Annotated in this window: 122 protein-coding genes and 26 pseudogenes; 102 read left to right on the top strand and 46 right to left on the bottom strand. The window is 33.3% G+C overall.

Translation table 11 applies throughout. The annotated features are described in order from the left end of the window. Positions 1–192 precede the first annotated feature (192 nt). Together JFU18_RS29125 and JFU18_RS29120 are read left to right on the top strand one after the other, a co-directional pair. Positions 193–381 carry a hypothetical protein gene (locus JFU18_RS29125; protein ID WP_033728951.1) on the top strand — a complete coding sequence of 63 codons (189 nt, stop codon included), beginning with the start codon at positions 193–195 and terminating at the stop codon, positions 379–381. A 297-nt stretch (positions 382–678) separates the two neighbouring features. Further along, positions 679–921 carry a helix-turn-helix domain-containing protein gene (locus JFU18_RS29120; protein WP_002130397.1) on the top strand — a complete coding sequence of 81 codons (243 nt, stop codon included), beginning with the start codon at positions 679–681 and terminating at the stop codon, positions 919–921. 392 nt (positions 922–1,313) lie between these two features. Here JFU18_RS29120 and JFU18_RS29115 read toward each other — a convergent pair whose 3' ends face one another. Then, the gene (locus JFU18_RS29115) at positions 1,314–1,670 is read right to left on the bottom strand and encodes a hypothetical protein (protein ID WP_050592189.1); all 357 of its coding nucleotides are present in this window, start codon (positions 1,668–1,670) and stop codon (positions 1,314–1,316) included. Positions 1,671–1,903: 233 nt separating this feature from the next. Here JFU18_RS29115 and JFU18_RS29110 point away from each other — a divergent pair, with 233 nt between their 5' ends. The 4 genes from JFU18_RS29110 to JFU18_RS29095 all read left to right on the top strand — a co-directional run bounded on the left by JFU18_RS29110 (position 1,904) and on the right by JFU18_RS29095 (position 7,716). Further along, complete coding sequence (locus tag JFU18_RS29110; protein ID WP_201035069.1) at positions 1,904–2,053, top strand: RNA chaperone Hfq; 150 nt, start codon at positions 1,904–1,906, stop codon at positions 2,051–2,053. A gap of 1,139 nt (positions 2,054–3,192) precedes the next feature. Further along, positions 3,193–4,254, top strand: coding sequence for an alpha-xenorhabdolysin family binary toxin subunit A (locus tag JFU18_RS29105; RefSeq protein WP_201035050.1), 1,062 nt, complete (start codon positions 3,193–3,195; stop codon positions 4,252–4,254). 227 nt (positions 4,255–4,481) lie between these two features. Next, on the top strand, positions 4,482–6,782 hold the full coding sequence (locus tag JFU18_RS29100) for a hypothetical protein (RefSeq protein WP_201050434.1): 2,301 nt from the start codon (positions 4,482–4,484) through the stop codon (positions 6,780–6,782). 70 nt (positions 6,783–6,852) lie between these two features. Next, positions 6,853–7,716: a hypothetical protein gene (locus tag JFU18_RS29095; protein ID WP_201035052.1), complete on the top strand. Its 864-nt coding sequence runs from the start codon at positions 6,853–6,855 to the stop codon at positions 7,714–7,716. A gap of 356 nt (positions 7,717–8,072) precedes the next feature. Here JFU18_RS29095 and JFU18_RS29090 read toward each other — a convergent pair whose 3' ends face one another. Next, positions 8,073–8,387 carry a thioredoxin family protein gene (locus tag JFU18_RS29090; protein ID WP_201035053.1) on the bottom strand — a complete coding sequence of 105 codons (315 nt, stop codon included), beginning with the start codon at positions 8,385–8,387 and terminating at the stop codon, positions 8,073–8,075. A gap of 522 nt (positions 8,388–8,909) precedes the next feature. Between JFU18_RS29090 and hfq the strand changes: the two genes are divergently transcribed. Both hfq and JFU18_RS29080 read left to right on the top strand, forming a co-directional pair. Continuing rightward, the gene (hfq, locus tag JFU18_RS29085) at positions 8,910–9,098 is read left to right on the top strand and encodes an RNA chaperone Hfq (RefSeq protein WP_016119488.1); all 189 of its coding nucleotides are present in this window, start codon (positions 8,910–8,912) and stop codon (positions 9,096–9,098) included. 390 nt (positions 9,099–9,488) lie between these two features. Continuing rightward, on the top strand, positions 9,489–10,568 hold the full coding sequence (locus tag JFU18_RS29080; protein ID WP_201035054.1) for an RICIN domain-containing protein: 1,080 nt from the start codon (positions 9,489–9,491) through the stop codon (positions 10,566–10,568). Between the two features lie 579 nt (positions 10,569–11,147). On the opposite strand, the gene JFU18_RS29075 is transcribed toward JFU18_RS29080, so the two are convergent. Beyond that, positions 11,148–12,413, bottom strand: a complete 1,266-nt coding sequence (locus tag JFU18_RS29075; protein ID WP_201035055.1) for a phosphatidylinositol-specific phospholipase C — start codon at positions 12,411–12,413, stop codon at positions 11,148–11,150. 184 nt (positions 12,414–12,597) lie between these two features. Further along, complete coding sequence (locus tag JFU18_RS29070) at positions 12,598–13,725, bottom strand: RICIN domain-containing protein (protein ID WP_201035056.1); 1,128 nt, start codon at positions 13,723–13,725, stop codon at positions 12,598–12,600. 605 nt (positions 13,726–14,330) lie between these two features. Here JFU18_RS29070 and JFU18_RS29065 point away from each other — a divergent pair. The 8 genes from JFU18_RS29065 (at position 14,331) to JFU18_RS29030 (ending at position 17,874) form a co-directional block, all read left to right on the top strand. After that, positions 14,331–14,468, top strand: coding sequence for a hypothetical protein (locus JFU18_RS29065; protein WP_242486502.1), 138 nt, complete (start codon positions 14,331–14,333; stop codon positions 14,466–14,468). Positions 14,469–14,484: 16 nt separating this feature from the next. Then, entirely contained in the window at positions 14,485–14,838 is a 354-nt protein-coding gene (locus JFU18_RS29060) for a hypothetical protein (RefSeq protein ID WP_201035057.1), read from the top strand. 63 nt (positions 14,839–14,901) lie between these two features. Then, positions 14,902–15,315, top strand: a complete 414-nt coding sequence (locus JFU18_RS29055) for a CDI toxin immunity protein (RefSeq protein ID WP_201035058.1) — start codon at positions 14,902–14,904, stop codon at positions 15,313–15,315. Between the two features lie 111 nt (positions 15,316–15,426). Beyond that, positions 15,427–16,002 carry a ribonuclease domain-containing protein gene (locus JFU18_RS29050; protein WP_201035059.1) on the top strand — a complete coding sequence of 192 codons (576 nt, stop codon included), beginning with the start codon at positions 15,427–15,429 and terminating at the stop codon, positions 16,000–16,002. A gap of 20 nt (positions 16,003–16,022) precedes the next feature. Then, positions 16,023–16,298, top strand: a complete 276-nt coding sequence (locus tag JFU18_RS29045) for a barstar family protein (protein WP_201035060.1) — start codon at positions 16,023–16,025, stop codon at positions 16,296–16,298. 830 nt (positions 16,299–17,128) lie between these two features. Then, positions 17,129–17,278, top strand: a complete 150-nt coding sequence (locus JFU18_RS29040; protein ID WP_201035061.1) for a hypothetical protein — start codon at positions 17,129–17,131, stop codon at positions 17,276–17,278. Positions 17,279–17,415: 137 nt separating this feature from the next. Then, positions 17,416–17,655 (top strand): hypothetical protein, encoded by a 240-nt coding sequence (locus JFU18_RS29035; protein WP_201050433.1) that lies wholly within the window; start codon positions 17,416–17,418, stop codon positions 17,653–17,655. Positions 17,656–17,673: 18 nt separating this feature from the next. After that, complete coding sequence (locus JFU18_RS29030) at positions 17,674–17,874, top strand: hypothetical protein (RefSeq protein WP_078178894.1); 201 nt, start codon at positions 17,674–17,676, stop codon at positions 17,872–17,874. 196 nt (positions 17,875–18,070) lie between these two features. Here JFU18_RS29030 and JFU18_RS29025 read toward each other — a convergent pair whose 3' ends face one another. The 6 genes from JFU18_RS29025 to JFU18_RS29005 all read right to left on the bottom strand — a co-directional run bounded on the left by JFU18_RS29025 (position 18,071) and on the right by JFU18_RS29005 (position 21,454). After that, entirely contained in the window at positions 18,071–18,187 is a 117-nt protein-coding gene (locus JFU18_RS29025; protein ID WP_002069235.1) for a YjcZ family sporulation protein, read from the bottom strand. A 137-nt stretch (positions 18,188–18,324) separates the two neighbouring features. Next, positions 18,325–18,534, bottom strand: coding sequence for a hypothetical protein (locus JFU18_RS30445; RefSeq protein ID WP_240381191.1), 210 nt, complete (start codon positions 18,532–18,534; stop codon positions 18,325–18,327). A gap of 227 nt (positions 18,535–18,761) precedes the next feature. Further along, positions 18,762–19,337 (bottom strand): hypothetical protein, encoded by a 576-nt coding sequence (locus JFU18_RS29020; protein WP_201033481.1) that lies wholly within the window; start codon positions 19,335–19,337, stop codon positions 18,762–18,764. A gap of 134 nt (positions 19,338–19,471) precedes the next feature. Continuing rightward, positions 19,472–19,942 (bottom strand): SHOCT domain-containing protein, encoded by a 471-nt coding sequence (locus JFU18_RS29015; RefSeq protein ID WP_201033482.1) that lies wholly within the window; start codon positions 19,940–19,942, stop codon positions 19,472–19,474. A 229-nt stretch (positions 19,943–20,171) separates the two neighbouring features. Beyond that, on the bottom strand, positions 20,172–20,825 hold the full coding sequence (locus JFU18_RS29010; protein ID WP_201033483.1) for a class D sortase: 654 nt from the start codon (positions 20,823–20,825) through the stop codon (positions 20,172–20,174). Between the two features lie 56 nt (positions 20,826–20,881). Then, positions 20,882–21,454 (bottom strand): excalibur calcium-binding domain-containing protein, encoded by a 573-nt coding sequence (locus tag JFU18_RS29005; RefSeq protein ID WP_201033484.1) that lies wholly within the window; start codon positions 21,452–21,454, stop codon positions 20,882–20,884. 482 nt (positions 21,455–21,936) lie between these two features. On the opposite strand from JFU18_RS29005, the gene JFU18_RS29000 reads away from it, so the two are divergent. Together JFU18_RS29000 and JFU18_RS28995 are read left to right on the top strand one after the other, a co-directional pair. Next, complete coding sequence (locus JFU18_RS29000; RefSeq protein WP_201033485.1) at positions 21,937–22,095, top strand: hypothetical protein; 159 nt, start codon at positions 21,937–21,939, stop codon at positions 22,093–22,095. Beyond that, positions 22,085–22,324, top strand: a complete 240-nt coding sequence (locus JFU18_RS28995) for a hypothetical protein (RefSeq protein WP_201033486.1) — start codon at positions 22,085–22,087, stop codon at positions 22,322–22,324. The genes JFU18_RS29000 and JFU18_RS28995 overlap by 11 nt, the downstream gene beginning before the upstream one ends. A gap of 107 nt (positions 22,325–22,431) precedes the next feature. Here the strand turns inward: JFU18_RS28995 and JFU18_RS28990 are convergent, their stop codons facing one another. Next, positions 22,432–22,587, bottom strand: a complete 156-nt coding sequence (locus JFU18_RS28990) for a DUF4021 domain-containing protein (protein WP_201033487.1) — start codon at positions 22,585–22,587, stop codon at positions 22,432–22,434. A gap of 99 nt (positions 22,588–22,686) precedes the next feature. On the opposite strand from JFU18_RS28990, the gene JFU18_RS30145 reads away from it, so the two are divergent. From JFU18_RS30145 to JFU18_RS30685, 4 genes and pseudogenes are all read left to right on the top strand, one after another. Further along, entirely contained in the window at positions 22,687–22,881 is a 195-nt protein-coding gene (locus JFU18_RS30145; protein ID WP_242488466.1) for a hypothetical protein, read from the top strand. Positions 22,882–23,351: 470 nt separating this feature from the next. Then, positions 23,352–23,585, top strand: a pseudogene (locus tag JFU18_RS28985) (hypothetical protein); the annotation flags it as partial. 410 nt (positions 23,586–23,995) lie between these two features. Then, a pseudogene (locus JFU18_RS30690) lies at positions 23,996–24,073 on the top strand (Gp49 family protein); the annotation flags it as partial. A gap of 280 nt (positions 24,074–24,353) precedes the next feature. Further along, a pseudogene (locus JFU18_RS30685) lies at positions 24,354–24,470 on the top strand (N-acetylmuramoyl-L-alanine amidase family protein); the annotation flags it as partial. 192 nt (positions 24,471–24,662) lie between these two features. Here the strand turns inward: JFU18_RS30685 and JFU18_RS30140 are convergent. After that, positions 24,663–24,965, bottom strand: coding sequence for a hypothetical protein (locus JFU18_RS30140; protein WP_002191567.1), 303 nt, complete (start codon positions 24,963–24,965; stop codon positions 24,663–24,665). 1,801 nt (positions 24,966–26,766) lie between these two features. On the opposite strand from JFU18_RS30140, the gene nheA reads away from it, so the two are divergent. From nheA to JFU18_RS28955, 7 genes and pseudogenes are all read left to right on the top strand, one after another. After that, complete coding sequence (gene nheA, locus JFU18_RS28980; protein ID WP_201033488.1) at positions 26,767–27,927, top strand: non-hemolytic enterotoxin subunit A; 1,161 nt, start codon at positions 26,767–26,769, stop codon at positions 27,925–27,927. A 54-nt stretch (positions 27,928–27,981) separates the two neighbouring features. Next, complete coding sequence (gene nheB, locus JFU18_RS28975) at positions 27,982–29,184, top strand: non-hemolytic enterotoxin subunit B (RefSeq protein WP_201033489.1); 1,203 nt, start codon at positions 27,982–27,984, stop codon at positions 29,182–29,184. 105 nt (positions 29,185–29,289) lie between these two features. Then, a pseudogene (nheC, locus tag JFU18_RS30135) lies at positions 29,290–30,366 on the top strand (non-hemolytic enterotoxin subunit C); the annotation flags it as partial. Between the two features lie 30 nt (positions 30,367–30,396). After that, entirely contained in the window at positions 30,397–31,101 is a 705-nt protein-coding gene (locus tag JFU18_RS30130) for an RICIN domain-containing protein (RefSeq protein ID WP_307838453.1), read from the top strand. Between the two features lie 449 nt (positions 31,102–31,550). Beyond that, positions 31,551–33,689, top strand: coding sequence for a phosphatidylinositol-specific phospholipase C domain-containing protein (locus JFU18_RS28965; protein ID WP_201035062.1), 2,139 nt, complete (start codon positions 31,551–31,553; stop codon positions 33,687–33,689). Between the two features lie 370 nt (positions 33,690–34,059). Beyond that, positions 34,060–34,668 carry a recombinase family protein gene (locus JFU18_RS28960; RefSeq protein ID WP_201033492.1) on the top strand — a complete coding sequence of 203 codons (609 nt, stop codon included), beginning with the start codon at positions 34,060–34,062 and terminating at the stop codon, positions 34,666–34,668. Between the two features lie 8 nt (positions 34,669–34,676). Then, positions 34,677–35,642 carry a tyrosine-type recombinase/integrase gene (locus tag JFU18_RS28955; protein ID WP_201033547.1) on the top strand — a complete coding sequence of 322 codons (966 nt, stop codon included), beginning with the start codon at positions 34,677–34,679 and terminating at the stop codon, positions 35,640–35,642. 550 nt (positions 35,643–36,192) lie between these two features. Here JFU18_RS28955 and JFU18_RS28950 read toward each other — a convergent pair. After that, positions 36,193–36,525 carry a hypothetical protein gene (locus JFU18_RS28950; RefSeq protein ID WP_016097133.1) on the bottom strand — a complete coding sequence of 111 codons (333 nt, stop codon included), beginning with the start codon at positions 36,523–36,525 and terminating at the stop codon, positions 36,193–36,195. A 129-nt stretch (positions 36,526–36,654) separates the two neighbouring features. Then, positions 36,655–36,954, bottom strand: coding sequence for a hypothetical protein (locus JFU18_RS28945; protein WP_201033493.1), 300 nt, complete (start codon positions 36,952–36,954; stop codon positions 36,655–36,657). 285 nt (positions 36,955–37,239) lie between these two features. Between JFU18_RS28945 and JFU18_RS28940 the strand changes: the two are divergent. Further along, a pseudogene (locus JFU18_RS28940) lies at positions 37,240–38,079 on the top strand (IS4 family transposase); the annotation flags it as partial. 46 nt (positions 38,080–38,125) lie between these two features. Here JFU18_RS28940 and JFU18_RS28935 read toward each other — a convergent pair. Next, complete coding sequence (locus JFU18_RS28935; protein WP_201033494.1) at positions 38,126–38,686, bottom strand: recombinase family protein; 561 nt, start codon at positions 38,684–38,686, stop codon at positions 38,126–38,128. 256 nt (positions 38,687–38,942) lie between these two features. On the opposite strand from JFU18_RS28935, the gene JFU18_RS30440 reads away from it, so the two are divergent. From JFU18_RS30440 to JFU18_RS28910, 5 genes and pseudogenes are all read left to right on the top strand, one after another. Continuing rightward, positions 38,943–39,203 carry an S-layer homology domain-containing protein gene (locus tag JFU18_RS30440; RefSeq protein ID WP_307838377.1) on the top strand — a complete coding sequence of 87 codons (261 nt, stop codon included), beginning with the start codon at positions 38,943–38,945 and terminating at the stop codon, positions 39,201–39,203. A 130-nt stretch (positions 39,204–39,333) separates the two neighbouring features. After that, positions 39,334–42,384: an S-layer homology domain-containing protein gene (locus JFU18_RS30125; RefSeq protein WP_307838378.1), complete on the top strand. Its 3,051-nt coding sequence runs from the start codon at positions 39,334–39,336 to the stop codon at positions 42,382–42,384. 14 nt (positions 42,385–42,398) lie between these two features. Then, the gene (locus tag JFU18_RS28920) at positions 42,399–42,674 is read left to right on the top strand and encodes a barstar family protein (RefSeq protein ID WP_201033495.1); all 276 of its coding nucleotides are present in this window, start codon (positions 42,399–42,401) and stop codon (positions 42,672–42,674) included. A 110-nt stretch (positions 42,675–42,784) separates the two neighbouring features. Beyond that, positions 42,785–43,408: pseudogene (locus JFU18_RS28915) on the top strand (IS4 family transposase); the annotation flags it as partial. 1,736 nt (positions 43,409–45,144) lie between these two features. Next, positions 45,145–45,570 carry a DUF4879 domain-containing protein gene (locus tag JFU18_RS28910; protein ID WP_201035063.1) on the top strand — a complete coding sequence of 142 codons (426 nt, stop codon included), beginning with the start codon at positions 45,145–45,147 and terminating at the stop codon, positions 45,568–45,570. Between the two features lie 148 nt (positions 45,571–45,718). On the opposite strand, the pseudogene JFU18_RS30120 reads toward JFU18_RS28910, so the two are convergent. Next, positions 45,719–45,934: pseudogene (locus JFU18_RS30120) on the bottom strand (hypothetical protein); the annotation flags it as partial. A gap of 90 nt (positions 45,935–46,024) precedes the next feature. Between JFU18_RS30120 and JFU18_RS30115 the strand changes: the two are divergent. From JFU18_RS30115 to JFU18_RS28900, 3 genes and pseudogenes are all read left to right on the top strand, one after another. After that, positions 46,025–46,147, top strand: a pseudogene (locus tag JFU18_RS30115) (recombinase family protein); the annotation flags it as partial. Between the two features lie 83 nt (positions 46,148–46,230). Then, a complete protein-coding gene (locus tag JFU18_RS28905) occupies positions 46,231–46,527 on the top strand; it encodes a transposase (RefSeq protein ID WP_002170592.1) in 297 nt (98 codons plus the stop codon). 8 nt (positions 46,528–46,535) lie between these two features. Next, positions 46,536–47,417, top strand: coding sequence for an IS3 family transposase (locus JFU18_RS28900; protein WP_201031428.1), 882 nt, complete (start codon positions 46,536–46,538; stop codon positions 47,415–47,417). A gap of 352 nt (positions 47,418–47,769) precedes the next feature. On the opposite strand, the gene JFU18_RS28895 is transcribed toward JFU18_RS28900, so the two are convergent. Further along, positions 47,770–48,069 (bottom strand): hypothetical protein, encoded by a 300-nt coding sequence (locus JFU18_RS28895; protein ID WP_201033496.1) that lies wholly within the window; start codon positions 48,067–48,069, stop codon positions 47,770–47,772. A 477-nt stretch (positions 48,070–48,546) separates the two neighbouring features. On the opposite strand from JFU18_RS28895, the pseudogene JFU18_RS28890 reads away from it, so the two are divergent. The 4 genes and pseudogenes from JFU18_RS28890 to JFU18_RS28875 all read left to right on the top strand — a co-directional run bounded on the left by JFU18_RS28890 (position 48,547) and on the right by JFU18_RS28875 (position 51,360). Beyond that, positions 48,547–49,455 (top strand): annotated as a pseudogene (locus JFU18_RS28890) (acyl-ACP desaturase). 215 nt (positions 49,456–49,670) lie between these two features. Beyond that, a complete protein-coding gene (locus JFU18_RS28885) occupies positions 49,671–50,132 on the top strand; it encodes a CarD family transcriptional regulator (RefSeq protein WP_002130368.1) in 462 nt (153 codons plus the stop codon). A gap of 557 nt (positions 50,133–50,689) precedes the next feature. Then, a complete protein-coding gene (locus JFU18_RS28880) occupies positions 50,690–50,854 on the top strand; it encodes a BC1881 family protein (RefSeq protein WP_016119583.1) in 165 nt (54 codons plus the stop codon). 272 nt (positions 50,855–51,126) lie between these two features. Next, positions 51,127–51,360, top strand: coding sequence for a hypothetical protein (locus tag JFU18_RS28875; protein WP_002187308.1), 234 nt, complete (start codon positions 51,127–51,129; stop codon positions 51,358–51,360). Between the two features lie 112 nt (positions 51,361–51,472). Here the strand turns inward: JFU18_RS28875 and JFU18_RS28870 are convergent, their stop codons facing one another. Next, positions 51,473–51,748 (bottom strand): hypothetical protein, encoded by a 276-nt coding sequence (locus tag JFU18_RS28870; protein ID WP_002191560.1) that lies wholly within the window; start codon positions 51,746–51,748, stop codon positions 51,473–51,475. Between the two features lie 288 nt (positions 51,749–52,036). Between JFU18_RS28870 and JFU18_RS30605 the strand changes: the two are divergent. From JFU18_RS30605 to map, 7 genes and pseudogenes are all read left to right on the top strand, one after another. Further along, positions 52,037–52,213, top strand: a pseudogene (locus JFU18_RS30605) (helix-turn-helix domain-containing protein); the annotation flags it as partial. Positions 52,214–52,592: 379 nt separating this feature from the next. Then, positions 52,593–52,793: a methyltransferase gene (locus JFU18_RS28865; RefSeq protein WP_201033497.1), complete on the top strand. Its 201-nt coding sequence runs from the start codon at positions 52,593–52,595 to the stop codon at positions 52,791–52,793. Between the two features lie 65 nt (positions 52,794–52,858). Further along, positions 52,859–53,074: a hypothetical protein gene (locus tag JFU18_RS28860; protein ID WP_201033498.1), complete on the top strand. Its 216-nt coding sequence runs from the start codon at positions 52,859–52,861 to the stop codon at positions 53,072–53,074. 83 nt (positions 53,075–53,157) lie between these two features. Further along, the gene (locus JFU18_RS28855) at positions 53,158–53,457 is read left to right on the top strand and encodes a hypothetical protein (protein ID WP_201033499.1); all 300 of its coding nucleotides are present in this window, start codon (positions 53,158–53,160) and stop codon (positions 53,455–53,457) included. Positions 53,458–53,472: 15 nt separating this feature from the next. Next, positions 53,473–53,769, top strand: a pseudogene (locus JFU18_RS30110) (hypothetical protein). A 271-nt stretch (positions 53,770–54,040) separates the two neighbouring features. Continuing rightward, a complete protein-coding gene (locus tag JFU18_RS28850; protein WP_201035066.1) occupies positions 54,041–55,477 on the top strand; it encodes an IS4 family transposase in 1,437 nt (478 codons plus the stop codon). Between the two features lie 510 nt (positions 55,478–55,987). Beyond that, positions 55,988–56,728 (top strand): type I methionyl aminopeptidase, encoded by a 741-nt coding sequence (gene map / locus JFU18_RS28845; protein WP_016093807.1) that lies wholly within the window; start codon positions 55,988–55,990, stop codon positions 56,726–56,728. Positions 56,729–57,076: 348 nt separating this feature from the next. Here map and JFU18_RS28840 read toward each other — a convergent pair whose 3' ends face one another. Beyond that, entirely contained in the window at positions 57,077–57,469 is a 393-nt protein-coding gene (locus JFU18_RS28840; protein ID WP_201033501.1) for a DUF3244 domain-containing protein, read from the bottom strand. Between the two features lie 176 nt (positions 57,470–57,645). Between JFU18_RS28840 and JFU18_RS28835 the strand changes: the two genes are divergently transcribed. Next, positions 57,646–57,963, top strand: coding sequence for a 2-acyl-glycerophospho-ethanolamine acyltransferase (locus JFU18_RS28835; RefSeq protein WP_201033502.1), 318 nt, complete (start codon positions 57,646–57,648; stop codon positions 57,961–57,963). A gap of 380 nt (positions 57,964–58,343) precedes the next feature. On the opposite strand, the pseudogene JFU18_RS28830 reads toward JFU18_RS28835, so the two are convergent. The 3 genes and pseudogenes from JFU18_RS28830 to JFU18_RS28820 all read right to left on the bottom strand — a co-directional run. Further along, positions 58,344–58,499 (bottom strand): annotated as a pseudogene (locus JFU18_RS28830) (IS4 family transposase); the annotation flags it as partial. 142 nt (positions 58,500–58,641) lie between these two features. Further along, positions 58,642–59,853: an IS110 family RNA-guided transposase gene (locus tag JFU18_RS28825; RefSeq protein WP_201035067.1), complete on the bottom strand. Its 1,212-nt coding sequence runs from the start codon at positions 59,851–59,853 to the stop codon at positions 58,642–58,644. 240 nt (positions 59,854–60,093) lie between these two features. Further along, positions 60,094–61,371: pseudogene (locus JFU18_RS28820) on the bottom strand (IS4 family transposase); the annotation flags it as partial. Positions 61,372–61,500: 129 nt separating this feature from the next. Between JFU18_RS28820 and JFU18_RS28815 the strand changes: the two are divergent. The 5 genes and pseudogenes from JFU18_RS28815 to JFU18_RS28795 all read left to right on the top strand — a co-directional run. Next, entirely contained in the window at positions 61,501–61,644 is a 144-nt protein-coding gene (locus tag JFU18_RS28815; protein WP_002144241.1) for a hypothetical protein, read from the top strand. Positions 61,645–61,828: 184 nt separating this feature from the next. After that, positions 61,829–62,008, top strand: a complete 180-nt coding sequence (locus tag JFU18_RS28810; RefSeq protein WP_078177517.1) for a hypothetical protein — start codon at positions 61,829–61,831, stop codon at positions 62,006–62,008. Between the two features lie 473 nt (positions 62,009–62,481). Then, positions 62,482–62,640 carry a hypothetical protein gene (locus JFU18_RS30105; RefSeq protein ID WP_242483565.1) on the top strand — a complete coding sequence of 53 codons (159 nt, stop codon included), beginning with the start codon at positions 62,482–62,484 and terminating at the stop codon, positions 62,638–62,640. Between the two features lie 96 nt (positions 62,641–62,736). Then, entirely contained in the window at positions 62,737–62,886 is a 150-nt protein-coding gene (locus tag JFU18_RS28800; RefSeq protein WP_162533051.1) for a hypothetical protein, read from the top strand. Positions 62,887–62,899: 13 nt separating this feature from the next. Then, positions 62,900–63,163 (top strand): annotated as a pseudogene (locus JFU18_RS28795) (siphovirus Gp157 family protein); the annotation flags it as partial. Between the two features lie 363 nt (positions 63,164–63,526). On the opposite strand, the gene JFU18_RS30100 reads toward JFU18_RS28795, so the two are convergent. Then, the gene (locus tag JFU18_RS30100) at positions 63,527–64,027 is read right to left on the bottom strand and encodes a WYL domain-containing protein (RefSeq protein ID WP_234710415.1); all 501 of its coding nucleotides are present in this window, start codon (positions 64,025–64,027) and stop codon (positions 63,527–63,529) included. Positions 64,028–64,068: 41 nt separating this feature from the next. Beyond that, a complete protein-coding gene (locus JFU18_RS30095; RefSeq protein ID WP_235702255.1) occupies positions 64,069–64,488 on the bottom strand; it encodes a helix-turn-helix transcriptional regulator in 420 nt (139 codons plus the stop codon). A gap of 80 nt (positions 64,489–64,568) precedes the next feature. Here JFU18_RS30095 and JFU18_RS28785 point away from each other — a divergent pair, with 80 nt between their 5' ends. Beyond that, entirely contained in the window at positions 64,569–65,078 is a 510-nt protein-coding gene (locus tag JFU18_RS28785) for a ClbS/DfsB family four-helix bundle protein (protein ID WP_201033505.1), read from the top strand. A 220-nt stretch (positions 65,079–65,298) separates the two neighbouring features. On the opposite strand, the gene JFU18_RS28780 is transcribed toward JFU18_RS28785, so the two are convergent. Both JFU18_RS28780 and JFU18_RS28775 read right to left on the bottom strand, forming a co-directional pair. Then, positions 65,299–66,629 (bottom strand): IS3 family transposase gene (locus tag JFU18_RS28780; protein ID WP_087943055.1). Its coding sequence is split into 2 segments (ribosomal slippage): positions 65,299–66,245 and positions 66,245–66,629, totalling 1,332 coding nucleotides; the frame shifts between segments, so codons are not numbered across the junction. Positions 66,630–66,799: 170 nt separating this feature from the next. Next, positions 66,800–67,657 carry a glycine betaine ABC transporter substrate-binding protein gene (locus JFU18_RS28775; protein ID WP_201033507.1) on the bottom strand — a complete coding sequence of 286 codons (858 nt, stop codon included), beginning with the start codon at positions 67,655–67,657 and terminating at the stop codon, positions 66,800–66,802. 247 nt (positions 67,658–67,904) lie between these two features. Between JFU18_RS28775 and JFU18_RS28770 the strand changes: the two genes are divergently transcribed. Beyond that, positions 67,905–69,110, top strand: coding sequence for a quaternary amine ABC transporter ATP-binding protein (locus JFU18_RS28770; RefSeq protein ID WP_088045364.1), 1,206 nt, complete (start codon positions 67,905–67,907; stop codon positions 69,108–69,110). Next, positions 69,103–69,933: an ABC transporter permease gene (locus JFU18_RS28765; RefSeq protein WP_201033508.1), complete on the top strand. Its 831-nt coding sequence runs from the start codon at positions 69,103–69,105 to the stop codon at positions 69,931–69,933. The genes JFU18_RS28770 and JFU18_RS28765 overlap by 8 nt, the downstream gene beginning before the upstream one ends. Before the next feature lie 252 nt (positions 69,934–70,185). On the opposite strand, the gene JFU18_RS28760 is transcribed toward JFU18_RS28765, so the two are convergent. Both JFU18_RS28760 and JFU18_RS28755 read right to left on the bottom strand, forming a co-directional pair. Beyond that, positions 70,186–70,416 (bottom strand): transposase, encoded by a 231-nt coding sequence (locus JFU18_RS28760; protein ID WP_002187325.1) that lies wholly within the window; start codon positions 70,414–70,416, stop codon positions 70,186–70,188. A 62-nt stretch (positions 70,417–70,478) separates the two neighbouring features. Next, positions 70,479–70,674: pseudogene (locus JFU18_RS28755) on the bottom strand (IS3 family transposase); the annotation flags it as partial. A gap of 529 nt (positions 70,675–71,203) precedes the next feature. Here JFU18_RS28755 and JFU18_RS30600 point away from each other — a divergent pair. Both JFU18_RS30600 and JFU18_RS28750 read left to right on the top strand, forming a co-directional pair. Next, positions 71,204–71,524: a transposase gene (locus tag JFU18_RS30600; RefSeq protein ID WP_374101406.1), complete on the top strand. Its 321-nt coding sequence runs from the start codon at positions 71,204–71,206 to the stop codon at positions 71,522–71,524. A 23-nt stretch (positions 71,525–71,547) separates the two neighbouring features. Then, positions 71,548–72,399, top strand: a complete 852-nt coding sequence (locus JFU18_RS28750; RefSeq protein ID WP_172805416.1) for an IS3 family transposase — start codon at positions 71,548–71,550, stop codon at positions 72,397–72,399. Positions 72,400–72,453: 54 nt separating this feature from the next. Here the strand turns inward: JFU18_RS28750 and JFU18_RS28745 are convergent, their stop codons facing one another. Further along, the gene (locus JFU18_RS28745) at positions 72,454–72,828 is read right to left on the bottom strand and encodes a hypothetical protein (RefSeq protein ID WP_088045367.1); all 375 of its coding nucleotides are present in this window, start codon (positions 72,826–72,828) and stop codon (positions 72,454–72,456) included. A gap of 262 nt (positions 72,829–73,090) precedes the next feature. Here JFU18_RS28745 and JFU18_RS28740 point away from each other — a divergent pair. From JFU18_RS28740 to JFU18_RS28730, 3 genes and pseudogenes are all read left to right on the top strand, one after another. Continuing rightward, positions 73,091–73,696, top strand: a pseudogene (locus JFU18_RS28740) (recombinase family protein); the annotation flags it as partial. Between the two features lie 74 nt (positions 73,697–73,770). Then, on the top strand, positions 73,771–74,649 hold the full coding sequence (locus tag JFU18_RS28735; RefSeq protein ID WP_201033510.1) for an Rpn family recombination-promoting nuclease/putative transposase: 879 nt from the start codon (positions 73,771–73,773) through the stop codon (positions 74,647–74,649). Between the two features lie 506 nt (positions 74,650–75,155). Further along, positions 75,156–75,581, top strand: coding sequence for a DUF4879 domain-containing protein (locus tag JFU18_RS28730; RefSeq protein WP_002187321.1), 426 nt, complete (start codon positions 75,156–75,158; stop codon positions 75,579–75,581). Between the two features lie 148 nt (positions 75,582–75,729). Here JFU18_RS28730 and JFU18_RS30090 read toward each other — a convergent pair. After that, positions 75,730–75,945, bottom strand: a pseudogene (locus tag JFU18_RS30090) (hypothetical protein); the annotation flags it as partial. Between the two features lie 90 nt (positions 75,946–76,035). Here JFU18_RS30090 and JFU18_RS30085 point away from each other — a divergent pair. After that, a pseudogene (locus JFU18_RS30085) lies at positions 76,036–76,158 on the top strand (recombinase family protein); the annotation flags it as partial. A gap of 271 nt (positions 76,159–76,429) precedes the next feature. Here JFU18_RS30085 and JFU18_RS28725 read toward each other — a convergent pair. The 4 genes and pseudogenes from JFU18_RS28725 to JFU18_RS28710 form a co-directional block, all read right to left on the bottom strand. Beyond that, positions 76,430–76,729: a hypothetical protein gene (locus JFU18_RS28725; protein WP_201033512.1), complete on the bottom strand. Its 300-nt coding sequence runs from the start codon at positions 76,727–76,729 to the stop codon at positions 76,430–76,432. Between the two features lie 465 nt (positions 76,730–77,194). After that, positions 77,195–77,659 carry a DinB family protein gene (locus JFU18_RS28720; protein ID WP_201033513.1) on the bottom strand — a complete coding sequence of 155 codons (465 nt, stop codon included), beginning with the start codon at positions 77,657–77,659 and terminating at the stop codon, positions 77,195–77,197. A 430-nt stretch (positions 77,660–78,089) separates the two neighbouring features. Further along, positions 78,090–79,512, bottom strand: a pseudogene (locus JFU18_RS28715) (IS4 family transposase). 1 nt (position 79,513) lies between these two features. Then, positions 79,514–80,044: a CGNR zinc finger domain-containing protein gene (locus JFU18_RS28710; RefSeq protein ID WP_201033514.1), complete on the bottom strand. Its 531-nt coding sequence runs from the start codon at positions 80,042–80,044 to the stop codon at positions 79,514–79,516. Positions 80,045–80,158: 114 nt separating this feature from the next. On the opposite strand from JFU18_RS28710, the gene JFU18_RS28705 reads away from it, so the two are divergent. The 6 genes and pseudogenes from JFU18_RS28705 (at position 80,159) to JFU18_RS28680 (ending at position 84,990) form a co-directional block, all read left to right on the top strand. Continuing rightward, positions 80,159–81,355, top strand: coding sequence for an MFS transporter (locus JFU18_RS28705; protein ID WP_201033515.1), 1,197 nt, complete (start codon positions 80,159–80,161; stop codon positions 81,353–81,355). Between the two features lie 398 nt (positions 81,356–81,753). Then, positions 81,754–82,662, top strand: a complete 909-nt coding sequence (locus JFU18_RS28700; protein WP_002065481.1) for an acyl-ACP desaturase — start codon at positions 81,754–81,756, stop codon at positions 82,660–82,662. Positions 82,663–82,877: 215 nt separating this feature from the next. Next, positions 82,878–83,337, top strand: a pseudogene (locus tag JFU18_RS28695) (CarD family transcriptional regulator). A gap of 557 nt (positions 83,338–83,894) precedes the next feature. Further along, positions 83,895–84,059: a BC1881 family protein gene (locus tag JFU18_RS28690; protein ID WP_070169564.1), complete on the top strand. Its 165-nt coding sequence runs from the start codon at positions 83,895–83,897 to the stop codon at positions 84,057–84,059. 269 nt (positions 84,060–84,328) lie between these two features. Continuing rightward, positions 84,329–84,562: a hypothetical protein gene (locus JFU18_RS28685; RefSeq protein ID WP_078205946.1), complete on the top strand. Its 234-nt coding sequence runs from the start codon at positions 84,329–84,331 to the stop codon at positions 84,560–84,562. A 194-nt stretch (positions 84,563–84,756) separates the two neighbouring features. Beyond that, positions 84,757–84,990 (top strand): YuzF family protein, encoded by a 234-nt coding sequence (locus JFU18_RS28680; protein ID WP_078205944.1) that lies wholly within the window; start codon positions 84,757–84,759, stop codon positions 84,988–84,990. A gap of 67 nt (positions 84,991–85,057) precedes the next feature. Here the strand turns inward: JFU18_RS28680 and JFU18_RS28675 are convergent, their stop codons facing one another. Then, positions 85,058–85,333 carry a hypothetical protein gene (locus JFU18_RS28675; protein WP_002187306.1) on the bottom strand — a complete coding sequence of 92 codons (276 nt, stop codon included), beginning with the start codon at positions 85,331–85,333 and terminating at the stop codon, positions 85,058–85,060. Positions 85,334–85,615: 282 nt separating this feature from the next. Here JFU18_RS28675 and JFU18_RS30680 point away from each other — a divergent pair, with 282 nt between their 5' ends. Next, positions 85,616–85,723, top strand: a complete 108-nt coding sequence (locus tag JFU18_RS30680) for a zinc-ribbon domain-containing protein (RefSeq protein ID WP_176127039.1) — start codon at positions 85,616–85,618, stop codon at positions 85,721–85,723. Positions 85,724–86,653: 930 nt separating this feature from the next. After that, on the top strand, positions 86,654–86,881 hold the full coding sequence (locus JFU18_RS28665; protein WP_078205942.1) for a methyltransferase: 228 nt from the start codon (positions 86,654–86,656) through the stop codon (positions 86,879–86,881). Positions 86,882–87,116: 235 nt separating this feature from the next. Here the strand turns inward: JFU18_RS28665 and JFU18_RS28660 are convergent, their stop codons facing one another. Continuing rightward, entirely contained in the window at positions 87,117–87,824 is a 708-nt protein-coding gene (locus JFU18_RS28660; RefSeq protein ID WP_002192093.1) for an IS6 family transposase, read from the bottom strand. 135 nt (positions 87,825–87,959) lie between these two features. Further along, a complete protein-coding gene (locus JFU18_RS28655; RefSeq protein ID WP_078205590.1) occupies positions 87,960–88,178 on the bottom strand; it encodes a hypothetical protein in 219 nt (72 codons plus the stop codon). Positions 88,179–88,248: 70 nt separating this feature from the next. Here JFU18_RS28655 and JFU18_RS30275 point away from each other — a divergent pair, with 70 nt between their 5' ends. The 19 genes and pseudogenes from JFU18_RS30275 to JFU18_RS28580 form a co-directional block, all read left to right on the top strand. Next, complete coding sequence (locus tag JFU18_RS30275) at positions 88,249–88,377, top strand: hypothetical protein (protein ID WP_265324193.1); 129 nt, start codon at positions 88,249–88,251, stop codon at positions 88,375–88,377. 5 nt (positions 88,378–88,382) lie between these two features. Beyond that, positions 88,383–88,517, top strand: a complete 135-nt coding sequence (locus tag JFU18_RS30270; protein ID WP_265324192.1) for a hypothetical protein — start codon at positions 88,383–88,385, stop codon at positions 88,515–88,517. 150 nt (positions 88,518–88,667) lie between these two features. Beyond that, entirely contained in the window at positions 88,668–88,856 is a 189-nt protein-coding gene (locus JFU18_RS30080; protein WP_078205591.1) for a hypothetical protein, read from the top strand. A gap of 451 nt (positions 88,857–89,307) precedes the next feature. Continuing rightward, positions 89,308–89,994: pseudogene (locus JFU18_RS28650) on the top strand (YqaJ viral recombinase family nuclease); the annotation flags it as partial. A 116-nt stretch (positions 89,995–90,110) separates the two neighbouring features. Next, a complete protein-coding gene (locus JFU18_RS28645; RefSeq protein WP_201034980.1) occupies positions 90,111–90,623 on the top strand; it encodes a dUTP diphosphatase in 513 nt (170 codons plus the stop codon). A gap of 39 nt (positions 90,624–90,662) precedes the next feature. Then, positions 90,663–90,917, top strand: coding sequence for a hypothetical protein (locus JFU18_RS28640; RefSeq protein WP_078205592.1), 255 nt, complete (start codon positions 90,663–90,665; stop codon positions 90,915–90,917). 1,151 nt (positions 90,918–92,068) lie between these two features. Then, positions 92,069–92,242: a hypothetical protein gene (locus tag JFU18_RS28635; protein WP_157404947.1), complete on the top strand. Its 174-nt coding sequence runs from the start codon at positions 92,069–92,071 to the stop codon at positions 92,240–92,242. Positions 92,243–93,958: 1,716 nt separating this feature from the next. Beyond that, positions 93,959–94,192: a hypothetical protein gene (locus tag JFU18_RS28630; protein WP_078205593.1), complete on the top strand. Its 234-nt coding sequence runs from the start codon at positions 93,959–93,961 to the stop codon at positions 94,190–94,192. Beyond that, on the top strand, positions 94,179–94,301 hold the full coding sequence (locus JFU18_RS30265) for a hypothetical protein (RefSeq protein WP_265324191.1): 123 nt from the start codon (positions 94,179–94,181) through the stop codon (positions 94,299–94,301). Before JFU18_RS28630 ends, JFU18_RS30265 begins: the two co-directional genes overlap by 14 nt. A gap of 34 nt (positions 94,302–94,335) precedes the next feature. Then, a complete protein-coding gene (locus tag JFU18_RS28625) occupies positions 94,336–94,509 on the top strand; it encodes a hypothetical protein (RefSeq protein ID WP_201034981.1) in 174 nt (57 codons plus the stop codon). A gap of 16 nt (positions 94,510–94,525) precedes the next feature. Then, positions 94,526–94,951, top strand: coding sequence for a DUF1064 domain-containing protein (locus tag JFU18_RS28620; RefSeq protein WP_085313209.1), 426 nt, complete (start codon positions 94,526–94,528; stop codon positions 94,949–94,951). Between the two features lie 4 nt (positions 94,952–94,955). Further along, positions 94,956–95,150 carry a hypothetical protein gene (locus JFU18_RS28615; RefSeq protein ID WP_085313208.1) on the top strand — a complete coding sequence of 65 codons (195 nt, stop codon included), beginning with the start codon at positions 94,956–94,958 and terminating at the stop codon, positions 95,148–95,150. Positions 95,151–95,164: 14 nt separating this feature from the next. Further along, positions 95,165–95,413 (top strand): hypothetical protein, encoded by a 249-nt coding sequence (locus tag JFU18_RS28610; protein WP_078205595.1) that lies wholly within the window; start codon positions 95,165–95,167, stop codon positions 95,411–95,413. A gap of 139 nt (positions 95,414–95,552) precedes the next feature. Next, a complete protein-coding gene (locus JFU18_RS28605; protein ID WP_078205596.1) occupies positions 95,553–95,930 on the top strand; it encodes an ArpU family phage packaging/lysis transcriptional regulator in 378 nt (125 codons plus the stop codon). Positions 95,931–96,890: 960 nt separating this feature from the next. Further along, positions 96,891–97,400, top strand: coding sequence for a YfbU family protein (locus JFU18_RS28600; RefSeq protein ID WP_078205597.1), 510 nt, complete (start codon positions 96,891–96,893; stop codon positions 97,398–97,400). Positions 97,401–97,779: 379 nt separating this feature from the next. Beyond that, positions 97,780–97,998, top strand: coding sequence for a hypothetical protein (locus JFU18_RS28595; protein ID WP_078205598.1), 219 nt, complete (start codon positions 97,780–97,782; stop codon positions 97,996–97,998). A gap of 112 nt (positions 97,999–98,110) precedes the next feature. Further along, a pseudogene (locus JFU18_RS28590) lies at positions 98,111–98,434 on the top strand (IS4 family transposase); the annotation flags it as partial. Positions 98,435–98,665: 231 nt separating this feature from the next. Then, positions 98,666–100,096 carry an IS4-like element ISBce2 family transposase gene (locus tag JFU18_RS28585; protein WP_201034982.1) on the top strand — a complete coding sequence of 477 codons (1,431 nt, stop codon included), beginning with the start codon at positions 98,666–98,668 and terminating at the stop codon, positions 100,094–100,096. 163 nt (positions 100,097–100,259) lie between these two features. Next, positions 100,260–100,421, top strand: a pseudogene (locus tag JFU18_RS28580) (tryptophan-rich sensory protein); the annotation flags it as partial. Between the two features lie 124 nt (positions 100,422–100,545). Here JFU18_RS28580 and JFU18_RS28575 read toward each other — a convergent pair. After that, on the bottom strand, positions 100,546–100,902 hold the full coding sequence (locus JFU18_RS28575; protein ID WP_078205599.1) for a carboxymuconolactone decarboxylase family protein: 357 nt from the start codon (positions 100,900–100,902) through the stop codon (positions 100,546–100,548). A 217-nt stretch (positions 100,903–101,119) separates the two neighbouring features. On the opposite strand from JFU18_RS28575, the gene JFU18_RS28570 reads away from it, so the two are divergent. The 4 genes from JFU18_RS28570 (at position 101,120) to JFU18_RS28560 (ending at position 103,082) form a co-directional block, all read left to right on the top strand. Next, entirely contained in the window at positions 101,120–101,548 is a 429-nt protein-coding gene (locus JFU18_RS28570) for a ferritin-like domain-containing protein (RefSeq protein WP_078205600.1), read from the top strand. A 154-nt stretch (positions 101,549–101,702) separates the two neighbouring features. Further along, positions 101,703–101,876 (top strand): hypothetical protein, encoded by a 174-nt coding sequence (locus JFU18_RS28565; RefSeq protein ID WP_001025956.1) that lies wholly within the window; start codon positions 101,703–101,705, stop codon positions 101,874–101,876. A gap of 111 nt (positions 101,877–101,987) precedes the next feature. Beyond that, positions 101,988–102,191, top strand: a complete 204-nt coding sequence (locus tag JFU18_RS30075) for a homing endonuclease associated repeat-containing protein (protein ID WP_078205601.1) — start codon at positions 101,988–101,990, stop codon at positions 102,189–102,191. A gap of 546 nt (positions 102,192–102,737) precedes the next feature. After that, the gene (locus JFU18_RS28560; protein WP_078205603.1) at positions 102,738–103,082 is read left to right on the top strand and encodes a DUF378 domain-containing protein; all 345 of its coding nucleotides are present in this window, start codon (positions 102,738–102,740) and stop codon (positions 103,080–103,082) included. A gap of 122 nt (positions 103,083–103,204) precedes the next feature. Here JFU18_RS28560 and JFU18_RS30070 read toward each other — a convergent pair. Then, positions 103,205–103,306, bottom strand: a pseudogene (locus tag JFU18_RS30070) (recombinase family protein); the annotation flags it as partial. Between the two features lie 41 nt (positions 103,307–103,347). Here JFU18_RS30070 and JFU18_RS28555 point away from each other — a divergent pair. Together JFU18_RS28555 and JFU18_RS28550 are read left to right on the top strand one after the other, a co-directional pair. Further along, the gene (locus JFU18_RS28555; protein WP_242486496.1) at positions 103,348–103,527 is read left to right on the top strand and encodes a hypothetical protein; all 180 of its coding nucleotides are present in this window, start codon (positions 103,348–103,350) and stop codon (positions 103,525–103,527) included. 302 nt (positions 103,528–103,829) lie between these two features. Further along, positions 103,830–105,176: pseudogene (locus JFU18_RS28550) on the top strand (MMPL family transporter); the annotation flags it as partial. A 96-nt stretch (positions 105,177–105,272) separates the two neighbouring features. Here the strand turns inward: JFU18_RS28550 and JFU18_RS28545 are convergent. Further along, positions 105,273–105,437, bottom strand: coding sequence for a DUF4021 domain-containing protein (locus tag JFU18_RS28545; RefSeq protein WP_078205604.1), 165 nt, complete (start codon positions 105,435–105,437; stop codon positions 105,273–105,275). Between the two features lie 424 nt (positions 105,438–105,861). On the opposite strand from JFU18_RS28545, the pseudogene JFU18_RS28540 reads away from it, so the two are divergent. Continuing rightward, positions 105,862–106,164, top strand: a pseudogene (locus JFU18_RS28540) (lytic polysaccharide monooxygenase); the annotation flags it as partial. Between the two features lie 293 nt (positions 106,165–106,457). Here JFU18_RS28540 and JFU18_RS28535 read toward each other — a convergent pair. Continuing rightward, the gene (locus JFU18_RS28535; protein ID WP_078205606.1) at positions 106,458–106,706 is read right to left on the bottom strand and encodes a DUF3243 domain-containing protein; all 249 of its coding nucleotides are present in this window, start codon (positions 106,704–106,706) and stop codon (positions 106,458–106,460) included. Positions 106,707–107,219: 513 nt separating this feature from the next. Here JFU18_RS28535 and JFU18_RS28530 point away from each other — a divergent pair. Together JFU18_RS28530 and splB are read left to right on the top strand one after the other, a co-directional pair. Further along, the gene (locus JFU18_RS28530) at positions 107,220–107,483 is read left to right on the top strand and encodes a transcriptional regulator SplA domain-containing protein (RefSeq protein WP_151304114.1); all 264 of its coding nucleotides are present in this window, start codon (positions 107,220–107,222) and stop codon (positions 107,481–107,483) included. Then, positions 107,480–108,508, top strand: a complete 1,029-nt coding sequence (gene splB, locus JFU18_RS28525) for a spore photoproduct lyase (RefSeq protein ID WP_001108843.1) — start codon at positions 107,480–107,482, stop codon at positions 108,506–108,508. Before JFU18_RS28530 ends, splB begins: the two co-directional genes overlap by 4 nt. A 270-nt stretch (positions 108,509–108,778) precedes the next feature. Here the strand turns inward: splB and JFU18_RS28520 are convergent, their stop codons facing one another. From JFU18_RS28520 to JFU18_RS28505, 4 genes are all read right to left on the bottom strand, one after another. Then, positions 108,779–109,486, bottom strand: a complete 708-nt coding sequence (locus JFU18_RS28520) for an IS6 family transposase (RefSeq protein WP_201034983.1) — start codon at positions 109,484–109,486, stop codon at positions 108,779–108,781. Positions 109,487–109,715: 229 nt separating this feature from the next. Next, complete coding sequence (locus JFU18_RS28515) at positions 109,716–109,931, bottom strand: spore germination protein (RefSeq protein WP_002204037.1); 216 nt, start codon at positions 109,929–109,931, stop codon at positions 109,716–109,718. Positions 109,932–110,955: 1,024 nt separating this feature from the next. Beyond that, positions 110,956–111,111 (bottom strand): DUF4021 domain-containing protein, encoded by a 156-nt coding sequence (locus JFU18_RS28510; RefSeq protein ID WP_002204036.1) that lies wholly within the window; start codon positions 111,109–111,111, stop codon positions 110,956–110,958. A gap of 285 nt (positions 111,112–111,396) precedes the next feature. Next, complete coding sequence (locus tag JFU18_RS28505) at positions 111,397–112,581, bottom strand: BclA C-terminal domain-containing protein (protein ID WP_201050432.1); 1,185 nt, start codon at positions 112,579–112,581, stop codon at positions 111,397–111,399. A 978-nt stretch (positions 112,582–113,559) separates the two neighbouring features. On the opposite strand from JFU18_RS28505, the gene JFU18_RS28500 reads away from it, so the two are divergent. Next, a complete protein-coding gene (locus JFU18_RS28500; RefSeq protein ID WP_002204034.1) occupies positions 113,560–113,811 on the top strand; it encodes a glutathione S-transferase family protein in 252 nt (83 codons plus the stop codon). Positions 113,812–113,874: 63 nt separating this feature from the next. After that, a complete protein-coding gene (locus JFU18_RS28495) occupies positions 113,875–114,099 on the top strand; it encodes a hemolysin XhlA family protein (protein WP_016093737.1) in 225 nt (74 codons plus the stop codon). A 504-nt stretch (positions 114,100–114,603) separates the two neighbouring features. On the opposite strand, the gene JFU18_RS30065 is transcribed toward JFU18_RS28495, so the two are convergent. Further along, positions 114,604–114,825, bottom strand: coding sequence for a hypothetical protein (locus tag JFU18_RS30065; RefSeq protein ID WP_002204032.1), 222 nt, complete (start codon positions 114,823–114,825; stop codon positions 114,604–114,606). Between the last annotated feature and the right edge of the window lie 90 nt (positions 114,826–114,915).

Here is a 114,915-nt window from a genome sequence, read left to right as displayed (position 1 = left end):
GTGAATGACATAAGACCTAAACAAAAATAAATGTGTTATAAGCGAAAGTAAGCAGTTTAAAGCGAGTTAAGGATGTTATTAAGAAATTTTTATAAAATATCTAAAAAACACATAAATAACCTTGTAAGGTTGTCTGATTTGTTATAAAGTAGCCTTATAAGGTTATTTTATAGGGATAAGGAGTGAGGAATATTGGAGAGTACAGTAAAAGAAATCATTGATGATTTAGAGTATCTGTTCAGGAATGGAGAAATTGGCATAGAAGTAAGTAATCCGACTTACTATCAGAGGTTTTGCAAAGTACTGGATGCAACAGAAATGCGCTATGATTTACACATTCATGAATATGATGAGGATTCCCTAGTTGTTAAATTAGTGTAAAATACAAATGTTTTAAGGGGTTCATTTTCTTGAAGTATAAAAAGGGAATGGGGAGGAAAAGGATATGAAAATTGGTACATCTGAATGGCTTTCTCTTAGTAAGGATATTAAGCTGAAGTTGATCCGTTTGGCTGTCATAGATAGTAAATATAAACAAGCAAAATAAAAACCCTTCATTTGCTTAACAGCAAACAAAGGGCTTAGTTAATGAGTGACTGAAGAAGAAGGAAATCTAGTCCATTTCCTTCTTTATTTATTGTAACATAAAAGGAAAAGCACAAACAAAGGAGAATTCCCATGAAAGAAATTAATAAATACATGACACCATCTGAAGCAGCTTTTTATTGGGGGATTCCTCGTGAGACAATTAAGAATAAATATAGCCCCTCTCTAATGAATGAGAAGCAAATAAATGATTTAGAGCGCATGTTACAAGAAGGTTTAGTGAAGTACTTTTTGCATCCGGAAGGGAAGCGTAAGGAATGGATTATAAGCCGGCAGGCAATGTATGAATGGTTTGGAGAACCAAAGGACAAGTAAGAAAGGATGATAAAAATGCAAGAGGAAACATTTTCTCTGTGGGGAAGTTTCAAGAGTGCATTTAGTTTGATTATTTGGTTTTGGATTGTTATGTTCTTGATATTTGGTGAAAGCTTGCTAAAATAGAATCGAGTCGAATGTGAAAGACCCTTAGGCATCCCTCATAGATTTATGGTCTATGGGGGATTTTTCAATAGAACACACAATAATTTCACGTACCGTATTTATTAATAAAAAACTATACAACAAAAAAATTCAACATTCTCGTCTTTGACCATGTACACGTGACATGAAGTGTGCCATTCCCAACAATATGCGGAACAAAAGGTAATCAACGAGTAATGGCGTTCACACGCTATTACTCGTCTTTTTTTTTCGTAAAGAGGTATTCTTTATTTTTCGTTGCCCTCTAAATCAACAGGTATTTCAACCGTAATTGGTTCACTATTATATTCTCTATTACCACGAGTTACTTGATATGAAACCTGAATCGTCCCCCCCGAATTAGCCTGTATAACTTGTGGAGGTATATTAAATTCAAGTGAAAATTCGCCATTAGTTTCAGCTTTATCTATCGTATAGTCGAGTGTGCGACTACCCCAATAAAGTTGAATTTTATCTCCAACTTTCATGTTTGTATAAGGAGGTATCGTAACTTGAACACCTTCTCTTGCATCTTCTATATCAATCATGTCAATATCCAAAGGCGTTAATTCCTTTTCAGAATCATTTGATTTATTAGTAGTCATCCTTATCTCTCCCCTTTAATTAATAATTAACGCGTACCACGATATTACTTCTGTTTTATGTAAGCTTATACCTTTTTATCTTCCTGTAGGGGTCACCATATAAATGAATGGTTTTTTTCAACAAAGGTACTTTTGCTAATCCAAGTAACGGGGTACTCTAGTTGAACAAAAATTAATTTGTATCCCCCACAGAAAATACATACTCCGTAGGCTTTTTATAATCAGCTAGTTTCATTTCTTCCGTACCCCTAAAAGAGAAAAAAGGGGATATCATTATATTTTTAAAGAATGGAGTTCCCATACGTGGGCAGATCCTTGCAACGGATAAATTTACTGTTCTTATGATGGTTCATGGTAAGCAACAACTAGTCTACAAGGCCTAGTGACAGGGTTCCTGCTCTAGTCCACATCTACGGTAGAACTTGGACACACACAAATCATGCACAAATTAAGGACAAACTCAAAAACTCTAATTGTAAAATAAGAGTAATACTTCTCCATCCAGAATCAGATTTTATTAGTGGGCTAACTAGTACTTATAACTGTTCTGAGGAAGAAATAAGAAAAAGAATTACAGATGTAGAGAATATTTGGAGAGAGATTTATCAAGAAAAACAAAGAGTAAAAAGAAGAAAAACTCAAAGCACACTTGATCTTTACTATACAAAATTTCTTCCTATGCACTCACTATATAGATTTGATGAAAATTTGATTCAAATCCAAGCTAAAACCACTCCTGGTCGAAGTGGTGACTTAACCACTATTATCTGTAAAGAAAATGCTAAAGCTGATAACTTATACAATAAATATATACATGAAATAGATGAACTTATTGAATTTTCAGAACTAGTAAACTTAGAAGCAACGAGACAAGCGACTCAAGCTTAAGAGGAGATTTTTCTCCCCTTTTTTACGTTTTGGCATTCCCCTTGCTTTTGGACAGAGGCTGGTCGGGGGCGTAGGGATCAAGAAATACCTCTAATAAAGGGGGACGGAAACGATTCAGGGAATGAGGGGCAACTCTGGGATTAAATTACAATTTCAAAATTTAAACAAAAACTGAAAGTAAACTTTTTTAATGTTCATTTAGTGAAAATGAGTTTTACAAAAGTATGAAAATAGAAAATTGGTACAAACCAGACTGTATTATTACCATTATGTCAAAAAGAACTTGTAGTAATTACTACAAGTTCTTTTTGCTTTTTATTATAAATTAGAAAGTAAACTTTTGAATATTAGAACGGACTTCTAATATAATTCATATTCTGAATATAGTGTTCTCTAATACGGAATATATGGCCACTAAAAAATATATTTCTCAATTCTAGATTAGGATTTTGTGAATTATACTGAATGGGTATCAAAATAACCAAATTAAGGGAGAGATGGATTGATTGTTGAACTTGTATTCTACTTTACTATGTACAGTTTGAAGTTCGAAATATTGGACGTATTTTTTGCTATAGAAGGAGTGCGTACAATAATATAATTTCATTTTATAAAATAGAAAGGGTGTATTGTTATGGTAAAAAAAGATATTTCAGCAAGAGATCTTGGAGGTAAGGAGGATGCTCCTTTTTTACTAAAAAAAGATGAATGGATTAAAATTCAAAAATACACCGGTGATGGTGCATATTTACCTGTAAATGTTAATGAGATGCGTAAAGCTTTAGCGTTAGAAAACACAGCAGAGCTTCCAGACTTCGGAGAGCTGTATACGGTTAATACAAGCATTAAAGGACATTGTAAAAACTGGAACGATACTACCTATAGAGAAATTCTTGATGTTGCGAATCAAATTGTTAATTATTCAAGAAGAGCGGAAGTTTTCTATGCACCCTTACTTGATTACTTACCGGATATTTTAGAAGGTGATACTGTGGCCTTAGAAAAGTTCCAGAAAATTTGTAAAAAATTAGCGAGTGAGGCGGAAGATTTCAGTGACCATGCTGAAACATTAGCGAAGACCGTTAAACAGTTCGCTGATGATACAACAAATGATTATAAAAACTTAATAAATGTTAAGGTTAAATATGATGCATTGTATGGAAAAAATAGCGAAGAAGAAATAAAACTTAGAGCTGAAGTAGAAAAGTTGCGGGAAGAGTTAGAAAAATATATAGAAGATTACGAAGATTACGAATCGGAATCTTGGTTGTCTTTATTACTTGGTCCTGTTTTTGGTTTTATATTAAAGGGAATTCTCGACAGTACGCATGGGCAAATGTTAAAGGCTAAAGTTGATGCTACAAAACAAAAAATCGAAGCAACATGTGCAACTATACAGCGAAATGTTTATTTAATGTCTTTACTCGATAAGGCAGATGTTGGAACAGATAAAACCCAAAAACAAATTGAGGAAGCTCTTCCTGTAATTAATAAAATCAAGGCGATTTGGTCTGCTCTTCATAAGGACCTTTTAACACTTTCAACTATTACAATGAAAGATATTCATGATGATCCGGAATTTGCCGACCTTGGAATTGAATTAGCGATTATGCAATGGGTAAAAGTAGGTAAACAAGCAGATGATTTCCGAATTAATGCAGATGTAGGATTTATAGTTGATCAATATATTGCATAAGTATAAAGACATTGAAAGGAATTAATAGGCCGGAGCAACTAGAATATAACTATGTGTTATCTCAAATAAATAATCTTTATTACGTAAGTATAACAAATGAGCGAGTACAACAAATAACTTAACCGTTAATATAGGGATAAAAGGAGCTAAAGAATCAGAAATTGAATTCTCGCTTGTGTAATATTTAACTTCTTTTGTCCCTAATTTTATGTAGATGGGGGAAATACATGTTAGCCCATAAAGTGGATTATAAAAAACTATATGAAGAATTGTTGAATAATCAGCATATCCCAGGAACTTTTTACTCAAGTACTACGAAAACAAAATATGAAATTCGCAGTTTATTTGTTGATTTAGGTGAAGTATATAAGTTTATTGAGGAAAATCAACTAACGCCAAATATGATTTCGATTTTTGCAGATGTTGTTCGAATTCCTGATAAATTTAACTGTACTTTAAAAAATATGCAACTAGTTATCCGAACAAGACGTGTGGAAATTGAATCAGATGGAAAAGCAGAGATTCGACTAGATTACAAAGATGGAAGTAAGCTCGCACAATTGACGATTTATGGACTTGAGCTTTCTGGAACGTTACATGCTATTCCTATCTACAATCAAAGTTCCCCATCGCCATATCCAATAGAACTGAGAAATAAAGGCGTACGTTTGTCCGATAAAGATGGTACATTCACCAAAGAAGAAATTACGTATGTAGTTCCTACACCTCAATTCCCAAAACTATTTATGTCTGTTTTCCAAGTAGCTTGTCTATTTTATGAATCTCAACCGGATATTGCAGCTGATCAGTTAAACTGGTTGAAAACTTTTACAGCTCAATATAAAGATTTAAGTTCATTGTGTATACAAAGCACTGCGTTACTTACCATTTTAACCGCTAACCATGGTGAGAATACGTTTGTTCCACTTCTGGATAAAGATCTTTATAGGGATGAAATTAATGCTTTCTTGGCGGCAGCACAACAGTTTGAGGAACAATATCACCGTTACTTAGATAAAAACCTAGCAATTGCAGATCGAAAGGCAGCAGCTACTCTTATGCTCCAGCATGAACAGGATACATTGTTATTTAAAGAAACACTAATTAATCAAGCAAAAGATAATCTGAGAAGTGCTCAAAATGCTGTTGAATCATCTTTGTATCAATTCGAAAAACAGCAACATGTTGTAACAATAGCTAAAATTGATTTCGAGTATGGGCTTAAAAAGTATCATTATGAACAACAAATGAAAATGGCTTTTAAAATGGTGAGCGCCGTTCTTAATTTTGCAGAATCTATAGGCTCGATAATTGCTACAGGAGGGACTGCAGCACCTGGAGAAATTATCGATATAATTAATAGTTTAAAAGAAGTAATAGAAGCTGGAGGTCAGCTAGCTGCATTAGCGCAATCATTAAAAGAATGTATGGAGAAACTTAATGAATTAGTTGAATTAATTAATAAAATATATGCACTAGCTGCAGAGATATCAAAAGCATCTACGGATATGGAGTTCTCAGAAGAACTCTTAAAAAAAATTCAAGAAAATGAGTGGGAACTTCCTAAAGAGGATCTGACTGGAGAGGCAACGTGGAAAATATTTCAGTTGAAAATAGCTGCTGCTTTAGAAGATGCCATTAAGAAAGAAGTTGAGGGGGCTAGAGAATATCTACTATCATTAGATATTCTAGCTGTTTATGGTCAAACACTTGCTTCGAATCAAGTTATTATCATTCGCTGTAGTCAAGAGCTATTTCGTCTGTTGCTAGAAAAACATATTCATCAAGCAGATCTTGCGAGATTGAAAGAGTATATTAAGAATCTTGAAGGGCAAGAATCTGAAAACGAAGAAATGGAACAAAAATTATATCAACGCTATTTAGATATGAAGCAAATTCTATTTGTAGCTTTAGCAAATTATAAACATGCTTATAAGTATTGGGCTCTTCGCGATTCAGATGTAAATCCTAATATTTTAAAAGATGTATCAGAATTAAAAGTGGATGTTGCTACATTACAAAAGGACTGTATGGAGGCCTTAAAACAGTTTAATCCACCACCTCAACCATTTCAAAATCGAACAATAGAGATTACAGATTCTAATGCTTTGAAAACCCTGAAGGAGACAAGAGAAGCTTCTTGGGAAATCAACCTAAATGATTCGTTTTTTGAAAACGAGTACCGTGTTCGACTTAAATTAATGCGAATTTGGTTAGATGGAGTTGACGCTACTTCTAAAGTACAAATACGGATCACGAATTCGGGACATTATTATGATGATTATAAAAATAAAAAGTTTCAATTTAATACAGAGCCCTTTAATCGAGGTTTTAGCTATGTAGGTTCAACGATTATTACTGATGGCACGATAGCAGAGGAATTTGCTTATGATTACTTTATTCCAAATCCTTTTACAACTTGGACAATTAAAGTACAGGATGGGCCAGATCTTTCTAAGATTACAAAAATCCGAATGGAACTAGCAGGATCTCTTGTTGCTAATTACAAGAAAAAAATCCTGTCTTAAATGCTCTAATGGAATCTTTTTAAAATGGAATAAGCAATTACAACTTAAAATAATTTAGAGGGGTGTTAACATGAACAATTTAGCCTTTTCTCCACGTGAATTAGGCGGGAAACATTCCCCTTTTCTCCTAACAATAGATGAATGGCGTTCATTCGCTCAATATTTGAACAGATGGATTTCAGCACCAACTAGTATCGATCAAGTCAAGGAAAGAATGTATCTCGTACTTGATGGGAAAGTCAAAAGTAATTGGGATAGACTCATAACAACTTCTACTTTTCGTAGATTAGTTGAAGAGGCAATTGCAACTAAGTTAAACGTTAGAGAAAAATGTAGGTTCTGGGACAATGGAGGACATAAAGATATACTTATCATTGCTCAAAATATTGTAGCCTTTGCGGATTTAATCTCTATTAAATATTATAATGATCTTAATCAAGTAATATCGGAAGCATTAACTGGTAAATTATCCCCTAGTACAAAATCTAAATTCATAAATATATGTAAAGATCTATCTAATCACGCACAAACATATTATCAACAGTCTCAGTCTTTGGCAACATCCCTTTCCGAATTTTATTCAGAGATTCAAAAATACGAAGAAGCAGAACAAACTTGGTCATATCTGATGTCACAGTTACCACTGCAAAATTCAAATGATTTCGTTGTCGCACAAAACACGGTTGTCTATTTAGTAGGTCCAGTCATGAGTTTGATTCGGCATAAAGAGTTCGTGTTCCCTGTTATTCGAAAAGTCCATAGAATATGGAGCGCTATATCTTATGATTTAAAAGAACTGGCAGATAATATTGATGATATCGACAATTTAGAGGAGTTTATTGCTGCTTTAGAACTTGAATTGGCCTTTGAAGATTGGAAAGCAATTCGTGATGAAGCTGAAAACTTCTATAAAAACGCAATTAACATTTCTTGAGGCTAATTACTCTTATTATAAATGTAGATTACCGCCTAATCAGCTAAACGAACAAAACAAAAGAAGAATCCAACTTGGATTCTTCTTTTGTTTTGTTCGTAAAGGTATACCTTTACAGACAGGTAGTTACTTTGCACCAAGTTGTAGGAACGCTGGTACTACCCCAACTAAAAAAGAGCAAACTGTATTTTTTATACGGTTTGCTCTTTTTTACGATAGATTATTTTTTGTATTATCATTATCAAAAATGAAGACGTTGGATAAACAATAAAGTAAATACAAGTAACCCTGTGACCTAGTTTTACATATATCTTGTCGGAAACCCAATTAAACATATGAAAACATGATTTAAATTTTTATACGCCTAGCAATTCAATTACCTTTTCTCTGGTTGTAATTCCTTCAAGCCTACCTAGTTCTTCTCCATCTCTAAATACAATAACTGTTGGAAGACTCTTTATACTACAATCCTGTGCCGAAAGGGGACACTCGTCAACGTCTGCTTTAAAAAATCGCGCTGCACCTTTTTTATCTTCAGATATTTTTTCTATAATAGGTTCCAGTCCTTTACATGGCTTACACCAATCAGCTGTGAATTCTATTAATACAGGCATATCGCTTATAAAACATGTACTTCGAAAATTCATATCCGCAAGTGTTTCTAATGGCATATTTCACGACCCTCTTCTACTTATTTTTTATTCATTTTCCTAATCTAATGGTACTCATTAATTATAGATTAATGCATTTTAATTTAGAACATTCAAAATATAAATAATCATAATACCTATATTGAAAAATTTCTAGCGGAATGATGTTAAGAATCTATCTTTCCGTCTTCTTTTTTATTTTAGGATTTTTAGAAAGTATTACATATGAAGACGATGAAATGAATTTTACAAAACTAAGAAAATGTTAAACCCATAAAAACCCGTTGTATCATGTGTATGTACTGATATAACGGGTTTTTTATATGAATATTTAACTGTCTATTTTACTAATTATAAAAAAACATGAACTTAGTTTTACTTTTTAGGGGTACTACTTCATGTAAAATGGGCATTTTATTTATATTTTTGATAGATTTCTTGCGAAATATGTACCTAGAGCGGTATTTAAATTTAAATGTGATACGATTGTTGTATAGTAGCAAGCATTAAAAGAAAAATAGATACAAATAGGGGGCTTATTTCATGTATAACTTACAAGAAGATATGTATGAACAATTGAAAGAGAAAAAAGGGGAAGTTACTGTATTTTTAAAGAATGGCGTTCCAGTACGTGGGCAGATCCTTGCAACGGATAAATTTACCGTTCTTATGATGGTTCATGGTAAGCAACAACTAGTCTACAAGCAAGCAATTTCCACAATTCTTAAGTAATTATTTTTCCTTTTTCGAGAGAAGAGGCAAAAACACCCAAAAAAAAGAAGATTGAGATCAATCTTCTTTGAAAAAGGAACAGATGACAGATTATTACTCCAACTCCTAATCAATTATAATTAAGCGTGTAGCGATATTCAATCCATTCTAAATTTTCTCAATATTTTTGTCTTATTATTAAATTATAATATAAGTAATTCTTTTTATTATTATATATTTGTTCTTTCCTGTTGCTGAATCCTTATCATAAGGATTCTTTTTTTATGGTGATATTTTCAAAAATATAATTATTTATATCCATTGAGAAATATCCATAAAATAGTATTTATTGTTATTTTTTTGCTATGATGAATTTGAAACTATCCATTTAAAAAGGGGAGAAAAAACAAAATGGAAATTAAAAAAGATACGTACTACAAAATGGTCAATAGAAATAGTGGATTGGTAGCTGATGTAACTGGCAGATCTACAAGTAACAGTGCTTATCTAGAACAATATCCATGGCAAGGTGAAACATTTCAGCAATGGTTGGTCTTTCAACTTAATGGTGGACTTTCCGCTATTGTAAATAGAAATAGTGGATTGATTGCTGATGTAGCTGGCAGATCTACAAGTAACAGTGCTCATTTAGAACAATATCCATGGCAAGGTGAAACATTTCAGCAATGGTCTTTTGAAGAAGTTGATGAATATTATAAAATCGTAAATCAAAATAGTGGGTTGGTAGCTGATGTAACTGGAAGATCGACAAGTAACAGTACTCATCTGGAACAATATCAATGGCAGAATGAGACATTTCAGCAATGGTCATTAGAGGAAGTAGAGGCAGTAACACTTCCTTCAGTAATTACTCAAGAGCTTCCTGATCCACCACAATATACAAGTTTAAATGATAATTTACCTGATTCAACAACTCCTGTAATCACAGCTTATACTTTAATGCCATGTATTATGGTAGATGATAATGGCTGGAGTGCTGTATCAAAAATTAATCAAGGCCCATATTATATGCTAACAAAAACACAATACTGGAAAAAAATCGATTCACATACATTCGCTCCTAGTGCACAATACACGTCAAAAACTACTTATGGAATGAGCGAAGAAGATCAAGAATCTATGACGCAAACAACAAGTATCTCTGTTACAGCAGATGCAGGGTTTTCATTTGGGAAAATGTCATCAAGTATTTCTGGAACGGTAACGAATGAACTACAAGTAAGTCAAAGTACTACAACGGATAAAATGACCACACAAGAAAATGATGAAACTATTACAAACAATCATGAATATGAAGTAGCTTGGAGTCTATATGCACTAGTAACACAATACGAGTTACAACGTGCAATTGGAACAAGCGTTACTTCACCTTGGACTGTTATTAATAAAAATGATGAAAGAGAAAGTTACTATCCTTTAGATTCTCCACCAGTGCCGACTTCACAAGCAAATCTAAAAATGATTAAGTAACATTAATTTTAGTTTTCATATATATTTGCTATTACCTGTTGCAGAATTCTTGTTATAAGGATTCTTTTTTTATATTACAAATCCATAAATAAAAAAGATAAGATCGGAGAGTATGATCTTATCTTAAGCATAAGGGAAAAACAAGTGACACAAACCATCTTAATTTTTATGATATTATATTTTTTGTTAATTTTCGATATAAAACCCATATTTAACATCTATATCAATATTGAGAAATTTATTACAAAATTAGATATAAATGATTCAAAATCCCAATGTAAACTTTTAGCCAAAGGTTTACTTTCATAGCATTGATTTTATTATTTTTAAGGATAGGGAAACGATTCAAGGAATGAGGTGCCGATCTGGTATGTACTTACAAAACAATCTATGGAATGCCCCAATAGGGGTCACCATATAACCGAATAATTTTTTCAACAAAGTTACAATTGAAAAGGAGCACCTGTTCCAAGGTGCTCTAAACACGACAATATGTTTTTAAGTAAGAATGACCATATATGCGGAAAAATTCTAATATTTACCTAACTTAGTGACTAATAAATGTTGATAAGTCAGTTTTTAGAATAATTCAGCTAATAATTCTCTTTTTCTAGTATTTAAAGGGGATATCTCTAAGGTATATTTATCGTATATCACATCATCTGGAATGCTAAAAGAGAAAGATACATTTATTTCTACTGGATTTGGATTACCCATAAACTGTTGTCCTATGGTAGCACCTGTAGTTGAATATAATGTAAGTTTTGCTGCGGAATTTGCAGGTATTTCAACGCTTATTGAAATATGTCTAATATCAGCAATATGTTTATCATTCAGTCTAATAATACGTTCAACTAGCCCTTTGCCTGGGAAGTCAGCTGCAACAATACCAGTATGTTGGAGTCCTGATCTTGAGAGGTATTGGGGAGTCATGATATTCATTCCACCATAATAAAGCCTATAATTTTCTGTTGGAAAATCGGGATACTGACTAGGACTGCCAGTTCCCATTAGTGGTTCGTCAGTGCCATATCCGTTGGCAACGAACTGAGGATCGGCTCCACTGGTACCACCATTTCCACTGAGGTGGTTGAGGTGGATTTTGTTTTGATCACTGTTAGCCTTGTTTAAATGATTCTTTACCTCAGTCCACTTTGTATACATGCCATCCATGCTAAATCTAACGTTATCGTGGTCTTGTTTTTCAAGATTCCCATAGTTAATACCGTATGCCTTAGAAACGGCGAAATTTTGTAAAAGTACAATTTTTCCTCTTACGCCCTTTAATTCTGGATTAGCGTTAACGCCAGAGCCATTTCCCGAACCAGCTGGTTGCCAAAAATAATTTTTATAACTAGGATTATCCCAATACCCTTTTAATATTTCTTCAAATGAGCGAGAACCATCTTCTGGTGTATGCTCTTCTTTTAAACGCATCAAAACTGTTTCCCTTGGATTTTGACGTAAAAATACAGTGACTTCGTTTAAAATATCACCAAACATTTTCTTTTGATACGCCCTGCCATGATGCATAGCAAAGGCAGTTCCAGTCCTTCTAGCACGTATATCTAAATAGCGAATACCAGAATTCAATTGTGTTGTAATGGACATTCTTTGGTTTATAATCCAACGATCAGCACCGGGTATGCCATGCAAAGCAGTCGATCCATGTGTACCAGGAATAGATAACTGACTGATTTTTGTTTCACCTCGAAGTGCATTCATCCAATTTTTGTTTTCGTATCCAATATTTGCATCGTATGCATAGCCGTTACGATAGCTGAGATATTCGCTTTTGCTCCATTTTGGTGATGGAGATTGAGTTTCTTCTGATTTCGGTTTCATATATTCCGCCTACTTTTCCGCTGAATTTTTTATTCAATTGTCATAGTTATATATTTGATACAAAATAAGTATCACAAATAACTGTTATACTCAGTGGGATATCACTACTTTCGTTTACTTGTATCAAAAGGTAGATACTAATCTAAAGCACCTTATAACATCGTTACAGATTGACAACTTATGATTATCGAGGAATAATTCGTGCAACTGTTCGTGATGGATCTGGTACTTTCCAATAAGACGCATCCCCTGATGTTATCATTTCACCATTCGCACGTGTTACATAGTATTCATTAATCAACATGTATTTTGCATATGCTATTTGATGCTTAAATGGATTCGTGTAAACCACCTTTTGCGTGATTTCCGTTGATTCCGTGGTTGATGTACTTTTGGTAACTGATAATGATTTTGTAATTGATGCTGATAATCCTAAAGAAAATCCTTTAAACATAAATCCTAAATCCGCACCTATTGATATTTCTGTTGTTTCCGTCATAGAAGTTTGATCTGTTCTAGAAACCCCAGTTGTTTCCGTATAGTCATATGTATCACTTGGTGCTAGTATTCTTTGAGTTACTTTCTGCCAATATTGTCTTCGTACTAAAATATAGTAAGGCGTATTTTTGATTTTTTGTTGTGCATTGTAATAAGGGTCTTTTACCATGAAATAAGGCATATATGTAGCATGTGTAATAACTGGTGGTGTGTCATCCGGTAATTCTTCATTTATATCATTTGTTTTGAAATCAGGAGCAGGAGGTAAAGTGCCTATTGTCGGAAGGTTAATAGAGACTGATCCTGATCTTTCTAGTGTGAATTTTTGATTTGAAGACCCTGAATAATTATAGGGTATAATTGGCGTTTTATCTTTAGTTGATCCGTCCATTACATCCCATACCTGCCCCGTTCTTTTTACTGCAATTGATCCTTCATTTGCTATAAAAAACTTTTGATTATCTCCGTTTTGAAAATCGTATTGTATAAGTATATCCGGCAAACCTGGTAAATTTGGTAAGTCCATAACATCCAGCACTTTTCCACTATGCTTTGCAGCAATTACAGAATAATTATTATCAAGGGTGAAAATTAGGAATCTTTGATTATCACTATTACTCACAGTATATTGAAAAGCGAATTTTTCGTTAGCAGTAGATCCACCGTCTATATCAATATATTTACCACAAAATGTACGGATTTTATAAAAATTAAAATCAGGAAAAGATATTTGCTTACCACTAGCTAGGACTTCACTTGGAATCAAATTCTCATCGTTAATCATAGATGTATTCATATTGTTTTCATTTGACATCACACATCGCTCCTCTATACAAAATTAAAAACTGTCAGATTATATTTCTAATTGACTTTCCTAAAACTGGTACCACTCAATAAATATAAATTATTAATATAAAATTGAGACCATTTATTTAGAAATAAATAGGATTTCCATATTGAGAAATTTATTACAAATTTTGTTGTAAATGGTTTGAAAGTCGAATGTAAACTTTTAACCATTAGTGTACATTCAAAATATTGATTTTATTAATCTTATCCGACTTTATCTATTTTTAGCAAAATCAATAATAAAAGTATACATTCAAAACACTATAAACAAAAAGATCAAGAAACCTGTAAACAAAAAAACAATTCATTAATATAAAAAGAATACCACCTTTAAAGGCGGTATTCTTTTTATATTTTCATCTAAGCAACTAAATAATTAAGTGCCATATATATGGCTAGAAATACACCTACTACTAACTCAAGACCAATAATTATATATGAAACATTTAAATACAAATCTCTTATGCTTCTATATATAAACATAATCCCTAATAAGAAAAATGTAACATATAAAAATACACAGAGAATAACGGGTTTGTTCATGTTCGAGATGGTAATGGTACAATAAGGATGAGAATAGATCCACCGGATAAAGTAACAAAATATGATCATGTACATTTATATGATGAGAATAAAAATCCATTAGATTTAAATGGAAATATAGTAGATGCTAAAAGTCCAGATGCTCATATTCCATATAAAATGTAAGAATTGAGGTGGAAAAATGAAAGTACAGAGAATACATGAAAAAATTGATAAGTTATATTACTGGGATGCTTGGGTTACTAAATTAGCATGTGATTATTTTGGTGATGAAGTGAGTTTAATTTTTAAAGATGGGGATGATGATGTCACCCTTCAATTTAGTGGTTGCTATAAAATAGATTTTAAACATAGTATGGGATATGTAAAAGAAAAACCAATAAAAACTTTTACACATGAACAGTTACCGTATTTTCTTCATGATATTGAAATTGGTGAAATAGAAAAAGAAGGTTTGAAATTATATAACTGTAAAATAATTATGCCTCCTATGAACTTAGAAATATGGTGTAAGGATATAAAAATCGAAAGATAAGTATCTATAATTAAAAACATATAAATAATTAATTTCTACGTTTTTTATTAAGTAGGTGATAAAATGGCAACATTGTTGGAAGAATGTATTGAAGCATTAGGCAAAGAAATTGAAATTTTAGAAACTAATCAAGGGAAAATGATAGTAAAAAGTTTTGGGAATGCATTTCCTATTACATCATGGGGGAGAGTAGATTGGTCCAATATTCAAAACTATGGTGATTTATATAATGAGGATGAAATAAAAGTATATCTACAAAACTGTTTTGGAACATATTCTCAAACAGTATATATTATTTGGGATAATGCTAGAGTGCCAATAATTAAAACAAATTTACATCAAGTTTTAAAAGTAATAGATGATGTTACAGCTGTTAGTTTTGATACGTGGATATATTCACCAGATATGGGCTATGTCATTGAATATCTTCATGATGGTGATATACGTATAGGAAATGTAAAAGATATTATTAAGTAAAAAGAATTTTTATTAACAAACGTAGGAATTATTGATTCCTACGTTTGTTTAGTATTAAGTAAAAAGTTTATTATCTGAAAGTATTGGAAGATAAAGTGATAGTTACTATGGTTGGGGTTTGCTGAAGATACATGTAATTACATCAGGATTGGGACAGGAAAAGAAATTGGACAACTTATCAAAGTTGAAGATGTAACAACAGGTAGGAAATATGGACCAGAAGATTATGGCTGGGGTACACTATCCGTTGTATCAGGTGGTACTACACGTGTAATTGGTAAAGTTGTAGGGAAAATTGGTGACCTTGAAAAGAAGGGAAAGGCACTAGAAGCGGCTGCTAAAAATACAAAATTCACAAAATATCCTACCGGTTTTGATGAAGTTGCTAAGTATGTAAAGGAACATAAAAAATTACCGGTTAATTATATTACGAAAGATCAAGCTGAGGCTTTAGGATGGGATAGAAGAAAAGGAAATCTCCACGAAGTAGCTCCAGGAAAAAGTATTGGTAGAAATATTTACCGGAATAATGAAGGTCTATTACCAAGTGCTCCAAATAGGACTTGGTATGAAGCGGATATTAATTATTTATCAGGATATCGAGGGAATGATAGAATTCTTTATTCTAATGATGGATTAGTGTATAAGACTTCTGATCATTATAAAACATTTACCGAAGTAAAATAGGAAATAGAGGGATTGAATTTATGGAAATAGTAAAATTGGATGGAAGAAAATTCACTAGTAAAGAAGTATTGCACCAAGCATTAAAAAAACAATTAGATTTTCATAGCTTTTATGGGGAAAATGCGGATGCTTTGTGGGACTGTTTAACTGGGTTTATAGGTCTTCCTATAACAATAGAATGGGAATTTTTCGAGAATACTCAAAAAATGTTAGGACCTTATGCAGATTTAATTTTAAAAACATTCCAAGATGCACAAAATGAAATGCCAGGTGAGTTTTTCATTGTTGTAAAATAACTAAAAAGAACTTAGGTAAACATAAAAAACGTAGAAATAATTATTTTCTACGTTTTTTATTGTATCAATTTGAATACTTTCCCAGAGTGGCCCCTCATACCCAGAATCGTTTCCGTACCCCATTAAGAGATAAATATAGAAATATTAATGGTTTTATTATACATAATATGGGATGTTTTTAGTAAGTAGTTATAATAAAAAAACACCCAAAGGTGTCTTCCTGCGACTGGAACCACTTTACTGGAAATTAAGTAAACACGTCCTATAAAACAGAATCATTTATTTTTACCAGATTGTTAGTGTACAAATACAAGAGAATCGAGATCTTTTGTTTGGCTAGATTAAAGCAACGCCACATCTATATGGTTGAGATGTGTTACGCCTTCTAATCGGAGAATCTGTTTTATAGAACGTGTCCACAATTTATATTTTACTACATGTAATATTTATTTAGTGTAATTTTTACAAACATGTATAATTGCATAAAGTTTATGAAAAAATGAGAGTATAATTTGGTATTGTGTAATAAAGATAAAGTCCACCTACGGAAATAGGTGGGCTTTTTTATTGGGTATTACTATCTCAGTGCACAAAAGGGAATTTGTATTTAAATAATAGCATATCCTTAAAGTTCTTATATTGAGAAATAAAGAAAAAACACTCTTAGGTGCCTTCCTCCGACTTGGACTATCCTGTATTAATGCCGTGCCTATTAATAAAATAAGTTATATAAATAATTTGTTATACTTCCATGTCCCCTAGCTGATATAATTTATAAGGAAATTATTGGTTAATTAATAGCGCACATATATTAGGGAGGTACATGAGTCATGGAGTTAATAATTTCTTCATTTGTATTAGTGGTAATATTCCTTATTCTTTCGATAGTTTTAAGTGGTAAAGGTCAGCGAATAGCAAAAGAAGTTTTAAAAGAGCTTATTAATGGTCCTGAGGGGAAAATGTTGGTAGGTTTTTTTTGATCTGCAGCAGTTACAGGAGTAATTTTTGTCATTTGGCTTTTATTGAAGTAAGCATTCCAGTTACTCGGGCTGATATAATTTACAAGGTAATTATTGGTTAATTAATGGTTCACATATATTAAGGAGGCGCATAAGCCATGTTAGATGTAATTACGGCATTTTTCTTACTAATTTTCCATTCTATTGTTTATCTCTTTTCAAGTGGAGAAACTAAGCAAATAGCAAAAAATCATATAAAAGAAATTGTTAATAGTCCGGATGGAGTAATAATATTAATCGTTGCTGCGGCACTTTTAATCGGGGGATATATTTATTATCAGTATGATTTCAGATATCTTAGCTTAAAACGTATAAGGAAATTAATAGTACATATATAGTAGGGAGGTACATAAGTAATGATAGATATAATATTCTCATTGTTCTTAGTGGTTACGTATTTCATTATTTATCTCTTTTCAAGTGGAGAAAAGAAACAACAAGCAAAAGAAAATCTAAAAGAGGTTATTACGGGTGCTGATGGTAAACTCCTATTAATTACTCTTATGGGAATTATAATCGTGGTAATCTATTTATATTTTTATGGTTTCGGTTTATGAATATAAACTAAAATCATATCCAAGTATAAGAGACAATGGTTCACCTGGGAAGTATGCGTATTATGGTGGAGAATGGGACACAGGTGGTCTTTTTGGAGAAGCCAAATGTGTTTATAATAAAACTGATGAATCGGATAATAAATAATATACATAAAGAAAAGACACCCATATAAGAGTGTCTTTTCCGATAGTTTGTTTAGCAGAAGCAGCTAGCTCCAACTATGATTAATAAAATAAATAGTACAACTAATAAAGCAAATCCTCCAGCGAAACCGCCGCCGCCACAACTACCGCAACTACCACCAAATCCCATTTTAATCTCTCCTTTGAGTAGGAGGGGAAATTCAAGGTCACTCATGTATTTTAACGGGTTCACTTTACTTTATGGTTTTACGCATTAATTGAGCAGGTCCTTTTGAAAATAAAGAAAAGACACCCAAAGTTGCCTTCCTACTCTGTAACAAATTTAAATACATAATACATGAAAAGTAACAAAGATAGACTTGCTAATCTGCTAGCAATTGATTCCGTCATAAACTTCATAAGTACCACTTTGACAATCAATGCTAAGAATAACGGTATAAACAGTATCATAGCCAGCTTGATCGCTAAGTCGTTTATAGTTGGATTAAACGCTTCAAAATTAATTATGATATTCACTTACCTTTCTTTTATTCTTTTATATTTATAATACAATTGATATTATTTTGTCTAATAAAGAAAAGACACCCTAAGGTGCCTTCCTCCGACTTGAACCACTTTAATTTTAATAATATAACTTTTAAAACAACGAATATATCTTTAATCTTTCATATAATATATTATCATATTTTTCAGCGAATTCAACAAAGAAAAGACACTCTTTCGAGGGCCACTTAATACCCATATTAAATACTTGGTGGTGCATCGATTGAAACGTTGATGTCAGTAGGACTTCCGAAAATGGAGATTCTTACTCCGTCCACCATTATGTTCTCACTATCTTTACTAGATTCTTTTCCTTCAACCATTTTGTCTAGTTTATCTGACCATGTTAATCCTGTAGCTTTTATCATAGCTTTAATAGTGTTAAGATCCGGCGCTCCATTATATAACATACTGTCAATTGTCTTGCCATCTCTTCTTAAACTCACACTAACCCACTTAGTATCTGTGTTACCATAGTTTTCTTCTTTTGTGTAATAAAATCGATGGGTTTTAGTGCTTTCTTCAAGTTCAAGATTAAAAGGTAGTATTTGAATACCTTGACCAGCTAACTCATCTTTAATTTTATTGTAGTTTTTTAGGTATTGATCTGTAGTCATATCTTGAAAGGCTAATTTTTCTTTAGATTTTGTCTCTTCTTTTTTATAAGCAGGCTCAGATGACTTTGACTCAGTTGTAGTCTTTTCGTTCGAGCTACAAGCAGCCATACCCATAAGTAATGCGCTACATGTTAATGCTGTAAGTAATTTGCGTTTCATTGTGTTACCCCCAGTATGTATTGGTTATATAAGCTAAAATGTAAGATTTCTTATCCCATGGTAGCAAATAAGTTATTTGTATTTTGTCATATTGTGTCGAATAGGAATAAAAAAAGAGAGCGGATGCCCCCTTATTATATTCCTAATAGTTGTTTCTTTTTTGCTGTAAATTCTTCTTCTGTTAGAATTCCTTGATCTTTCAATGCAGCTAGTTTAGTGATTTCGTCAGCGACAGAATAGTTATTTACAGGATTTGTTGTAGAAGAATGCTCATTAGAAGCGAAAGTATTTTTTTCTTGTTCGTTCATATACCCTTCTATTAACTCTTTTGCTTTTAAGAAATTGTTATATTCGTGTTTATTAAACATGACAGTATTTTCATCTTTTGCCAAGTCAGAGGTGGATCTAGTTTTTACTTCAGAGCTTCCAGGGAAAACGAATTGGATATAACCATGTGAAAGGAAGCCTGGTGGTTTGAATTGTATACCCGTAAGACTTTTGATTTGGATTTCTTTAGATCCCTTACCGATTAAACGAGAGTATTTAATAGTAATTTTAGTTGGTGTGACTACTAGTGTACTTAGTTGCCCTTTAAATTCTAGCATGTATATCTCCTTTTTTTATAACAGTTTATATTGATAATAAGATGATAATAACAAATTATACCTTCTTAATTTGTCATATTCTGTCGAAAGATAAAAGAAAAGACACCCAAAGGTGCCTTCCTCCGACTTGAACCACTTTAATTTTAATAATACTAATATGAGTGTTGGATTTCCATCCAAATATTATTTTACCACTGAAAATAAAAAAAGAGAGCCGAAGCTCCCATCTTCAACGAGTGGAGAGTAGAGATGATTCAATTATGTATCGATCTGGAGCGTCTCCTATATAGTCAAAAGGATAGCAAGTTGTTAATGTTAATGTTGGCTCACTTTTGTCTACAATAACTGTTCGATCTTCTGAATCCGTTATCCAATGCTTGTTAATTCTATATGTATATGTTTTATTTTCATATTCCACGATAAGTTGGTCATTTTCCTTTAGTTGATCAAGCTCGGTAAAAACAGTATCTCTATGCCCACTTAAAACTGTATGTCCATTTCCAGATGGTGTAGTAGTTAAATCACTAACAAACATACCTACACCTTTTTTCAGTACTTTATCGTCAGCTCCCCAATATACAGAGTATTTCTTTTGTATTTTAGGGATAATTAAATATGCCACTTTATCTCCTAATTGATGGTTTACCGTTGAAGCTGGAATTTGTACAGGTTCTTCAGGTTGTAATGAAGTCTCAGTCTCTGTTTGATTGATGTCTGTTGTTTCATTTTCTTTAGAAGGTGTGGAGATCTCATAGTGTTTCGCTTCGTTAGTCGTTAGCGACTCTGCTGATTGTCTAGCACCATACCATTCTAGAAAATAATAGGAAAAGATAGTAAATCCAATAACAATTAAAAATAAGCCTAACCATTGTTTTTTATTCATTTTTATCACTCCATTTGAAAACGACAGGATTTCTCCTGCCGTTTTAAGGAACTATTTTATGCGTTTGTCTTTTTACGACGGAACATTAATACAGATCCAGCCAATGCTAAGCCTAAGCTTGCTAACATCATTGTAACACCGTTTGATGCTGTATTAGGTAATTTTTCACCTTGTTTTTTAGTTTCTTTTTTCACAACTGTATTAGTATTTTTCTTTGTTTCTTTTGCAGTTGTTTGAGGATTAGTATTTGTTGTTTGGTTGTTTTGTTTTGAATTCTCTTGCTTAGTATTTTCTTGTATAGCAGGTTCTTGCTTAGTGTTTTCCTGCTTAGTATTTTCTTGTTTAGTTTGTTCTTGAGGTTTAGTAGTTTCTTTATTTTCTGTTGTAGTATTTGTGCTTGTTGGATACTTATAATCTTCACATGGAATGCCATCTTTATCATTATCTAAACGATGTGGATCATTTCCAACGCCATATCCGTTCTGATCCCAGAATGCTTGAGCATCTTGTTGGCTTTTAAAATGTCCACAATTTTTTGTATCATTAGGACTCTTGGCTGCAAATGCAGCAGAACTGTACCCCACTGTTAATAATGTAACTGCTGTTGCTGAAGCTAATAGTTTTTTCATAAATTTCTCCATCTCCCTAAATGTTATGTATTTACATTGAAATATTTTACATTTTAAAAATTAACAATACAATAATAATTTGTAGATAAATGTAAGATTTCTAGATAATAATAGCAAACTATCAATTCGTATATTGTCATATTATGTCGAATGAAAATAAAAAAAGAGAGCCGTAGCCCTCATTGGTTAATTCGGTAAAATTATGTAAAATTTTACCTATTACCTTTGAAAAAGATTTCTTTTATTATGAAATTAAATCACAATATTTCATTATTCTCACCTAAGAACCTTACATAATGATCAAGCTGCTTGCAGAAGTTCTCTCTTTGGCTTTCAGATAACACCCCATACTTTTTTTGAACACCAATTAGAGTATTATGTAGCCTTTCATCATCAATAGCGTCAGTGCGCCCAGTAAGCACATCTAGTATGTACAAGTATATGGATTTAGACAAAATCGTTATTTGAAAGGGGAATGAGTAATGAAGGAAATTGAGGAATTAAAAGATTGTCTTAGAAATGAAATGGTAACGCGAATGGATGATTCGGACATAGTTGATATATTAACTGTTTTGCAAAGAGCGGAAGAAGAAATTGAAACAAAGTCACTACAAGCTCACAAGAACTTTAGTGAAAACTGAACAGGAACATCATAAGGCGTTGGAACTACTGCAGGAGGATGCAAATAAAACCATTAAAGAATGGGAACGTATTAGCGATAAACAAGTTGAACATTTAACTCGAAACGGAAAAGAAATTATTAATTTGACTGAAACATATTTTGATACACTAGTGTATTTATCTACATTGGGAGATATTGCTGCAGTTCATAAAGCAATAAAAGATATTGTTGGTGCTACCCCTTGTTGAGGATAAACAAATTTCTTAACAAAAACGCTATTTGGTCTAATCTTCGAAAAATAAGAGCACTTTTGCAATGTGCTCTTAATTAGAAAGATGTTATGTGTAAATATGTACTAGGTTTTTGGTGAATTGCTTTTTTTACGGTGATCTTTGTCTTCAATATCAGTTTCAGGCATTCCGTATAATCCGTTCATAGTCTGCTCATCTAAATCAAGACCAAGCACATTATTATTTGTCACATCATCTTTTTCTTTTTTAGAGTTATTCATATATATCACCTCCTATTTTTAGGATGTCAAGAAGCGACATAAACATTCAAGGTTTGTTTCATGATAAAAACTTCATTTTAGAGTAAGGGGAGTTGGGTAATGGGGTTAAAGGAGTATGCTATTTACAAGGGTGAATCGCTAATATGTATTGGAACTGTACAGGAGTGCGCTCAATATTTGGGCGTACTTCCTAAGACAATACTCTTTTATAAGACACCATCTTATATAAAGAGAGTGGCCAGCAAAAAGAAGGCTCGTAATTATTTAACTGTTACGGCGTTAGATGAGGGTTAGTATAAAAATTTCACTTTGTCTTAATATTTTTAAACCACGAAAAAAGGCTCTGCTGTTTCCAACAGAACCTTTCCTAAAACGGCAAAGAGTAACTCTTACCTTACTCTTCTCTGAATATAATATATCATTTTAATTAATAATGCAATATATTGATGTAAAAAATTATTTGTATGTATTTAAAAAAATGAGAATATGCCCTAGTGCGGTGCATGACTAGGGCATAAAAGTTAGTTGGTAAATATCTTCATAATTAATAATAACACATTATTTATATGTAATGTTAGGAATTATGGATATATATGATTTTCGAAAAAACTTTATAAAAATTTCATTTTGCAGAAAAATTTTCGCACAAAAAAGAGCGCTGTATACAAGTGCTCTTAAAAAGGAGGCCCTATGAGTGAATAGCTGCCATATCCGTAATATATGCTTGCCCTTTCAAATGGTGACAAGCTGATTAATATAAAAGAGCAGCAAGTGAAGGGGCTAACTATGTAGCTGTACAGATTGAAATGGATGGATTCCCTAGCGACGAGGTAATTATTAACGATAAACATAATATTGTTTCTAAATTAGAGTATTACAAGAAAACTTACAATGAAGATTTAGAGCATAGATACGCTCCAGGAATCCGTATTGTAGGATATGCATATGGCTATTCGTTTTCAGGAGTTCAACGTGAGTTAGGATTATCAGTGGAATAATGGTTAAACCAATAGCAATTATCGTAGGCGCTGCCGTGATCTTGGCGGTGTCTTGTTTGTTGTTAAGGAAAGATAAGGTTAATAATTTTTGAAAATAAAGATTTTAATCTCTTCTGATGGTATAATTCCCTTATTATTGGAATTAAAAAGAAAATACATACAAATAAAGGGATGGTTGATTTGAATGGGGAATTCTGATCACAGAGAAACAAAGGCAATATTAAAGATAGGGTTCATCTATATACCACTTGCATTTGGAGGATTTGTTTTTTTAAATATATTAGGTTACTTCAGAAAAATAAAAATAAAGATTATGCATTGGAAAAACAATTAATCTATTTAATTGTTTTTTTATTTTTCCCTAACAAAACAAACGAACACAACGAACGAAAATAGAGGAGGAAGTAATAATGAAAAATACAATTACTCAGGAAGATATTAATAGTATTTTAGAAAGAACACATTGGACAATAGAAGAGTTTCATGGTAATGAGTGTCTTTTCTTGTTAATTTTTAGGATTATTAGGAAATTACTTTCTCAATGAACAGAAATTATATACTGATGTATAATTAAATCAAGGTTATTACCCTTATCGTTTTTAGATTGGAAAGCTAACATCTTATTGATTCACTCTCCACGAAAGAAGATTACCCAACACAAAAGGGTCACCTATGAAAATAGGTGGCCCTTTTGTGATTGCGCACTCGTGCACATCATACCATTTTAAAAATTAAACAACGATTAATCCACCATGGATAAAGTTAACAAAAACAGGTGACTTTACGTATAAAGATAAGAAATTCTCCTTTAATCAAGACGGGGAAATGGTTACAGGGTGGGTTACATTAGAATCCCTTGTTAAAAAAGTATATCCTGAGCCAGATTAAGGAAAAGTATTGCGTGCAAAAGTATTGATTTTCCTAATTATGGATATTATTAGGTCTATTACATCATGAATTTTCTGTTTTTTCGTGTTGTAAATAAGCTATTTATATAAGGTTACATAACACCAATTAGGGGCAAGCAAATAGTCTTGTAACGTACCAAATTCACTTATAACACACATTATATATGAGTTAAATGAACATTATAGCCAAGAAAATAAAAACAGTAAAAATATGGCTAAACGTAAACAGTATGCTTTCATTTGTAATTGAATGCGAGAGCTTGGAATTATGACGAATAATTTTTTTCATTATAAAGCCATATAGGATTGAAATTACTGTAAGTACAAATAGTATAGTTAAAAATTTCATCCTATTATAGTCCACAGTTGTTGCTGTAATAATAGCAGGTTTTATGGCAAAGAAATATGCCATTAGATACATAAAGACATTCAAAGTACAATATACAGAAAAATTTATAATTTTTTTGTTCAAATTGATCCTCCTCATAAATAATCTTGTTTACAACATCTCTTTCAGGATCATTTGGTATGATAACCTTTATACCATTAGATTCTAAATGTGATTTGTTACCACCCTAATCTAGAATCGAAAACACTGTGTAGGTTCTATGTCTCTATCAAATGATTTTTTGCACCAGAACCAAAAAAAGAGATAAGAACACTTTTATTAAATGCACTATCTCTTTTCGAATATGTAATGCATATCCCATGTAAATTTACCACATATTTTAATGGGACTTACAGATTGCTCTTCAACAAAAATTATACCTCACACTTTGTAAAAAATATACATTTTCATTTCTTGTGAAATCCGCCGTGGAAATATATGCAATTCAAACATATTGACGTATTATATCTATCTATACCTATCGATACATATTATTATAATTAATATGTATCGAATATATATAAAGGTTTATCTGTAAGAATGCTACATTCTTCTCTATTTACCTATACTTATAATTTCACTAATTAATTATGATATAGATATTAATTTAAAGTTATTTATACAAAACAAATAAATGGATTTTTTAGGTAGAGAAAATGATATACCATTCTGTTTACTTAATTCACATAATTTTCAAAATTAAAATCTATGGATGTTAATATTTGTTATATAATATACTTATCAAAGCATTACCCCTGTAGTTTTATAATGAATCTGTAAGATAGTTTGTTTGTCCCGTATATTCACCTTAACTAAAAAGAACTTGTAGTGATTCCTACAAGTTCTTTTTGCCTTTCTTATTGTAATTAGGAATGAAAGTAAACTTTTGGGTAAAAGTTTACTTTCGATTTTTGAATCATTTATAGCTAATTTTGTAATAAATTTCTCAATATAGATATAATTATCAATTATGGTTTTAATATTAAAAATTAACAAAAAATAATTTATAATAACAATATGATAGTTATCCTTTTGTTTACTCCTTGTGCTAAAGATAAGATTGTGTTCCCGATCTTATCTTTTTTCTTTGTAGATTTTTGATACAAAAAAAGAATCCTTATAATAAGGATTCTGCAACAGGAAAGAACAAATATATAGTAATAAAAAGAATTTCTTGTATCATAGAACAAGTATCTGAAGTTGATATGTAGTGTATCTAGAGTCTATGTAAATTTAAAGATTTTTTTAATAAAATGTTTTTTTACATCTAATTAGGATATTGGCATAATTCATCCAATTATAGGTAAATTTGTAAATATTTTTTCGAGTTAATATAAACTGAAACAAAAACCAATTATCTGCATAGGTAATTGTTTTTTGTTTATTGTAAGTTAGTTATTTAATAAAAAACAATACATGGGTATGAAATGAATATTATGACTCATTTTTACAGGTATCTCGTTTAGACACATTTATCCATTTGTTATATTTTGTATTATCTCCCTTTTCAGGGAATGGACTAAAACACCCACATTCAAAAATATTGTAGAATTTATGACAATTAACGATGGATTTCTTAATTCGTATATATCTTTTTATTTTAAATATGACATTACCAAAAAAATATATATATTTTTTTGGTATATATATAACAAAACATAAAAAAAACTAGTCACTATTATCTTATAGTGGGTGATTAATCGTAATATTGCGTATTTTCTGATGTTTATATATTCTAATAGGGGGTATCTTTTTCCATCCCTCCAAAAAGGAGAATAAGAAAGAATCTAGTCAATATCTATTGCTATTTCCTTTATAAAAATAGTAATTGTAACAGACTTATTTTAGAATCTCTCTTTAAAAAATAAGAAAAGGAGGAGTTCAAGTGAAAAAAACTTTAGTTACAGGATTATTGGTTACAGCAATATTAGCAAGTCCTTCCAACTATGTAAGTGCTTACGCGGAGAGGGTGCAGTCTAAATCAGAGTCAACATATGTACAAAATGTCAAAAATGCGAATACATTATCACATTCGATTAGAACGTTAGGTTCACAATCACCTTTAGCGCAAGCATATGGATTAATTATTTTACAGCAACCAACCATTAAAGGGACTGGTATGAGCAGTTTAACGAATCACCAAGAATTTGTAAAAAATCATGTTCGCGAATGGTTAGATGAATATAATCCTAAGTTAGTTGATTTAAATCAAGATATGCAGCGTTTTAGTACAAGATTCAATGGTTATTATGGTACATTATATGATTTAGCGGAAACGGTAAATACAGATGCGGAAACAAAAGTGAGTTTTGTAAATGCTTTTAATAGACTACAACAGGACGTACAAACTATCCAAGATAATATGAACCAAACCTTATTGCAGCTAAATCGTTTTAATGATTTATTGCTTCAAGATAACAAAGGGTTTTCTGAAAAAGCAAAAATAGCAATTCAATCCTTAGAGGGGTCAGATGGAACTGTTACACAGCTAAGAGCTGATATTAAAAGACTTCAAGAAGAGATACTGGTAGAACTCGCAAAAATTTTAAATAGACCAAATGAAGTTCGTAACGGCGTTATAAATATTGGGAAGCAAGTCTTTACGATTGCGGGCGGAGCAGCTCAGACTCAAACTATAGATTTTATCTCTATTTCATCTCTTGGTGGTGGAATTTTAGATCTTTTCGACAGCCAAACAGCTGCTTCTGCTAGGATCATTGAGCAGAAACAAAAAGAATTACTACCACTAATTCAGCAGTTAGCAGAAACCCAAATTCAAGTGACTGAAATGACTTTTATTGAGGATCAAATGAATGGGTTTACTGAGATGATTAAGAGGCAAATTACAACTTTTGAATATTTGATGAATGATTGGAAAGCGCTAAATGATACAATGATCCAAATCCAACTCAATCTGAGTGCAGGGGCACACATGGATAGTGTTGGATTGCAAAATCAATTAATTCAGCTCAAAGAATTCAGTGATGAACTGTATTTGCAAACAAAAAAGTATGAAAATTTCATTACAAATGTAACAATAAATTAAGTTTAAGCAAAGAGTGGAATATGACTATACTGAAAGTTAAAGGAGAAGACAAAAATGGCAAAAAAGCCTTATAAAGTAATGGCTTTATCTGCATTAATAACGGTAATGGCAGCAGGTAGTATCATGCCAACATATGCTTCTGCAGCGGAAAGCATGGCAAAATCAACTCCTATTCACGCTAAAACAGGTACAACGGACGATTACCCGGATTATTCATTAGGACCAGAGGGTCTTAAAGAGGCAATAACAAATACAGGGTCAAATGCTTTAGTAATGGACCTTTATGCTTTAACAATCATTAAACAAGCAAATGCTGATTTCAATGGGCTCAATTCAATTGATACATCTTTACGAACGAAAATAATTAATGATCAAAATATTGCCAGAATAAATGCAGGGCAATGGTTAGATAAACTTAAACCGCAAATGATTTCAACGAATCAAAATATTATTAATTATAATACTAAATTTCAAAATTACTATGATACGTTAATAGCAGCTGTAAACAATAAGGACAAGGAAACATTATCAAATGGACTTACAAGGCTAAATAATGATGTTGTAGCAAATAAGGCGGAAGTTGACGAATTATTAGGAGAACTGCGAGAATTCCGAAAGAAAATGGCAACAGATACGCAAAACTTTAAACAAGATGCTACTCAAATAACGTCTATTTTAGCAAGTCAAGATGCTGGAATTCCGCTGTTGCAAAATCAACTCACAACGTATCATGCTACAATTGCTGAATATAATAAACTGCTTATTGCCTCAGCAGTTGCAACAGCTCTAGGCCCACTTGCTATTATAGGCGGAGCAGTTCTAATTGGTACTGGTTTAGGAGCTAAACTAGGAGTGGTGTTCATTGTAGGTGGTTTAGGAGCAACAGCAGGAGGTATAGCGGGAATTGTTATAGCAAAGCAAGAGATGGATAAGGCTCAGGAAGAGATTAAGAATATAACAGGACAAATAACCCAGGCTCAATTAGAAGTAGCTGGTTTAACCAATCTAAAAGAGCAAACTGAATCCTTAACAGAGACTATTGATATAGCAATTACTGCACTACAAAATCTTTCAACCAAATGGGATGTAGTTGGATCAAAATATAAATCTTTACTTAAAAATATTGCAGTTATGGACCCTAACGATCTATTTTTCATAAAAGAGGATCTCGATGTGGCTAAAGATAGTTGGAAAGAAGTTAGAGATACTGCTGCAAATCTTTATGAAACTGATATTAAATTAGTAGATACAAAATAATCAATTGATTTTATGTGATAAGGGTTCCCTGTTCAAACTTGAGCAGGGAACTTCCTCAATGCTCACTAAAAGATACGAATTCTTAAAAAGCGTAGGTGGGATAATATGAATAAGAAATTGTACAAGAAATTCTTATTATCAATGATGATTGCTGGAATGGTAACAAGTAATATAGTACCACTTCATACTTTCGCGGCAGAACAAAAAGTCCATACAACTATATCGCAAGAAACCAGTCATAATTATTCACTTGGTCCTGAGGGCTTTCAAGATGTACTAGCACCAGCAATGTCTAATGTACTTGTTATGGATTCATATGCCAAAACAATACGTAATCAACAAGAGACAGACCTTAGTGGTATAAGTTCTCTTAATAGTTATTTACGAGCAAACATGTTGAAGCACCAGGACGATGCAAAAAAAAACGCGACCTATTGGTTAGATAATCTTAAACCACGTATTATGAATACGAATCAAAACATTGTAAATTATAATGATACATTTCAAACACACTATAGTGTTTTACTAGCTGCAATAGATCAAAAAGATACTGAAAAATTGAAAACTGAGCTCGAAAAATTGTATCAAAGTATATTGACTAATAAAAGTGAAGTTAACGAGCTATTGGAACAGCTGAAAACATTCCGAAATAAAATGACAGCAGATACACAAAACTTTAAACAAGATACAAATCAATTAACGACTATTTTAGCTAGTACAACTGCAGGTATTCCATATTTAGAACAGCGAATTAATGGGTATAATGAGTCTATCAAAAAAAGCAATGATCAAATTATTGCAGGTTCAGTACTTTGCGCGACGTTAATAACGTGTATCATTGGTGGACCGCTGATTGCAACAGCAAAAAGTAATATTGCATCTGCTGAGCGAGAAATAGAAATTTTAAAAGCACAAATTTCTGGGGCACAAGCAGAAATAGCTATTATAACTGATGCAAAAGATAAGACTACGAATATGGCGGAAACAATTGACACAGCTATTAATTCTATACAGAAAATGTCTAATAGTTGGGATACTGTAGCAGCAAAATATAATAATTTAGTAAAAAATATCACATTTATTACCCCAGAAGAATTTGCTTTTATAAAAGCAGATCTTAATACAGCAAAAGATAGCTGGCAAGATCTTAAGAATTATGCTGATAAATTATATGAAGCGGTAAAAATTGCGGAGAAAGAAGAACAGGATCTTATGGAGCGACTTCGTCCGTCAAGTGTTCAATATTTCTACAGACCGATAGACAATGCTTGTACATTTGAAATAAAAACGGGAGCAAATGCACCAAATGCGTCTTATAAAGTTGTGAATTTAACAAAACGGACTACGCATAATATGTGGAGCGGAGGACCAAATACAAGCATGTGGGTTGACCGTCTTCCATTAAACTTAAAAGATCAATATGCGGTAATAGCAACGGTCAATGGAATGGAGTATGTCGTATATAAAGAAGTAGGAGAAAACATTCCTGGAGCTAATTTGAATGGTACCTATCAATTATTTTCTGCGTTAAATAATAGTAGCGTTATAGATCTGAATCAATCAACGAATAATGTTACCTTATGGAGCAATAACGGCAGTAATAATCAAAAATGGAAGTTAGTATATGATTCAAATAAAAAGGCCTATCAAATTAAAAGTGTAACAAATGAAAATTTAATATTAGCTTGGAATGACTATCAAGGTTCTGACAATGTTTTTGCTACACCTAACCAATACTATGAAGAGCATTATTGGTTAGTTGAAGATGCAGGAAATGGATATTTTTATTTAAAAAACAAGAAAAACTCTAGGGTTTTAGATGTAACTGGTTCTGGTACTAAAAATGGAACAAATGTTATAGTATATCCATTTACAGCTAGTAATAATCAAAAATTTAAATTACAGAGACTATATTAAATTATAAGATTCTGGTGCAAAAAAATTTCATCTTGAATTTCAATTGTTGTAAAATAGGGCATCTCTCCTGCTTCGGAAAGATGCCTCTTTTCTATTCTAACGAATGTTGGGGTACACCCCATGCCCATCGAGGGGTCACCATATCAAAAAAAGAAAATTGTACATTAAGACAATTTTCCCGTTAAATAAGGATTATTTGGCACTGGAAAATCAATATTTTTGAAAATGTCAATTGGAATATTTCTCTCACCAATAGGAAAAGTAAATAACAGTTTATAAAGGTATACTTTTACAGACATCTACTTGTTAATTTTCTATCTAAATTTTGTATTCGAGTTTCATATTTGAAAAGTTTTTCTCAATATGGATATTAGGATTATTTTTATTTTGAATGTTCTAAATATAAAATTATTAATCTATAATTATTAAGTACCAACAGGATTAGGAAAATGAATAAAAAATTAGATAGAGGAAGGTTGTGTGATATGAAATTAAATAAAGACATTGTCATCACGAATAATGAAAAAGGATATGCTCATGATTCTGAGATTGGTTATTCGAATCCCAATTGGATGGGTAAAATGCCGGGGGATACAAAAATAAGCGCACTGTCTATACCTGGGACGCATAACTCAATGGCACGTTTTGGTGATGGTACCCCATATCCAGATGATTATGTCATCACGCAAACAATGAATTTAATCACACAATTGAACTCAGGGAGTCGTTATTTGGATATTCGTTTACGAAAAGACTCGAATACTCAGCTTAGCGCTTATCATGGATCTGCTAATCAACGTGCAATTTTTGGCATTGATATTTTAGATAAAATCACTGCATTTTTAAGAACAAATCCAGGAGAAACAGTATTGATGCGAGTGAAAAATGAATGTAATGGACCTGGTACAGGAAAATGTACAGACGCTAGCACAATAAAAACGTGGGCTCAAGTTTTTGAAGATAGCTATTATAATAATGCTAGCTATAGTAATTATTTTTGGAAAGGTACATCCAATAATCCGACGCTAAATGAAGTGAAAGGCAAAATTGTAGTATTGTCAGATTTTCCGACAGATGGAAAAAGATTTGGTATTCCATATAGTAGTATAACTAGGCAAGATCAATTTGATGTAGATAATACGCCTGATGCGATGTATGCGAAATGGACTGCAGTAAAACAACATTTACAAGTTGCAAATGCAAATAATGGCCAAGCCATGTATTTAAATTATTTAAGTGGGAACGGAGCATGGTATTTTATCACAAGGGGAGCTGCACCTTATTTTGTAGCAAGTGGGTATAGAGGTAGTGGTACGAATTCGAGTATGCAAATGATTACAGAACATAGAACAGATAAATGGCCTGATTATCCCCGTGGAGTCTATGGTCAGGTATTTTATGGGGGAACAAATCTATTAGCGGTTGAGTTTATTTCTAAACTCGGGTTGAGGAATGTGGGAATCATCGCCGCGGATTTCCCTGGTAAAGGGTTAATTGATCGTGTCATTCGGTTGAATGACAGACACCTTAGTGGAGATATTCGCTATATAACGCCAAAAGGGTCTTCAGGCTTACGAATTGGATTCGGTGGGGATGTATATTTACGTAATCATTATGTAGTGTATCGAAACGGGAACTATATTGGTGAAGTCGTTAACGGAAATCCTTATTATAGTTATTGGGATCAAACGGATGTGGGACACGATCTTAGATTTGAAGGTTTACCTCTATTTACGGGAGATAAGATTGACGTTTATGTAAAGAATGGCAGCAATCAAACACTACTTAAAAGTCAAACGCTAGCCATAGATGAACAGGAAGGAGAAGAAATTAGAGTAGCTGACGGCCCATATATTATTAAAACCGCCTTAAATAATACGAGCGCTCTTGACATGACCAAGACAGATCGCAATGTTCAGTTATATAGTTACCAAAATCAACTGAATGCTGAATTTGTTCTTAAATACGATGAGAATAAAAAAGCATATCGTATAATAAATCGATGGGATCCAACTAGAGCTTTAGGCTGGGATGGAGCTTCACATAATGTATTTGGTATGGGACTTGATGTAGGAAGAAATGAACAGTATTGGAAGATAAAACGTGCTCTAAATGGATATGTGTATCTAGAAAATTTAAAAAATGAGCAAATGTTAGATGTTAGTTATAGCGATCCTTCCAATAACACAAATATAATTATCTGGGGTTGGACTGCAAACCTTAATCAAAAATTTAAGGTGGTTGAACGAAAAGAAAAATTAGAGGGACAAATTGATTCTTTGTACAACCCACAACCTGGTCAAAAAAATAGATCTAGTGGTAATTTCTCATTGGGACATCTTGCTGAAGGTACAAGAGTTCGAGTTTCAATAGAAGGTGGTGGTGAAACAGTGCTTAACTTCAGAGTGATGCGTGATAAAACAGGTGATACAGACCCTACAATTTGGTCAGATGTTAAACATGGTTCTATCGTAGGGATTCCTATAGGTGCAAATAAAAATAACCTGTATATTGCTAATCCAAGCCTTAGTGGGGCGCCTTCACCTGGTGGTACATTTAAAGTGAAATTTTATACATTACAAAATTAACAAAAAAAGAACTGGGCAAACACCGCTCAGTTCTTTTTTAGGTTCTGGTGTGTGACCGTTCTTACTCATGGTTGTAAGAAATGTTAAAGTGAGATAAAAAGGAGTATTTAAAATGGTTAATCGCTTTTGGGTACTGGTGTTTGTTTTTTTCTTCATATATCTCCTTGTGTGTAATGTTAATTAATTAAACTCCCTATATCAAAAAAGTGTATCAAAAGGTACACCTTTTGAAGTACAGTAAACTCTATTAAATTCAGTACTTCAAAAGGTTTAAAAACATATTTTTGAAGTACTAAATAATTAATGAGACCTTTTGAAGTATTTTTTGTTATAATTTCAATAGAAACAATTTTGAAGGGATGTCTATTTTTTGAATACAAGAAAATTCGGATATATAAGAGTCAGTAGCAAAGATCAAAATGAAGATCGCCAGATTGAAGCAATGAAACAACTCATCACTGACGAACGAGATATTTTTGTCGATAAGCAGAGCGGAAGAGACTTTAACCGTGAACAATACCAACTTGTAAAACGCATGTTAAGAAAAGATGATATTTTATATATTCACTCCTTAGATCGTTTCGGAAGAAATAAAGAAGCTATCCTTCAGGAATGGAAAGATATTACCCAAAATATACAAGCTCATATTGTCGTATTAGATATGCCACTTTTAGATACAACTCAATATAAAGATAGTTTAGGAACTCTTATTACTGATTTGGTACTTCAAATCTTATCGTGGCTTGCTGAAGAAGAACGGACAAAAATAAAAACTCGCCAACGTGAAGGCATTGAAGCTGCAAAGAAAAAAAGAAAGCATTTAGGGAGACCTAAAACCGAGATAACTCAAGAATTCATTCATTCTTATAATCAATGGAAAGAAGGGCAGATCACAGCGCTATACGCCATGAAAAGCTGCAATATGACTAGTCCTACATTTTACAGAGTGGTCAAAAGATATGAAAATAGGGAGGTATAAAAATCAATATCATTACAAGAGAACTCCAAAATACAATACAAGGCTTTTCTGCTTATTTATTTAACAAAGGAAGAAAACCCTCTACAATCAAGCGCTATATATATGATGTAGAAAGTTTTATTCAATGGCTGCACCAATCAAAAAGGTTTACTGAAAATAATCTTTTTGAATCACTTCATAAAAAAGATTTCGAAGCTTTTTTTAATTATTTAAAAGAAGTTCGTCAATACTCTGATAAAACTATACACCGCATATATATTGTCTTAAATAGATTGTACAAATACTTAGATTTACCAAATCCGATTGAAGGGATTATTCATATAAATCCACCTGATCGGGCATTACGTAGTCAAGATTTCGTTTCTTTCCAAGAAGAGAATCGTCTTAAAGAAGTTATCTCTTCATTAGAAGGACTGACTGAAAAACAACCATCAACACGCCCAATGATCTTAGAACGGAACATTTCTATCGTTACGTTGCTCCTGGACTATGGATTATCTTTAAAAGAGCTTGTTTCTTTGCGAATGCAACACGTTCATTTCGAAAGTAATACGTTATCTATTGCTGAAGACTCAAAAATATATCGTACAATCCATTTGAACGAAGAGGACAAATTACATTTATATAATTACTATAAAACTATTCCTGAACCTGTACGTCCTAAATACCACAGCAGCGATCCATTATTTATTGCTTTTGACTTTACTCGTGGGACATACCATTGGAGCTATGACGATAATGCACCAAATTTACTAACTGAAATCTCGGTACAAAAAATGATTCGTTTAGAAGTGAAACGTGCTAATCTTCGAAAGGGAATTTCTGCCCAACACTTTCGGAACTCCTTTGTTTTAAGGGAAATCAAACAGAAAAACACCCCTGAACAAATCATGCGGCAGATTGGATTTAAATCTCACTTATCCTTAAAAAGATATTACAATTACTATAAGAAAACTACAGCTAATACAGATTAGAAACAATCTCTTAATATGTAATTTTTATATATCTACAGATTTGCAATGAAAAAGATAAGAATTAAGCTTTTTTACTCCCGTTTCTTGTACTGAAAATGACAGTGTCAGCTACATATAAAAGTGTTTTAAATGAAGGGATTAAATAGGGGCTAAAAACTTTCGGTTATTGTATTTCCTCGTTACCGGTACCTGTTAGAGTAATAGGAGAACTTTCTGCAGAAGTTTACGCAAAACAGGTTGCTAGGAAGAGGATCTATAAGAAATATAATATTGAACAAAGACCACAAGATATTATTTTAATTAAATCCAATTTTCTAGCTATTAAGGATATAATTAGCGATGTATCAAAAAGTATGATGGAAGATAAACATAACGGTTATAAAATGTATTAGGGGTCACCATACATGCCCAACAACTTAAGAAACTTTATTACCCCCAAGTATCCAAAAACGTTATTCTTTCTAAACAAGCTAAACAGAAAGGATCACCAAGGTAATCTACAAAAAAGAGCCTAAGAAATATTTCTTAGGCTCTTTTTTCTCAATCTTACTTATTGAACCATAGCAGATACGATTACAGTAAATTCAGATGTAGCATTCTTAGGATTGGCAATATAAAGAGATCTTTTAGATACGACACTTGTTCGATTGCCACTTAATACACCAGAGAAATGAGTAGGGTCTGTTGCAGCAGACTTATCTTCCATTACATTAAAACTAATAAAATCCGGGTCCCCGCCACCTTCAATCTCCCATTTTAAATATTTTGTTCCTGCAGGGAGATTTTCAGTACTAAAGTTACCACTTGAACGATTTTTCTGTCCTGGTTGTGGTCCTTTACTTGATCTTACTCTTGCAATCTCTACTGTCGCTTTGGTTTCCATATCCATTCCCCTTTTCATAATAAATGTATATTTTAGTTAGGTTACTACAGCAACCTAACTAAAATATACAATTTGTAGAAAAAAATGGGTATTGAGAAATATTGAGACTTCTTTATTAATTCAAATTATTTATTCATAAATTACAGCATATATTTTTATTCCAACTAATGATGTAGCATGCCTAACATTATCAATGTACATTTCTTCTTTTTGTACCACTTCAGTTCGATTTTCGTGTAAAACATCACTAAAAATAAGGTCATCCATGTCCCCAAATTTATCTTCCATTACATCAAAAAGAATATCGTCTAAATCGCCACCACCCGCTAGTTCCCATTTCAAAAACTTTGTGCCTTCGGGTAAAATTGCAGTGCTAAATAACTGACCTGGATATATAGTTGTTACCAATTGTCTCCTATTTATCTTCATTTACATAGCCCCTTTTTCAATAAGCATCATTTACTTAAATATATAATTTTTAGAGGTATTTAGGTATTGATAAAATCTACATAATACCTATTATCGGTAACTATGAAAATGTAAAAATAGTCTTAAAGATTGCTTTATTGCTTTGAAGTTGTTTTTTGTCCGCAGAAGTATGCTTAATAGGCTTCACCATAAATGCCCATCAACTAAAAAACTTTACTAGCCCCAAGTATCAAAACAACGTTATTCCTTCTAAAGAAGCTAGATTAGAAAGGATGACATGTTCTTATGAATCTCCCGATACAAGATGAACTACAACCATTTGTGGAAGAATTACAACGATATATTACACCTGTATTTTTAGACGAACTCGCAAGAGAGATCGGATTTATAAAGCGAAAACGTAAGTTTTCCGGCTCAGACTTAGCTACGATTTGTATTTGGATTAGTCAACGAGTAGCAAGTGATCCCTTAGTACGATTATGTAGTAGGCTTCATGCAGCAACTGGTACTTTACTCAGCCCTGAGGGCTTAAATAAACGTTTAAACGCTAAAGCAGTTTTGTTTTTACAACATATTTTTTCTTTACTGTTACAACAAAAAATATGTGAACAAACACAAATTTCTAACCATCTCTTCACTTGTTTTGGACGAATCCGTATCCTAGATGCCACCGTATTTCAGGTGCCAAATGCTTTAGATAATGTATATCCAGGCTCTGGAGGCTGTGCTCAAACAGCCGGAATCAAAATTCAATTAGAATATGATCTGCACAGTGGGGAATTTCTGAACTTTCAAGTTGGACCAGGAAAAAATAATGACAAAACATTTGGCACGGAGTGCTTAGATACCTTACGACCAGGAGATTTATGTATTCGTGATCTAGGTTATTTTTCATTGGAAGACTTGGACCAAATGGAACAACGAGGTACATACTATGTGTCTCGTTTAAAATTAAATACGAATGTATATATGAAAAATCCAGATCCAGAATACTTTAAAAATGGTGCTATTAAGAAGCAATCGGAATACATACAGATCGATGTGAAACGGCTTTTAAACCAACTACAGCCTGGAGAAACATTTGAATTAAAACATGCTTATATCGGGGTACGGAAACGATTCTGGGTATGAGGGGCCACTCTGGGATTTAATTACAAATTAAAAAAGAACTTTATTCAAGTTCTTTTAATCTACGATACAGGGCGGCCTGACTCACACCTGTAATTTGGCATATTTCTTTCACTGTTTTAGTGGTGTGCTCCCGTAATTCAATCGCATGATTCATACCTGGGTGTTTATCCGTGTATTTCTTCAATCTTCCTCTATACACTCCTTTTTGTTTCGCTAACTTTATTCCCGCACGTTGCTTTTCTTTAATCATTTCTCGATCAATTTCACTAAAGGCAGCCATGACAGTTAAAAAGAATTTTCCTGTTGGAGTTCTAGTATCTATTCCTAAATTTAAAATCGCAAAATGAACATCCTTTTCCCGAAGTTGTTCTACTAACTGTAGTAGCTGAATGGTATTTCGACCTAAACGATCCATTCTAGTTACGACCAAAGTATCCCCAGTAGTTAGTTTTGACAGTATAGTGTCTAACTCTGGCTTTTGTTTTGTTACTCCACTTATTTTCTCTTTAACAATTTCATCTACTCCATATTTCATGAGCTGTTCAATCTGTGTATCTAGATTTTGATCTTGTGCACTTACACGAGCGTATCCATAGACCATTTTTATCCCTCTTTTTTGAGAAGTTAGAATATGCAATTATGCATATTTGTATTTTTTATTTTAATAGCAATTAAATCTAATATATAATTAAAAGGTTTTTTACGAATTGATAAGGAGATGCGAGTATGAAGAAAATCATAGGACTTATATTATCATTATTTTCTACCTATGTACCAATGCTTACAGAGGAAACCGAAGTTTTAAATAAGTGCTGATTTTGCAATTATATCTTTAACAATTGAATAGGAGGTCTAACGTGAACAACATTAAGAAATTATTCCTAAGTTCTATAGTATGTATTTTACTATTCAGTACAGTAGGAACAGCTTATGCAGAACAAAATAATCAAGAAACTACATTATCCTTTATCGATGTGCCAAAAACACATTGGGCGTATAAAGAAATGATGTACATGGCTGAAAATAAAATCATTACTGGTTATGGAAATGGATATTTTGGTGCCACAGATCAAATCACACGCGAACATCTTGCAGCCTTTTTATATAGAGGTACCTAAAACCGCAAGACAGTGCCAATAACCCATTTGTAGATATTAGTGAGAGCAATTTCAAAAAGGAAATTTTGGCACTAACAGCACGTGGTATTTTCAGTGTAAATGCAGAAAAAAATTCAATCCGAAGAATAACATGACCCGTGCAGAACTTGCTGTCGTGCTTGTAAAGGCATTTGATTTAAAACCGCAAGGAAATGTTGAATTTACGGATATGAAAAGTCATTGGGCCAATGAATATGTGAAAATTCTAGCTGGAAACCAGATAGCAAGCGGTACTGGTGACGGCAATTTTAATCCAAATGGATTTGTCACAAGAGAGCAATTTTCTATGTTCTTATATAGGACGATTATGACAGTAACAGATATGAAAAAGAATGAATCCGTTGGTTGGGTGAAGGAGAAAGAGAATTGGTACTATTACGAAAAAGATGGAAGTAAACGCAGAGATAACATTACTTTAGATGGAATAGAGTATTCCTTTTTTAAAGATGGAAGACTAGTCGAAGGGAGAAAGCAGACTGGGAAAGACAATTTATATTATAGTGAGCCTGGTAAATTAAAGACCGGCTGGAGTTTTTCTGCAACTTCATGGAGCTATTTAAAAGATGGGAAGTATGTGACAGGACCATTTACCTATCAAGGAAAACCATTTGAAATTAATAAGTACGGAGATATGGAAAAGGGATGGATCACCCTTCGTACCACTGTTAAAAGAATCTATCCAAAGCCAGAAACAAAATTTCTATTAAAGTCTAAATCTGTAAAGGATGGCGATGTTTTAGAAGTCATCTCAAAGCAGGGCTTATGGTACCAGGTCAAATATCAAGGAGAAGTCGGTTATGTTCGGATATTTGAGTCCGTTGTGATTGGTGAATCACCAGTTCGTTCATGGGATGTAGCAAAAGAAGCAACGAATTTGTCTCATTTTATGATAACTGAGTATCATAAAGATCCTGAAAAGTACTTTCCTCCTAATATTCACAAGAAATTTGATAAACAATTAGATAGTGATTTAACTCTTCTTGCGAATGGATTACAATGGATTGATCAATTAAAAGAAGCACTCTATTTAGATAATAAACAAGGGTGGGTACAAGAAGAAGGAAAATGGACGTACTATAAAAAAGATGGGCAAAGAATAACTGGTTTCCAAGCAATTGATGGGAAACGTTATTATTTTGGTACCGATGGTTTTATGCAAACGGGATGGGTACACACAAATGGGTCAGATTATTATCTGGGAACAGATGGTGTGATGCAAACTGGAATCCAACATATTGACGGGAAAATCTATTACTTTGGTCCGTTAGGTCCTGTGCAATCAGGATTTACACATGTTGATGGGAAACCGTATTATTTTGATGCTTCTCATGAATCCAAAAATGGTTGGATAAAGCAAGAGTTTAATTGGTATTTACTGCAACCTTCAGGTGCATTACAAACAGGAGATTTTACATATAAAGACAAGAAATTCTCCTTTAATCAAGACGGAGAAATGGTTAAAGGGTGGGTTACATTAGAATCCCTTGTTAAAAAAGTATATCCAGAGCCAGATTTGAAAAAAGTATTGCGTGCAAAACGTGTGAATAATGGTGAAGTGATAGAAGTAACGGGGAAAGTTGGTTCTTGGTATGAGGTGAATTATCAAGAAGAAAAAGGATATGTAAGTATTCATGATGCAATTATTTTTGATCAGGAAGCCAAAAGTCCACTTACTCTTCTCGATGGGAAAATAAAAATATTTGAAGGTGTATTAGATTATTTAAAAAGTGACGAACCAGTCATAAATAACACGATCAAAATTTTAGAAGAATCAGAACAAGGTTTGTTAGATGCTACAGAAAACTGGGAAAGTATTTCCAGAAATATAAACAATGCAAAGCAAGATGTACAGTATAAAATGCAAGTGATGAAAGAATCACATGATAAATTGCAAGAATTAGTGAATGCAATGAAAGGTGACATAAAAAATTTAACAGTCACCCAAAGAAAAGAACTATTCAGACTGCTTGGAAATACGAGAGAAGATGCTCTAGCGTATGGAAAAGAGTGGATGGGATTTAGTGCTGATGTATATGTATCTATCCTGCAATCCTATACATCCCTTTATCAAACCTACGCTTGGTATTATCAAACATTAGATGTGGTTGCGGGTAAAGCACTTGAAACCCAAAATGAAATTAATAAAAATATTCTTCAAATTGAGGAAAATCATCGTAAGTTAGCAGAAGGACTTTCTGGTGTCGTTAAAGACTTAGGACCAGTTGTAAATAGTTCCATTCGCCTAAAACATTCTGTAGATGAAGCGAAACCTCAATTGGAGGAACTTGTACAAGTAACAAGAGAAAACGCTCCAATCATTGCGAAAGATTTACAAGCATTGGATGCCAAAGTCCCAGGATTCTTCACAGATTTCAATATGGGAATAGATCTTGCAAATACATTTATGGACTCCGCTAATAGAATAGCAAGTCATAAGATTGATATACCTGCTGCGGCAAGAAATATTGGGAATATTGAATTAGGTAATGCGTTCCGTGATTTTGGTGTTACACCAGTAAAATTGGAAGAGGTTGCACAATCCAATCGAGATACAACTAAATTCATGAATGTAACATTAGATCTTGTGCCAATTATTAATATCCCTAAAGAAATAATCCAAATGGTACAAGGACATGAAATAGCTGAGGAAGAAAAATATAAGCCGTCAGATTATGTCATGGGTATCGCAACAGTATTTTCTGGTGGAACCATAAAAACAGTAAAAACTATCGGAAAAGTAGTTGGTACTGTTGAAGATATTGAAAAGAAAGCGAAAAACCTTGAGAAGGCTGCAAAAACAACTAATTTCACAAAATATCCTACTGGTTTTGATGAAGTTGCTAAATATGTAAAAGAACATAAAAAATTACCGGATAATTATATTACGAAAGAACAAGCACAAGCACTTGGTTGGGTTAGTAAGGATGGGAACCTTCATAAAGTAGCCCCTGGAAAAAGTATGGGTGGTAATATATTTCAAAATAAAGGAAACCCCTTACCAAATGCTCCAGGTAGAGTTTGGTATGAAGCTGATATTAATTATTTATCAGGGTATCGAGGTAATGATAGAATTCTTTATTCTAGTGATGGATTGGTGTATAAGACTTCAGATCATTACAAAACGTTTACTGAAATAAAGTAGAAAGGAATTTAGTTATGGAAAAAATATATTTAGATGGACGGATGTTTACAAGTAAAGATGCACTGCATAAAACATTAAAGAACAAATTAGATCTTCCAGATTACTATGGTGAAAATGCTAATGCGTTGTGGGATTGCTTAACTGCATGGGTTACTCTTCCTTTAACAATAGAATGGGAATTTTTCAAAGAAAGCCAGAATATGTTAGGACAAGAAGCAGATTTGATTTTAGAAACATTTCAAGATGCCCAAAATGAAATGCCAGGAAATTTTTTCATTAAAGTAAAATAATTTAATAGCATTTAAAAAGCGTAGAAATAATTAATTTCTACGCTTTTTATTGTATCAATTTGATTTTCTTTCATAGTGGCCCCTCATACCTCGAATCGTTTCCGTACCCCTATATCGGTGATAAACAACAACTATTTGCACGTGTTATTTTTAATCGATTAACAGAAAAGCAACTTCAAAAACGGCGAGCAAAGATTGCGGAAAAAGAAAAGTCTAAAAATAGAGCGTACTCAGAGAAAAGTAAAATGGTAGCTGGATTAAACGTGTACGTGACGAATACACCTTGGGAATGGGTTCCGATGGAACAGGTACATGAATTATATACTTTACGTTGGCAAATAGAGATTGTCTTTAAAACGTGGAAATCACTCTTCAAGATAGACCATTATCGTAATGTAAAACAGGAACGATTAGAGTGCCAATTATATGGAAAGCTAATCGCTATTTTCCTATGTTCCTCTACTATGTTTAAAATGCGTCAATTGCTTTTACAAAAGAAGAAAAGAGAATTAAGCGAATATAAAGCGATTGGGATGATCCAAGATCATCTATTTCTGTTGTATCAAGCAATACAGCAAAACACCCAAGAGATAACAAAGATCCTAACCCGCCTGTTCAATCTTTTACAGAGGAATGGACGAAAATCCCACAGATATGAGAAGAAAACTGTCTTTGATATTATGGGTGTTGTCTATGAGTATAGTGGATTGAGAAAACAAAAGAAAGTTGCGTGATTTTTTAAAAATGAAACCCGTTAGGGTTTATTCGGTGTGCTTACTTTTAAGGACATCAAATATTTTAAGCGTTTTTTAGTCCATATGAACAAAAGTTCATTTTGTTTCCGCTCTTAAGTTGATAGGCATGTATGGTGACCCCTATTAGATAAAAAAATCCCTGCACATTATGTGGGGATTTTTTTATGAGGAAAGAGCACCTTCGCAAGTGATCTTAAAATAATACTGTAATACATTCAGTTTTTTAAAATTGCTAAAACGATAAATGTAAGTATTAGCGTTAAGGAAACAATTTTAACATATTGTCTAGTTTGATTAGGAATTACACTTCGAATCCAGTCTGAGAAAATCGCAAGTCCAGCACATAACACGATAAAAATCAATAAACCAATCCCTATAATCTCAGGTACTCCTTCGAATGGATTGGGTATATTTATTTGAAAATACATATTATTTTCCTTCCCAATAAAAAAATTGTTTTATTTTAATAATACATTATATGTTTTATAAAGAAAAGACACCCTAAGGTGCCTTCCTCCGACTTGAACCACGTTCATTTAGTATAAACTTATCCGTATTATCCCTTTGTTATACGTGTAAACACATCCTATAAAACAGAATCGTCTATATACACCAGATTGTTAGTTCACAAAATGCAAGAGATTTGAGATCAGTATTAGAGTGACGCCATATCTTTTATAATGGTCGATATGTTACGTCTTTCAAAAGAATCTGCTTTATAGAACGTGTCCACGATTTATATTTTACTACATGTAATATTTATTTAGTGTAATTTTTACAAATATGTATAATTGCATAAAGTTTATGAAAAAATGAGAGTATAATTTGGTATTGTGTAATAAAGATAAGGCCCACCTACGGAAATAGGTGAGCTTTTTAATGTATAAAAAAAGACACTCTCATGAGTGCCTCTCCCTACTTGATCTACATAAGCCTTTTCTTACAGTACAAATATATCTGGGTTTCCACCCAATCTATATTTTACTACATCTACTTATAAAGTTTAGTTAATTTAATGTAAATTTCATAAAGAAAAGACACCATAAGGTGCCTTCCCCTGACTTGAACCATCTTAATTTTAATAATATGTATCGGACTCTCATCCAAATATTATTTTACCATGTTAAGTTATTTTGTTCATTGAGAAATATGATTCAAATCTATATTTTGGGTTATTAAATAAGAAAAGAAGACATCCATTAAGATGTCTTCTTTTACTTGTACAATTGGTGTTAAGAAGGTAATTTATTGCTTTAAAACCTATGAAAAATATAACAATCATCGAGTAAGCTTATTATAGCAGCAATAAATAGGGATTTTATATGTAATATTGCATATAGATAGATTAATTGTCTGTTATTTGTTTTAATTCATTTACTTATATTATTTTTTGAATGCTCCAGCAATGGAGCCTTTTTTTATGCAATAAAATATTCTCTTTACGTTATTTAGTTGATTTATATTAGCTTTACCTTCTTAAGTGATACCTACATTTCAGCAAAATATTGTATAGACAGCCAGTCTTTTTATGAGAATATAGTGGGTTAATAGTTTTTATATCGAAAGTAGTGGATTGATTATCCTGTATGTCCATCGATATGCTAAATTGCATATCTAAAAAAGTATAATTTGTTAACATTTTCAAAATAATGATTATCCTTATAAAATTCTGTTAATATCAAACTTGTACCTATATAAAAGAAGGGGATGTTTATATGTTTAAAAAAGTGATATTAGGGATATCATCATTAGCAATGGCATCGGTAGTTGGTTTAGGAATGGCATCGGAGGCATCTGCAGGACCAGCGGCACCTCTAACTTCTTTAAGTGTAGTGAAAGTAGAGTCACAATTGGGTGGGGTTGAATACATTAATCCTAATAGTTTTAGTACAACTAAAGATCATGGGGGAAGTTACTTATATGTTTACACAAAAGAAATAGGGTATGGCCAGTTTCCTTTTGCAAAAATGAATGGATTTGATGTGAAAAGTATTGGTTCACAAATAATTGGTGGTAATCCTATTGTAGGTTGGGAATATAAATGGGATGCATCAAATCATCAAGAAGGGACTTTTGAATATCAAAAGACTTCAATAAACTATCCAAGAGATACGTGGCGTACTTCACTATATATTAAATAGTCAGTTTTATATATTCGTAGCATAAAAATCCCTGCACCTTGTGTGGGGATTTTTTCATAAAGAAAAGACACCTTAAGGTGCCTTCCTCCGACTTAAACCACTTTACTTTTAATAATATGTATTGGACTTCTATCCAAATACAATTTTATCATATTTTCCGCAAAATGAAAGTGCATTCATTAGCCTGCTTAATGGTTTTATCCATAACTTCTTTATATGTATTAAACTCTTTATTTTTTATATCACCATTTATCTGTGAAAGGAAATCGCCTTTAGCCTATATAGGAAAGAATAGTATTGGAGCTGAGTTTCCTAGCTCATCATAGTACTTCTTAGCTTTCTCTAAATCTTCTTTCTTACTAAATGGGGTAGTGACAGGGTAGTTGTCATAGACCGCAAAATAAGTAAGGTTGAACCAACAGTAGCATTAAAACCATCTATTATCATAATTAATATAGAAGAAACTTATTCTAAATGGAAAAGTGGGGAAATAACAGCTATTATATTTATGGAAATGTTAGAGCGAAAGAAAAATGCGTTTTATAAAATAATGAAGGAACATGAGCGAAAAAAATAGCATCTTTCCTATGATATGATCCCCTTATAGTAGACAGGAAAAAGAAAGCACATTAACCTGTTTACTATGGAGGGGATTTTTTTATGGGAAAAATTAGAGTCACTTACGATGTAGAATTTAAGAAAAAAGCTATAGATTTATACTTAAAAGAAGGCATGAGCTATAAAACCATTGCGAAAGAATTGGGTATTCATCACTCGGTTGTAAGTCGTTGGGTGAAATACTTTGAAGCTGAAGGAATCAAAGGACTAGAAGAAAAACGCGGTAAAGCGAAAGGACCAGGTTTAGGTAGACCAAGGGTTAGACCCGAAGATCCTGAAGCTAAGATCCGACGATTAGAAGCGGAAAATGAAATGTTAAAAAAGCTCTTAGGAATGTAAAAGGAGGAATGAAAGTCGTATCCAAAACGAAAAAATTCGAAGTCATCCATGAAATGACAAAAACAGGTTATACAGTGACCATTCTATGCGATATTGCTGGTGTAACCAGAAGTGGGTACTACAAATGGATAAAACGGCATACGACGCCTTCAAAAAAACAATCAGAGGATATCGAAATTAAGAAAAAGATATTGGAGTGTCATAAAAAATTAAGAGGAATTTATGGATATAGAAGAATACAAGTGTGGCTGAAAGCCACATATAACCTTCATTTGAATCATAAACGCATCCAAAGATTGATGAGTGAACTAGGTATCAAAGCCGTAATTAGGAAAAAACGACCTTATTACGGAAAAAAAGAAGCTTATGTGATTTCAGAGAACCATCTAAATAGGGAGTTTCAAGCTTCAAAACCGAATGAGAAATGGGTAACCGATATTACCTATTTGATTTTCAATGGACAGCGCTTGTACTTATCCGCTATTAAGGATTTATACAATAATGAGATTGTTGCCTATGAAACCAGTCGTAGAAACGACTTAAAACTTGTGTTAGATACACTTAAAAAGGCAAAGAAAAAACGAAATATGAAGGGAATCCTCTTACATAGTGATCAAGGGTCCCAGTATACATCTCGTCAATATAATCAATTACTTAAAAAATATCAGATGAAGGCAAGTATGTCTCGAAGAGGCAACTGTTGGGATAATGCTTGTATGGAAAACTTCTTCAGTCACTTTAAGGCAGAGTGTTTTCATTTACACTCCTTCCATAAAGCGAATGAGGTCAAACTTGCCGTGCGTAAATATATGCACTTTTATAATCATCAAAGATTTCAAAAGAAATTAAATAACCTGAGTCCATATAAATATAGAACTCAGGTTGCTTAGTTGCGCTTTTTTAATACTGTCTACTTGACAGGGGTCACTGCACTATGAGAGGTCCTACTTTTTCTCCAGGTGTAAGAATCTTGGAGTTTTTGCACCAGAATAGTATGATGTATATCGAGAAAAATAAAAGACAACTCTAATTAAGAGTTGTCTTTTTGTGTAATAAATTTTACAAAATCTGAAGATATACAAACGACTAGAATACGTTATGTTATTTATTATAACAAAAACGAATATTATTTTGAATAAAAAAATATTCGTTTTTGAGCTTTTTGTTAACAATGTTCACAAATAAACTTTTTGTAAAGGTTTTCTTTGAATATAATTATTTATTTTAAAAATATAATCATGGTTATTGTTTTTCGAGGGTTTCCTTATAAACCTTAGCTATATATTTGACAAAATCAATGACGGGATAGTGTATGAGTGAACGATGCTGCGTAAAACGAATCCCTTCTTTTTCCATTTTGGAAATGAGTTGTTCAATTTTCAACTCTTTTTGTTGTATTCTATTATAATTTTGATATACAATGTTTTTCCATTGATAGGAGGAACCGTGAAAATAACTTTCTCCTTTTACCCTGTGACTAAATATTATTTCTATTTTTTCTCTACGTTGCTTTTCCTTCATATGCGCTTCCGTTGACTGCATGTTTATCGCCTCTTCCCTTTGTGCACAGTCTAACCGTGTAAATAACCCCATCATAGCCAATGTACAGTGATCTTGTTGGGAATTGTCGTTTAAGGCTATCTCATCAACTGTATATATTTTTTCAAGCGCTTAATCTATTATCAATCTTTATTATAAAACGATTCTTTATGGGCATGCACCTTTTTACAATCAACAAGATTTACAACATGACGAGTATCTTCATCTATGAATGTTATTCTCTATTTATTGAAGATAGTTTTTTTATTTAGGCTAAGTAACATATCGCATGCCTCAGAACCCCTTTTTATATTATAAAATCATATAAAAATATAGCGCTCTTAAAAAGTTTTGTTACAAATTTGTTATGTTTGACTTAAAAAAAGGAAAGTAATATTTATTTGTAGAAAATTTTTAAGGGTAAAAATGAATGTGAAAATAGAATGACTATTTATGATAAGAAAAGGGGGTCACTTATATATGCTAACAAATGATTTAGATTTTCGATTAGAACCACGTTTAAAAGAATTGTATGAACAACATAAAATAAGAGCGCAGAAGATAGACTGAGGTTATCATGAGTTTTTACCATGGGATAAGGGAATGGACTTTAAAAGAGTTCCTTGGGATGAAAGTCAAGTTACTCTTCCTTCTGGTGTAATTACAGCCATTGAAACAGCTTTATTAACAGAAGTGAATTTACCATGGTTTACAACGTATTTATCTGCAACTTTTAAAGGATCCCTTTCTGTTATTACAGACTTTATTCATACCTGGACCTCAGAAGAGGATCAACATTCGAATTTATTGGAGACATATTTACTACTCACTCGAAGTGTGAATCCCAAACGATTACATGAATTAAGAAAGTCAGTCGTTGAGGGTGGATTTGAGCCCGATTTTCACACACCAATCGAAGCAATGACATATACGACGCTACAAGAACTTGCAACGATGGTGTTTTACAATAATGTAGCTAAGGTTGCAAGTAAGCATGATCCAGATCTTGCTACATTATTACGTCGTCTCGCCAAAGATGAAACTCTTCATTATGCGTTTTATCGAGACGTCATTCGAACACATTTGGAATTGGAACCTAATTATTGCTATCATATTGCCAATGTGATTAGGAATTTTAAAATGCCAGGTGCTGTCATGCCAGATTTTGAAAATAGAATGACTGTAATTGCAAAAGAAGCTAACTATGGGCCGCTGCAATATTTTGATCAAGTACTTGATGTAGTAGTTGATTATTGGGGGTTAAAAGACTTACGACCCATTGCACCTCTAGCTGAAAAAGCAAGAATTGAGATTTTGGAGTACCACATAAGATTGAAAAAAATACGGGATCGATTTGGTCGTTTTCAAGGGAAAACTGATCTATGTTAATTAATCGATATTTTAGGATGTATATGGGCAAATTGACCGTCCCTTTATTGAGAATCTGACACACCCTATTGTTTTGGGGGTGTTTTTTACTTAATTTAATTTTTAACAAAAAAGTAGTTGACTCCAAAAATAAATTTGTGATATTATAAAATGTTTGATAAAAAATCACATATATGTTAAGGTTAAGAAGGTTACCATATATGGAGGTGGATTATATGTTTCAAATTGGCGATAACATTGTTTATCCAATGCACGGAGCAGGTATAATTGAAGCCATAGAAGAAAAAGAATTCTCAGGGAAAAAACAACAGTATTTTGTTATAAAAATGTCAATCAGTAATATGCAAGTCATGATTCCTATGGGTAAAATATTAAGTTCGAGTATACGCCCAGTTACTGATATACTTGCATTAAAACACATTATACACATTTTTCAGCATGGAGAATCAGATAAATTATTGCCGTGGAAACAAAGGTATAAAGTGAACACGGACAAAATAAAAACGGGTGAAATACAAGAAGGTGCTGAAGTTGTACGTGATTTAATGCGTATGAAGAAAGAAAAGGCACTTAATACAAGCGAAAAAAAAATGTTGGATAACGCACATGAATTTTTGATAAGTGAACTGGGTTTAATTAAAGGGATCACTGAAAATCAATTAAAAAGTTTCTGTTAAGGTTCATTATAGATAATGTATTACATCCCCCGAAAATATCCTGAATTTTTCGGGAATATGATTATTATTAAAAGTAAATCATTTCAAAGACATTCAACTTCTTCAACTCACTTTTAGAGTAGGAACCTCTTTTGTTATTACTTCAATCTAATCCATTTTTATTTTTAAATTTCTTTTACGAACGTTCGAAGTTTCATCAAATAACTCGATCAAATAGTCACTTGATTTTTGCAATCCTGATTCACACTGGCACGGACAAGGAGCCGTAAGGATGAAAGAGAGGTAGGGCTTTCATTATTTTAGGTATATATATATAAGTCATTATTTCTAGAAGAAAAAACAAATCAATCTCATCTCTATCTTTAAGAATTTTTTACATTTACTGAGACAGTGAATAGTAATTGTTTATCTTCTTTTCATAAAAGAGATACGCGAGTTGGTAACATCTAAATATATGGTCAACGATAAAAATTGATGGAATTTCTAGAACTAGAAACCATTTTTATAATTCATTTAACATAATAAGATGAAATGAAACAATAAGAAGGAGTGAAGATATGAAACACATGCCAACGCACGAATTAAGTAACGAGTTAAAGAAGCGGAAAGGGATTACTTCTATTAAGATTGAGTCCTATGAAAAAATTGAAGTTGGTGGAATTCTTGTAGATGGACCGGCTGTTATTTTAATTAATCAAGAATACCTAAAAATTGTTGAATGAAGAAAAGGATGATCCTTTACGAAAAGGGATGATCCTTTTTGTTTGCTGCAGCTAATATGGGATATACATAACTTTTATCTAATGTATTGGGGTTAAAAGGAAGGAGAGGGTCGGGATTATCATAGTGGTAAGCTTAATATTGGTAGGATTTCTTTTTATGTTATATAAATTAGTTGCTTAAAAAAACTAATTATTTGAACCGATAGATTGTTTTCTTTTTAAGGGCGAGATTTATTTTATAGGAAAATTGATAATTTTAAGGAGGAATTTAGATGGATGCAAGGAAACAACGCATAAAATACGAGAAGATGTCAAAGAACTATGAACGTATTTCTTTAGTTTCGTTACTCCTATTAATTGTACTTGTTTGTAGTAGTGTGATTATCATAGGAGCTACAGGGGGGGAATATGGAGTGTTTTTGTTGGTAGCGATTTTACTTAACGCACGTATTAATAAAGAATCTCAAAAAAAATATGAGCAGTATTCTAATAAAGGGCGTATTTAAAATGATACATGTCTTGAAAGGAACAACCTGGATGTACATTCAAAATACCCCTATATCATTGCCTATTAATAACAGATTGGCGTCATAGACGAACAAATAAAAACACAGGGTTTTATCTCTGTGTTTCTTCAAATTTCCGTTTTTGAATATATGCTTGAGCATGAATAATTTCTTCCTGAAGCTCTTTTAATTCTTTCATAGATTCTGATTCAATAGCCATGTAAGTAGTAACTAAACTGATCATCATATCCATCTTCTCTACTATATTTTGAATGACTTGTTCAGATTGCTCTTTTTTAGGGTGTTGTATTGCTATTAATACATTTTCCATATAATTGTTCTTTCTTTGCTGGATATCATAAATAAACTGTTTTGTGTTTGAGTTCATTTGTTGTTCCTCCATTTTTCATATATTTCCATTCCGCCATATTTGAATAGGAAATATTGGATTCTTTTAAAAAGAAAATTTTTATTAAGCACATAATCTATTTAGGTTATGTGCTTTTTTGTCGAAATTAACAGATAGAATTTTCGGAATATTATTGAATAATCACGAAAACGTGATGAAATAAAAAACATAGAACATCACGATTTCGTGATTAGAGAGGGGGAATATAATGACTGATAAGAAGAGTTCTGTAGAAAAAATTTTTTAAACTCCCCACTTTCCAATGTTTTTACAGCAAGTGAAGCCGAACAGAAGTGGGGATTAGAAAAAGGTACCGTGAGATCGTCATGTGTACGTGGTAAATTAAAAAATCACGTGGAATTAGGATTAGTCAAGAAGTCAGGAAATACATGCCTTCTAACTAAAGAGGTTATGACTAAAGTTTACGGATCTCAAAAGAATTAGGGATTACCCATTAAAAATAGACACGAAAAAGCCCCCACCACCGCCAAGTAAGTAAGGGCTTTTCCAGATACATTATAAAAGAAAGGCTGATTCTAGAAGGCAAATATATACCTAAAAACTCATCACAGCAAGAATATTTTATCACATTTAACTAAAAAAGAAAAAATGAAAATTATTATAAAAACCAATTTAAATAAGCGATATAATGTCACTTGTAAATGGTTTCGTATAGATAATTGTATTACCTCCCAAATTTGCTTCTTCGGTACATTTGGAATATCTATTTTTATGGTTGTAGCTACATATATGATCTCTGGAGTATATTTTGGGTTTTAATTCTAATATCTTTCAACCTATATAATTAAGGAGGAACTATTTTATGAATAAAAAATCTGTAAATGTAAAAATTGGTGATTCTGTGCGATTCCGTCATCGTCATGATTCTTCAGTAACACTAATTGGTTCGGTAGTTAATGTATTAACTAATACCATTGTTGTGGATGTCTCCGATTCTTCAAATAAGATCCCTGGACTAGAAAATCGGCAACTAGTAAAGTTTGGTCAGTTTAAAAAAATTTGAAAACAACATTTGCTCTTGGTGCACTAATTTTCCCTTATAACTAATTACTTTTAGGAGGATATAATATGAAGCCAAAACGCGGTGAATTTTTCCACTTTTCAAAAGATAACACTGTATACTTAGTTTTAGGTTACGCAAAAATGTTCGGTAATAAAGAACACGACTTTATTAACCTAAAAAGAATGAAAGACTCAACTACTATAACGCTTAGTGCAGATTTGTTTCTGCTCTATATACAAGCTGAAAAATTCGTAAAAGATAATGTACTAGTAACTAGTTAAATAAGATCACATTTAAACAAATCTTTCCCACCGTATTTTCTTTTTTCAATAATATGGTGGGAAAAACGTAAAGGGTGAGAGAAATGAAAGGGAAAGAGGGAACGAAAGGCTTTTTTGTATTTAGTAAGAAACATGGGAGGACTTATGTTTACTTAGTACGTGCTACTTATAAAAATCAAAAGAAGAAAAATATCCCCTTGTTTTCATTTGGTCGATTAGAGGATGCTCTCAATAATATGTATAATTGGCGTGATAATTTCGATTTATTTCCTGTAATTTTATCTGAGCTAGGTTACTCCTGGGAAGATTTACACGAATGGATCTTAACTTTAGAGACTGGTTATAGCAAATACGGAAGAAAACTTTGCATAGCTAATGATTAGGAGGGGGTATGTATTATGGAGAACTATCTGAAAGAAAAACATTGAAGAGAAAAGTTAGAACAATTTTCCAACCGTACAATAAAAGGGGAAAGTTATTTCCAATGCGATTCTTTCAGGTGGAAAAATATCGTATTTAAACATTACAATAAAATTAAACGAAAAGAAATGAGTATAGAACAACTCGTTTCAATAATACAAAAAGAAGGAATATCATTTACATAACATCCTTCTTTAATAACATATCCGATAATTGATTTTATAAAGTATATAGCGAAAATCTGTAAAGAAATAATAGAAATTGAGTCCTGTTAATACAGGACTTTTCTTTATAAATCATTATTGAAATACACATGAGGGAATTTTTGATAATGTCCGAAAGTATAAAGAAAAGGAACGGAAATTCAATTACACATGAACAGTTCCTAACTAAAATTTATAAATTAGTAGGGGAAGAATACAAAGTTTTAACTACTTATAGGGGTCACCATACATGCCCATCAACTTAAGAGATTTTAATACCCTCAAGTATCAAAAAACGTTATCCTTTCTAAATAAGCTAGATTAGAAAGGATGACGTTTTTTGATGAATCTCTCGATTCAAGATGAACTACAACCATTTGCAGAGGAATTACAACGATATGTGACACCTGTATTTTTAGAAGAACTTGCAAGAGAACTTGGGTTTGTAAAGCGAAAACGTAAGTTTTCTGGCTCAGACTTAGCTACCATTTGTATCTGGGTTAGTCAACGAGTCGCAAGTGATCCCTTAGTCCGATTATGTAGTAGGCTTCATGCAGCCACTGGTACTTTACTCAGCCCTGAGGGCTTAAATAAACGCTTAAATACAAAGGCAGTTTTATTTTTACAACATATTTTTTCTTTACTGTTACAACAAAAAGTCTGTGAACAAACACAAATTTCTAACCATCTTTTCTCTTATTTTCAACGAATTCGTATCCTAGATGCCACCATATTTCAAGTGCCAAATGCTTTAGAGAATACATATCCAGGCTCTGGAGGATGTGCCCAAACAGCCGGAATCAAAATTCAATTAGAATATGATCTGCACAGTGGGGAATTTCTTAACTTTCAAGTTGGACCAGGGAAAAATAATGACAAAACATTTGGTACGGAGTGCTTAGATACCTTACGACCAGGAGATTTATGTATTCGTGATTTGGGTTATTTTTCATTGGAAGACTTAGATCAAATGGACCAACGAGGTACATACTATATTTCTCGTTTAAAATTAAATACGAATGTATATGTGAAAAATCCAGATCCAGAATACTTTAAAAATGGTGCTATTAAGAAACAATCGGAATACATACAAATCGATGTGAAACAGCTTCTAAACCAACTACAGCCCGGAGAAACATTTGAATTAAAACATGCCTATATTGGTGATAAACAACAACTGTTTGCGCGTGTTATTTTTAATCGATTAACAGAAAAACAACTTCAAAAACGACGAGCGAAGATCGCGGAAAAAGAAAAATCCAAAAATAGAACGTACTCAGAGAAAAGTAAAGTTGTAGCGGAATTAAACGTGTACGTGACGAATACACCTTGGGAATGGGTTCCGATGGAACAGGTACATGAGTTATATACTTTGCGTTGGCAAATAGAGATTGTCTTTAAAACGTGGAAATCACTCTTCAAAATAGATCATTATCGTAATGTAAAACAAGAACGATTAGAGTGCCAACTATATGGAAAGCTAATCGCTATTTTCCTGTGCACCTCTACTATGTTTAAAATGCGTCAACTTCTTTTACAAAAGAAGAAAAGAGAATTAAGCGAATATAAGGCAATAGGGATGATCCAAGATTATTTATATCTTCTGTATCAAGCTATACAGAAAAACACCCAAGAAGTAACAAAGATTCTAATCCGCCTATTCCACCTACTACAGAAAAACGGGCGGAAATCTCATCGATATGAGAAGAAAACAGTCTTTGATATTATGGGTGTTATCTATGAGTATAGTGGATTTAGAAAACAAAAGAAAGCTGCATAATCTTTAAAAATAATACCTACCTAGGTTTATTTGGCATGCTCATTTTTAAGGAGAAAAAGTGTTTTAAGAGTTTTTTAGTTTATTTGAACGAAAGTTCATTTTGTTTCCGTTCTTAAGTTGATGGGCATGTATGGTGACCCCATAGCCATCAAGCTAAAATTTTATAGTACCCCCAGAACGAAATTTTGTGCTAACTTATAACGAAATAGCTTGTTTTTTCAATTTAGGGGGGATTTTGTTTTATTAGCTTGATAGCGATGGGGTAGCGTCAGGAAAATGCGGATTTACAACGCTAAGCCCATTTTCAAGACGATTCCCCTGTTTCTAACAACGTTAAATTTGTTAAATTACAAATGTATCCAGAGCCTCATTATATAGAAAGCTATCGGAAAAGAACAAATAGTGTTTTCTTCCCTCATTAAAGGGCCAGATTGTTGAAGAAAACCCCGTTCCTGTTAGAAACTAAATGGTATACTAATCATAAAATACTTTAAAAAGGGAGGATATACAATGGTTGCAAAGACTGAAGAGGATTTTAATGGATTAAAAGTAATTGGTGAAATTTGTGGCGCGATTCGAGATGAATTAGTCCATAGTACGAAACCTGGAATTACCACAAAAGAACTCGATGAAATTGCGAGAGAGATGTTTGAAAAAGCAGGAGCTCAATCTGCCCCAAAAAGTGAATACGATTTTCCTGGATATACGTGCATTAGCATAAATGAAGAAGTAGCGCACGGGATTCCAGGGAGACGGACCATTCAAGAAGGGGACATTGTAAATATTGATGTTTCAGGTTCAAAAAACGGATATTTCGCAGATACCGGAATTTCCTTTGTAGTAGGGGAAGGAGAGACAATTTTACAGAAAATATGTGACGTTGCTAAAGAAGCATTCGATGCTGGACTTAAGAAGGCAAAGCCAGGTTCAAAAAAAAGCGCGCTCGGAAAAGCTGCACACAATGTAGCAAAACAGCATGGCTTAACAGTCATAAAAAATCTTACTGGACACGGTGTTGGGCGTTCGATTCATGAAGAACCAAAACACATTTTCAATTACTTCTCTCACTGTGATGACGAAATTTTAAAGGATGGTATGGTAATTGCCTTTGAGCCTATGATCTCTACATTTGAAGAGGAAGTTTTCCAATCCGAAGATGGATGGACCTGCCTAACCGATGAAAGCTTTGTGGCTCAATACGAACATACGATTATCCTTACCAAGGAAGGACCGATTATTACTACATTGTAAGAGCACTAATACCACAATAGGGCGCTTTAATGGAGCAATGAAAAGCCTAATTTTTCATTTTTATGCTGAGAAATTAGGCTTTTTAATATTGAAATTTCCTTAACGTTGTAAATCCGCATTTTCCTGACGGTACCCCATATAATAAAAAAGGACAAACCTATCACGAGATAGGTTTTGGCTCTTACAATCTGTTATCATTTGCTGTTAGCATGTACAAGTATTAGTGAAACGTACCAACTGTTTTTAGAACAACAAATGTGATGCAGCGCTTTCTTTAACTATTAAATCAACAATATAGTCATTTAATAATTAAATTGTTACTTTTATTATATTATTTTTAGATTTGTATTAGTCATATACGTAAAAGTTACCGTATACTTTTTCTTCTGAGTTATTTTTAATTTTTATTGTATATGTTCCTTCTTTGACATTAGTAAATTTAATTGTCTTAGATTTACCATCATAAGTTCCATCTATAGTTTCAGATACTGTTTTTCCAGTATCAACATTTACTAGTGTATACTTTATATTTACATCTTTTGTTTTAGGTGAATGTTGCACAGCTACTATTTCTACTGTTCCACTTAAGGTCATTTCTTTAGGAAATTCCAAAGTACGTCCTGCTCTTACTCCATCTTCTTCATAATCAAAATGTGTATAACCTGCTGCGGATGCGGGTGTAAAACCAAAAATAGAGAAACATAACAATAAACTCATAATGCTTACTAAAACTTTTTTCATAGTTTAAATCCTCCTAAATAATGTATTTTAATTACCATATAAATATTAACATAAACAGAAACAAATCGGTTTAAAATATGTTAATAATCAATATATTCAATATTGATAAATAATTATCTGAAATCCCGATTAAGTCAACAAAACTCAAATAATTTTTGTGAAGAGAGATGAATTTTTTGAAAAGAAGAAATCTGAAGATATTCACTGAAATTTCGTTCTTTACAGCACTTGTTACAATTATTGTTATACCAACTTCCTTATACATATCATTAAAAACTTCGGCTGAAAGCATGGAATCTATCCTAAGGGTCTTTACATCACTTGCGTTTTTTGCTTCTTTGATTGGTATTCCTTTAAGCATCGTTTCATTGTTCAGTAAAGAAAATTTAGCTAAAAGAATTTTTGCTTTAATTGTAAATTTATTGCCTATAAGTTTTTTTGTTTATGCTCTAACTATGGAATTTATAGACGAATTTTTCCGAACGGCACCTTAACGAATTCATCTATAAATTTCATGTATACTCTATACATGCTAGGTTAACATAACGTCTCATTATCGGTAGCAAATAAAAACGCGTCCCCTTACTCTCACAAGGGATTCGCCTTTTTCTTTTTCTATGACCCTATGCATTTTTTATACATTCCTATTCTGGAGCGCCTTTTGACTTCCCTATGTCTCCCTATTTTACGCATAAAATCTTGCATACTCTTAGCGTGGTTTTTTTCCGAAATGCTGGCGGTACCCCATCGCTATCAAGCTAAGCTTATGCAAAGTCAATTTTAGACGAGATTGTTTCTTTTTTCTAAAGGGCAAGTGTAGTTGATTGAAAGATTTGCATACGAAATAAACCCTAGCGGGTTTCACTTTTTTGAATTAAGCGGCTTGATTATAAGACAGGGTACAATTGTAAACGACACCTAATATATCAAAGACCGTTTTTTTCTCATATCGATGAGATTTCCGCCCGTTTTGCTGTAGGAGATTGAACAGGCGAAGTAACACCTTCGATAGCTCTTGGGTGTTTTTCTTACGATTAGTCAACCTGTATTTTTAAAGTTTTACTGGAGTGAATATCAGAATGAACAAGTACTTGTTATCATGCATACCAAAGACCCCTAATATATACTCGTTTTTTTACTAGGGGTGAGATATGATGAAAGAAACTATGATGTTAGGCCGTTAACCGATAATCATAGTGTATATCATGTGTAATAAGGTGAAAGAGGAGTTTCAAGAACTTGTTTACACATGCAATGGACGCAACTTTATGACATTTGTTATAGGGTTGCGTTTTTAATTTATCGTAATACTCAACAACGTGATTTTGTCCGTAACGTCGTTGTTTAATCATATTCTGGATGATGAGGAAAAGGAGCTTCCGCAAATGTTTATTTCCACGTTTATTGATTTTATCTTTAAAAAAGGTTTTACCTGATTGAAAACGGCGTATATCAATACCAGCAAATGCATTGAGTTGCTTGTTATTGTTAAAACGAGTAATATCTCCTATTTCAGCCATCAAGCGTACTGCAGTATTCGGTCCAATCCCAGGAAGGCTGAGAATGATATCGTATTCTGCACGTTGCTCGGCTATATATACCATCTTGTTAATACAGCATTCTTTTTGGTGAAGAAGCTCTTGATAGCGCCTTGCGTATAATTTGAGTTGATCACACAGAACATCGTTCTGAGAAACAGCAGGATAGGAAGTTTTCGCTATTTCAAGTATTTGAATCGCTTTTTTCTCCGCTGTAATATTTGATATTTTTTTATTGGTGTTGGCACGAATACGATTTTTTATAATGGTTTTTGAAAGACCTAAAATACAATCTGGGTGGGGGAATAGTTGAACAAAATTTAAAAACAAATCCGATTTACTGGTAAACATTCTCTCCAACTCAGGAAATGTTAATTGGATTACTTTATGCATACGACCACGAATTATCGATAATTCACTATCCAGTTCGCTATACAATCTAGAAAGAGATTTTAACTGATGGAATAAATTATTAGTTCCATTAGATACCCTTCGGGTAACTGTGAAATGAGTGAGAGCTAATCGGTGTGCATCACTTCGGTCCGTCTTATGAATCCGTAAGGAATCACATTGTAGCTTGGCTTCTAATGGGTTTAATAAACAATATGTATACTGATTATCTTGCATAAAACGTTCTAGCTGCCTGGAATAGATGCCTGTCGATTCGAAAACAATTTCAGGTGATTCGCCGTTTTCATCTGTAAGCTTATGTATCTTTTCTTGTAGCTTTTTAAAATCAGGCTTAGTATGCTTGATTTCACTTTCGAATACGCATTGTTTTTGTACATTATAAATTACCATATAGCTTTTACCCATACTGACATCAAATGCAATAACGTGTTTCATATAGCTCCTCCTCAGGTGGAATTGAAGTCTTCAACTTACACTTATCTATTCTCATTTCTTATACACGATCTCGAAGACCAACATACTAAAAACTGATTGAAATAAGGTAAGTGAAGAAGGTCAGTTTTGTATACGGATTCAGGATCCCAAAACACCCACGACCTTTTCTTCACTTCTACTATATAAAAAAATAGTAGTGCGAACCAATGCCTTGGTCTACACTACTAATCTTAGTATGTTTTGTATAGTTTGGAATAGAAGAAGAAAATAGTCTTTAATCATATATATAGCTTTATACTCACTAAGCTCTCGTTTTTTCTTCACGAGGAGCAATTGGCGCATTTGAAACATGATAGAAGAACAGAGTAGAATGGCAATCAATTGACCATATAAATGGCACTCCAATCGTTCTGGTTTTATCTTTTTACAATGATGAATTTGAAAGAATGACTTCCACGTTTTAAATAAAATTTCGATTTGCCAACGCAAAGAATACCAGTCATGTACCTGTCCCATCGGGACACTATCTGTAGGAGTGTTTGTCATGTATACATTGATACCACTGAGTCGTTTACTACGAGGAGAATACTTCATTCCTTTCTTTTTTTCTCTTACAGCTTGATCTTGTAATCGTTTTTGTTGCTGTTGTTTTGTTAATCGATGAACAATTACACGAGCTGGCACTTTATCAATCATTCCTACATAAGCATCAGCTATTTCACATGTTTGTCCTGGTTGAAGGGAGTTCATTACCGTCTCCATATCTATCTGTATATACTCTGTACCTTTCTTAATTCTTCCATCTTGAAAATAATCAGGGTTAGGATTTTTTTGATAAATACGTGTATTTGACTTGATACGAGAGATATAGTAGGCCTCTTTATCTTGTATATATTGAAGGTCTTTTAAATGAAAATAACCTAAATCTCGGATACATAAATCATTCGCTGTCACAGTTGGGGCACACAGAGAGCCGTAAGTGCGATCATGTTGTTTACCTGGACCTGTATGAATATGTAGGAACTGTCCACTTAACAAATCATACTCAAGTTGAATTTTTATCCCAGCTGTATGGCTGCATCCTCCTGCACCTGGATAAACCGATGAAAATACATCCGGGAGTTGAAATGCAGTTGAATCTAAAATACGAATACGCTTGAAAACAGAAGTATATGGAGAAGAAATCGGCATAGATGAGATCAGTTTTTGGTTTAGTAGTTCAGCTAGTATGTGTTGTAAAAGTTGGACGGCCGCCTTATTAAATCGTTGATTCAGTCCTTCAGGACTGATAAGTACTGCTGTTGATGCTTCTAAACAGCTAGATAACTGAGTTAAAGAAGTCATAGCTACATTTTGGCTCACCCATACACATAAAGCGACTAAATCTTTTGCTTGATACTTACTGGTTCGTTGTACAAAACCAACATCTCTAGCAAGATCCCGTAAGGTATTTGGAGATAAAAAACTTTGAATCTCTTGAGCAAATAGTTGTAATTCGTCAGACACAGAAACAGACATGAAAAACGCCATCCTTTCCTATGATTCTACAGAAAGAATAGCGCATTTTTTCATTTTAGGGGCAACTTGTTCTGTTAGGTTGATGGGCATGTATGGTGACCCCTAATAGATAAATAAGGTGATAAGGCAATGGATAAACAGCAGCGAGATAAAGAAGAACGAGAAAACATCATCAAAATGATACGAGATTTAAAGGCTAGAGGAGTACATAACAGTGCGGAAGCTATTGTAAATCATCATGGATACATCGTTTTAGCGGAGTTAATTAAATAGAAGAGCCCCTAGCAAAGGGATGTTGAGGGATTCGGGGCTCTCTAATATGAGTTGTACCGAGAATGAAGGGACTCGGTAAAGTTATATTATCATAATTTTCAAAAATAAAAAGTGGTAAATGTGTCCAATTGAAAAGTCCTTAGAAGAGTATATCACTCTAGCTAAATAGAGAGGGGAATGGGAATTGAATAAAGATGAATTGAATCTAGAGAGTTTTGGTCAACAGCTAATAATTACTGGTCTTGCGAGATTAGTTGAGGAAGAAGATTATACGCCACATGAAGCATTTCAACTGTTAGAAACGATTAAAAGAAATACGTTCCATACGCTTTTAGAACTAAAAAAAGAGTCTAAAGCTAAATAAAAAATGAGCCATGAGTGTGAAACTCAACGGCTCATTTTATAAGGGTAAGGTCGAATTGGCGACCTTACAAACTTATAATACCACAAATTCACAAATATAGACAAGCCTTCGCTCGTCTGAATATTCAGTAATCTAACGGTATCTCCCACCTAGCAAATGGATTCCTGGATATTCCGATGCGCGAAGCATCAGAAAGGAGTGAGAATAATGTATCCGCTAGCTAAAAACTAGCATAATAAAAAGCCCGTACAGAAGCACAGGCCGGTTGTAACACAACGGTAATTACATTTTAACAGAATAGTTAGAAATTATCAAAACAAAATAAAAAAACGACTTACCCCTAAGACGGTTTGGATATTAAAAATGAAAAAACGCCCAGTTGGGAGACAGGGCGTTTTTCGAAAAGTCGAAAGATTAAGATGCCTTCATTATATCACATCGACTTTTCGTAGTAAATAAGGAGGAATGTGGAAATGAAAGTTTTAACAAATCAAACCTTGTATCAATGTGATCATTGCGGAAAACGCCTACTTACAAAAAACGGCGCAAAAGTCCATGAAGAACAATATTGCTCAGTGGTTCTAGAAAGGAAAAAAAAGAAAAACAAGCTAAATGCAAGCACAAAAACATAGATACGCATTATGGATACATCCCTGGTGAAGCAGTTATGGAACCGCAGTATGACTATTGTGTAGATTGCGGGAAAACAATCGGATGGGGTGAAAGATGTGGTTGAAATTAAAGATAAACATGTAGAACGTGCAATCGAAACTTTAAAGCAAATGTCTGATAAAGAACAAGACAGTGTGAAAAAGATAGATCTTGACTATGTAATCACAGTTTTAACAAATAAACCACATGGCGAAATGCCGTTCTAGGAGGAAATAAACTATGAAACTTTATGACTTAACAAATAATTACCGCGAACTACAAATGATGATTGAGGATGGCGTAGATCCATCAGCATTGGAAGATACATTACAAGCAATTGAAGAAAGCATTCAAGATAAGGCGCAAAATATCGCTCTATTAATCCGCAACCTTGAAGCAGATACAGAAGCTATCAAGTTAGAAGAAAAACGATTAGCAGACCGTAGAAGAGCGGTAGAAAACAACTGCAAGAGCTTAAAAGATTACTTATATCAGCAAATGATCTTATTAGGGGTCACCATACATGCCCATCAAGTTAAAAATAAAAAGTACCCCCAAAACGATAAAAATGAATCTTGTTGCTATAAAAGACAAAAAAAATTCGTTCTGGGGGCATTATAAATATTAACTTGATAACGTTGGACTAGTGAATATTCTTAAGTTGAAGGTGCAATTTCTTTCTAATTAAATCGGTATTCTCCTAGGAAATTACTATGTTTCCATCCTAATGAAGAAATATGTTTTAATAGTTCTTCATCAAAAATCAAGTCATTTCACTTCCGTCTAAATATATCTATTAAAATGGCATCAAAAACCTAATTGAAATTAAATAAGGAATGTTATTTTATTTTGTGCGAGTTTGACCTACTATTTTGTATGTGATCTACTTTCTATCTTATAACAATCCGCCAATATATCTTTTAAATATTCCTTATATTTGGAGCGTAGCATTTCTGGAGAAATGATTTTAATTTCTTTACCGAAATACAAAAAATACTGAACTAGAAAATCTATCTCTTTTTCTCCAAAAGTCCCAATAATGTATTTATTTTGTTCTTCTTCTTGAAGAGATATGTTATCGTAAATGCGTTTATAGAACTGTTCGACCCCTTTATCACTAACTTTGACTTTAAAAGAAAAAGGGCGTTGTGTATTGAATTGTTTTCTAAATAAAGAACTAATTGTCTCTTCAGTAAAAGGAATGCTTTCTTTATCTTTATACTTTACGGATTGAATATAGTCACAACGAAAATTTCGAAATTCGTTTTTGTCTAAATCCCAACTAAAGCAATACCAATTTCCATCCGTGATTAATAATCTTAGGTGTTGAATGACTCTTTGATTGTTGCCATAGCGACAATAACTGATTTCTATTACCTTTTTATTGAATATTGCAGAGAAAAGTTCTCCTAAAAAGGGAGACTCTTTTTTTGATTTGTTCCTACAAATTGGATGACTTGATCCGCCTGTTGAACCATTTCTTTTTGCTTCTTTGGCAGTATAGCTAATAGTTTTTCTTTAATTTCTTTGTAGTCTTTATCAAATGGAGTTTTTAGCAATGTTTTTAATAGTTGTAGCGAAAAGAATATAGAATGTAATTCATTATTACTAAAATAAATTGGTGGTAGAAGTTGATTTTCTAACACGTGATATCCACCATGACTTCCCTTTTCAGAATAAAGAGGAACACCTAGTTCTTCTAAGGAAGAAATGTCTCGTAAGGCGGTACTTCTAGAAATATCGAATTCTCCAATCAAGTCGTTAAGGTTAAAATTCTTTTTTGAATTGATATAGATCATTTCTTGAATGAGTCGCTCGTCTTTTTTCATAAAAAGCTCCTAATGGTATCATGTTTTGATACCATTCTATCATATACTGAAGGTATCAAAAATAAAGGTGTGAAAGTATTATGAAACAGTACTCTAATGCTGAAGAATTAATTGAATCAATCGATAAAGCCTATAAGAAATTTATTGAAGAATTTAAGGTGATTCCTGAAGAGTTGAGAGATAAACATATCTCTGAAGTGGATAAATCTCCTTCTGAAATACTTTCTTATCAATTGGGGTGGATCAACTTGTTGTTATCGTGGGAAAAAGACGAACAATGTGGACTTGACGTACAAACGCCCACTCCAGACTACAAATGGAATAACTTAGGTAAACTTTATCAATCTTTTTATGAGCAGTACGGTGTTTTAACTTTAAAACAGCAGGAGGAAGAATTGACAAAGTTAGTTCGAAAGTTAGTCGATTGGATAAATGATCTTTCTGAAAAAGAATTATTCCAATCAGAACAAAGAAAATGGGCCACAACAAAAGCAATGTGGCCTGTTTGGAAATGGGTGCATATCAATACAGTTGCTCCATTTAAGAATTTCAGAACTAAAATTCTTAAATGGAAAAAAATAGTTTTATAAGTAATTTAAGAAAAGTAAGTATCCAGAAAGTTAGACAAAAGACAATAAAGTCCATTTCTTATACACTAAAAGAAATGGACTTTATTTATTTGAATTTTCTTAGTGTACGAAATTCGCGCTTTGTTGAAGGAACCTCATCGCTATCAAGCTAATAAAAAGAAAGAGAAATGATTATATGAAAACTAATCTGTACCCTTTGTAAAGGACATTTTGAAAAAAGTTAGGCAACATCAAGAAGATGATTTCTGTATCCAACAGGAGTCATCTTTTTTAAATTCCATTGATATCTATAGTGATTATAGTACGTCATATATTTCTTAATCTCTTGTTTCAACTCAGTAAAAGACTCGCAAGGTTTTATATGTGCTTCATCTTTCAGATGACCAAAAAATGATTCTTGTGGAGCGTTATCCCAACAGTTCCCTCTTCTTGACATAGATTGTCCGAGCTTTAGCTTTTTGACTAATTTTTGGTAGGTAGGGCTTGTGTAGTGGGCTCCTTGATCTGAATGAATATATGCACCTTCAGTCAATCGAATCCTCTTATTCCGTTTTAGTTTATGAAGAGTTGTTGTTACGAGGTCTAATGTCATCTGTTCTGAAACATGGTAAGCTAAAATTTCATTGGTTGAGCCGTCTAAAATTGTAGATAAATAAGCTCTTTTATTCTTACCGTAAACTAAATAAGTGATATCTGTAAGAAGCGTTTTTCCTGGGGTGTTTTGTTTAAATTCTCGATTTAATTGATTCGGCACTACTCGATGTTCTTTTGAAGCTTTCAGCATTCTTTTATAAGGATTTGCTTTCCGAATCGGACAGACAATCTCATATTTTTTCATGATTCTACGGATACGCTTTAAATTGTAGACAACTTGAAAATGACCCACCAATGTCATTTTTATTTGACGAGCCCCTTTCTTTCGATTTCTAAATCGAAGTGCTTTTAATATGATTTCTTTCACGATTTCATCTTGATTGTTCTTTTGTTTCCGTTGTTCTTGAGATGAAATGGAAAAATAATTATAGTATCCCGAACGGGATACACCAGCTACTTTACACAAATAACTCACCATATTTCTTAAGTTATATTTTATGATGACAGAACGAATCAGGATATATTTCTGACTAGGTGATAAAGTTATTTCCTTCTCATCCTCCCTTCCATAAGTTTGATCTTTTTTAACAATTCATTTTCTGCCTTTAGTAAGTTCCGTTCGGCTTCTAAACGAGCATACTTCTCTTCTAACGTAAGCTCTCTCTCAAGAGTTCTTCCCGCGTTTTGGCGTGTATCTCGCAAACCAAATACACCATTTTTTCTGTAAGCAGCACGCCATCTACTTCCTGATGACATAATTCGTTTCATTCCAATCATATCTATATCAAAACCACATTCTTCAAAAATATTTCGAGGTAGTTTTCCTTTCTCATTTTCCTCAATAAAAATACGCTTAAATTCATCTGTATAAGTGATACCTTTCTGACTTACAGATTTTATGTAGGGGTTATTTGATAGAATTTGAATGTCTCTTTCTGTAAATAGCTTTTTTGTCATTTTGAACTTTCTCCGATCCCAATTTTCTCTCATTATACAAGAAATACCCTATAGAATAGACTTTTTTTTCAGTGTCTATTCTATAGGGTACATTTTAAACATCACTTCTCTTTCTTTTTATTTACGAGTGGCTCCAAAAAGAAGGGATGGTTGCCGTACCCCATAAATGATTACTTTTTCATCCATGTATTTACTAATTTTTTATTCTTTTTTATCCATTTTTCAGCGGCCTGTTCAGGGTCATTCGATTCATTAATCATGGTCATCAACGTTCCGAGTTGCTCATCGGTCATGTTCCAGTTATCAAAATACTTTATAAGCTCTGGATAATCTTTTTCAAATCCTTTACGAACAGAGTAATAAATATCATCTTTTTCTCCATACACCTTTTTAGGATCTTTTAAATATTTAAGATCAAACTCTGAAAAAGCCCAATGTGGATTCCATAATGTTACTGCAATGGGTTTCTTTTGATTATATGCTTTTTTTAATTCACTCATCATAGCGGCTTCTGAAGATTGAACAAGATTTAGCTCTATCCCATATTTGTGTATCGCCTTATCTGTTAAGCCCATTAAACTGCTGCCAGGTTCAATACCAATGATTTTATTATTAAATTTATCCTTATTCGCATTCAAATCCTCAATACTATTGATATCTGTCATGTATGAAGGAACAACTAAACCAAGACCAGTACCTTTATACCACGCTGATTTTATTACAACATCATCCTTATATTTTTCATATAATGGCTTATCAGTAATTGGTAGCCAGACCTCTAAGTTGGCGTCCACATCTCCTCGTGCTACCCCGGTCCATACGGCTGCCTTTTCTAAATATAACAATTCAACTTTATAACCTTGTTCCTCAAGTAATACTTTCCACATATTCGCGGTAGCTATGTTTTCTTTCCAACTCGTTACACCAATTTTAATTTTTCCCTTTGCATTACTGTTCACGCCACTACAAGATGTAGTAATTATGCTAATTAATAATAGTATGCACAGAAGCCATATTTTTTTCTTCATCAAGCTCCTCCTAGTCTCTATGATTAGATATTTCTTCTTTAACTAACGTAGAAAATTATTTCAGTAAAGCTAAATACTTTATAATTATAAATAAATATTTTATAATTATAACTATGAATAATATAAACTAACTATTAATAGCTTAACAAAAAAATAAAAAAAAGTCTTTGATGAACTATTGTAATGTACTATTTGGTTTAGAAATAGTTACAGTATTTGTTTAGAGTCAAAGAAAAGGAGTGAAAGAATGAAAGAAACGAAATTACGTGTTGAAAACGTTACAAAAGTATTTGGAAAGAATCCTTCTAAAGGAATCGCTTTACTAAAAGAGGGAAAAAGCAAAGCTGCTATATTAAAAGAAACTGGTATGAATATTGGCGTGAAGCAGGCAAAATTCGATGTTTATGCTGGTGAAATATTTGTCATTATGGGATTATCCGGTAGTGGGAAATCTACACTTGTTCGTATGTTAAATCAGTTAATCAAACCGACTTCTGGCCATATATATATTGATGGTGAAGATATCGCAACAATGGGAAAAGAATCTCTTCGAAAAGTAAGAAGAAACAAAATGAGTATGGTATTTCAAAAATTCGCCTTATTCCCTCATCGAACGGTTTTACAAAATGTTGCATATGGTTTAGAAATACAAAAAGTATCAAAAGAAGAACGAGAAACAAAAGCGTTAGAATCTCTAAAATTAGTAGGTTTAGAAAACAATAAAGATAGTTATCCGGAACAACTTAGCGGTGGTATGCAGCAGCGTGTTGGTATCGCAAGAGCACTAACAAATAATCCAGATGTCCTACTGATGGATGAATCATTTAGTGCGTTAGATCCGATTATTCGAAAAGAAATGCAAAATGAATTATTAGAACTGCAAGATAAAATGAAAAAAACGATTATTTTTATTACACACGATCTAGATGAAGCACTCCGAATTGGTGATCGTATTGCTTTAATGAAAGACGGAGAAATTGTTCAAATTGGAACACCAGAAGAAATTATGGTGAGCCCTGCAAATGAATTTGTAGAGCAATTTGTTGCTGATGTAAATTTAGGAAAAGTTTTAACCTCTGAATCCATTATGAAAAGACCGGAAACCTTATTAATTGATCGCGGTCCACGTGTTGCACTCCAAATCATGAAAAATGCTAGTGTTTCTAGCGTATATGTAGTGAATAAGAAACATGAGTTTTTAGGTGTCTTAACTGCTGATAATGCTAGTAAAGCTGTTAAAAGACAGGTTCCGATAGCGGATTTATTAGTAACAGACATTCCTCCTGTTTATTTAGATACTCTATTAGAAGAAATGTATATAAAAATGGTTAAGGCAAAGTTACCTCTTCCTGTTCTAGATGATAAACATAGATTACGAGGGATAATAAAGCGTGAAAGTATTATTCAAGCTTTAGCAGGAAATGTAGAGGAAGAGGTGAATGATAATGAATAGTATTCCACGTATTCCTTTAGGAGAATGGGTTGATACACTTGTTACAAGTTTGTATCAGCATTTCGAAGGGTTTTTCAAAGGCTTTTCTTTTATTATCGGAGGATTTGTTGATTTATTAACAAATCTATTAATATTTATCCCAGCCATTATTTTTATTGCACTCACATGCTTATTAGTTTGGTACACCTCCCGTAAAATTTCACTTATAGTATTTTCTTTAATTGGATTTCTGTTTATCCTTAACGTTAACTATTGGGAACAGACTATGCAAACACTAGCGCTTGTCTTGACGTCTGTTATTATCTCTATCATTATAGGTATACCAATTGGGATTTTGGCATCTCAGAACGAAAGGTTTTCCAAATTTTTAAAACCAACTCTTGATTTTATGCAAACAATGCCTGCATTTGTTTATCTTATTCCGGCAATTACATTCTTTGGTGTTGGAGTAGTACCAGGTATTATTGCATCTGTTATTTTTGCAATGCCACCTACTATTCGCTTTACTGAGTTAGGGATTAGGCAAGTACCAGAAGATTTAATTGAAGCAGCTAACGCCTTTGGTTCAACATCGTCACAGAAACTATTCAAAGTACAGCTTCCACTTGCAACTGGAACAATCATGGCTGGTGTAAATCAGAGTATTATGCTTTCTCTATCAATGGTTGTCACTGCATCTCTTGTCGGTGCACCAGGTCTTGGCGTAGACGTTTATCGGTCGGTTACACAAGTTAATATAGGTATGGGCTTTGAAGCAGGCCTTGCAATTGTAGTAATTGCAATTATATTAGATCGAATTACACAAGGTTTTCATAAAAAATAATTATAATGTACATACTAAAAGTTATCGTTTGAAACCGCGAGAAATTTATTGCTTAAAGCTGGTGCAAGTAAGGTAATATTAGTTGGTATTATCCCTTTTAAGTAGACAGTGTAAAAAGACTACATTCTTAATGTGGAATGTTACACTATACTTGAAGGGATATTTTAATGGCAAAAAAAGAACAACATTTCAAAAATATGCAGAGACATTTAAATTGAAAGCTGTACATTTGTATAAAAATGATGGACGGAGCTATGATGCGATTGCTAAAGAACTAAGAATGCCAATTGTTACTCCATTGAAAATGTGGGTAAAACAAATTCCAAATGGTAACGCACTTTCTCCATATTCACTTATCCAATGATAAAGAGTATTCGAATGGATAGATAATTCTTTTGAAACCTCTTTCACAAACATATTCTCTTCCAATAGTAATTGGACTGCAGCCAATTTAAATTGACGATTATAGACTTTTCTACTCATAAACTGAATCACCTTTATCTTTTAACTTAGTGTGCAATTTATTGTAGCATCTCCAATCCTTTTTAATTCCAGTGATATCTATCATGATTAAGGTATGTCATATATTTCTTTATCTCTTGTTTCAACTCAGTAAAACACTCGTAAGATTTTATATATGCTTTATCTTTCAGATAGCCCAAAAACGATTCTTGTGGTGCTTTATCCCAACAGTTTCCTCTTTTTTACTAATTTATGGTAGGTAGGACTTGTGTAGTGAGAATCTTAATCAGATTACCATATTCATGAACAGATACATCCAATTATTAATATCTTAATGAATACGAGATAGACGAAGAGTAATTTCAATTTCTATTAATGTTTCATGAAGTACTGGATATCTAACCACATTAGTATGGCGAGGGTTTAGTTTTTTAAAAGTTAAGAATAGTCAGTCTTAATTCTATCAATTTACTATATATTACATTTATGTAAGTATTGTTATAAGAGCATTTTTTAAAACTTTCCCCTAATAAAGTTTTGAAAGAGTTGTCTCAGTATTCTCCATGTTGTAAATATGCCAAGAAAAGAGAATCCATTTGGGTTCTCTTTTTCTTTTAAATTTGAGTCCTTAACCTCAAATTTAAAAGACGCATTAATAATTGTGATAATTTAACAGAAAAATCACCTTAACATACAGCAAATACTAAAAAGACCGGATATAATATTGATATTATCCCCTTTAAGTAGACAGTGTAAAAAGACCATGTACATACATGGATGTTACACTATTACTTGGAGGGGATTTTTCATGACTAAAAAAGGTTCAACATTTATTACATATTCAGAAGAATTAAAGTTAGCGGCTGTTCAAAGTTATTTAAACGGAGAAGGAAGTTATAATATGATAAAAGAAAAATATCAGATTAGAAGCTCTACACAACTAAAAAATTGGGTGGGAAAATATAAAGAATCTGGTGAAATTACAGATACTCGTGGAAAAAATGGTGGAATGAAAGGTATATCAAATCCTCTAAAAGGCAAACGCGTTCATTTTAAGACGATTGAAGAGGAACGTGACTACTATAAGGCACAGGTTGAATATTTAAAAAAGCAGTATCCGAATCTGTAAATGGAGGTGCACTAAAATATACGGTGAGATATCATATCATTGAATCATTAAAGGGGAAATATCCAGTTATATGGCTTACGAAATTTGCGGGTGTACATCGTTCAAGTTACTATAAGTGGATTCATACAAAAAGTATGAAAAACATACGACTAGAATCCGAGAAACGATTAAAAAAAGTAATACAATCTATTCACGTAAGGCACAAGGAATATGGTTATCCACGTATGAAAATCGCTTTACAGGAAGAGGGATACTTTATAAATCACAAAAAAGTATATCGCTTAATGAGCGAGCTCAACATTCAATCTATTATTCGAAAGAAGCGTCGCTTCTTTAAAGGGAACTATTCCAATGTTTTTCCGAATGTTTTAAACCGTGAATTCAAAGATCGCCAACAAAATGAAGCGCTTGTTACAGATATTACTTACCTACGATTCCAAGAGGGATTTCGGTATCTTTCTGTTGTACAAGATATTTATAATAACGAAGTTGTTTCTTGGAAAATATCCAAGCGCAACGATAATGAACTTGTATTAGATACAATTGAAATGTTGGCACAAAAAAGAGATGTGCGTGGAACCATTCTCCATTCAGATCAGGGATTCCAGTACACATCTCACGCCTACAACAAACGACTTTTAGGTTTAGGTATCATTGGCAGCCACTCTCGCAAAGGAAACTGCCATGATAATGCCTGTATTGAGTCATTTTTCTCCCATTTTAAATCGGAAATGTTGTATTTGAATCATTTTAAAACAGAAGCAGATTTAATACAAGCAATTGAAGAGTATATTTATTTTTATAACTATAAACGGTTCCAAAAACGACTCAACCACCGAGCTCCGATAGAATATCGAATCTCGATGGCTGCTTAGTCTTTTTAATATTGTCTACTTGACAGGGATAAGACCATATCTGGTCTTTACTTATTATTGATTAACTGGATTTTCACAATATTTCTTTGCAATTGCACTTGCCATATCAATTGCCCTTTGTAGAGTAGCGTGTTTAGAACTAAAATCATAAGGCTCAAATCCAAATTCTTCATAAATTTCAAAGGAGATGCTTGTTACAAGTCTATACTTTGAAGGGATAGCTTCATTATCAATTGTTAAATGGAAATCATAACGATCATCAAAACATAATAGTTCAACTTTGAATGTATTATGTGTGCTTGCTTGGCGAAATTGATAATACTCAACTGGATATAAATAATCACCTTCATTTTTGTAGTTAAAGTCTTTAAAAAAAATCTTAATCAACGCCCCTCGTGTGTTTTTTTGGATATTTCCTATTTTTATCATAAACTCTTACCTATTACAAAGTACATAATTATTAGATTTATTATTTATAAGTGTTTCAAAAACGATGGTTTTTGATAAATATAAAATGAGCAAAATTTAATCTTTATAAATCGCTTAACTTCGTTATCAAAACTATTGTCAAAACCAAATTAACTTTAACTACCCTTTATGATAAAATCATTGTGTAAAGGGTAGGTGGTTTTATGAGTTCATACATTTTATGGTTATGCCAGGGTAAGTACAAAGCAGCAAGATTTAATTCGTTAAATTGATTAGTATTAAAGAACAGTTTGATACGAATACTCCTCAAGGAAAACTAATGCTAACTGTCTTTCAAGCATTTAGCCAGTTTGAAAGAGATTTAATTGCTCAACGAACACAAGAGGGGCTTGAAAGTGCAAGAGCAAGGGGAAGAGTAGGTGGACGCCCTCGTGTTAAGGATAGTTTCCTTCAGAGAGCATTGAAGTTATATGATTCTAAAGAATATAGCATCCAAGAAATTGTAAACATGACAGGTATTAGTCAAGCTACACTCTACCGATATATACGAAAAAATAAGCAAACTGAAAAAAGCGAACAAACTAAAGAACAAACAGCCACTATTCGTATGTTGTTACGTGTAGAAAATAATAATAAATTTGTACAAGGAAAGGGGAAAGTTCGAAAGAATATCGAATCCTTTCTCATATCACAATACTATATGGAACAACGTTCAGGAGAATATATATTTTATGTTCCTTACAACACACTTTCAGATTTAGAAAAAAAGGTAGATAGCATAATTCGTGAAATTGGTTTTGAAGCGAATTTACAAAACTGTTTTACTGAGTTGGATGTGTACTGTGATGAATTGGAGCTACAATGGTAAAAGTAGCATTTGCTTATATATAGAATTACATTATAAAATAATAAGAAGAAAAGAAAGACAGGGAGAGGAAATCCATGTCCACAAAATTAGTAAATTTACGAATTGATTTCGCTTTTAAACAGTTATTCGGAACGAAGGGAAACGAAGAAATTTTAACTGGATTTCTAAACGCTGTCCTAGAAGAATCTTTAGATGCACCTATTGCCTCTCTACAACTAGAAGATCCACATCTTCATAAATCTTATGAAGATGATAAGTTATCCATATTAGACTTATTAGCAACATTAGACAACGGAACGCAAGTGAATATAGAGATACAACTTCGCAATACACATGATATGGTGAAGCGATCTTTATATTACTGGAGTAAACTCTATACATCCCAAATGCAAGAGGGGATGCCGTATCGTTCACTTCGGAAAACAATTACCATTAACTTATTAGATTTTATATTATTCTCCCAGGATGATTCATTTCACACCATAGGACAATTATGGAATCCCCAAAAGCAACAGATACTAAGTGATGATATTGAAATTCATTTTATAGAAATTCCAAAATTGGTCAAACAATGGCGTGAAGAAAAAGTAAATCCATGGGAAAATGCATTTGTTCGCTGGATGTTATTACTACCAGCACATGAAGATGAACATTTAACTCAAACATTGGAGGAGATTGCAATGAATCAAGATCCAATTTTACAAAAAGCAATGAATAAGTGGGAAAATATGAGCCATGACTCTTCTTTCCGAACAGCTTATGAAGCTCGTGAAAAGTTACTTCTAGATGAACAAGCTAAGTTAGCTCATGCTCGAGAAGAAGGATTAGAAGAAGGTATTGAAAAAGGGAAAATTCAATTAATTCGTGGTATGCATAAAAATGGTATGCCATTAGAAGACATTGCGAAATTCACTGGTCTACGTACAGAAGAAATACGAAAATTACTATTATAATACGTATTATTACAAAAACTTTGCGAAAAATATCGCAAAGTTTTTTATTTAATCCTTTAAACATCAACTCCTTAAAAATTTTTCCTTTTTTAGACAGTTTACTTTTGATTTATATTAGTGTGATTTTAGAAGTAAGTTGTACCGTTTGTAAAAAGTTTGATTAAAAATCCTATATAAGGCCTCACCATACATGCCCATCAACTTAAGAAATGTATACACCCCCAAAACAAAAAAATGAGCTAATTTCTCAAGATAACTAACTGTAGAGAAAGAGAATTTTCATTTAGGGGATACTTCAAAACCTTAGCTTGATGACGATGGGACGTTACCCCATTAAGGAGTTTTTTATCTTGAAAGCAACGGATATATTATCATACATGTCAATCAATATGCTAAATCACATGTCTAAAAAAGTATAATTTGTTAACATTTTCAAAATAAGGGCTATTCTTATACAATTCTGTTAATATTAAAATTGTACTTATATAAAAGAAGGGGATGTTTATATGTTTAAAAAAGTTACATTAGGGATATCATCATTAGCGATGGCAGCGGTAGTTGGTTTAGGAATGGCATCGGAGGCATCTGCAGGGCCAGCGGCACCTCTAACTTCTTTAAGTGTAGTAAAAGTAGAGTCACAATTGGGTGGAGTTGAATACATTAACCCTAATAGTTTTAGTACAACTAAAGATCATGGGGGAAGTTACTTATATGTTTACACAAAAGAAATAGGGTATGGCCAGTTTCCTTTTGCGAAAATGAATGGATTTGATGTGAAAAGTATTGGTTCACAAATAATTGGGGGTAATCCTATTGTAGGTTGGGAATATAAATGGGATGCATCAAATCATCAAGAAGGGACTTTTGAATATCAAAAGACTTCAATAAACTATCCAAGAGATACGTGGCGTACTTCACTATATATTAAATAGTCAGTTTTATATATTCGTAGCATAAAAATCCCTGCACCTTGTGTGGGGATTTTTTCATAAAGAAAAGACACCTTAAGGTGCCTTCCTCCGACTTAAACCACTTTACTTTTAATAATATGTATTGGACTTCTATCCAAATACAATTTTATCATATTTTCCGCAAAATGAAAGTGCATTCATTAGTCTGCTTAATGGTTTTATCCATAACTTCTTTATATGTATTAAACTCTTTATTTTTTATATCACCATTTATCTGTGAAAGGAAATCGCCTTTAGCCTATATAGGAAAGAATAGTATTGGAGCTGAGTTTCCTAGCTCATCATAGTACTTCTTAGCTTTCTCTAAATCTTCTTTCTTACTAAATGGGGTAGTGACAGGGTAGTTGTCATAGACCGCAAAATAAGTAAGGTTGAACCAACAGTAGCATTAAAACCATCTATTATCATAATTAATATAGAAGAAACTTATTCTAAATGGAAAAGTGAGGAAATAACAGCTATTATATTTATGGAAATGTTAGAGCGAAAGAAAAATGCGTTTTATAAAATAATGAAGGAACATGAGCGAAAAAAATAGCATCTTTCCTATGAGAGGTCCTACTTTTTCTCCAGGTGTAGGAATCTTGGAGTTTTTGCACCAGAATAGTATGATGTATATCGAGAAAAAATAAAAGACAACTCTAATTAAGAGTTGTCTTTTTGTGTAATAAATTTTACAAAATCTGAAGATATACAAACGACTAGAATACGTTATGGTTTTTGAGCTTTTTGTTAACAATGTTCACAAATAAACTTTTTGTAAAGGTTTTCTTTGAATATAATTATTTATTTTAAAAATATAATCATGGTTATTGTTTTTCGAGGGTTTCCTTATAAACCTTAGCTATATATTTGACAAAATCAATGACGGGATAGTGTATGAGTGAACGATGCTGCGTAAAACGAATCCCTTCTTTTTCCATTTCGGAAATGAGTTGTTCAATTTTCAACTCTTTTTGTTGTATCCTATTATAATTTTGGTATACAATATTTTTCCATTGATAGGAGGAACCGTGAAAATAACTTTCTCCTTTTACCCTGTGACTAAATATTATTTCTATTTTTTCTCTACGTTGCTTTTCCTTCATATGCGCTTCCGTTGACTGCATGTTTATCGCCTCTTCCCTTTGTGCACAGTCTAACCGTTTAAATAACCCCATCATAGCCAATGTACAGTGATCTTGTTGGGAATTGTCCTTTAAGGCTATCTCATCAACTGTATATATTTTCAAGCGCTTAATCTAACATCTTACATCTAAATAAGTTGTTAGTGTGTTTAAAATACCATTAATCTTTTAAGTTTTTTACTACCAATAACAAAATTAGAAAGTAGTGAAAACGTATGAAAACGAGCCTTATTATTTTATATGATTTAAAGAATTTACTTTGCGGTTCATAGCAATAACCCTGTCACTACCCCTGTAATACAATACAACACAACATCATTTATCAAGACCTAATATCAAAAAAACTTGTGAAAATAAGCTATTTTGCATACTGGTCATGTACAATATGTCAAACAGCCTACTAGGTAACACGCAATTCAACTAAAGCGCACGTTAATGGAAGAAATATCATTCAAACATTAAGATTTTATGGTCTTTATCATAACAGTGAACAAGCATAGCGTGTAATTGTCCCCGATGATGATAAACGTGTGCTAATATCTCTAACAGCCATTCATATCTTGTATAAGTCAAATCCCAATATGAAGTAGTTTGAGATAGGAGTTCTGCCTCGGATAAATTCATATATTTATTTTTTAATGATTCAAAATTGGTAAGGAAACCATCTTTTATTGAGTCTAAGGTTTTATATGCTACTCCTGAATAAAAATTTTCCATTTCTTCTTGCGTTGCTTCTTTTGAAATACGCCAATCAGCTTCACAAATCACTGCCATATGTTCTAATAGTTCCCCGATAGAATGCTTATTAGGTGTTGGTCTTTTTTGTAAATCGTTTTCCTCTAAATTGCCTATTATTTCGATTACTGTTTTTACAGCTACTTCAATTTGGTGTAATACACTTTCACAACTCATAAGTACCCCCTTGTTAAACTCTACTGCCCTTTAGTTAAAAAGGGAGTGGAACGGTGTTCCCTTAGCTTTTTTTATAAACCTCTGTAAACATTGTGTAAATCATATACCATCCTATTAATATCTGATTAATAATTCCATTATGTATAAAAAAAGAGGAAATATGCTCTCGTATTGAACATAGTATCCTCTTTTTATTATAGTCTGTTTAAATGATGTTGTGTTGCATTGAAATACTCTTAACGGGACAAAATTCACATCATTTTATGCTGAAATTTGCTTCACGTGTTTTTTTTCCCATTTGCGGTCTGTACCCCATTGCCATCAAGCTAACAACGTAAATTACTAGATACGAAATGATTCTTGTTTCAAAACTAGTGAGTGATGGAAGAATAGGCATGCCAAAGAAGCCTACTAAAACGCAATTTTTTCACTAGGCAGCTTGTCTATGCTTCATCGTTGTTTCATACACAACCCCTAGAATATCAAAGACGGTCATCTTCTTATACCGATGACATTTACGACCGTTCTTTTTGAGCAGCTGATAAAGGCGATGCAGAATTTTCAAAAGTTCTTCTGCGCCAACGGCTATCGCTTGAAACAGTAACGGAAAGTAATCTTTAATCATATAAATCGCTTTGTATTCACTCAGCTCCTGCTTTTTCTTTTCAAGCAGAAGCTGTCGCATTTGAAACATCGTAGAAGAACAGAGGAGAATGCCGATGAGTTGTCCATATAAATGACACTCTAGGCGTTCTCTTTTAATATTTTTACATTCATCAATTTCAAAGAATGACTTCCACGTTTTAAACAAAATCTCAACCTGCCAACGAAGTGAATACAATGAATGCACGTAGTTCGTCGGTAATTCTTCTAGCGACGTGTTCGTGATATATACATTCATACCCATTAAACTTTTACTTTTATCCTTCATGACAATGCCTTTCTTCTTTTCACGTATCGCTTGGTTTTTCAGGCGTGTTTGCGTTTGATCATCGGTTAAACGATGGATAATGACACGTGTTGGAAGCTTCTGATTTTGGCCAATGTATGCCTCGGGGATTTCCATCGTTTCACCAGGGGTTAGACCAAACATAATTTGTGTCATATCAAGCTGGATGTATTCTGTTTGCTTTTTTAATGTCCCATTTTTGAAGTGTTTTGGCTCAAGGTTCTTGATATAAATACGTGTATTCAGCTTCAACCGCGAGATATAGTAAGCCTCTTTATCATGAATGGATTGTAAGTCTCCTAAATCAAAGTAACCAAGATCACGCAAACATAAATCGCCCACCTCTACGGTTTCAAGGCAGATGGTACCGTATGTTTTATCATTATTCTTTCCTGGTCCAAGCTGTACGTTAAGAAATTGACCACTCAGTAAATCATATTCCAATTGGATTTTCACGCCTGCCGTATTACTACTTCCACCTGAACCTTGATAGTCAGTGGCGAAATGATCAGGCAGTTGAAACACTGTCGCATCTAAAATACGGATACGATTGAAAGTAGAAATTATGTGTGCAGAAAGCGATTGATTTGAACAGAGTTTTCGTGTGAGAAGAGAAGTAAAGACTTCTCGAAGAAATGCGACAGCTGCTGTATTAAAGCGTTGATTCAGTCCTTATGGGCTCATCAGTACCCCAGTGGAAGCTTCTAATCGACTACACAATTGTGTTGCTAGCTATTTCCTGACTGAGCCATACGCAAAGGGCAATGAGTTCGTTTGCTTGATACTTACTAGATCGTTGTACAAAACCAACTTGTTTGGCGATGTCTTGTAGGATTACTGGAGATAAAAAGTATTGTAGCTCTTGCGCGAAAAGATTTAGTTCATTTGAAATGATAGGATTCATCTTATTTATTTTTTCCCCGGTATCTTTTCACCTTAGCAATCGTCCCACAGGCCCTACCTTTTGGCCCACCCGCATACATGCTACACCAACGTTTACTTCCGTTCTTTGAATAATCATAAAAAACCCATTGACAATCAGGACAAGCTTTAAGACGTTGCCACTGATTTAATGCAATGCTTTCTACAATAATTGTTAGCATTTCATAAAGGAAGTCGTGTTTTTTCATTGGAGAGTATTGAATTGTATTTTGATCTATAAGGGCAACCTGAATAGGATTTCTAAGTAACCATTCGCTTAAATAACTTATATCATGATTTTTAACTGATTTTCGAATGTCATAACGAAATTGATATAGGTTATCTAAGTTCTCACTAACATCAACATTAGAAAAATTTTTCTTAATAAATGCTTCTAAGTTTTTTTCGTTTTTTAAATGATCTGTCGGTTGTCTTGTATCATTAGATATTTCCCAAGTATTTAAAAAGGTACGTATAATCTCCAACCTTCCTGGCGCTAATTGATTATGTTCCATGTTAACCACCTAACTATTTTAATAATTGACGTTTTTTCTTCGTACTGATACGATTATAACACAACATGTAACCATTTAAAGTTTTTAACAGTTAACAAAAGGAGGATTCTTACCATGACTACTCTCAAAATTCCTGTCTCCATCAGGATATTGCTTGCAGCTGTTCTATTCATGAATACGGGAAGTTTCATGATAATGCCCTTTTTCGCTATTTATTTAACAGATAGTCTACATTTTTCTCCTTTAGAATTAGGAACGGTATTGACTACAATTTTAATTTCACAACGTGGGTTATCAGTCATTACAGGATTTATCGGTGATCGAGGAAGTCATACCATACATGTATTGTTAGGTGTTATCGTAAGGGGATTAGGTTTTTGGTTATTTGTCTATGCGGAGGATTTTTGGTTTATAGTTTTATCTTCTTTTTGTATTGGCCTCGGAGGAGCGCTATTTGATCCCTCAGTAACAGCCTTTTTTGCTTCCCAAAAGGAAGAATTGAGAAAAAAAACGTTTACTTATTTTAATCAAATGCTGAATGCAGGAGTTATTATAGGACCAGCAATTGGAGCATTACTAGTCAAGATGAATCCCGTATACCCCTTTGCCATAGCTGGTATTTCTATGATGATATTAGCATTTGCTGTTTTTGTATATCGTAAACAATACCCAGAAACTATTAAGGACAATAAAAATATATCTGAAAGTGTAAAGTATGCATTTTCTAACACACTATTCTTAACTTTCATAGGTGTTATGATTCTATTTTGGATTATGTTCGCTCAATTAAATATTTCATTTCCGATTAAAGCCTATGCTTTATCTAGAAATAAAGAATTAGTAAGTTCTATTTTTATCGTAAATGGAATCTCGGGGCTAATATTCATGTTTTTCTTACGAAAATTATTTATCAAGTTGAATCCCATAATAATGGTTAAAGTAGGGGTTTTAATTATGGGAACATCTATAGCTATGATACCTTTTATTCCGTCTATATATTGGATGCTATGTTGCATCTTCCTTTATACATTGGGGGAAACCCTGGCTTTACCAGGTGGAGAAATGGTGGTAGCTCAATTTAGTACCAATAGGCCTGCTGGATTATTTTTTGGAATGTTTCAAACCTCCTGGGCATTGGGAGGATCTATAGGGAATTATTTTGGTGCATGGTTAAATAAATTTAATCATACATATTGGGCGTGGTTTATTTATTTTTTAATAGGAATTCTTGCCTTTATATTATTCCACCTTATTCATAGAAAGATGGAAACTAAAAAAGAATCATTTCAACTACATGCTCATCAACAATAACTACCGTATTATAGATATAAAAACTTTGTTGATGTCATCTGTAGAATGACAGAATTATGCCCGTTTAACCAACAAATTTATTCCTAGAATCCTGTCACATTGCCATCAAGTTAAGAAATTCATTGTTCCCCAAAACGAAAAAAATGAGTTGAATCCTCATAGACACAAGTGTGGAGAGATAAAATTTTCGTTTTGGGGTTACTCCAAAATCTTAGCTTGATGGGCATGGGTCTGTACCCCATATAGAAATAAAGCGTTATTAAAGAGTTTTGTTACAAATTTGTTATGTTTGACTTAAAAAAAGGAAAGTAATATTTATTTGTAGAAAATTTTTAAGGATACAAATGAATGTGAAAATAGAATGACTATTTATGATAAGAAAAGGGGGGCACTTATATATGCTAACAAATGATTTAGATTTCCGATTAGAACCACGTTTAAAAGAATTGTATGAACAACATAAAATAAGAGCGCAGAAGATAGACTGGGGTTATCATGAGTTTTTACCATGGGATAAGGGAATGGACTTTAAAAGAGTTCCTTGGGATGAAAGTCAAGTTACTCTTCCTTCTGGTGTAATTACGGCCATTGAAACAGCTTTATTAACAGAAGTGAATTTACCATGGTTTACAACGTATTTATCTGCGACTTTTAAAGGATCCCTTTCTGTTATTACAGACTTTATTCATACTTGGACCTCAGAAGAGGATCAACATTCGAATTTATTGGAGACATATTTACTACTCACTCGAAGTGTGAATCCCAAACGATTACATGAATTAAGAAAGTCAGTCGTTGAGGGTGGATTTGAGCCCGATTTTCACACACCAATCGAAGCAATGACATATACGACGCTACAAGAACTTGCAACGATGGTGTTTTACAATAATGTAGCTAAGGTTGCAAGTAAGCATGATCCAGATCTTGCTACATTATTACGTCGTCTCGCCAAAGATGAAACTCTTCATTATGCGTTTTATCGAGACGTCATTCGAACACATTTGGAATTGGAACCTAATTATTGCTATCATATTGCCAATGTGATTAGGAATTTTAAAATGCCAGGTGCTGTCATGCCAGATTTTGAAAATAGAATGACTGTAATTGCAAAAGAAGCTAACTATGGGCCGCTGCAATATTTTGATCAAGTACTTGATGTAGTAGTTGATTATTGGGGGTTAAAAGACTTACGACCCATTGCACCTCTAGCTGAAAAAGCAAGAATTGAGATTTTGGAGTACCACATAAGATTGAAAAAAATACGGGATCGATTTGGTCGTTTTCAAGGGAAAACTGATCTATGTTAATTAATCGATATTTTAGGATGTATATGGGCAAATTGACCGTCCCTTTATTGAGAATCTGACACACCCTATTGTTTTGGGGGTGTTTTTTACTTAATTTAATTTTTAACAAAAAAGTAGTTGACTCCAAAAATAAATTTGTGATATTATAAAATGTTTGATAAAAAATCACATATATGTTAAGGTTAAGAAGGTTACCATATATGGAGGTGGATTATATGTTTCAAATTGGCGATAACATTGTTTATCCAATGCACGGAGCAGGTATAATTGAAGCCATAGAAGAAAAAGAATTCTCAGGGAAAAAACAACAGTATTTTGTTATAAAAATGTCAATCAGTAATATGCAAGTCATGATTCCTATGGGTAAAATATTAAGTTCGAGTATACGCCCAGTTACTGATATACTTGCATTAAAACACATTATACACATTTTTCAGCATGGAGAATCAGATAAATTATTGCCGTGGAAACAAAGGTATAAAGTGAACACGGACAAAATAAAAACGGGTGAAATACAAGAAGGTGCTGAAGTTGTACGTGATTTAATGCGTATGAAGAAAGAAAAGGCACTTAATACAAGCGAAAAAAATGTTGGATAACGCACATGAATTTTTGATAAGTGAACTGGGTTTAATTAAAGGGATCACTGAAAATCAATTAAAAAGTTTCTGTTAAGGTTCATTATAGATAATGTATTACATCCCCCGAAAATATCCTGAATTTTTCGGGAATATGATTATTATTAAAAGTAAATCATTTCAAAGACATTCAACTTCTTCAACTCACTTTTAGAGTAGGAACCTCTTTTGTTATTACTTCAATCTAATCCATTTTTATTTTTAAATTTCTTTTACGAACGTTCGAAGTTTCATCAAATAACTCGATCAAATAGTCACTTGATTTTTGCAATCCTGATTCACACTGGCACGGACAAGGAGCCGTAAGGATGAAAGAGAGGTAGGGCTTTCATTATTTTAGGTATATATATATAAGTCATTATTTCTAGAAGAAAAAACAAATCAATCTCATCTCTATCTTTAAGAATTTTTTACATTTACTGAGACAGTGAATAGTAATTGTTTATCTTCTTTTCATAAAAGAGATACGCGAGTTGGTAACATCTAAATATATGGTCAACGATAAAAATTGATGGAATTTCTAGAACTAGAAACCATTTTTATAATTCATTTAACATAATAAGATGAAATGAAACAATAAGAAGGAGTGAAGATATGAAACGCATGCCAACGCAAGAATTAAGTAACGAGTTAAAGAAGCGGAAAGGGATTACTTCTATTAAGATTGAGTCTTATGAAAAAATTGAAGTTGGTGGAATTGTTGTAGATGGACCGGCTGTTATTTTAATTAATCAAGAATACCTAAAAATTGTTGAATGAAGAAAAGGATGATCCTTTACGAAAAGGGATAATCCTTTTTGTTTTCTGTTGATAATAATAGGATATACATATCATCGGATGCGATGGGATTAAAAGAAAGGAGAGGGTCTGGATTATCATAGCGGAAAGCTTAATATTGGTAGGATTTCTTTTTACGTTATATAAATTAGTTGCTTAAAAAAATTAATTATTTGAACCGATAGATTGTTTTCTTTTTAAGGGCGAGATTTATTTTATAGGAAAATTGATAATTTTAAGGAGGAATTTAGATGTATGCAAGGAAGCAACGCATAAAATACGAGAAGATGTCAAAGAACTATGAACGTATTTCTTTAGTTTCGTTTCTCCTATTAATTGTACTTGTTTGTAGTAGTGTGATTATCATAGGAGCTACAGGGGGGGAATATGGAGTGTTTTTGTTGGTAGCGATTTTACTTAACGCACGTATTACGAAAGAATCTCAAAAAAAGTATGAGCAGTATGCTAATAAAGGGCATATTTAAAATAATACATATTTTGAAAAGAACAACCTGAATGTACATTCAAAATATCCCTATATCATCACCTATTAACTAGCAAAAGGAACCTTATTAAAATGTTAGTTTCGTTCCTATAATGAATTATCCTTCTAGCATATTTATAAGATTTATATCATATATTAGGAGAAAGAATGCAAGTTAGAAAGGAGTCTTATAGAATGAGTTATTCGGAAGGAAATGACTTGAATGAACAACATATGGTAAGTACACCCAATCCCTACGTATATCAGACATTACAATCAGTAATTGGTAAACATGTGGTTATTGAAACTGTAAGAGGTAATGTAAGAGGAAAGTTAAAAGATGTGAAACCAGATCATTTGCTCATTGAAGATACGGTGCCATATATTGTACGCATTCAACAAATTGTATGGATTATGCCAAAACAATAATCAAATTACATCTAATTTAATTTATAACAGATTGGCGTCATAGACGACCAAATAAAAACACAGGGTTTTATCTCTGTGTTTCTTCAAATTTTCGTTTTTGAATATATGCTTGAGCATGAATAATTTCTTCCTGAAGTTCTTTTAATTCTTCCATAGATCCTGATTCAATAGCCATGTAAGTAGTAACTAAACTAATCATCATATCCATCTTCTCTACTATATTTTGAATGACCTGTTCAGATTGCTCTTTTTTAGGGTGTTGTATGGCTATTAATACATTTTCCATATAATTGTTCTTTCTTTGCTGGATATCATAAATAAATTGTTTTGTGTTTGAGTTCATTTGTTGTTCCTCCTTTTGGATATATTTCCATTCTATCATATATGAATAGAAAATATTGGATTCCCCTAAATTCACACCTGTCTCGTACATCTCCTCAAATATACAAACTAATTCCTTAACGTACAGAGAATCGAAATGTGTCAATTTTATGTCTAAATGTGCATTTTTCTTTTTGGAGCATGGTATGGTGACCTCCAATAGGTATATCAAATAGCTATAATGCGTAAACAAATTATATGATCTATAGCCCTACTAGCATATAAAAAAAGGAGATAACACTATATGGATAACAGCTTAGCAATAAGAAAGCCTAAACAATGGCATGAAACTAAAAATGGGAAATTAACTCCTTTTGATGTTACATATAGTTCCGATAAAAAGGAATTGTGAGAAAGGGCATGAATGAGAAACATCTCCAACCGACATAAAGGAAATGGCTGTCCTTATTGCTCAAGGGAAAATAAGTTAAGAAAATAATATAGTTTTAAAATATGGTTTAGACACGAATTTATCCTTTTTCTGTACGCTGTATCACAATATATGTACCTGAAACAGATAATTACAGAACTCAGTAATAAATGAACTAATTAACCAATTCCAAGTATATAAGCATTTCTTAAAAAGAAAATTTTTATTACGCACATAATCTATTTAGGTTATGTGCTTTTTTGTCGAAATTAACAGAAATAATTTTCAGAAATATTATTGATTAATCACGAAAACTTGATAGTATAGAAATACAGAAAATCACGTTTTCGTGATTGAAGAGGGGGAATATAATGACAGATAAGAAGAATTCTGTAGAAAAAGTTTTTTAAACTCCCCACTTTTCAATGTTTTTACAGCAAGTGAAGCCGAACAGAAGTGGTGATTGGAAAAAGGTACCGTGAGATCGTCTTGTGTACGCGGTAAATTAAAAAATTACGTAGAATTAGGGATCTATAAACCACAAGAAATACCCATTAAAAATAGACACGAAAAAGCCCCCACCACCGCCAAGTAAGTAAGGGCTTTTCCAGATACATTATAAAAGAAAGGCTGATTCTAGAAGACAAATATATACCTAAAAACTCATCACAGCAAGAATATTTTATCATATTTAACTAAAAAAGAAAATTATTATAAAAACCAATTTAAATAAGCGATATAATGTCACTTGTAAATGGTTTATAGATAATTGTATTACCTCACAAATTTGCTTCTTCGGTACATTTGAAATATCTATTTTTATGGTTGTAGCTACATATATAATCTCTGGAATATATTTTGGGTTTTAATTCTAATATCTTTCAACCTATATAATTGAGGAGGAACTATTTGATGAATAAAAAATCTGTAAATGTAAAAATTGGTGATTCTGTACAATTCCGTTATCGTCATGATTCGTCAGTAATACTAATTGGTTCGGTAGTTAATGTATTAACTAATACCATTATTGTGGATGTCTCAGATTCTTCAAATAAGATCCCTGGACTAGAAAATCGGCAACTAGTAAAGTTGGGTCAGTTTAAAAAAAATTGTAAACAAGATTTGTTCTTAGCGCAATAATTTTCCCTTATAACTAATTCCTTTCAAAAATACAATTTATCTACATCTAACATATGTCAATACGATTGTAGAAGATTTAAAATGCATATTTTAAAGTTGGATTTCTTTGTCCATCCCTTCGAGGGGATGGGCAAAAACCCCTTCTTCGACAATGTTTAAGATGAGAGAACTCCTGTTGGTTCTGGTGCAAAAATAAAAGAGAATACAGCGCATATATTCCTAACGGAATCGTATCTTATGCTGCAAGTCCAAACAATTGATGGATGAATTCTTTCTGATTTTGGACAGACTGGTCCCGTAAAGCAATCTGTTCTTTTTTAATCATATGCATGGCTTCTACTCCAGAAAGAATGGATGTAGCTGTGGCGAAAGATTTAAGACCTAGCATAGAACGGATTCGCTTCTTTATAAAACGATGATCTTGTTCTACTATGTTATTCAAGTACTTTTGTTGTCTAAGTCGCATACCGTTAGGTATGCTTTTTTCTTTTTTCAACTGTTCAATTGCTATAGGATAAGCTGGATTCTTATCAACTGTTATCACACGTGGCTTTGAAACATGAAAAGACCGCAAAGCTTTCTTGAAAAAGCGCTTTGCAGCCTTATGATCTCTTGTTTTGCTTAGGCAAAAATCGATTGTGTTTCCGTTCGAATCAACAGCACGATACAGGTACATCCATTGACCTTTTACTTTGATATATGTTTCATCGACTCTCCAAGAGCCATTTATTTGTTTGAGGTAACGTCGGATCCGCTTGTCCAATTCAGGACCATACTGATGAACCCAACGCATAATCGTTGTATGAGAAATGGATAAACCCCGTTCTTCCATCATTTCCACCAAATCGCGAAAACTTAGGTTGTACCGTAGGTACCAACGTACAGTTAATAAGATGATGTCTGGTTGATAATGTTTCCACTTAAATAAATTCTCCTTTTCCATACTGATCACACACCTTTTATAGAGTAGTACTATCAGTATTTCCAAGTTTGATAGACCATTTTCAAATACTTCAAAGTTTTTGCACCAGAACCAAATTTTATATCACATTTAATAAGAGGTTGAATTACGTAAAAGTTAATTGTCGTATTTGATATTTAAAGAGATATTAATTTCTTCGTTACAGTGAGGGCACTTCACAGTACCTTCTTTAGCTACAATTTCAAATTCTTTTTTACAGCTTGTACATTCTATTTGAGTTGTAGTTCCAGTTTTACCATCTTTAATAGCTGTTTCAGCTTTGTCTTTGATAGATTTTTCAAGATCGTCCATATGGATATTCATTTTAATTTTCATAAGAATCCTCCTATTTATCGGTAAATTCAACCTCTTATGAAAATTATACCAAATCGAAAGGGTGGTAATTATGAAGAATACTAATTTAACAGCAAAAGTTGAGGTAAAAGGATTAGAAAGATTTAAAGAATTAGTAGAGGAGTTGAATAATCTTGAATTAGAAGTGGTTGTACATGAAGTAAAACAAGAAGAGGATTGAAACCGATGGATAAACAGCAGCGAGATGAATACGAAGGAAAGAAAATCTTGTGGATCATAAAGGATTTAAGAGCTAGAGAGGTACATAACAGCGCAGATAAGGTTGAGGAAACATACAAGTATATAACTCTAGCTAAATAAGAAAAAACCCTACAGGGGATGCAGGGTATTACTAAGGGTATTGAGTTGTCGATTCCATAAGGACTTCTTGGAATGTACAAAGTGTAACACGTATTTTATAAGAACTTTATATATAGATGTTACGAAAATATGAACAAAGGGGAATGAAAAATTAGTAAAGACGAATTAAATCTAGATAGTTTTGGCCAACAACTAATAATTACTGGTCTTACAAGATTAGTTGAAGAAGAAGGTTATACAGCTCACGAAGCTTTTCGATTGTTGGAAACAATTAAAAGAAATACGTTCCATGCTCTTTTAGAAATCCAAAAAGAGTCGAGAGAAAACAAAAAGCCCTAGCAGGGGAGCTAGGGCAGGGGATGGGGTATTAAGAATTGTTGATTCTATTAATAACGAATGACTTCTTCGAATGACCTTAGTCTAACATAGGAACTCATGTATATGTGTTACGGAATTATGAACAATGGACAAGCCTGTGCTTGTCATCATGATCAGGAGCGGACACCTTTTCCCCTCCACCTCGTTTCTGGTCATGATGATGCTCATAGCATCAGAAAGGAGTGATAACAATGTATCCGCTAGTTAAAAACTAGCATAATAAAAAGCCCGTACAGAAGCACAGGCTGGTTGTTACACATATCGGTAACTATATTTTAACGGAATTATTAGTTAGTTTCTATAACAAAATAAAAAACCGCCTTACCCCTAAGACGGTTTGGAGAAAACACATGTAATGACTCTAATTGCATTATACCAAATGTTTTCTCCTAAAAACAAGGAGGAGTTAAATATGAAAGCAGATGTTTTAGTAATTACAAAAGAAATGGCTCATGAGCAATGGTTAGCAGCAAGAAAGGCTGGTATTGGCGGTTCTGATGCATCCGCTATTGCAGGGCTAAACAAATGGAAATCACCAATTTCGGTTTATATGGATAAAGTTGGTGAATCACCAGAAGAGGATATTCAAAGTGAAGCGGCTCACTTCGGAAATGTTCTTGAGGAAGTCGTAGCACAAGAATTTAGTTCACGAACAGGATTGAAAGTACGTAAACGGAATGCGATCCTACAACATCCTGATTACCCTTGGATGCTAGCTAATGTGGACAGACTCATTATTGGCGAAAAAGTAGGTCTTGAATGTAAAACAGCATCTGAATACTTAAAGAAAGAATGGGAAGGCGAAGAAATCCCAACGTCTTATCTTATCCAGTGTCAACACTATATGGCCGTAACGGGTTATGAAGCATGGTGGATTGCAGTGTTAATCGGTGGGAATAAATTCATCTATAAAAAGATTGAACGTGATGAAGAAGTTATTCAGTACTTAATCGATATTGAAAAAGACTTTTGGCAAAACCATGTTGAGAAGCTTGCGCCACCGATGTTTGACGGGAGCGATGCTTCTACAAACTTACTAAAGCAAATGTATCCAGAAGGATATGACGGTTCAGAAGTGGACTTACCAAGTGAAGCGCAAGATGAAATGTCACTTGGTGGGATTGGATAGTGAGAAGCGGAAGACAAAGCGGACACTGGAAGAATTGCAGGATAGAAAAGAGAAATTAAACAGTTACTTATAAGGAGCGGGGCGGAATGAATTTACGAGTGAAGATTAAGAGATTGAAAGATGTGGAATTGCCTAAATACGCTAAACCGGGCGATAGTGGTTTTAATCTAGTTGCAGCGGAGGATGTGGTTATAAAGCCAGGGGAAACAAAGGTAATACCTACAGGTCTTGCGTTTGAAATACCACCAGGATTTGAAATGCAAATAAGACCACGTAGCGGTATGTCTCGTAAAACAAAGTTACGAGTAGTCTTAGGAACTATCGATAGTGGATATAGAGGAGAAGTTGGTGTGATTGCGGATAACGTTTCAATGGTTGAATATGCATCACAGACAAGGTTATTAAAGGGAGCGTTTGTTGGGGATAACGACTTCAATGTTACGAAAGTGACTAAATACGAGGTAATAAAAATTAGCAAAGGCGAAAGAATCGCTCAAGGCGTCATAGCGCCAGTGGAAACAGCTAATTTTGTTGAGGTAGACGAGCTATCGGTTAGTCAAAGGGGTAAAAACGGGTTTGGATCTACAGGCGTGAAGTAAGACCAAATTTGAATTTTATTAAGAAATGGGGAATGAGAAATGCCAAGTTTAACACCTTTTATGTATAAACCACATTATAGTGAGTCAGCCGAACCGTATCTAGTTTATTCGGTTGGTTGTGATAAACCAGAGACAACTAGTGGGTTTATGCAAGGATATTGGGAATGTACTAATTGCGGAGAAGGAAATCAGTTCCGATTTTATGATGAGGACTATCATCCGAATTATGTAGCTACATGTCCTGATTGTAAAAGAGATTTTATTGCAGTAGATGATACAGATTATGATGATTAATTTTTTAACAAAAGCGTTATTTAGTCATAAAAAAGAACACTGTTTAACAGTGTTCAATATGTAATACGAGCCTTATGAGGATGAATAGAACCGGTGGATTCAGTTCTTAATACAGTATATATCTTTTTAGGGAGAGAAATGCCAACAAATAAAAAAAGCACATAAATATAAGTGTGCTCTGAGAGATGAAAGGTAGATTCCTATGAATGGAGAGTCTCCATACAATAATATATGCTTGTCCAGTTAAAAGGTGAAAAGTTTTTTACAAAATAGTTATTGTATAGATAAAAATAAACAGAACCCGATAGTTATAATGGGTTCTGCGTACAAGAATCCAAGGAATACAAGGTAACTGTTCCAGAGAAACCTGTGTATTCCTTGGATTGGCAATAAAGTATTCAAAGCAATAAAAAAGGTTAATAAAAATCAAACATAATCCTTATTTTAAAATTAAAGAGCGCTTTCCAAGGCGCTCTTCTACCCAAACTTACATTGAAAAAGAATACACGACATTGTATGCCTATTTCTTTCGCTTTGTGTAGTTTTAAAACAAAATCTTTATTGTATAAAAAAAGGCTAGGATTTCTCCTAGCACTCAATAAAAGGTTATGTCGCATGGGAAATAAGATAATAAGCGAATTTGATCGCTCATTTCAAATGTAGTATATAACGTTTTTAAGGAAGAAAGTAAGGAAAACAGTAATATTTACAAATGTTTTACGTAGCAATAAAGATATTAATAAATAATAAGATTTTTATTTAAAATGGTTCAGCCCCTTGGGGTGCGCTCCAAGGGGCTGAGATTCGAGAACTCTTAAACTCTTGTTTAATTACATGATAACTCCCTAAGGAACATCTATAATATTGCAACATATCACCAATCTGGTCGGCAATTTAGATATTTAGATTTAAATTTAAATCTATCTGTTTTAAAAAGACATTCTAAATGTAACGTATGAATATTTCGAAAATGTAACAAAAAGTTAACAAAATCGTTATTTGAATGTAAAAAGCCCTAGAGGGGACTAGGGCCTTTTACATAATAAATCTTTCTGTTTTTAAAAGGACTTAATGAAGATAACACATGAATGTTTCAAAAATGTAACAAAAAAGTGAACAAAATCTTTATTTGGGAGAAAGGGAGCTTGAGAATGAAAGTTTATGGAACAGCAATAGTTATCTATAGCGTGGATATTAATGTGAAAAGTATACATCCGCAAGATATTAGCATAAAGGAATCAAATGAGCTAATTAAAAAAGCGATTGAAGATAAATATGGAGTACATGTTAAAAGTGATATTTGTGTAGAAGGCTTTAGATCTTAATAAAAACGCTATTTGCGCGACACGTTTCCTTATAAGTGTGCAAACACGAAATAGGAGGGTTATCAATTCGATAACAACAACTGATTGACTGAAAGTAGGAATGAAAGCCGTCAGGTTGAGCTGAAACTACTTATCTGATACCCCTACATGCAAGGCATGATAGTAGTCACAAATTGTATGAAGCTAGGTGAAGTCGGCTGAACAAAACCTAAGTGAGAAATCATATGGTGATGGATAAGTCGGGATGCTACAAAATATCTATGGTGAGAATGTCCGACAAAGGACTGGCGAACTTGTGAATGTACGGGTCCAAACGTTTAATACATCAGAAATGTGTATGTCGTCAACGACGACGTTATCTACCGAAAAGTAAGAGTAAATAGTATGAAATTCGGAACATCCAACGATGAGGGTGTAAAGATAACAGGCTTAAAGCAAGCGCCTAAGGATATATGTATAGCTAAGTCAATCGGAACGTGGTAAGCAAGAAACTGTCACCAACGCCTACTAGCGGACAGATGCATATAAGGTTCTAATGAACCAAAATTGCTTCATTCTTGTGAAGGTGGGGACATAGTGCCGACGAAGCATGTAATAAATGTGGAGGGATAGTCCTTAGTCTTATTCTTTGAAAACTAAATCAATTAGATGTAACTCACAGGATCGAGTAAGATGATGTGACCTTTCGTAAGAAAGGAGAATTAATACGTTGGTGAGTACAACATTGTTTGTAATCTGGTTGCTTTAGTATAGAAGAATAAGATGGGGCGCTGTATGCGATGAAAGTCGCACGTACAGTGCTAAGCGGGGGAAAAGATGGAGATAACTTCAAAGTTTTAACTATCGCAACTATAAAAAAAGAGAAGCACTTGAACAGGGTGCTCCTCTTAATGCCAATACACAATACCTATCCAATTATAATGCATATGCATTAGATATTTAACAATTACTTTTATGGTAAAAACTTCATTTTAATAGAAAGCAAGGTGGATTGAGTGAGAGTTGATAAAACCTTATCAGAATTGTAGCACCTTAGGGGAAATACAGATGGCCCAATAACCTGCGAAGAGTTCAAAAAAGAAGCTAAGGATACAGTGTATATGGCCATAAGCACGATACAAAAGTTACAAAGAAGAATAAGTGAACTTGAATTAGAAAACGATCAACTGAAAGGTATAAATAAGTCTTCTTAATAAAAATTTCATTTTGTAGAAAAACACCAAAGTAAAACGAGCACTTGTTCCAGAGTGCTCGCATAAAAACATTCCATGTATTGGGGTTATGTTTGTAAGTCATGAACCAGTGAATGACTGAAAAGTAAGGTTCAAGATAGTTTACTCATTTTAAAGCAAATAGGAACTTGTACGGCAAAAAGAGCAGCTAGTAAAAGCTAACTGCTCCATTACCAAAAAAGGCTTCAGGCTGCAATCACTGTTAAGAAAGCAGCTTACAGATAGTATGTACAGAATTGTAATGATTATTCGGATGAATAAAAAAGAGCACCTTCGAAAAGTGCTCTTTCATGAAGGTTATGCGGAAATACAATGACGAGATCCCCTAGTAGAAAGGAAGACACAAAATAATATATGAACGTTTATCTAATGGGTGACAGTGAAATAAAAAGAGCAGCTAGCTTTTGCTAACTGCTCAGGTTAAGAAATGGGTTGTCTACAGTATTGACGGAATATTGAGTTTTATTTAGGGAGGTAGAGGAAAATGAGTAGTGCATGTACATGTCACATAGATAAAGATAAGTGTTTATGGTGCAAAACAGGAGTTTATTGCAGTACGTTCGAATCAGAAAAATCTCAAGGAGTTTCAATGAATTTTCCTGACGGTAAGGTAATTAGGTTCCATACATCAAACATAGAAGAAGTTAATAACTTGGCGGATATATTAGATGGAGTTGTAGTAGGAATCGGGGTGGAGGAAAAGAATGATGAAAATTAGACTTGGTATAGAAAAGGATGCATGGGGCGTTATGTTAGGTTATTACGCTCCAGAAAGAACGTTAGGAATTCATATATTGTGCTTCTATTGCAACATTAGTTTTGAATAAAATAATTTTTTGAATAGAAAGTGAGGTTAAAAGAATGGAAGCTAACGTAAAGCTATTAGGTGCAGATGGAATGTGTGGAATGGAGTTCGCAGGAAATAAGGTCAATGTTTATAACGACGAAGGATACGTGATGGAGAGTATGACAACATGGGAGCATGTTCAGGAAGTTATTGATTTTCTCGAAGAGTGCAAAGAGCGAATGGAATAGAAAGTGAGGTTACTAGTTGATTAAGAAAAGAAAACAGCAGAAACGAAAGAAAGCAGCGAAACCGAAGATTAGAAGTAAAGAAGTTATATATGATGATATAAAATTCGATAGCAAAACAGAATGTGACTATTATAAGTACCTAAAAACAAGGGATGACGTCTTGCGAATAGATGTTCATCCCGAATATGAACTAATTCCAACATTCACGATTAAAAGCAGCATAACAAAGAGTGGGAAGTCGAAAAAGGCAGCTATGAAGTTTACACCGGACTTTAAAGTAACGTACTTAGATGGGCGTGTAGAGGTCTGTGATGTTAAAGGCAGTAAACGAGCAATCAATGAGGGATTTCCGTTACGCAAGAAGTTATGGGAGTACTTAAATAAACAGGAGTTAATCGTTGTGATATGGGACAAGAAGTTAGGTGAATGGATAAGATCATAAAGGGGTGAGTGTCATTAGAAGATACGAAGGTACACGAGAATATATGTTATTCCGAAAAGAACCAGGGTTTGGAGATAATCAGTACGTTACGATATTCGATGTATTTAAGTATCAGGAGTTAATAGACCATTTTAATGATGGTTGGAGAATTCATGATGAGGATAAGAAGAAAGCGGCTTTACAGAGAATAATAGCTTAAGGAGGATGAGAAGAATGTATATTGCTACATTACGAGAAAAGTTAAAAGAAGTTTGTGAAAATAAGGTAAGGGTTAGGATTGCGGGTTGTGGTCACTTTTACATTTACTTAGCACATTCAGGAGATATCTCAACAGTTAAAAAAGTTATATCAGATCTTAACGAAGAGTATGGAAGTGATGTTAAATTCAATAGCAGCGTAGGTAGTGTGGATGGTAAAGTGTACAAATGGTATTTAAGTTGTTGGGGATTAGAAGGAGAGTAAATGGATAGTGGAACCATGACTAACAGTGTGGTGGGGGCTGTATTGTAGTCATCGTTCCCTTATTCAATAATGAGATAGTAAAATTTCACGTACCTTATGTGATGTTAAAAACACAAATTCGAAATAGGGGGATTATGACTTGGGACAAAAACAATTAGTTACTGAAGATGATATTAGAGAAATGGTTATTGAGGAATTACAAAAGTATCGTGTACTTAAAGTTCGATTTCATAATCAACAAGAAAGAACAGCATTCGGTGCAGAGTTATTGTTTCCCGAATTAAAACCAAAGCCGGATGATCAAGGGAAAAAGTACATCAGATACATTCAAATAAAAAGAGCGTTGGAAGAGGCACTTGATGAGAACGAAAGAAAAATCCTTGAAATGAAATACATGAATACAAAAGTGTTGAATGACGATTACATTTATACGGTTATTGGTATCAAAAGAAGAACATTCTACAGAAAGAAAAAGTCAGCTGTAATCAACTTCGCAGATGCATTAGGGATGATATAAAATGGCACTTTCGGGCTACCATATCGGGTACCTTTTAACAATTGAATAAACGGTAAAGTTAGTATCAGAAGGGGAACACAATCCCTTCCGGTGCTAGCATTCCACGGACGAATGCTCTCGAGGATTTCCGTAAAGTGTTATTGCGCTGAAAGGTAAGTAAGCGGATGACATGACGCACTTAGTTTGCGGTGGATTTCCTGTTGCGGGGCAAGGAGGTAAGAGTCCTCTATCAGACGAAAAGACCAATGAAGTTATAACAATGACATACTCCAGTGTGGCGGGTGTGATATACTTGCATTCGTCATACTGTTTCTATTATGTTTAGTGCTCAGCTCAGAGACCGCCATGTCCTCTGGGTTGATGGTGAACATAATAACGTTCTATTCTTTGTTAACGTCGTTTTTTGAAAATGGAAATGGGGTGGTCGTTCTGATCGAATGAACATCGCGTTTTTAAAAAGAAAAACAAGAATAAAGGGCTTCTTCATCAATTTTGACAGGGCATTACACTTATAGCGATCACTCACGAATTTTCGCTATGCAGAGAGCTTCCGTTCTTTGTTTGAGCCAATACAGCTGAACATTCCCCTCAGTCTTGTGTGTTGGTTCAAACAAGGCGTAGGAAGAAACATATGCGTCTGGATATAATCACATTGTGCAAACGTAAATGGTGAAAATGACATTAAGTAGCCGACTCCACGGAGTATAAACGAGAAGATTCTTATTCTTCTCCCAGTCACTGACACAGGGCGTGTAGCCATAATAGTTGATGCGGTGATTTGGAGAAGGTTGAGAGTACTCAGCCTTAATCTAAGAGATACTTATTGCCATTTGTTATCTCTCTTTTCTCCCATCCACTTTAGAGCTGTCACTTCGGTGATGGCTTTTTGTTTATTCGAATGAAAGGATTATGATGATTCTTGTTGAATAATAGGTATAGAAAAGAAAGGGGAGAGGAAGAATGCAACTAACAAAAAAAGAAAGATTAGCATTAGTGAATCAATATTTAATTTTGGAGAAACTTTATCCGGATGATGAAGAGTATTATAAAAAGATGCGAATAGCTTTAGAAAAAGGATATACAAGACACTATTCAGAGAATATCAGATTTATTGAAAATGAAATGACAGAAGCTCAGTGCGAAGAAGCTATTGAAGTATTAAGGATGCATAGGGAACTTAATTGGTCTTATGATGATTTAGAAGATAAAGAAAATGTAGAAAAAGATGACCTTAAATTTTCTGGTTATGATTTAAATGATGATTTAGAAGCTAAATATGCTGATTATGCAAAGTACTATATGCATGAATTAAATCTGTATGAAGACTTAAGAGCAGAAAACGATTATGAAACTTACAACACTCATCGTCTTATGTTAAATAAATATAGACGAATGTTAGTGATCTGGAGAGGGACAGAAAATCCAGATAGACTAACATTACAAGAAATTAAAGATATCTTAAGTGCGTAATTATGAAAAGCATCCAATGAGGGTGCTTTTTTCTTTGTTATATAGAAATTACACATTAAACCAGTAAAACTTTGAATGAGACAAGCTATACTAATAACTGAACACGACGTATTCATTCTTTATAATCGTATCGGACGAGCACCTTATAGGGCTCTTTTTTTATTGCACATAAGGAATTCCCAAACATACAATATCGAGTCAATGCCAACCAACTTATTCCTTTTCCGAGAGCTATATATATTCCGCTATAAAGCTCTTTTATGTTGCGCCATTAGAACGGGCAAGGCATTGTCGTATATTTTATACTCAGAAGCTTAGGGCACTTTATAGTGCTCTTTTTTTATTGAACAAAATGGAAATTTGATTAGGAGGATGAATGATGGAAGAAGTAAAAGAACCTAGAAGTACATTAGAAATTGGAATTACTGTTGATACTGACGAAGCAGAATTAAGACTCGAACGATTAAAGAAAGCCACTGAAGGTTGTACGAAATCATTTGAAGAATTAGGAGATGCAATTGCTAATTTAGGTGCGTTGATACAAGTTCCTGAATCTAAAGACATCATTGAATTATTGAATAAAGACATGATTAAATAATTAAACCAATAGCAATTATAGTAGGTACTGCCTTGATCTGGGTGGCGCATGGTTACTCTTTTTAATTATGCAAATCATATCCATGTAAGAATGATAAAAGCAAAGATAATAATTAGAGTGTCATGTATACGGAAGACTCATTGCCATTTTTATATGTTCTTCTACAATGTTTAAAATGCGTCAACTTCTGTTACAAAAGAACAAAAGAGAACTAAGTGAATATAAAGCCATTGGGATGATTCAAGATCATGTATCGCTGTTATACCAAACGTTAAAGAAAAACACCCAAGACATAACAAAGATTTTGATCCGTCTTTTCGCCCTCCTACAGAAGAATGGACGGAAATCTCACCGATATGAGAAGAAAACTATCTTTGATATTATGGGTGTTGTCTATGAGTATAATGGATTGAAAAAACAAAAGAAAGCTGCATAATTTTAAAAATGAAACTTGTTAGAGTTTATTTGGTATGCGTATTTTTAAAAATCAAAAGTATGTTACGAGTTTTTTAGTTGATTTGAACGAAAGCTCATTTTATTTTCGTTCTTAAGTTGATGGGCATGTATGGTGACCCCACATCCATCAACTTAAGGATTTAGACTATTCTTAAACTTAAAAGCACGTTACTATTCTCTTATATTAATGAGAAAGGGTGACGTGCTTTTTATGAATATGCATCAAAAACAAGAGCTGTCTTTATTTGCCGAAGAGTTATATCGATATATGTCTCCCGCTACACTGAATCAATTAGCTATAGAAGCAGGTGGAATGAAACGAAAACGTAAGTGCCATGGGCACCATTTTTTATCTTTGTGTGTATGGTTAAATCAACAAATCGCTACAACCTCTCTTACTCAACTTTGTAGTCAATTAGAAACTTCAACAGGAATTTTATTAAGTCCTGAGGGACTGAATCGACGATTTAACTCGGCTTCTGTAGCCTTCTTTCGAAATGTATTTACTACACTTCTACAAGCTAAAATTGGAGGATCATCTACAATTTCTCATTCTCTTTCTGCTTACTTTGAGCGGATTCGCATCCTTGATTCTACAACCTTTCAAGTTCCAAATCGATTCGCAGCTACTTATCCTGGTGCTGGAGGCTGTAGTCATACAGCTGGTGTAAAAATTCAATTAGAGTATGACTTGTTGAGTGGAGAGTTTTCTGATGTGAAAATTGAACCAGGAAAACGAAGTGATCAGGCATATGGGGCGACTCGAATGGACATGACACAAAAGAATGAACTATATATTCGTGACTTAGGGTATTTTCGTTTACAAGACTTTAAATCGATCCAAGATAAGGAAGGGTATTATTTATCGCGTCTTAAATTACCAACTAAAATATATAGAAAAGAATTCGAAACAGTGGTATTTAAAACAAAACCTGCTCAATTGAGACCGGTATATATACAAATTCATTTGGAAGACATCATGAACCAATTACAACCTGGCCAAGTTTATGAATTACATGATGTATATGTAGGGAGCAAAGACAAACTACCCACTCGCATTGTGGTTTATAGATGTACAGAGGCGCAAAAACAGAAACGTCTACATGATCGAGCTATTCGTGAAAAGAAAAAAGGGATTACATATACAGATCGTACGAAACTTTTACAAGGAATTACGGTATATATGACAAACATTCCTACGGAATGGGTACCGAAAGAGAAAATCTATGATTTATATTCACTGCGTTGGCAAATTGAGCTGTTATTTAAAATATGGAAATCTTGGTTTCGAATTCATCGTTGTAAATCTATTAAACAAGAGCGATTAGAATGCCACCTTTATGGACAACTCATTAGTATCCTATTATGTTCTTCTACTATGTTTAAAATGAGAGAACTCCTGTTACGTAAGAAACAGAAAGAACTAAGTGAATATAAAGCGATGTACATAATTAAAGATTATTTCTTACTTTTTCATCAAGCACTACATAAAAACACCCAAGAATTATCAAAGATTCTCCTTCGTCTGTTTAACCTCCTACAGCGAAACGGACGAAAATCTCATCGATATGAGAAAAAAACAGTCTTTGATATTTTAGGTGTTGTGTATGAGTATACCACTTCTGCCCATCAGGTAGCATAGCGAAAAATTTGAAACCCGTCAGGGTTTATTTGATGTACCTACTTTTATGCTATCTATAAAAGATAATAAAAGACTACGTGAAAAAACCACATTTTGTATAAAAAGATACCTTAAGTTGATGGATGTGTATGGTGACCCCTTTTAGCTTTTTTCAGTTCCACCATTCTTAGCAACGATAGATTGTCTGTTAGTGGCTGTTACTGCATTTCTTCTTATCATTTATTCATTCCGCTTATCTAAAGTAGCTGGATGGCTTCTAATCCCTTATCTGTTATGGACTACCTTTGCTACATATTTATCTTGGGCAATTTATAGTATGAATTAAGCATAAAAACAAAAAACTTGAGTATACTTCGCACACACTCAAGTTTTTTGTTTTTATTTATTGTGTAAAGATAGCAACACATGAGCTCGATAAATATATTCCTCAATTCATGATGATAGTTCTATTACTGCTTTAACTCTTGTATACACTCTTGTACAAGCGTTACTGCCTGACTCATAGTAGCACCACCACCAAATGCAGCTGTCACTCCCACCGTCTCAAAGATCTCCTGTTCTGAAGCTCCTTGATCTAGACATCCTTTAATGTGATAAATGATACAATATTCATCCTGAGAATAAAGGCTAATACCTAAAGCAATTAACTGTTTTTGTTTTTTGGATAAGGTGCCTTCTTTAAAGCATTCCTCTGTAAAGGAATTAAATTGTTCAGCTAGTTTAGGCATCTTCTCAGTAAATAAACCCAGACCATATTTATAATGAAGAAGTGAAGATTCAGTAGAATTTCTACCTTCAAATTCCATATTTAATCCAACTCCATTTCTCATATTTTTTAAACAAAAGTTAGTATGAACCTAATGGGAAGTGATTAAACATAAATGATATTTATTTCAAAGTGAGTGAAAGAGGAGAAAGGATTTAGAGGCACGATATAACAAAAAATTAACTAATAGTATTGCACACACGTATGGATAATCGATCGACTTCTGTAAAAGGATAACGTAAAAAGGAAGTGATGATATGGAAAAACAGAGTGTAGTCAATACATTAAATGCCTTTCTAAAAGGGCAGTACATGGGTATTCATGCCTATGAGCATTATATAGAGAAGCTAAAAGATCCAGAAATAAAAAAGGAATTTCAAAAAATACAACAAGATCACAAACAACATGCCTTGAAAGTAGCAGAAAGAATACAAAATCTTGGAGGAGTACCGGTTGATAATGAAGGAATCGTTGGGTCTGTTCAAGGCTTGATAAGTCAATTTACAGTACCAGATACAACAGAAGGAATTGTAAGCAGCGCGTTAAAGGGGGAAGGTTATTATGGCATTCAAATATCAGAAGAAATTGTACATGGTGATTTGGATCCAGAAAGTCATATGTTAATACATGATATTTTAAATAAAGATAGGGAACATGTAAATGTATTAAAACAACTTACGCATTAACATTTTTAGTTACGCTGTATCATAATGAAAAAAAGATATTTAAAATAACTCCACATATTTTCACAAGACAGGAAAATACTAATACTTGTTTTAGTACTTTAATTTCAAAGTATTAAACCAGGATTACTAACTGCGATACTAGGAGGACGTTACTATGAATATTCGTGAAGGATTAATTCCAACTACATTAGGTACAGCAGTTACAGCTGCGGGCTATGCTTTGAAGCAAACTCGTGGATCCAATAAGATGATTGCAAATACAGTATTTGGATTTGGTTTAGCTCACGTTGTTTTAGGTGTAATTGATCTTGTGGAACATCGTCGTTAGAAGAAAAGGCAAGCACATTTTGATGCTTGCCTTTTTAATATCTTCAGTATGTATTATTATTTTGATTTATTAAAGTAATTCATAAATTAAGAACTATGAAAAGGCGGTTACATGCTCAATATGTATACAAGAAGGATTTTGTTATCCAGGCTAAAGAAATGGGCTCATGCCTATCAAAAATTACCGACTGCCAAAGAAATATTAAAAGATCCTAATATGCCTGCCTTATCCACATATGTAAGGTATTTTGGCAGTTGGAATGAGTCTCTAAGGCAAACTGGTTTCCAACCAAGAAAAAAGGCAGATAAAATATAAAAAATAAACAAAGCAGTCAGTTCAATAAACTGTCTGCTTTGCCCACTTGTTATGAAACGTTAGCCATTTATATGAGCTTTTTAACGGCTCATATCTAGTATGAACGTACTGCTGTATATTATGCAAAATAGAAGAAGCAAGCCGTTTTAGGAAAGGTTAATTTCTGTAATATAAAGAAGCCTTGTAGAAATAAAAATAATAAATTCCGTATGTATTAGATATTTTGTGTATGAAACCATAGTTAATTTCTAATGATAAGATTGAATCCTAGCAACTAACATGATAGCTAATATGATGCGAAAAATACCCATAGGGTTAATTATTGCAGTACAGATAACCGTAATATCATCTAGTCTTATGGCAGTACTAAATAATAAAAACATTAAAATATTAGTCAAAGTTTATATTATGGCATTTGAATGTACTTATGTTGAATTATGGGCTATCACTTTAAATGAAAATTAAAGCTAACGATTCAAGCAGGAATAATACATAGTATTCCTGTACATAGTTTTAAAAGTTGAGACAGAAGGAGGTGTTATATCAATGAGAACTATACAGCGAATTGCCTTAGCTTTAGTTATTATTGGTGCTATTAATTGGGGGCTAATTGGTTTCTTTAAGTTTGATTTCGTAGGGGCAATATTTGGTGGACAGAACGCCTTTTTGGCAAGAGTAATCTTTGCTCTTGTTGGACTAAGTGGATTAATGTGCTTAACACAGTTGTTTCAACCGATGAAAGATGCGAATCAAGAAATGAATCGTAAAGAATATGGAAAACCTAATTATAGTACAGAATTTGGTGAGGAAACACATATAACAAATTTAAACAGAACTTCTACGGACGTTTATAAGAATAACCATAATACATTAGATGAAGATGAAGATTAATACAATAAAAAAGTCAAAGCCATGTATACCACATGGCTTTGACTTTTTTATTTTGGATAATTCATGGGAGTACCTGCTTACTTACTAATAGGAGTAAAGTAGCAATTCTTATAAGATAGACGTTACGTTGCTTCTCCATGTTCTTTCATTATTTTATAAAGTGTGTTTTTCTTTAGTTCTAACTTTTCCATAAAGATAACAGCTGTTATTTCTTCACTCTTCCATAGCAAGAGTAATCTTTGCTCTTGTTGGACTAAGTGGATTAATGTGCTTAACGCAGTTGTTTCAACCGATGAAGGATGGGAATCAAGAGATGAATCGTAAAGATTACGGAAAACCTAATTATAGTACTGAATTTGGTAAGGAAACAGATATAGTAGATCTAACAAAAAATTCGAGGGGTGCGTATAAGCACAAACAAAATACATGGGATAAAGAGGAATAAGATATTTTCTTTAAAGTTATGTATTATGTATGCATCGTTTCAGAATTTATTCATTTTTATTAGACCAATTAAGTCAATCTTAATCTAAGGGATTAGGTTTAGAAGTCAATAATTTGTATTTATTAATATTGTATGAGTTTTAAAAAAGTGTATAATATATGTTCATTATATAATTATTATTTTCGTCAGGTCTGAGAGAAGACTCCCAGCGCTACTGTTTCACGGAAGAATCAAAGCTTTGGAGATACTGATTATTTCAGTTTTTCTCTTAGGCTTTTTTATTTTGCCAAAAAATAAAAGTAGAACAAAATAAATTTAAAGCTCTGCAACTTGCTATTAAAGAATCGGGTGGCGCAATTATTATGAGTGCTCTTACAGTGGTAGTTGGATTAGGTACCCTTTTACTTGCTCATATTGGTTCTTTCCATAGATTTGCAGTGCCATTTAGTGTAGCTGTGTTCCTTATGGTTGACGCTTTTACCAGCATTACTAGCTATTTTGGGGAGAGTAGCATTTTTCCCGTTCATACCAAGAACAAATGAGATGAATGAAGAACGTGCTAGGAAAAAAAGAAAGCGATTAAGGTAAAGGAATCGAAAGGACTTCTGAGCAAAAAACTTGGAGACCTTGTGATACGTAAACCTTGGGCCATTATCCTGCTGACACTATTGCTATTGGGTGGCTTGGCATCATTTGTTCCACGAATTCATTTTACGTACGATTTATTAGAATCATTTCCTAAAGATATGCCATCACGTGAGGGATTTAATATCAGATCATTTTTCACCTGGAGAGTTAGCGCCCGTACAACTTGTTGTTGATACAAAAGGGAAAGACATACCTGTAACAACAGAGTTGAAAAAAATTTCTTTCGTAGATCAAGTAACGGAACCTATAAAAGGGAAACAGAATAGTAAATTACAAATGTATGAAGTTTCCTTACGAGAAAATCCATATTCAATTGAGGGCATGAATAAAATCCCTGAGTTAAGAAAAAGTTTGAAACAAATAATGAAAAAATCTGAAATAAATGATGCTGAGAACCATATATGGATTAGGGGAGAAACAGCTTCATTATATGATACAAAACAAACTACCGAGCGTGATCAAGATGTAATTATCCCTGTCATGATTGGTATTATCGCATTATTATTGCTTGTTTATCTTCGTTCTATTGTTGCGATGATTTATTTAATTTTAACAGTTGTATTATCTTTCTTCTCTGCATTAGGGGCTGGTTATTACTTCACTATGGTATGGATGCTCCCGCAATTCAAGGGGCAATTCCTTTGTATGCTTTTGTATTCCTAGTCGCCTTAGGAGAAGACTATAATACATTTATGGTTTCTGAAATATGGAAGAATAAAAGAACCCAAACACATCTTGAAGCAGTAAAAAATGGAGTAGTTCAAACAGGAAGTGTTATTACGTCTTCTGGTTTAATCTTAGCAGGTACATTTGCAGTATTAGCTACTTTACCAATCCAAGTACTTGTTCAATTTGGTCTTGTTACAGCAATAGGTGTACTATTAGATACGTTTATTGTAAGGCCACTTCTTGTCCCTGCCATTACAGTGGTTCTAGGACGATTTGCATTTTGGCCAGGAAATCTTTGGAAGAAGAAAGAAACAAAAAAATTAGATGCTTGATAATATAAAAAACAAGGGAACTTTGATTTCCCTTGTTTTTATCAAAATTGAAATATGTATGGACAATAAAGGTGATATTGAAATGCTAAGTATTTTTCAAATTTCTTTTTTTTGATGATTTTTATTTTCAATATCAGTTTCTGGCATTCCGTACAATCCATTCATGGCTTGTTCTTCTGGTTTAAGTTTAGAGTTAATTGTATTCGGTGTGGAATTTTTAGAATAGCTAGTCTTTTCTTCTTTAGAATTCGGAAACGTCATTTATATAACCTCCAAAGATATAAAATTTCAAAAAGTAAAAAAGAATGAATGGAGTTTGGCAGATAAAAACATATATTATCTGCCAATTGAATGAACAATAAATTGAGCTACTTATTTCATAGCACATACGTAGTATGTCATTTATTCTAGAAAATATGTGAGAGGATAGAGTAAATATAATAATTAGATTTGATTTTATTGAGTTTCTACAATATACAAAATTTCTTCAAAACTTCTGTATTATTTAAAGTTGTAAGTATGTCATTATATATTAATAAGATTGCATAAACAAAAAAAATAACTAACTAGTTAGTTATTTTTTTTGTTTTTCATACGTGTAACCCTTAAATAATGCGTTTATTGTTATTCTTTTGCATCAAAGCCCTCAACTTTGTACAAAGATTAACATAAAGGGGATATTTATATGAACAATCAAATTTTAAATTGTTTTAAAACAATTAGTAAAAGGAAAAAAGGATTAAGTGTTGCTATACTAGCTACTGGCATTCTAAGCACAACGTTAATTCCTCAAAATGCATATACACATGGGTTTGTTGAAAAACCTGGAAGTCGAGCAGCTTTATGTAGCCCAGACTATAGTGCACTTAATGTAAACTGTGGAGATATTATGTATGAACCACAAAGCCTAGAAGCACCAAAAGGATTTCCTCAAGGTGGCCCTATAGATGGGAAAATTGCTTCTGCTGGTGGTAAGTTTGGCGGGCTCTCAAGATCAAAACATATACAAGGAGCAAAATAAAAGAAGTGAAGATTTGGATCACTACTGGTTTGTGGAAGAGGTATATCGAATTTTAGGTGGGGGGTACAAAATTATTAGTTAAAATGAGCTCACAACAAAATCATTAGATATATGGCATACGCAATGTAATTCAAGTTTTCGTATGAAAAATATCAAGTCACGTACTAAAAAATCTATCTATGTAATGAGCATGGAAGATTTGAAAAATAAATAGTCACACCTTTTTCATATAGAAGTGTGACTAAAAAAATCATAATTGTTTATTTATGTTGTACAAACTTTACCATTAAATTAGCAATTGTATGTTGTTCCTGCTCGTTAGCAACTTTCCAAAGCTCAGCTAATAGTTTTTCTTGATCATTTCGCGCCTCTACTTCATTTGCTAAATAATCACCTACACGGAATGCCATATCTGAAACTGCCTCACCAGCAATTCCCTTTCCTTGGGCTTGTTCTAAGCGCTCTCCTAAAAAGCTTTTCCATTGATCAAAATTGTCTAGTACTGACATAATTAATCACCTCACTATTAAGTAATAGAATCATACTTAATTTGTGCAATTTCTTATTTTCTATGTAAAAATTTTTATTTTAACAATGTCAACCACCATCACTCTCAATTAATTTGGTTCTGTTGTAGCAAATTCAAACTATTTGAAAATGTTCTTTCACACTTGGCCATATTGGTACTGATACTTTAAAAAGGTGTGTGCTCAGGCTCAGTATGGAAAAAGAAAATTAAGATTTTACCATTACTTTAAGAGTATTTTAGTCCTAATGAATGAAAGTTTATTTTGTTTATATTATTAAGTCGATGAGCATTTGATGTTACCCCCGCCATAGGATGAATCATAAATGTAATCCAAAATAAATATTTTTTCTATTCGGTCCATCTCAAATTATAGTGTAATTATTAGAACCTAGATTTTCCTTCAAAAAAGAAGACATATTTTTATGCAATATAGGAGAAAATTTATAATGTATAATTTTGCACATTGAATTTTATAAAAAGAAAAGGTGATTGAATGGAATTTTCTAATGAAATTAAAACTTATCATCCTGGAGATATTGTCTATATTTTTTACCGAAACCCCCACACTCAGGATGTAGCAAATATACAAGCTGCAGCAGTTGTAAATCACCCTGAGAGTCCAAATAAATTAGCTTTGTTTCTTTATGAAACCTATTATCCACTATCAAATGAGATGGCTGTTTATTCTACAGAAGCAGAGGCCAATCAGGCCTACAACTACTATTATGGGGATGCTTCAGAGGGGATGTTAGAATGAATTATCCATTTATGCCTAAGCTTGTATACTTTGAACCCAAAGCATTAGATTATCCATTAGGGAGAGAACTTCATGAAAAATTTGCAAAGATGGATGTTGAAATTCGACATACTACTTCCCATAATCAAGTTAGAGATCTCCCAGGTGAAAATGATTTTCAAAAGTATCGGGTAGCAAAATCTACTCTTGTCGTTGGTGTTAGAAAAACACTGAAATTTGATACGTCAAAGCCTTCAGCAGAGTATGCTATTCCCTTTGCAACAGGATGTATGGGACATTGCCATTATTGCTATTTACAGACAACAATGGGAAGTAAGCCATATATCCGTACTTATGTAAATGTTGATGAAATCTTAGAAGCCGCTGACAAATACATGGAGGCTCGTGAGCCAGAATTAACAAGATTTGAAGCTTCCTGTACATCAGATATTGTAGGAATTGATCACTTAACACATACGCTTAAACGTGCAATTGAGCATTTTGGAGAATCAAAATATGGAAAATTGAGATTTGTTACGAAATTTCATCATGTGGATCATTTGCTGGACGCAAAACATAATGGAAAAACAAGATTTCGGTTTAGTGTAAATGCTGATTATGTTATTAAAAATTTTGAGCCTGGTACTTCTCCGTTAGTTAAACGAATTGAGGCAGCAGGAAAAGTAGCCAGAGCAGGTTATCCACTCGGATTCATTGTGGCTCCTATTTATCTTCATGAAGGATGGCAGGATGGGTACTATCATATGTTTGAACGCCTTGATGCTGAATTACCCCTGGATGTACGGGATGATATTACATTTGAATTTATTCAGCATCGTTTTACAAAGCCTGCTAAGAGGGTGATTGAAAAAAACTACCCTATGACAAAATTGGAATTAAATGAAGAGAAGAGAAGATATAAATGGGGCAAATATGGAATTGGAAAATATATTTATCAAAAAGAAGAAGAAGAGGATATAAAAAATTATCTTTATTCTTATATGAAGAAGTTTTTCCCCAATGCAAAATTAGAATATTTCACATAATAGGCCTCACCATACATGCCCCCAAAACGAAAAAATGAGCTGACTTCTCAGAGTAACTATCTGTAGAGAAAGAAATTTTTCATTTAGGGGGTATATGAAAACCTTAGCTTGATTTTCATTACAATACCTATAACTATAAATATGTAGTTTCTATATTATTAAGTACATTAATTCCTAAATCTCTAATTTTTTTATTAACGTATACAGGGTTCTGGTGCAAAGATTGTATTTATTTGAAAGAGGTATATAGATTCCTAATGGAATCTATTCTTATGCAGCCATTCCGAATAGTTGATGAATAAACTTCACTTCATTTTTGACAGACTTGTCCCGTAAAATAAGTTGGCCTTTTTTAATGATATGCATCGCTTCTATTCCTGAAAGAATAGATTTAGCTGTACGAAAAGATTTCAATCCTAGCATTGAACGAACTCTCTTTTTAATAAAACGATGATCTTGCTCTACAATGTTATTAAGGTATTTTACCTGCCTTATTTGGATGCCCACAGGCATCTTTTTCTCTGTCTTCAACTCTTCAATCGCTATAGGATGGGCCGGGTTTTTGTCCACTGTAATCACACGGGGCTTTGAAACATGAAAAGACTGCAAAGCTTTCTTGAAAAAACGCTTTGCAGACCTACGATCTCTTGTTTTGCTTAAATGAAAATCAATTGTATATCCTTTTGAATCAACAGCACGATATAGGTACATCCATTGACCTTTGACTTTCACATAGGTCTCATCGACTCGCCAAGAATCATTGGTTGACTTAAGATGACGTCGTACTCGCTTATCTAATTCGGGACCATATTGATGAACCCATCGCATGATAGTTGTATGAGCCAGGGATAGCCCGCGTTCTTCCATCATTTCGACTAAATCACGAAAACTGAGGTTGTACCGTAGGTACCATCTCACGGTTAATAAAATAATATCCGGTTGATAATGTTTCCACTTGAATAGATTTTGCTTTTCCATACCAATCACATCCTTTTTAGAGTAATAGTATCAGTATTTCCAAGTCTGAAAGACTTTTTTTAGATATTTTGAAGTTTTTGCACTAGAACCTAGGAGTGACAATGAAATCTAAAATAAAAGAGCAGCTAGCAAAAGCTAACTGCTCATATCCAGGGGAATTGGAGACTAATGTATCTACAATATTGACGAAATATTGGATTTTATTCAGGAGAGAGTGGAGTGAATCATTTTAGTTTGATACAACTTGATCTTGATCTGCAACATCAGCATCAAATGTGTTTGTTGCACTAACACCGCTAAAGTTATTGGTAATAAAAGCATTATTTGATGAACCAGAACCATTGTAAGATTTTTGATTGTTTTTTGGAGAAACATTATAAAAATCACCTAAATTAAAAGAACCGTTACTGTTTTGAACGACAAGGTTTCCAAGAATCGATGGCAAAGTTTTCACCTACTTTACTTAGGAAGTATTTAAATTAGTATATGGTGAAGGTGTCTATAGGTTCTTTTGGATCTAAGAATTCGAAGTTATGGTTTGTGAAGAACCTTAATAAAATAATCCTTTGCGCGACACGTTTCCTTATAAGTGTGTAAACACGAAATGGGAGGGTCATCAATTTGATAACAACAACTGATTGACTGAAAGCCGTCAGGTTGAGCTGAAACTACTTATATGATACTTCTACATGCAAAGCGTGATAGTAGTCACAAATTGTATGAAGATAGGGGAAGTCAGCTGAACAAAACCTAAGTGAGAAATCATATAGTTATGGATAGGTCGGGATGCTATAAAATATCCATGGTGAGAATGTCCAAATAGACTGATGAACTTACGAATGTACGGGTCTAAACGTTTAATACATCAGAAATGTGTATGTCGTCAACGACGGCGTTATCTACCGAGAAGTAAGATTAGATAGTATGAAATTCGGAACATCTAACGATGAGGATGTAAAGATAACAGGCTTACAGTAAGCACCTAAGGATATATGTATAGCTAAGTCAATCGGAACGTGGTAAGCAAGAAACTCTCAGCAATGCACCTACTAGCGGACAGATGCATATAATAAGGTTCTAACGAACCGGAATTGCTTCATTCTTTTGAAGGTGGGGACATAGTACCGACCAAGCATGTAACGAATGTGGAGGGATAGTCCCTAGTCTTGTTCTTTGAAAACTAAATCAATTAGATGTAACTCACAGGATCGAGTAAGGTGATGTGACCTTTCGTAAGAAAGGGGAATTAATACGTTGGTGAGTATAACATTGTTTGTAATCTAGTTGCTTTAGTATAGAAGAATAAGGTGGGACGCTGTATGCCATGAAAATCGCACCTACAGTGTTAAGCGGGGGAAAAGATGGAGATAACTTCAAAGTCTTACCTATCTCAACGGTCTAATCCTCGAAAAGTAAGAGCACTTTTGCAATGTGCTCTTACTCAGAAAGATGTTATGTGTAAATATGTACTAGATTTTTGGTGAATTGCTTTTTTTAAGGTGATCTTTGTCTTCGATATTAGTTTCAGGCATTCCGTATAATCCGTTCATAGTCTGTTCATCTAAATCAAGACCAAGCACATTGTTATTTGTCACATCATTTTTTTCTTTTTTAGAGTTATTCATATATATCACCTCCTATTTTTAGGATGTCTAAAAGTGACATAAACATTCAAGGTTTGTTTCATGATAAAAACTTCATTTTGTAGAATAAGGGAAACTAAAAAAGAGCACTTACTTACGGTGCTCTTTAGGAGAAAAGTGAAATGTTGAAAAGTAGATTAGAGTTTCTTGGTTCGAAATAATATATGACCATTTAATCTTAATGTGACAATGAATCACTAATGCTAAATACTTGTTGAAAAAAGGAAACCCCTCTAGATTATTGACTGCCAGAGCTTCAAGCAATAATTAATCTAATTTTTCAATTACAGTCGAAGCATTTATATTTGTTTGTGTTCCACCTGCTAAAGTCTGCAAAGTAACTGCAGCAGCGGACGTATGATTATTAAGGGTAAGAATATCACCTGCGGCTAAAGTAAGAACTGTTTGCCCATTGTTTTGTTGAGTTCCTGCACCTGATCCATAAACGGAGTTGGTAACGGGGGCCCCGTTTAAAAATAGTGCAAATTGATTAGGCTCAACTCCTGATACAGAAAAGGAAATTTTATAATCTCCGGCATTTGTAACCATCATCTGAGAAGTTCCAGGGGTAAAAGTAAATCCAGACGTTATTACCCCATTTGAATTAAAAAGAATAGGTGCTTCTAAGGCAACTACTTGAGCTGCTGTATTGAAGATATAAGCATATTGAGATAATCCAGATGCAGTAAGTCCAGTAGGCCCAGTAGCACCAGTAGGTCCAGTTATCCCGGTAGGCCCAGTAGCACCAGTAGGTCCAGTTATCCCGGTAGGCCCAGTAGCACCAGTAGGTCCAGTTATCCCGAAAGGCCCAGTAGCACCAGTAGGTCCAGTTATCCCGAAAGGCCCAGTAGCACCAGTAGGTCCAGTTATCCCGAAAGGCCCAGTAGCACCAGTAGGTCCAGTTATCCCGGTAGGTCCAGTAGCACCAGTAGGTCCAGTTATCCCGGTAGGCCCAGTAGGTCCAGTTATCCCGGTAGGCCCAGTAGGTCCAGTTATCCCGGTAGGCCCAGTAGGTCCAGTTATCCCGGTAGGTCCAGTAGCACCAGTAGGTCCAGTTATCCCGGTAGGTCCAGTAGCACCAGTAGGTCCAGTTATCCCGGTAGGTCCAGTAGCACCAGTAGGTCCAGTTATCCCGGTAGGTCCAGTAGCACCAGTAGGTCCAGTTATCCCGGTAGGTCCAGTAGCACCAGTAGGTCCAGTTATCCCGATAGGCCCAGTAGCACCAGTAGGTCCAGTTATCCCGATTAATCCCGTAGCGCCAGAAGGTCCTGTCGCTCCAGTAATTCCGGTAGGTCCCATAGGTCCTGGAGGTCCACCAGAAGGTCCTGTCACTCCAGTAATTCCGGTAGGCCCAGTAGGTCCGGTAGGCCCAGTAGGTCCAGTAGGACCTATTTGAGGCAAAGGAAAGGCACATGGAAAGGGTATGTGACAATTCTTTTTAAAGTCACTCATTTTTACACCTCTCTTATAAATTAACTAACCAATTGATACTATAACAACTTATGAGTAAACCGACACACAGGTGTAAGGAAGAAACCTATGAAAACCACAAAAGTTTTGAAGAGTAAGCCTTCATCTTTTGTTCTATAATATGTAGACTTATATTTTTACTCCGGAATTTTTTAGGAATGTATGTAGTAACTTTTCGGACAGTGATTTGTAAAACTGCATGAACGGATAGAGAAGGTCATACAAAGGGAAGTGCGATCATCCGAAAAACTAAACAAAAATTTCATTTTGTAGAAAAGAGGAATGGATATAAAAACCTATAACGATCTAGTTAATAAATGTGAGTATACCCTTAATAGAGGATGGACACCACGAGCTGTATATAGTTTTATGGAGGCGCATTCGGGTCGGAGACCTGACAGTATCACTTATACGCTTGATGAAGCGACTAAAAGAGCAGCTAGCCAAAGCTAACTGCTCATAAAATCCGAAACCAGCAGATGAAGGAAACTGTATTAAGTGATTGGAAGGAGAATAAAACTTCATTTACCGTAATTGAATTACAAATTAACAAATGATAAGAAAGCATCGATTCGAGTGCTTTTTATTTCGGTGGAGGATGAAGAATGATTATAGTCGCTTGTGTAGGGATAGTGGGCGAGGTATTTAACGAACTAAAGTAAGGTAAGCCTAAACACATTAGAGCAAGAAAGGTTTGCTAAAAGGGGTGAATTTAGATGAATAGAGATAATTTGGATTTATTTAGATAGATTATTAAAAGAAGATAATAAACCGATGGAATTGAAAGAAAAGTATGAGATTCATGAACGGTATAAATATGCTATTGAGACGATAATGGAAATCTAACACGGAGAACATGGACAACATATCATACCCAGTCAAGATTATATGCATTTTTTAGATCAGAATGTTATATAGCAGACACAATTCAAAATTATAAAGTAGTCATGGGTGGGAGAGTTGCAGGCAATTAATCATCAAATGAAAAAATCAGTAAAAGCGATATATTTTGCGACTACAAGAGAAGAATTAGAAAGGGTAAAAGCAGAAATTGGAGCAAGACTTAAACTACTTGAAGAACAATTAGTGGCACAAAAAGTCGGTCAATCGAAAACGAATAAACCAAAGAGGGGCAATTTAATATGTCGGTCTTTTTTATTTTGTATTAATTACGGCTTAGGTAAAGAAATATCTTTTATAAATTCACACTGAATAGGGTTGTCTCATAATATATAAAGATTGTTGTATTATTTTTTTAGAACAGGATGTGAATGTATGGAAGATGTATATGCAAAAATCGACAGCCTAAAAGCAGAGCAAAAAGAAATCATGCGAGATATTCGTAACTTGGAAACTCGTACAACTATAAATGAAAAAGATATTTCTACAATCAATAAGCAATTAGAAAAAATCAGTCTGAATACCACATGGATTTTACGAATTGTTATTAGCGCAATAGTTATGGCAGTTCTAGGGTTAATAATAAAAGGTGGTATTTAGGTTGTTTGTATAAAAGTATTTGCTATAGAGGGACAAGCGTCTCTCTTTTTATTTTGAAATGAGGTGGCCAAAGTGGAAGAATGATAAGAAGTAAGAAGCGATGTTCAACAAGTTCTCAGTGTTATCAGCTTTGATGAGAAATATCATGTTGGGCATTTAACAAAGCCTCTTAATCAGTTATGATTCTGATTCTTACAATGGTCTGAATTAGATTACAAAACGGAGTAATTGGAAAACAGGCGCGAATAGAGAGGGTAACTACAATTGAAGAGTTCAGAGGTAAGGGCTTTAATAGATAAATGTATTTATTTTATTCAAATCAAACTGAAGTTGAAGTAATGAACAGAGGTTTAGATAATTTTGTGGCAATTCCAATTAATGAAACAGTAGAAAAAATAAAATGGGACATGTCCAGATCCTCTTTTGTCAACATCTACCCCCCCTTAAAAAGTGAGGGAGGAGTTTTTCTGTACAGTTTAAAAATAATTAAAAACAAGAGGATGGTTAATAAAGTGGAATTGTTGTAAAAATAGTAGGATATATACTTTGAGGTGTATATCCTATAGAGGGATGATATTGTATGGTTTCATAATAAGGTATAGCGGGATGTTGATAGTATGGCATATGCTGCATTGCATGATATACTGCATGCATTGTTGCTTGAGCTCCATGGGTTGTATAGACTGAGCCAATTGCCCTGTTTTTAATACAGTAAGGATTTATCATAATAATTCACCTCAGTTAATAATTAAATTGACATTTATATAATATGTCTAAAAACTAAACGCGGTCACATCAGGATTATGCAGATTTATA

It is taken from the genome of Bacillus sp. TH22 (assembly GCF_016651015.1).
Classification (GTDB): Bacteria; Bacillota; Bacilli; order Bacillales; family Bacillaceae_G; genus Bacillus_A; species Bacillus_A mycoides.
This window is presented reverse-complemented; position numbering and strand designations above follow the sequence as displayed.

Excerpts from the sequence above, each read along its gene's own strand:
- JFU18_RS28640 (WP_078205592.1), top strand. The coding sequence starts at position 90,663 with ATGCCAAGTTTAACACCTTTTATGTATAAACCACATTATAGTGAGTCA.
- JFU18_RS28520 (WP_201034983.1), bottom strand. The coding sequence starts at position 109,486 with ATGGAAAAGCAAAATCTATTCAAGTGGAAACATTATCAACCGGATATT.
- JFU18_RS28700 (WP_002065481.1), top strand. The coding sequence starts at position 81,754 with ATGCTAACAAATGATTTAGATTTCCGATTAGAACCACGTTTAAAAGAA.
- JFU18_RS28725 (WP_201033512.1), bottom strand. The coding sequence starts at position 76,729 with ATGCAGTCAACGGAAGCGCATATGAAGGAAAAGCAACGTAGAGAAAAA.
- JFU18_RS28585 (WP_201034982.1), top strand. The coding sequence starts at position 98,666 with ATGAATATGCATCAAAAACAAGAGCTGTCTTTATTTGCCGAAGAGTTA.
- JFU18_RS28710 (WP_201033514.1), bottom strand. The coding sequence starts at position 80,044 with ATGGAACATAATCAATTAGCGCCAGGAAGGTTGGAGATTATACGTACC.
- JFU18_RS29005 (WP_201033484.1), bottom strand. The coding sequence starts at position 21,454 with ATGAAAAAACTATTAGCTTCAGCAACAGCAGTTACATTATTAACAGTG.
- map (WP_016093807.1), top strand. The coding sequence starts at position 55,988 with ATGGTTGCAAAGACTGAAGAGGATTTTAATGGATTAAAAGTAATTGGT.
- JFU18_RS28535 (WP_078205606.1), bottom strand. The coding sequence starts at position 106,706 with ATGTCAGTACTAGACAATTTTGATCAATGGAAAAGCTTTTTAGGAGAG.
- JFU18_RS30095 (WP_235702255.1), bottom strand. The coding sequence starts at position 64,488 with ATGAAAAAAGACGAGCGACTCATTCAAGAAATGATCTATATCAATTCA.
- JFU18_RS28935 (WP_201033494.1), bottom strand. The coding sequence starts at position 38,686 with ATGGTCTATGGATACGCTCGTGTAAGTGCACAAGATCAAAATCTAGAT.
- JFU18_RS28495 (WP_016093737.1), top strand. The coding sequence starts at position 113,875 with ATGGAAGATGTATATGCAAAAATCGACAGCCTAAAAGCAGAGCAAAAA.
- JFU18_RS28870 (WP_002191560.1), bottom strand. The coding sequence starts at position 51,748 with ATGAACTCAAACACAAAACAGTTTATTTATGATATCCAGCAAAGAAAG.
- JFU18_RS28730 (WP_002187321.1), top strand. The coding sequence starts at position 75,156 with ATGTTTAAAAAAGTTACATTAGGGATATCATCATTAGCGATGGCAGCG.
- JFU18_RS29040 (WP_201035061.1), top strand. The coding sequence starts at position 17,129 with ATGGAGTTAATAATTTCTTCATTTGTATTAGTGGTAATATTCCTTATT.
- JFU18_RS28530 (WP_151304114.1), top strand. The coding sequence starts at position 107,220 with ATGGAATTTTCTAATGAAATTAAAACTTATCATCCTGGAGATATTGTC.
- JFU18_RS28660 (WP_002192093.1), bottom strand. The coding sequence starts at position 87,824 with ATGGAAAAGGAGAATTTATTTAAGTGGAAACATTATCAACCAGACATC.
- JFU18_RS29025 (WP_002069235.1), bottom strand. The coding sequence starts at position 18,187 with ATGGGATTTGGTGGTAGTTGCGGTAGTTGTGGCGGCGGCGGTTTCGCT.
- JFU18_RS28765 (WP_201033508.1), top strand. The coding sequence starts at position 69,103 with ATGAATAGTATTCCACGTATTCCTTTAGGAGAATGGGTTGATACACTT.
- JFU18_RS28560 (WP_078205603.1), top strand. The coding sequence starts at position 102,738 with ATGAGAACTATACAGCGAATTGCCTTAGCTTTAGTTATTATTGGTGCT.
- JFU18_RS29055 (WP_201035058.1), top strand. The coding sequence starts at position 14,902 with ATGGCAACATTGTTGGAAGAATGTATTGAAGCATTAGGCAAAGAAATT.
- JFU18_RS28880 (WP_016119583.1), top strand. The coding sequence starts at position 50,690 with ATGAAACACATGCCAACGCACGAATTAAGTAACGAGTTAAAGAAGCGG.
- JFU18_RS28665 (WP_078205942.1), top strand. The coding sequence starts at position 86,654 with ATGAATAAAAAATCTGTAAATGTAAAAATTGGTGATTCTGTACAATTC.
- JFU18_RS29020 (WP_201033481.1), bottom strand. The coding sequence starts at position 19,337 with ATGAAACGCAAATTACTTACAGCATTAACATGTAGCGCATTACTTATG.
- JFU18_RS28570 (WP_078205600.1), top strand. The coding sequence starts at position 101,120 with ATGGAAAAACAGAGTGTAGTCAATACATTAAATGCCTTTCTAAAAGGG.
- JFU18_RS30125 (WP_307838378.1), top strand. The coding sequence starts at position 39,334 with ATGACCCGTGCAGAACTTGCTGTCGTGCTTGTAAAGGCATTTGATTTA.
- JFU18_RS28545 (WP_078205604.1), bottom strand. The coding sequence starts at position 105,437 with ATGACGTTTCCGAATTCTAAAGAAGAAAAGACTAGCTATTCTAAAAAT.
- JFU18_RS29075 (WP_201035055.1), bottom strand. The coding sequence starts at position 12,413 with ATGAAACCGAAATCAGAAGAAACTCAATCTCCATCACCAAAATGGAGC.
- JFU18_RS28705 (WP_201033515.1), top strand. The coding sequence starts at position 80,159 with ATGACTACTCTCAAAATTCCTGTCTCCATCAGGATATTGCTTGCAGCT.
- JFU18_RS28770 (WP_088045364.1), top strand. The coding sequence starts at position 67,905 with ATGAAAGAAACGAAATTACGTGTTGAAAACGTTACAAAAGTATTTGGA.
- JFU18_RS28865 (WP_201033497.1), top strand. The coding sequence starts at position 52,593 with ATGAATAAAAAATCTGTAAATGTAAAAATTGGTGATTCTGTGCGATTC.
- JFU18_RS28910 (WP_201035063.1), top strand. The coding sequence starts at position 45,145 with ATGTTTAAAAAAGTGATATTAGGGATATCATCATTAGCAATGGCATCG.
- JFU18_RS29000 (WP_201033485.1), top strand. The coding sequence starts at position 21,937 with ATGAAGGAAATTGAGGAATTAAAAGATTGTCTTAGAAATGAAATGGTA.
- JFU18_RS28815 (WP_002144241.1), top strand. The coding sequence starts at position 61,501 with ATGGATAAACAGCAGCGAGATAAAGAAGAACGAGAAAACATCATCAAA.
- JFU18_RS28945 (WP_201033493.1), bottom strand. The coding sequence starts at position 36,954 with ATGAAGATAAATAGGAGACAATTGGTAACAACTATATATCCAGGTCAG.
- JFU18_RS28510 (WP_002204036.1), bottom strand. The coding sequence starts at position 111,111 with ATGAATAACTCTAAAAAAGAAAAAAATGATGTGACAAATAACAATGTG.
- JFU18_RS28565 (WP_001025956.1), top strand. The coding sequence starts at position 101,703 with ATGAATATTCGTGAAGGATTAATTCCAACTACATTAGGTACAGCAGTT.
- JFU18_RS28690 (WP_070169564.1), top strand. The coding sequence starts at position 83,895 with ATGAAACGCATGCCAACGCAAGAATTAAGTAACGAGTTAAAGAAGCGG.
- JFU18_RS28990 (WP_201033487.1), bottom strand. The coding sequence starts at position 22,587 with ATGAATAACTCTAAAAAAGAAAAAGATGATGTGACAAATAATAATGTG.
- JFU18_RS29120 (WP_002130397.1), top strand. The coding sequence starts at position 679 with ATGAAAGAAATTAATAAATACATGACACCATCTGAAGCAGCTTTTTAT.
- JFU18_RS28785 (WP_201033505.1), top strand. The coding sequence starts at position 64,569 with ATGAAACAGTACTCTAATGCTGAAGAATTAATTGAATCAATCGATAAA.
- JFU18_RS28860 (WP_201033498.1), top strand. The coding sequence starts at position 52,859 with ATGAAGCCAAAACGCGGTGAATTTTTCCACTTTTCAAAAGATAACACT.
- JFU18_RS28635 (WP_157404947.1), top strand. The coding sequence starts at position 92,069 with ATGAAAGTTTATGGAACAGCAATAGTTATCTATAGCGTGGATATTAAT.
- JFU18_RS28685 (WP_078205946.1), top strand. The coding sequence starts at position 84,329 with ATGTATGCAAGGAAGCAACGCATAAAATACGAGAAGATGTCAAAGAAC.
- JFU18_RS28825 (WP_201035067.1), bottom strand. The coding sequence starts at position 59,853 with ATGAAACACGTTATTGCATTTGATGTCAGTATGGGTAAAAGCTATATG.
- JFU18_RS28720 (WP_201033513.1), bottom strand. The coding sequence starts at position 77,659 with ATGAGTTGTGAAAGTGTATTACACCAAATTGAAGTAGCTGTAAAAACA.
- JFU18_RS28965 (WP_201035062.1), top strand. The coding sequence starts at position 31,551 with ATGAATAAAAAATTAGATAGAGGAAGGTTGTGTGATATGAAATTAAAT.
- JFU18_RS28840 (WP_201033501.1), bottom strand. The coding sequence starts at position 57,469 with ATGAAAAAAGTTTTAGTAAGCATTATGAGTTTATTGTTATGTTTCTCT.
- JFU18_RS28675 (WP_002187306.1), bottom strand. The coding sequence starts at position 85,333 with ATGAACTCAAACACAAAACAATTTATTTATGATATCCAGCAAAGAAAG.
- JFU18_RS30145 (WP_242488466.1), top strand. The coding sequence starts at position 22,687 with ATGGGGTTAAAGGAGTATGCTATTTACAAGGGTGAATCGCTAATATGT.
- JFU18_RS30075 (WP_078205601.1), top strand. The coding sequence starts at position 101,988 with ATGCTCAATATGTATACAAGAAGGATTTTGTTATCCAGGCTAAAGAAA.
- JFU18_RS28895 (WP_201033496.1), bottom strand. The coding sequence starts at position 48,069 with ATGCAGTCAACGGAAGCGCATATGAAGGAAAAGCAACGTAGAGAAAAA.
- JFU18_RS28855 (WP_201033499.1), top strand. The coding sequence starts at position 53,158 with ATGAAAGGGAAAGAGGGAACGAAAGGCTTTTTTGTATTTAGTAAGAAA.
- JFU18_RS29090 (WP_201035053.1), bottom strand. The coding sequence starts at position 8,387 with ATGCCATTAGAAACACTTGCGGATATGAATTTTCGAAGTACATGTTTT.
- JFU18_RS30265 (WP_265324191.1), top strand. The coding sequence starts at position 94,179 with ATGATGAAAATTAGACTTGGTATAGAAAAGGATGCATGGGGCGTTATG.
- JFU18_RS28610 (WP_078205595.1), top strand. The coding sequence starts at position 95,165 with ATGTATATTGCTACATTACGAGAAAAGTTAAAAGAAGTTTGTGAAAAT.
- JFU18_RS30275 (WP_265324193.1), top strand. The coding sequence starts at position 88,249 with ATGAAGAATACTAATTTAACAGCAAAAGTTGAGGTAAAAGGATTAGAA.
- JFU18_RS28950 (WP_016097133.1), bottom strand. The coding sequence starts at position 36,525 with ATGGAAACCAAAGCGACAGTAGAGATTGCAAGAGTAAGATCAAGTAAA.
- JFU18_RS28600 (WP_078205597.1), top strand. The coding sequence starts at position 96,891 with ATGCAACTAACAAAAAAAGAAAGATTAGCATTAGTGAATCAATATTTA.
- hfq (WP_016119488.1), top strand. The coding sequence starts at position 8,910 with ATGTATAACTTACAAGAAGATATGTATGAACAATTGAAAGAGAAAAAA.
- JFU18_RS28745 (WP_088045367.1), bottom strand. The coding sequence starts at position 72,828 with ATGATAAAAATAGGAAATATCCAAAAAAACACACGAGGGGCGTTGATT.
- JFU18_RS28655 (WP_078205590.1), bottom strand. The coding sequence starts at position 88,178 with ATGAAAATTAAAATGAATATCCATATGGACGATCTTGAAAAATCTATC.
- JFU18_RS29100 (WP_201050434.1), top strand. The coding sequence starts at position 4,482 with ATGTTAGCCCATAAAGTGGATTATAAAAAACTATATGAAGAATTGTTG.
- JFU18_RS29060 (WP_201035057.1), top strand. The coding sequence starts at position 14,485 with ATGAAAGTACAGAGAATACATGAAAAAATTGATAAGTTATATTACTGG.
- JFU18_RS29080 (WP_201035054.1), top strand. The coding sequence starts at position 9,489 with ATGGAAATTAAAAAAGATACGTACTACAAAATGGTCAATAGAAATAGT.
- JFU18_RS28595 (WP_078205598.1), top strand. The coding sequence starts at position 97,780 with ATGGAAGAAGTAAAAGAACCTAGAAGTACATTAGAAATTGGAATTACT.
- JFU18_RS29010 (WP_201033483.1), bottom strand. The coding sequence starts at position 20,825 with ATGAATAAAAAACAATGGTTAGGCTTATTTTTAATTGTTATTGGATTT.
- JFU18_RS29015 (WP_201033482.1), bottom strand. The coding sequence starts at position 19,942 with ATGCTAGAATTTAAAGGGCAACTAAGTACACTAGTAGTCACACCAACT.
- JFU18_RS28875 (WP_002187308.1), top strand. The coding sequence starts at position 51,127 with ATGGATGCAAGGAAACAACGCATAAAATACGAGAAGATGTCAAAGAAC.
- JFU18_RS28905 (WP_002170592.1), top strand. The coding sequence starts at position 46,231 with ATGGGAAAAATTAGAGTCACTTACGATGTAGAATTTAAGAAAAAAGCT.
- JFU18_RS29030 (WP_078178894.1), top strand. The coding sequence starts at position 17,674 with ATGATAGATATAATATTCTCATTGTTCTTAGTGGTTACGTATTTCATT.
- JFU18_RS30270 (WP_265324192.1), top strand. The coding sequence starts at position 88,383 with ATGGATAAACAGCAGCGAGATGAATACGAAGGAAAGAAAATCTTGTGG.
- JFU18_RS28625 (WP_201034981.1), top strand. The coding sequence starts at position 94,336 with ATGGAAGCTAACGTAAAGCTATTAGGTGCAGATGGAATGTGTGGAATG.
- JFU18_RS28775 (WP_201033507.1), bottom strand. The coding sequence starts at position 67,657 with ATGAAGAAAAAAATATGGCTTCTGTGCATACTATTATTAATTAGCATA.
- JFU18_RS28735 (WP_201033510.1), top strand. The coding sequence starts at position 73,771 with ATGTCCACAAAATTAGTAAATTTACGAATTGATTTCGCTTTTAAACAG.
- JFU18_RS28645 (WP_201034980.1), top strand. The coding sequence starts at position 90,111 with ATGAATTTACGAGTGAAGATTAAGAGATTGAAAGATGTGGAATTGCCT.
- JFU18_RS28900 (WP_201031428.1), top strand. The coding sequence starts at position 46,536 with ATGAAAGTCGTATCCAAAACGAAAAAATTCGAAGTCATCCATGAAATG.
- JFU18_RS28555 (WP_242486496.1), top strand. The coding sequence starts at position 103,348 with ATGTGCTTAACGCAGTTGTTTCAACCGATGAAGGATGGGAATCAAGAG.
- JFU18_RS30600 (WP_374101406.1), top strand. The coding sequence starts at position 71,204 with ATGACTAAAAAAGGTTCAACATTTATTACATATTCAGAAGAATTAAAG.
- JFU18_RS28630 (WP_078205593.1), top strand. The coding sequence starts at position 93,959 with ATGAGTAGTGCATGTACATGTCACATAGATAAAGATAAGTGTTTATGG.
- JFU18_RS29070 (WP_201035056.1), bottom strand. The coding sequence starts at position 13,725 with ATGTCAAATGAAAACAATATGAATACATCTATGATTAACGATGAGAAT.
- JFU18_RS29045 (WP_201035060.1), top strand. The coding sequence starts at position 16,023 with ATGGAAATAGTAAAATTGGATGGAAGAAAATTCACTAGTAAAGAAGTA.
- JFU18_RS28885 (WP_002130368.1), top strand. The coding sequence starts at position 49,671 with ATGTTTCAAATTGGCGATAACATTGTTTATCCAATGCACGGAGCAGGT.
- JFU18_RS30130 (WP_307838453.1), top strand. The coding sequence starts at position 30,397 with ATGGAGCGACTTCGTCCGTCAAGTGTTCAATATTTCTACAGACCGATA.
- JFU18_RS30680 (WP_176127039.1), top strand. The coding sequence starts at position 85,616 with ATGGATAACAGCTTAGCAATAAGAAAGCCTAAACAATGGCATGAAACT.
- JFU18_RS29065 (WP_242486502.1), top strand. The coding sequence starts at position 14,331 with ATGAGAATAGATCCACCGGATAAAGTAACAAAATATGATCATGTACAT.
- nheB (WP_201033489.1), top strand. The coding sequence starts at position 27,982 with ATGGCAAAAAAGCCTTATAAAGTAATGGCTTTATCTGCATTAATAACG.
- JFU18_RS28920 (WP_201033495.1), top strand. The coding sequence starts at position 42,399 with ATGGAAAAAATATATTTAGATGGACGGATGTTTACAAGTAAAGATGCA.
- JFU18_RS28575 (WP_078205599.1), bottom strand. The coding sequence starts at position 100,902 with ATGGAATTTGAAGGTAGAAATTCTACTGAATCTTCACTTCTTCATTAT.
- JFU18_RS29035 (WP_201050433.1), top strand. The coding sequence starts at position 17,416 with ATGTTAGATGTAATTACGGCATTTTTCTTACTAATTTTCCATTCTATT.
- JFU18_RS28850 (WP_201035066.1), top strand. The coding sequence starts at position 54,041 with ATGAATCTCTCGATTCAAGATGAACTACAACCATTTGCAGAGGAATTA.
- JFU18_RS28680 (WP_078205944.1), top strand. The coding sequence starts at position 84,757 with ATGAGTTATTCGGAAGGAAATGACTTGAATGAACAACATATGGTAAGT.
- JFU18_RS29115 (WP_050592189.1), bottom strand. The coding sequence starts at position 1,670 with ATGACTACTAATAAATCAAATGATTCTGAAAAGGAATTAACGCCTTTG.
- JFU18_RS30105 (WP_242483565.1), top strand. The coding sequence starts at position 62,482 with ATGAAAGTTTTAACAAATCAAACCTTGTATCAATGTGATCATTGCGGA.
- JFU18_RS28505 (WP_201050432.1), bottom strand. The coding sequence starts at position 112,581 with ATGAGTGACTTTAAAAAGAATTGTCACATACCCTTTCCATGTGCCTTT.
- splB (WP_001108843.1), top strand. The coding sequence starts at position 107,480 with ATGAATTATCCATTTATGCCTAAGCTTGTATACTTTGAACCCAAAGCA.
- JFU18_RS28760 (WP_002187325.1), bottom strand. The coding sequence starts at position 70,416 with ATGAGTAGAAAAGTCTATAATCGTCAATTTAAATTGGCTGCAGTCCAA.
- JFU18_RS29095 (WP_201035052.1), top strand. The coding sequence starts at position 6,853 with ATGAACAATTTAGCCTTTTCTCCACGTGAATTAGGCGGGAAACATTCC.
- JFU18_RS29105 (WP_201035050.1), top strand. The coding sequence starts at position 3,193 with ATGGTAAAAAAAGATATTTCAGCAAGAGATCTTGGAGGTAAGGAGGAT.
- JFU18_RS30065 (WP_002204032.1), bottom strand. The coding sequence starts at position 114,825 with ATGATAAATCCTTACTGTATTAAAAACAGGGCAATTGGCTCAGTCTAT.